The organism is Streptomyces sp. cf386, assembly GCF_900103585.1.
Lineage (GTDB): Bacteria > Actinomycetota > Actinomycetes > Streptomycetales > Streptomycetaceae > Streptomyces.
The window spans coordinates 1-115,343 of sequence record NZ_FNHV01000026.1 but is presented as its reverse complement, the minus strand read 5'-3'; the positions used below and the strand labels follow the sequence as shown (position 1 = coordinate 115,343).

89 protein-coding genes and 1 pseudogene (1 of these 90 running past the window's edge) are annotated in these 115,343 nt (G+C 71.0%); 54 read left to right on the top strand and 36 right to left on the bottom strand.

The window, feature by feature from the left end; translation table 11 throughout:
• Window positions 1-658, top strand: the 3' portion of a protein-coding gene (gene htpG / locus BLU79_RS41715; RefSeq protein WP_093911261.1) for a molecular chaperone HtpG. The gene continues 1,247 nt to the left of window position 1, outside the view; only the last 658 of its 1,905 coding nucleotides appear in the window; its start codon lies beyond the left edge, outside the window; it ends in the stop codon at window positions 656-658.
• A 97-nt stretch (window positions 659-755) separates the two neighbouring features.
• On the top strand, window positions 756-1,166 hold the full coding sequence (locus BLU79_RS41710; protein WP_093911260.1) for a VOC family protein: 411 nt from the start codon (window positions 756-758) through the stop codon (window positions 1,164-1,166).
• A gap of 15 nt (window positions 1,167-1,181) precedes the next feature.
• Here the strand turns inward: BLU79_RS41710 and BLU79_RS41705 are convergent, their stop codons facing one another.
• A complete protein-coding gene (locus BLU79_RS41705; protein ID WP_256333659.1) occupies window positions 1,182-1,727 on the bottom strand; it encodes a hypothetical protein in 546 nt (181 codons plus the stop codon).
• 242 nt (window positions 1,728-1,969) lie between these two features.
• Here BLU79_RS41705 and BLU79_RS41700 point away from each other — a divergent pair, with 242 nt between their 5' ends.
• The 15 genes from BLU79_RS41700 (at window position 1,970) to BLU79_RS41630 (ending at window position 18,986) form a co-directional block, all read left to right on the top strand.
• Entirely contained in the window at window positions 1,970-3,508 is a 1,539-nt protein-coding gene (locus BLU79_RS41700) for an alanine racemase (RefSeq protein WP_093911259.1), read from the top strand.
• Window positions 3,505-4,836 carry a pyridoxal-phosphate dependent enzyme gene (locus BLU79_RS41695; RefSeq protein ID WP_093911258.1) on the top strand — a complete coding sequence of 444 codons (1,332 nt, stop codon included), beginning with the start codon at window positions 3,505-3,507 and terminating at the stop codon, window positions 4,834-4,836. Before BLU79_RS41700 ends, BLU79_RS41695 begins: the two co-directional genes overlap by 4 nt.
• A gap of 5 nt (window positions 4,837-4,841) precedes the next feature.
• Window positions 4,842-6,059, top strand: a complete 1,218-nt coding sequence (locus tag BLU79_RS41690; protein ID WP_093911257.1) for an aminotransferase class V-fold PLP-dependent enzyme — start codon at window positions 4,842-4,844, stop codon at window positions 6,057-6,059.
• Between the two features lie 96 nt (window positions 6,060-6,155).
• Complete coding sequence (locus tag BLU79_RS41685; RefSeq protein WP_093911256.1) at window positions 6,156-6,920, top strand: class I SAM-dependent methyltransferase; 765 nt, start codon at window positions 6,156-6,158, stop codon at window positions 6,918-6,920.
• Window positions 6,921-7,345: 425 nt separating this feature from the next.
• The gene (locus tag BLU79_RS41680; RefSeq protein WP_093911255.1) at window positions 7,346-8,473 is read left to right on the top strand and encodes a GNAT family N-acetyltransferase; all 1,128 of its coding nucleotides are present in this window, start codon (window positions 7,346-7,348) and stop codon (window positions 8,471-8,473) included.
• A 153-nt stretch (window positions 8,474-8,626) separates the two neighbouring features.
• Window positions 8,627-9,868, top strand: coding sequence for a DegT/DnrJ/EryC1/StrS family aminotransferase (locus tag BLU79_RS41675; protein ID WP_371132041.1), 1,242 nt, complete (start codon window positions 8,627-8,629; stop codon window positions 9,866-9,868).
• Window positions 9,869-9,936: 68 nt separating this feature from the next.
• Window positions 9,937-11,676: a DNA polymerase/3'-5' exonuclease PolX gene (gene polX, locus BLU79_RS41670; RefSeq protein WP_093911253.1), complete on the top strand. Its 1,740-nt coding sequence runs from the start codon at window positions 9,937-9,939 to the stop codon at window positions 11,674-11,676.
• Window positions 11,677-11,827: 151 nt separating this feature from the next.
• Entirely contained in the window at window positions 11,828-12,943 is a 1,116-nt protein-coding gene (locus BLU79_RS41665; protein ID WP_093911252.1) for a Gfo/Idh/MocA family protein, read from the top strand.
• A complete protein-coding gene (locus BLU79_RS41660; RefSeq protein ID WP_093911251.1) occupies window positions 12,940-13,878 on the top strand; it encodes a DUF6807 domain-containing protein in 939 nt (312 codons plus the stop codon). The genes BLU79_RS41665 and BLU79_RS41660 overlap by 4 nt, the downstream gene beginning before the upstream one ends.
• On the top strand, window positions 13,872-14,633 hold the full coding sequence (locus BLU79_RS41655; protein WP_256333658.1) for a cupin domain-containing protein: 762 nt from the start codon (window positions 13,872-13,874) through the stop codon (window positions 14,631-14,633). Before BLU79_RS41660 ends, BLU79_RS41655 begins: the two co-directional genes overlap by 7 nt.
• A gap of 80 nt (window positions 14,634-14,713) precedes the next feature.
• Window positions 14,714-15,997, top strand: coding sequence for an ABC transporter substrate-binding protein (locus BLU79_RS41650; RefSeq protein WP_093911250.1), 1,284 nt, complete (start codon window positions 14,714-14,716; stop codon window positions 15,995-15,997).
• Window positions 15,994-16,938, top strand: coding sequence for a carbohydrate ABC transporter permease (locus BLU79_RS41645; RefSeq protein ID WP_093911249.1), 945 nt, complete (start codon window positions 15,994-15,996; stop codon window positions 16,936-16,938). Before BLU79_RS41650 ends, BLU79_RS41645 begins: the two co-directional genes overlap by 4 nt.
• Window positions 16,935-17,801 (top strand): carbohydrate ABC transporter permease, encoded by an 867-nt coding sequence (locus BLU79_RS41640; RefSeq protein WP_093911248.1) that lies wholly within the window; start codon window positions 16,935-16,937, stop codon window positions 17,799-17,801. The genes BLU79_RS41645 and BLU79_RS41640 overlap by 4 nt, the downstream gene beginning before the upstream one ends.
• Before the next feature lie 5 nt (window positions 17,802-17,806).
• A complete protein-coding gene (locus tag BLU79_RS41635; RefSeq protein ID WP_093911270.1) occupies window positions 17,807-18,385 on the top strand; it encodes a hypothetical protein in 579 nt (192 codons plus the stop codon).
• 148 nt (window positions 18,386-18,533) lie between these two features.
• The gene (locus tag BLU79_RS41630) at window positions 18,534-18,986 is read left to right on the top strand and encodes a phospholipase (protein ID WP_093911247.1); all 453 of its coding nucleotides are present in this window, start codon (window positions 18,534-18,536) and stop codon (window positions 18,984-18,986) included.
• A gap of 79 nt (window positions 18,987-19,065) precedes the next feature.
• Here the strand turns inward: BLU79_RS41630 and BLU79_RS41625 are convergent, their stop codons facing one another.
• Complete coding sequence (locus BLU79_RS41625) at window positions 19,066-21,321, bottom strand: heavy metal translocating P-type ATPase (RefSeq protein ID WP_093911246.1); 2,256 nt, start codon at window positions 21,319-21,321, stop codon at window positions 19,066-19,068.
• Between the two features lie 66 nt (window positions 21,322-21,387).
• A complete protein-coding gene (locus BLU79_RS41620; protein WP_093911245.1) occupies window positions 21,388-21,603 on the bottom strand; it encodes a heavy-metal-associated domain-containing protein in 216 nt (71 codons plus the stop codon).
• A 189-nt stretch (window positions 21,604-21,792) separates the two neighbouring features.
• On the opposite strand from BLU79_RS41620, the gene BLU79_RS41615 reads away from it, so the two are divergent.
• Window positions 21,793-22,758, top strand: a complete 966-nt coding sequence (locus BLU79_RS41615) for a hypothetical protein (RefSeq protein WP_093911244.1) — start codon at window positions 21,793-21,795, stop codon at window positions 22,756-22,758.
• A gap of 54 nt (window positions 22,759-22,812) precedes the next feature.
• Here BLU79_RS41615 and BLU79_RS41610 read toward each other — a convergent pair whose 3' ends face one another.
• From BLU79_RS41610 to BLU79_RS41600, 3 genes are read right to left on the bottom strand one after another with little or no spacing between them, the layout of a single operon-like run.
• Window positions 22,813-23,886, bottom strand: coding sequence for a FecCD family ABC transporter permease (locus tag BLU79_RS41610; protein ID WP_256333657.1), 1,074 nt, complete (start codon window positions 23,884-23,886; stop codon window positions 22,813-22,815).
• On the bottom strand, window positions 23,883-24,950 hold the full coding sequence (locus BLU79_RS41605) for a FecCD family ABC transporter permease (RefSeq protein ID WP_093911242.1): 1,068 nt from the start codon (window positions 24,948-24,950) through the stop codon (window positions 23,883-23,885). Before BLU79_RS41605 ends, BLU79_RS41610 begins: the two co-directional genes overlap by 4 nt.
• On the bottom strand, window positions 24,940-26,568 hold the full coding sequence (locus tag BLU79_RS41600; protein ID WP_093911241.1) for a (2,3-dihydroxybenzoyl)adenylate synthase: 1,629 nt from the start codon (window positions 26,566-26,568) through the stop codon (window positions 24,940-24,942). The genes BLU79_RS41605 and BLU79_RS41600 overlap by 11 nt, the downstream gene beginning before the upstream one ends.
• Window positions 26,569-26,716: 148 nt before the next feature.
• Here BLU79_RS41600 and BLU79_RS41595 point away from each other — a divergent pair, with 148 nt between their 5' ends.
• From BLU79_RS41595 to BLU79_RS41555, 9 genes are read left to right on the top strand one after another with little or no spacing between them, the layout of a single operon-like run.
• Entirely contained in the window at window positions 26,717-28,030 is a 1,314-nt protein-coding gene (locus tag BLU79_RS41595) for a salicylate synthase (RefSeq protein WP_093911240.1), read from the top strand.
• Window positions 28,031-28,038: 8 nt separating this feature from the next.
• Window positions 28,039-29,334 (top strand): enterobactin transporter EntS, encoded by a 1,296-nt coding sequence (gene entS, locus BLU79_RS41590; RefSeq protein ID WP_093911239.1) that lies wholly within the window; start codon window positions 28,039-28,041, stop codon window positions 29,332-29,334.
• 38 nt (window positions 29,335-29,372) lie between these two features.
• Window positions 29,373-30,233: an alpha/beta fold hydrolase gene (locus BLU79_RS41585; protein WP_093911238.1), complete on the top strand. Its 861-nt coding sequence runs from the start codon at window positions 29,373-29,375 to the stop codon at window positions 30,231-30,233.
• Window positions 30,234-30,262: 29 nt separating this feature from the next.
• On the top strand, window positions 30,263-30,718 hold the full coding sequence (gene panD / locus BLU79_RS41580) for an aspartate 1-decarboxylase (RefSeq protein WP_371132040.1): 456 nt from the start codon (window positions 30,263-30,265) through the stop codon (window positions 30,716-30,718).
• Between the two features lie 3 nt (window positions 30,719-30,721).
• Window positions 30,722-30,940 (top strand): MbtH family protein, encoded by a 219-nt coding sequence (locus BLU79_RS41575; protein ID WP_093911237.1) that lies wholly within the window; start codon window positions 30,722-30,724, stop codon window positions 30,938-30,940.
• Window positions 30,940-34,155: a non-ribosomal peptide synthetase gene (locus BLU79_RS41570; protein WP_093911236.1), complete on the top strand. Its 3,216-nt coding sequence runs from the start codon at window positions 30,940-30,942 to the stop codon at window positions 34,153-34,155. The genes BLU79_RS41575 and BLU79_RS41570 overlap by 1 nt, the downstream gene beginning before the upstream one ends.
• The gene (locus BLU79_RS41565; RefSeq protein ID WP_093911235.1) at window positions 34,152-38,768 is read left to right on the top strand and encodes a non-ribosomal peptide synthetase; all 4,617 of its coding nucleotides are present in this window, start codon (window positions 34,152-34,154) and stop codon (window positions 38,766-38,768) included. The genes BLU79_RS41570 and BLU79_RS41565 overlap by 4 nt, the downstream gene beginning before the upstream one ends.
• Window positions 38,765-46,648, top strand: coding sequence for a non-ribosomal peptide synthetase (locus BLU79_RS41560; protein ID WP_093911234.1), 7,884 nt, complete (start codon window positions 38,765-38,767; stop codon window positions 46,646-46,648). Before BLU79_RS41565 ends, BLU79_RS41560 begins: the two co-directional genes overlap by 4 nt.
• 28 nt (window positions 46,649-46,676) lie before the next feature.
• Window positions 46,677-50,147 carry a non-ribosomal peptide synthetase gene (locus BLU79_RS41555; RefSeq protein WP_093911233.1) on the top strand — a complete coding sequence of 1,157 codons (3,471 nt, stop codon included), beginning with the start codon at window positions 46,677-46,679 and terminating at the stop codon, window positions 50,145-50,147.
• A gap of 79 nt (window positions 50,148-50,226) precedes the next feature.
• Here the strand turns inward: BLU79_RS41555 and BLU79_RS41550 are convergent, their stop codons facing one another.
• Window positions 50,227-51,243, bottom strand: coding sequence for an iron-siderophore ABC transporter substrate-binding protein (locus tag BLU79_RS41550; RefSeq protein ID WP_093911232.1), 1,017 nt, complete (start codon window positions 51,241-51,243; stop codon window positions 50,227-50,229).
• A 198-nt stretch (window positions 51,244-51,441) separates the two neighbouring features.
• Window positions 51,442-52,395 carry a methionyl-tRNA formyltransferase gene (locus BLU79_RS41545; protein WP_093911231.1) on the bottom strand — a complete coding sequence of 318 codons (954 nt, stop codon included), beginning with the start codon at window positions 52,393-52,395 and terminating at the stop codon, window positions 51,442-51,444.
• An 84-nt stretch (window positions 52,396-52,479) separates the two neighbouring features.
• On the opposite strand from BLU79_RS41545, the gene BLU79_RS41540 reads away from it, so the two are divergent.
• Entirely contained in the window at window positions 52,480-53,805 is a 1,326-nt protein-coding gene (locus BLU79_RS41540; protein ID WP_093911268.1) for a lysine N(6)-hydroxylase/L-ornithine N(5)-oxygenase family protein, read from the top strand.
• A 5-nt stretch (window positions 53,806-53,810) separates the two neighbouring features.
• Here the strand turns inward: BLU79_RS41540 and BLU79_RS41535 are convergent, their stop codons facing one another.
• From BLU79_RS41535 to BLU79_RS41525, 3 genes are all read right to left on the bottom strand, one after another.
• Window positions 53,811-54,506, bottom strand: a complete 696-nt coding sequence (locus BLU79_RS41535; protein WP_256333656.1) for an isochorismatase family protein — start codon at window positions 54,504-54,506, stop codon at window positions 53,811-53,813.
• Between the two features lie 77 nt (window positions 54,507-54,583).
• Window positions 54,584-56,419 (bottom strand): glycoside hydrolase family 15 protein, encoded by a 1,836-nt coding sequence (locus BLU79_RS41530; RefSeq protein WP_093911230.1) that lies wholly within the window; start codon window positions 56,417-56,419, stop codon window positions 54,584-54,586.
• Between the two features lie 188 nt (window positions 56,420-56,607).
• Window positions 56,608-57,387, bottom strand: coding sequence for a DeoR/GlpR family DNA-binding transcription regulator (locus BLU79_RS41525; protein ID WP_093911229.1), 780 nt, complete (start codon window positions 57,385-57,387; stop codon window positions 56,608-56,610).
• A gap of 147 nt (window positions 57,388-57,534) precedes the next feature.
• Here BLU79_RS41525 and BLU79_RS41520 point away from each other — a divergent pair, with 147 nt between their 5' ends.
• The 3 genes from BLU79_RS41520 (at window position 57,535) to BLU79_RS41510 (ending at window position 60,237) form a co-directional block, all read left to right on the top strand.
• Window positions 57,535-58,416: an SIS domain-containing protein gene (locus BLU79_RS41520; protein WP_093911228.1), complete on the top strand. Its 882-nt coding sequence runs from the start codon at window positions 57,535-57,537 to the stop codon at window positions 58,414-58,416.
• Window positions 58,417-58,500: 84 nt separating this feature from the next.
• Window positions 58,501-59,355 (top strand): class II fructose-bisphosphate aldolase, encoded by an 855-nt coding sequence (locus BLU79_RS41515; RefSeq protein WP_093911227.1) that lies wholly within the window; start codon window positions 58,501-58,503, stop codon window positions 59,353-59,355.
• Between the two features lie 45 nt (window positions 59,356-59,400).
• Complete coding sequence (locus BLU79_RS41510) at window positions 59,401-60,237, top strand: class I SAM-dependent methyltransferase (protein ID WP_256333655.1); 837 nt, start codon at window positions 59,401-59,403, stop codon at window positions 60,235-60,237.
• Here BLU79_RS41510 and BLU79_RS41505 read toward each other — a convergent pair.
• Entirely contained in the window at window positions 60,227-61,360 is a 1,134-nt protein-coding gene (locus tag BLU79_RS41505; RefSeq protein WP_093911225.1) for a methyltransferase, read from the bottom strand. The genes BLU79_RS41510 and BLU79_RS41505 overlap by 11 nt on opposite strands.
• Window positions 61,361-61,444: 84 nt before the next feature.
• Between BLU79_RS41505 and BLU79_RS41500 the strand changes: the two genes are divergently transcribed.
• From BLU79_RS41500 to BLU79_RS48465, 4 genes and pseudogenes are all read left to right on the top strand, one after another.
• Window positions 61,445-62,089, top strand: coding sequence for an alpha-ketoglutarate-dependent dioxygenase AlkB family protein (locus tag BLU79_RS41500; protein WP_093911224.1), 645 nt, complete (start codon window positions 61,445-61,447; stop codon window positions 62,087-62,089).
• Between the two features lie 36 nt (window positions 62,090-62,125).
• Window positions 62,126-63,367, top strand: a complete 1,242-nt coding sequence (locus tag BLU79_RS41495) for an ROK family protein (protein ID WP_093911223.1) — start codon at window positions 62,126-62,128, stop codon at window positions 63,365-63,367.
• 123 nt (window positions 63,368-63,490) lie between these two features.
• A complete protein-coding gene (locus BLU79_RS48470; RefSeq protein WP_177001379.1) occupies window positions 63,491-63,940 on the top strand; it encodes an RpiB/LacA/LacB family sugar-phosphate isomerase in 450 nt (149 codons plus the stop codon).
• 24 nt (window positions 63,941-63,964) lie between these two features.
• A pseudogene (locus tag BLU79_RS48465) lies at window positions 63,965-64,600 on the top strand (ketol-acid reductoisomerase); the annotation flags it as partial.
• A 31-nt stretch (window positions 64,601-64,631) separates the two neighbouring features.
• Here the strand turns inward: BLU79_RS48465 and BLU79_RS41485 are convergent.
• The 4 genes from BLU79_RS41485 to BLU79_RS41470 are packed head-to-tail and all read right to left on the bottom strand — an operon-like array spanning window position 64,632 to window position 66,867.
• Window positions 64,632-64,745, bottom strand: coding sequence for a DUF1272 domain-containing protein (locus BLU79_RS41485; RefSeq protein WP_093911222.1), 114 nt, complete (start codon window positions 64,743-64,745; stop codon window positions 64,632-64,634).
• 45 nt (window positions 64,746-64,790) lie between these two features.
• Window positions 64,791-65,699, bottom strand: a complete 909-nt coding sequence (locus BLU79_RS41480; protein ID WP_093911266.1) for a phosphotriesterase family protein — start codon at window positions 65,697-65,699, stop codon at window positions 64,791-64,793.
• On the bottom strand, window positions 65,696-66,280 hold the full coding sequence (locus tag BLU79_RS41475) for a DUF4865 family protein (protein WP_093911221.1): 585 nt from the start codon (window positions 66,278-66,280) through the stop codon (window positions 65,696-65,698). Before BLU79_RS41475 ends, BLU79_RS41480 begins: the two co-directional genes overlap by 4 nt.
• An 11-nt stretch (window positions 66,281-66,291) precedes the next feature.
• Complete coding sequence (locus tag BLU79_RS41470; RefSeq protein WP_093911220.1) at window positions 66,292-66,867, bottom strand: TetR/AcrR family transcriptional regulator; 576 nt, start codon at window positions 66,865-66,867, stop codon at window positions 66,292-66,294.
• A 215-nt stretch (window positions 66,868-67,082) separates the two neighbouring features.
• Between BLU79_RS41470 and BLU79_RS41465 the strand changes: the two genes are divergently transcribed.
• From BLU79_RS41465 to BLU79_RS41455, 3 genes are read left to right on the top strand one after another with little or no spacing between them, the layout of a single operon-like run.
• Window positions 67,083-67,364 (top strand): SHOCT domain-containing protein, encoded by a 282-nt coding sequence (locus BLU79_RS41465; protein WP_093911219.1) that lies wholly within the window; start codon window positions 67,083-67,085, stop codon window positions 67,362-67,364.
• On the top strand, window positions 67,361-68,164 hold the full coding sequence (locus BLU79_RS41460; protein WP_093911218.1) for an ABC transporter ATP-binding protein: 804 nt from the start codon (window positions 67,361-67,363) through the stop codon (window positions 68,162-68,164). Before BLU79_RS41465 ends, BLU79_RS41460 begins: the two co-directional genes overlap by 4 nt.
• Complete coding sequence (locus BLU79_RS41455; RefSeq protein WP_093911217.1) at window positions 68,161-70,722, top strand: ABC transporter permease; 2,562 nt, start codon at window positions 68,161-68,163, stop codon at window positions 70,720-70,722. The genes BLU79_RS41460 and BLU79_RS41455 overlap by 4 nt, the downstream gene beginning before the upstream one ends.
• Before the next feature lie 34 nt (window positions 70,723-70,756).
• On the opposite strand, the gene BLU79_RS41450 is transcribed toward BLU79_RS41455, so the two are convergent.
• Both BLU79_RS41450 and BLU79_RS41445 read right to left on the bottom strand, forming a co-directional pair.
• Window positions 70,757-71,308 (bottom strand): ATP-binding protein, encoded by a 552-nt coding sequence (locus BLU79_RS41450; protein ID WP_093911216.1) that lies wholly within the window; start codon window positions 71,306-71,308, stop codon window positions 70,757-70,759.
• 184 nt (window positions 71,309-71,492) lie between these two features.
• Window positions 71,493-71,816 carry a hypothetical protein gene (locus tag BLU79_RS41445; protein ID WP_093911215.1) on the bottom strand — a complete coding sequence of 108 codons (324 nt, stop codon included), beginning with the start codon at window positions 71,814-71,816 and terminating at the stop codon, window positions 71,493-71,495.
• Window positions 71,817-72,155: 339 nt separating this feature from the next.
• Here BLU79_RS41445 and BLU79_RS41440 point away from each other — a divergent pair, with 339 nt between their 5' ends.
• A complete protein-coding gene (locus BLU79_RS41440) occupies window positions 72,156-73,280 on the top strand; it encodes an L-cysteine desulfhydrase Cds1 (RefSeq protein WP_093911214.1) in 1,125 nt (374 codons plus the stop codon).
• Window positions 73,281-73,298: 18 nt separating this feature from the next.
• On the opposite strand, the gene BLU79_RS41435 is transcribed toward BLU79_RS41440, so the two are convergent.
• Complete coding sequence (locus BLU79_RS41435) at window positions 73,299-73,778, bottom strand: SRPBCC family protein (protein ID WP_093911213.1); 480 nt, start codon at window positions 73,776-73,778, stop codon at window positions 73,299-73,301.
• Window positions 73,779-73,868: 90 nt separating this feature from the next.
• The gene (locus BLU79_RS41430; protein WP_093911212.1) at window positions 73,869-74,699 is read right to left on the bottom strand and encodes a DeoR/GlpR family DNA-binding transcription regulator; all 831 of its coding nucleotides are present in this window, start codon (window positions 74,697-74,699) and stop codon (window positions 73,869-73,871) included.
• Between the two features lie 292 nt (window positions 74,700-74,991).
• Between BLU79_RS41430 and BLU79_RS41425 the strand changes: the two genes are divergently transcribed.
• Complete coding sequence (locus tag BLU79_RS41425) at window positions 74,992-77,349, top strand: hypothetical protein (protein WP_093911211.1); 2,358 nt, start codon at window positions 74,992-74,994, stop codon at window positions 77,347-77,349.
• Window positions 77,350-77,367: 18 nt separating this feature from the next.
• Here BLU79_RS41425 and BLU79_RS41420 read toward each other — a convergent pair whose 3' ends face one another.
• The 4 genes from BLU79_RS41420 to BLU79_RS41405 all read right to left on the bottom strand — a co-directional run bounded on the left by BLU79_RS41420 (window position 77,368) and on the right by BLU79_RS41405 (window position 82,008).
• The gene (locus tag BLU79_RS41420; RefSeq protein WP_177001377.1) at window positions 77,368-79,809 is read right to left on the bottom strand and encodes a right-handed parallel beta-helix repeat-containing protein; all 2,442 of its coding nucleotides are present in this window, start codon (window positions 79,807-79,809) and stop codon (window positions 77,368-77,370) included.
• 109 nt (window positions 79,810-79,918) lie between these two features.
• Window positions 79,919-80,524: an Rv1733c family protein gene (locus BLU79_RS41415; RefSeq protein ID WP_093911209.1), complete on the bottom strand. Its 606-nt coding sequence runs from the start codon at window positions 80,522-80,524 to the stop codon at window positions 79,919-79,921.
• A 179-nt stretch (window positions 80,525-80,703) separates the two neighbouring features.
• Window positions 80,704-81,531 carry an MOSC domain-containing protein gene (locus BLU79_RS41410; RefSeq protein ID WP_093911208.1) on the bottom strand — a complete coding sequence of 276 codons (828 nt, stop codon included), beginning with the start codon at window positions 81,529-81,531 and terminating at the stop codon, window positions 80,704-80,706.
• A gap of 45 nt (window positions 81,532-81,576) precedes the next feature.
• Window positions 81,577-82,008, bottom strand: a complete 432-nt coding sequence (locus BLU79_RS41405; RefSeq protein WP_093911207.1) for a DUF6643 family protein — start codon at window positions 82,006-82,008, stop codon at window positions 81,577-81,579.
• Between the two features lie 299 nt (window positions 82,009-82,307).
• Between BLU79_RS41405 and BLU79_RS41400 the strand changes: the two genes are divergently transcribed.
• Window positions 82,308-83,570 carry a TerD family protein gene (locus BLU79_RS41400; RefSeq protein WP_093911206.1) on the top strand — a complete coding sequence of 421 codons (1,263 nt, stop codon included), beginning with the start codon at window positions 82,308-82,310 and terminating at the stop codon, window positions 83,568-83,570.
• A gap of 17 nt (window positions 83,571-83,587) precedes the next feature.
• Here the strand turns inward: BLU79_RS41400 and BLU79_RS41395 are convergent, their stop codons facing one another.
• On the bottom strand, window positions 83,588-84,763 hold the full coding sequence (locus tag BLU79_RS41395; protein ID WP_256333653.1) for a glycosyltransferase: 1,176 nt from the start codon (window positions 84,761-84,763) through the stop codon (window positions 83,588-83,590).
• Window positions 84,764-84,820: 57 nt separating this feature from the next.
• Here BLU79_RS41395 and BLU79_RS41390 point away from each other — a divergent pair, with 57 nt between their 5' ends.
• Entirely contained in the window at window positions 84,821-85,606 is a 786-nt protein-coding gene (locus BLU79_RS41390) for a glutamate racemase (protein ID WP_093911204.1), read from the top strand.
• Window positions 85,607-85,710: 104 nt separating this feature from the next.
• Entirely contained in the window at window positions 85,711-86,253 is a 543-nt protein-coding gene (locus tag BLU79_RS41385; RefSeq protein ID WP_093911203.1) for a hypothetical protein, read from the top strand.
• A 47-nt stretch (window positions 86,254-86,300) separates the two neighbouring features.
• On the opposite strand, the gene BLU79_RS41380 is transcribed toward BLU79_RS41385, so the two are convergent.
• Window positions 86,301-87,368, bottom strand: coding sequence for an O-antigen ligase family protein (locus BLU79_RS41380; RefSeq protein WP_093911202.1), 1,068 nt, complete (start codon window positions 87,366-87,368; stop codon window positions 86,301-86,303).
• A 276-nt stretch (window positions 87,369-87,644) separates the two neighbouring features.
• Between BLU79_RS41380 and lnt the strand changes: the two genes are divergently transcribed.
• The 4 genes from lnt to BLU79_RS41360 all read left to right on the top strand — a co-directional run bounded on the left by lnt (window position 87,645) and on the right by BLU79_RS41360 (window position 92,694).
• On the top strand, window positions 87,645-89,255 hold the full coding sequence (gene lnt / locus BLU79_RS41375) for an apolipoprotein N-acyltransferase (protein ID WP_093911201.1): 1,611 nt from the start codon (window positions 87,645-87,647) through the stop codon (window positions 89,253-89,255).
• Window positions 89,256-89,323: 68 nt separating this feature from the next.
• Window positions 89,324-89,803 carry an NUDIX hydrolase gene (locus BLU79_RS41370; protein WP_093911200.1) on the top strand — a complete coding sequence of 160 codons (480 nt, stop codon included), beginning with the start codon at window positions 89,324-89,326 and terminating at the stop codon, window positions 89,801-89,803.
• Window positions 89,804-89,857: 54 nt separating this feature from the next.
• Entirely contained in the window at window positions 89,858-90,667 is an 810-nt protein-coding gene (locus BLU79_RS41365) for a 3-hydroxybutyrate dehydrogenase (RefSeq protein WP_093911199.1), read from the top strand.
• 83 nt (window positions 90,668-90,750) lie between these two features.
• A complete protein-coding gene (locus BLU79_RS41360) occupies window positions 90,751-92,694 on the top strand; it encodes a helix-turn-helix domain-containing protein (RefSeq protein WP_093911265.1) in 1,944 nt (647 codons plus the stop codon).
• Window positions 92,695-92,752: 58 nt separating this feature from the next.
• On the opposite strand, the gene BLU79_RS41355 is transcribed toward BLU79_RS41360, so the two are convergent.
• The 5 genes from BLU79_RS41355 to BLU79_RS41335 form a co-directional block, all read right to left on the bottom strand.
• A complete protein-coding gene (locus tag BLU79_RS41355; RefSeq protein ID WP_093911198.1) occupies window positions 92,753-94,147 on the bottom strand; it encodes an MFS transporter in 1,395 nt (464 codons plus the stop codon).
• Between the two features lie 977 nt (window positions 94,148-95,124).
• Window positions 95,125-95,493, bottom strand: a complete 369-nt coding sequence (locus BLU79_RS41350; RefSeq protein WP_256333652.1) for a class I adenylate-forming enzyme family protein — start codon at window positions 95,491-95,493, stop codon at window positions 95,125-95,127.
• Window positions 95,494-95,913: 420 nt separating this feature from the next.
• Window positions 95,914-96,786, bottom strand: a complete 873-nt coding sequence (locus BLU79_RS41345) for a macro domain-containing protein (protein ID WP_093911197.1) — start codon at window positions 96,784-96,786, stop codon at window positions 95,914-95,916.
• 252 nt (window positions 96,787-97,038) lie between these two features.
• Window positions 97,039-98,661 carry a glycoside hydrolase family 43 protein gene (locus tag BLU79_RS41340; RefSeq protein ID WP_093911196.1) on the bottom strand — a complete coding sequence of 541 codons (1,623 nt, stop codon included), beginning with the start codon at window positions 98,659-98,661 and terminating at the stop codon, window positions 97,039-97,041.
• 69 nt (window positions 98,662-98,730) lie between these two features.
• On the bottom strand, window positions 98,731-99,477 hold the full coding sequence (locus tag BLU79_RS41335) for a non-reducing end alpha-L-arabinofuranosidase family hydrolase (protein WP_256333651.1): 747 nt from the start codon (window positions 99,475-99,477) through the stop codon (window positions 98,731-98,733).
• A gap of 1,504 nt (window positions 99,478-100,981) precedes the next feature.
• Between BLU79_RS41335 and BLU79_RS41330 the strand changes: the two genes are divergently transcribed.
• The 5 genes from BLU79_RS41330 to BLU79_RS41310 are packed head-to-tail and all read left to right on the top strand — an operon-like array spanning window position 100,982 to window position 105,286.
• Window positions 100,982-101,956, top strand: coding sequence for an ABC transporter substrate-binding protein (locus tag BLU79_RS41330; protein WP_093911195.1), 975 nt, complete (start codon window positions 100,982-100,984; stop codon window positions 101,954-101,956).
• Window positions 101,953-102,819 (top strand): ABC transporter permease, encoded by an 867-nt coding sequence (locus tag BLU79_RS41325; RefSeq protein WP_256333650.1) that lies wholly within the window; start codon window positions 101,953-101,955, stop codon window positions 102,817-102,819. The genes BLU79_RS41330 and BLU79_RS41325 overlap by 4 nt, the downstream gene beginning before the upstream one ends.
• The gene (locus BLU79_RS41320; RefSeq protein WP_093911194.1) at window positions 102,816-103,601 is read left to right on the top strand and encodes an ABC transporter permease; all 786 of its coding nucleotides are present in this window, start codon (window positions 102,816-102,818) and stop codon (window positions 103,599-103,601) included. The genes BLU79_RS41325 and BLU79_RS41320 overlap by 4 nt, the downstream gene beginning before the upstream one ends.
• Before the next feature lie 13 nt (window positions 103,602-103,614).
• A complete protein-coding gene (locus BLU79_RS41315) occupies window positions 103,615-104,448 on the top strand; it encodes an ABC transporter ATP-binding protein (protein ID WP_093911193.1) in 834 nt (277 codons plus the stop codon).
• 55 nt (window positions 104,449-104,503) lie between these two features.
• On the top strand, window positions 104,504-105,286 hold the full coding sequence (locus BLU79_RS41310) for an IclR family transcriptional regulator domain-containing protein (RefSeq protein WP_093911192.1): 783 nt from the start codon (window positions 104,504-104,506) through the stop codon (window positions 105,284-105,286).
• Between the two features lie 43 nt (window positions 105,287-105,329).
• Here BLU79_RS41310 and BLU79_RS41305 read toward each other — a convergent pair whose 3' ends face one another.
• The 3 genes from BLU79_RS41305 to BLU79_RS41295 all read right to left on the bottom strand — a co-directional run bounded on the left by BLU79_RS41305 (window position 105,330) and on the right by BLU79_RS41295 (window position 109,218).
• Complete coding sequence (locus tag BLU79_RS41305; RefSeq protein WP_093911191.1) at window positions 105,330-106,922, bottom strand: IclR family transcriptional regulator domain-containing protein; 1,593 nt, start codon at window positions 106,920-106,922, stop codon at window positions 105,330-105,332.
• 209 nt (window positions 106,923-107,131) lie between these two features.
• Window positions 107,132-107,785, bottom strand: a complete 654-nt coding sequence (locus tag BLU79_RS41300) for a TetR/AcrR family transcriptional regulator (RefSeq protein WP_093911190.1) — start codon at window positions 107,783-107,785, stop codon at window positions 107,132-107,134.
• 371 nt (window positions 107,786-108,156) lie between these two features.
• Window positions 108,157-109,218, bottom strand: a complete 1,062-nt coding sequence (locus tag BLU79_RS41295) for a zinc-binding dehydrogenase (RefSeq protein ID WP_093911189.1) — start codon at window positions 109,216-109,218, stop codon at window positions 108,157-108,159.
• Window positions 109,219-109,476: 258 nt separating this feature from the next.
• Between BLU79_RS41295 and BLU79_RS41290 the strand changes: the two genes are divergently transcribed.
• Both BLU79_RS41290 and BLU79_RS41285 read left to right on the top strand, forming a co-directional pair.
• Window positions 109,477-112,689, top strand: coding sequence for a bifunctional cytochrome P450/NADPH--P450 reductase (locus BLU79_RS41290; RefSeq protein WP_093911188.1), 3,213 nt, complete (start codon window positions 109,477-109,479; stop codon window positions 112,687-112,689).
• Window positions 112,690-112,867: 178 nt separating this feature from the next.
• Entirely contained in the window at window positions 112,868-114,064 is a 1,197-nt protein-coding gene (locus BLU79_RS41285; protein WP_093911187.1) for an MFS transporter, read from the top strand.
• A gap of 55 nt (window positions 114,065-114,119) precedes the next feature.
• On the opposite strand, the gene BLU79_RS41280 is transcribed toward BLU79_RS41285, so the two are convergent.
• Together BLU79_RS41280 and BLU79_RS48460 are read right to left on the bottom strand one after the other, a co-directional pair.
• Complete coding sequence (locus BLU79_RS41280) at window positions 114,120-114,539, bottom strand: IclR family transcriptional regulator domain-containing protein (protein ID WP_256333649.1); 420 nt, start codon at window positions 114,537-114,539, stop codon at window positions 114,120-114,122.
• A 239-nt stretch (window positions 114,540-114,778) separates the two neighbouring features.
• Entirely contained in the window at window positions 114,779-115,006 is a 228-nt protein-coding gene (locus BLU79_RS48460) for a VOC family protein (protein ID WP_177001376.1), read from the bottom strand.
• Between the last annotated feature and the right edge of the window lie 337 nt (window positions 115,007-115,343).

Here is a 115,343-nt window from a genome sequence, read left to right as displayed (position 1 = left end):
GACCACGCTCGCGCGCTATGTGGAGCGGATGAAGGACGGCCAGGACGACATCTACTACCTCACCGGCGAGTCCCGGCAGAGCATCGAGAACTCCCCGCACATGGAGGCGTTCCGGGACAAGGGCATCGAGGTGCTGCTGCTCACCGACGGTGTCGACGAGGTCTGGGTCGACACCGTGGGCGAGTACCAGGGCAAGAAGCTGCGGTCCGTCGCCAAGGGTGAGATCGACCTCGACACCGAGGGCGACGAGAAGGCCGACGGGGAGCGGGCGAAGCAGGCCGAGGAGTACGCCGGACTGCTCGGCTGGATGGGGGAGCAGCTGGACGAGGACATCAAGGAGGTGCGCCTGTCGACGCGGCTCACCGTCTCCCCGGCCTGTGTGGTCTCGGACGCGCACGATCTGACCCCGGCCCTGGAGCAGATGTACCGGGCGATGGGCCAGGAGGTGCCGCGCACCAAGCGAATCCTGGAACTCAACCCCGATCACCTGCTGGTGAAGGGCCTGAACCAGGCGTACAAGGAGCGCGAGGACCGCTCCGGGCTCGTCGAGTCGGCCGAGCTGCTCCACACGCTGGCGGTGCTCGCCGAGGGCGGCCAGCCCAAGGACCCCGCGCGGTTCGTGAAGCTGGTGGCGGACCGTCTGGAGCGCACCCTGTAGCGGCGCTGTGCGCCATGTGGCCGTGTGCGCGGGCCGTTGTCAGTGGCCCGCGCTACGTTCCTTCCAGTCGGCTTCCGGCCCTACTCCTGGAGGATTCATGGCCGCGCGTCTCAACCCCTACATCACCTTCGCCGGTGACGCCCGGCAGGCGTTGGAGTTCTACAAGGACGTCTTCGGCGGCACCCTGAACCTCAACACCTACGCCGAGTACGGCCAGAAGGACACACCCCTGGCCGACAAGATCATGCACGGCATGCTGGAGACGCCCGGCGACTTCACCCTCATGGCCGCCGACACCCCGACGGACGACCACCGGCCGGGCAACAACATCTCGGTGAGCCTGAGCGGCGACGACGAAGCCGAGCTGCGCGGCTACTGGGAGAAGCTGTCCGAAGGCGCCTCGGTGACCGTGCCGCTGGAGAAGCAGATGTGGGGCGACGTCTTCGGCATGTGTACGGACCGCTTCGGCATCACCTGGATGGTCAACATCGCCGGGCAGGCCGGCTGAGCGCGGGCAGCCGGATCATCTCTCCGGCAACCATTCGCTCAGGGCGTCGATGAGCCGGTCGAGGGCCGGTTCATCGACGGAGCGGTCGGTCATGACCGTACGGCCGTCGAAGCGGAGCGTGTACTGGAACAGGTCCGCAGCCTGCATGTTCTTGGTGAAATCGGAGACGTCGTCCAGCGCCGGGTCGCCGAGCAGGGTGCGCACCTCGGTGAACTCGGTCGCGTCGACGCGGTGGACGGAGCGTTCGCCCTTGCCGGTGGCGTGCGCGGTGCGGTCGCCCCGCAGCGTCACCTCCTTGTGCACACCGGCGAAACCGCCGGTGACCACCATGGACACCAGCACCTGATCCGGTCCGGTGACGGGGACCGGAGTCGGACCGGGGGACGACGAGGGCGACGCGGGCGAGGGGGACGACGACGGGGACGCCGAGGGAGATACGGCGGTCGAGGCGGTGACCACCGCGTCCGTCGGCCCCGCCACACCCGTGCCCTCCTCGGCAGTGCAGCCGGCCAGCCCCAGCATCCCGGCCACGACCACCAACGCCACCCGCTTGCGGAACACGGCGCACCCTCCCGTCGATCGCGTCAACTGGAGTGTCCTTACCACGGAATGGGCCGTTCCGGGCCCTGCGCGTGGTCTGGCTGTCGGCACCGGTGATTTTCGGCCCACCTGCTGACGTACCGCCCAGCAGTGCAGGTACGGGGCGTAAACCATCGGGAGCAGGGAAAGGAGCTATACGGCAAACCGCGGGGAGTGGTCGTCAGCCCGGAGTGTCGGGCCCGAAGCGCTGGGGAGGGCCGGGCATGGGCGGGCAGCCCCTGTATCTCGAACCGCGGCTGGAGTCGCGGCTGCGCTCCTTGCTGACCTCCCCGGAGCTGCTGCACACGCTCACCGACGCGCTCGGCTCGCCGCTGAACCTGGTCGTCCCCGACCAACTCGCCGACAATCTCCGGCAGTTCCGCGCGGTGTACGGCACCCACCACCTCTCCGGCCAGGTGTTCCTCGCCCACAAGGCCAACCGGTCCAGCGCCCTGCTGCGGAGGCTCGCCGCCACGGACGCGGGGGTGGACGTCGCATCGCTGGGGGAGTTGCAGCACGCCCTGGGCGCGGGCCTCACCCCCGACCGGATCACGGCGACCGGGCCGAAGAACCCGGAGTTCCTGTGGCTGGCGGCGCGCACGTCGGTCACCGTCAGCCTCGACACGCGCGGCGAACTGGAGCAACTCGCCAGGCTGGTACGCAGACACGCCCTGCCTCGGGCCCGAGTCCTGCTCCGCTTATCGGGGTTCGAGGCGTCCGGCGTACGGGTGCTGACCAGGCAGAGCCGATTCGGCACCGCCGTACGGGAGTCGGCCCCGCTGCTGGGGGCCGTCGAGCGACACGCCGACGTGCTCGACCTGGTCGGCGTGGCGTACCACCTCGACACGACGAGCCCGACCGAGAAGGCCGTGGCGCTGGAGGGCTGCCTGCGGGTGCTGGAGGAGTGCCGCAGCCGGGGGCTCCGGCCCCGGGCCGTGGACATCGGCGGCGGGTTCGGCGTCAACTACCTCGCCGACGGCGGCCAATGGGAGCGGTACACCACCGAACTCACCGAAGCCGTGCTGGGCATCCGCCCGCCCCTGACCTACGGCGGCCACGGCTACGGACTGCGCAACGAGGCCGGAACCCTGCGCGGCACGCTCGGTCTGTACCCCGCCCACCGCCCGGTCGCCGGCGCCCGCTACCTCGACGAACTGCTCTCCCACCCGGCCGCGTCCCTCGGCGGCCGCCCACTGGCCGCGCTGCTCCTGGAACACCTCTACGACCTGCACACCGAACCCGGCCGCGCGCTGCTCGACCAGTGCGGGGTGACCCTGACCAAGGTCCTGGAGGTGCGCGACCAGGAGGCGGATGGACCTCTTCACCTGCGGTTGGCGGCGAAGGCCGACGACGTGGCGCTGGAGGAGCACGGGGTGCTCATGGACCCCGTCGTCGTGCCACGGGACCCGGCGGGTCGCGGCGCCGCCCTGACGGACCCGGCGGGCGGTGACGCCGTCCCGCGGGTCCTGCCGGGCGCCGGTGGGGACGCCGGGACCGAACCCGTCGCCGTGCACCTCTTCGGCAGCCGTTGCCTGGAGTCCGATCTGATCACCCGCCGCACGGTCTTCCTGCCCCGCCGCCCTGCCCCCGGCGACCTGTTGGCCTTCGCCAACACGGCCGGCTACTGCATGGACTTCCACGCCACCCGTGCCCAGCACCAGCCTGCCGCGCGCAAGGTCGCCGTCTGGCAGGAGAGCGGCAGATGGCGCTGGTGCCTGGACGACCAGTACTGGCCGACCACACCCGTGGGGGGAGCGCAGTGAGGTACGACAGCATCACCGACGCCATCGGCAACACACCGCTGGTGCGCATCGACCCGGCCGTGCACGGCCTGAGCAACATCGACCTGTACGCCAAGCTGGAACTGCTCAACCCCTTCGGCTCGGTGAAGGACCGCGCCGCCTGGAACATGGCCCGACCGCATCTGACCGCCGCGGCCTCGGCCCCCGCCGGAGAAGGCGGGCAGGTCGTCGAGCTGTCGAGCGGCAACACCGCCAAGGCCCTGGCCGTCCTCGCGGGCATGCACGGCCTGACCTTCAAGAGCGTCACCAACCGGATGCGCATACCGGAGATCAAGGATTTGCTCCTGCTGCTCGGCGCGGAGATCGAGGAACTCCCCGGCCAGAGCGAGTGTCTGGACCCGACCGCCACCGATGACCCGCTCACCCTGTTCCACCGCACCCTCTCCGAGCCCGACAGCACCTATCTGCACACCGACCAGTACTTCAACCCGCGCAACACCGAGGCCCACTTCACCGGCACCGGACCGGAGATCGTCAAGGACCTGGACGGCCGGGCCCCGGACTGGTTCATCGCCTGCGTGGGCACCGCCGGTTCCTCCACCGGAGTCGCCCGCGCCCTGCGCGAACACGACCCCGCCGTACAGGTCGTCGGGCTGGTCGCGGCCAAGTCCGACTTCGTCCCCGGCATCCGCACCATCGACGAGGCGCACGAGGTGGGCCTGTTCGACCCCGGCACCTACGACACCATCGAGTCGGTGACCGCCGACGAGGCGATCGAGGGAATGCTGGCCCTCAACCGCCGCTGCGGAATCCTGGCCGGACCCACCGGAGGCGCCGCCTACTTCGGCGCCGTACGCGAACTTCAGCCCATCGACAAGGAACTGACGGAGCGCCAGTCCGCGGTCTTCATCGTCTGCGACCGAGTCGAGAGCTATCTGAGCTACGTCCGTCAGCGGCGCCCCGACCTCTTCGGCCGCCCGCGCCGCAGGAACTCCCCGGCCGACCTGACGGACGCCGAGATCCGCACGGCTCCGGCCATCGGCGTCGCCGACGCCCAGACGTGGATCGGCACCGGCGAACCGCTCGTCGTCGACCTGCGCGGCCCGTACGCCTACGCCGCCCTGCACATCGACGGCTCGGTCAACATCGTCGACGAGCTCTTCGAGGAACTCCTGCACGGCGGGCTGCCGTTCAGCCGTTCCCGCCCGGTCCTGCTGGCCTGCCCGGTCGGCGAGAAGTCCGCCCGCTACGCCGCCCTGCTGACCCGGCTGGGCCACCCGGACGTCCGCAGTCTGACCGGCGGCATCATCGCCTGGCGCGACGCGGGCGCACCCCTCGTACGGGACTGACGCCGATGACCGCGCCCAGGACCGATATCCAAGGCCCCGCCCTCATCGAGGAGTTGGGGGAGTGGCAGCGCACGCTGCGCGCCCAGTTCCCCATCGTCACCGCACACCCGGAACTGGCGTATCTCGACAGCGCGGCCACCGCCCAGAAACCGCAGGCCGTGCTCGACGCCGTCCACACCTACCTCACCACGACCAACGCCAACGCCGGACGCGGCACCTACCCCTGGGCCAACCGGACCACCACCCTGATCGAGCAGGCCCGCGACCGGGTGAAGGGGTTCCTCGACGACCCCGCCCCGGAGCGCTCGGCCGTGCACTTCACGAGCGGCACCACCGAGGGGCTGCGCACCATCGCCCGTGACTGGCTGCCCGATCTCCTCGCCGACGGAGACGAGATCGTCGTCCCGGTCGCCGACCACGAGGCCAACATCGCGCCCTGGCTGGAGGCCCAGCGGCAACTGGCCCGGCAGGGCGTGCACATCCGGGTCCGCCCGATGCCGTACCAGCGCTCTTCCGGCGACTACGACCACATCGCGCTCGCCGAACTCGCTGGTGGGCGAACCCGGTTCGTCGCCGCCACCCACGTCCACCATGTGTACGGCGGCGACATGAACATCCACCGCATCCGCCGGGTGGTCGGCCCGGACGCGGTCATCTGTCTGGACGCGGCCCAGAGCATCGGCCATCTGCCGGTGTCCGTGGCCGATCTGGACGTCGACTTCGTCGTCTTCTCCGGGCACAAGGCCATGGCCCTGCCCGGCACGGGCGCCGTCTGGGCCCGTCAGACACGCGGACCGGAGTTCACCCCGGGCGGCTGGTCCGGCACTCCCAACACGGTCGGCGTCGCCTCGCTCGCCACCGCCCTGGACTGGCTGGACACCGTCGGCGCCGACCGGATCGAGCGGTGGACTGTCGCCCTGGCTGCCCGGCTCACCGACGGCCTGCGCCACCTCGACGCCTACGAGATCCTCGGCTGTCGGGCCAGCCTGGCCGCCGACTCGTCCGTGCAGCGGCGCCAGGGCATCGTCACCTTCCGACACCACGCCATCGACTCCTCGGACCTGGGCTTCATCCTGTTCAGCCACGGCTTCATGATCCGCTCCGACCAGCACTGCCAGGGCCGCGCGGGGGAGCGGACCGGCTCGGTGCGGGTGAGCCTGCACGTCTACAACACCGTCGAGGAGATCGACCGCCTGTTGGGCGTCCTTGCCACCCTCGGGTGACGTACCGCCATTAGAGGGAATGGGAACCGTTTCCACCTAGTAGTGTCGGCGCCGACAGCGTGGAACAGGTGCGAGACGGCAAGGTGGCACGACCGGATGGGGCTGAGCCTGGCAACGGCGGAGCGATGGGTGGAGCGCTGGGAGCGCCAGCAGCAGCGGTACGCCGTGGACCGCGAGGAGCGGTTCACGGTGATCGCCGACGTCGTCGAGCGGGCCGTGGCCGGCCGGTCGGCGCGTCCGCTGGTCGTCGATCTCGGCTGCGGTCCCGGATCGCTCGCGGCACGACTGGTGCGCAGACTCCCGGACGCCGACATCGTCGCCGTCGACCGGGACCCCCTGCTGCTGGAGTTGGCCCGCACTCACCACGCGGACGCGGCCCGCTACGTCGACGCGGTGATCGGCGAGGACGGCTGGACCCACGCCCTGCACCTGGAACGCCCGCTGGACGCGGCCGTGTCGACGACGGCACTGCACTACCTCAGCCCGGACGCCCTGCACCGCACCTACCGGCAGCTCGCGGCACTGCTGCGGCCCGGCGGCGTCCTCGTCAACGGCGACCACTTCCCGCACGACGACACCGAGCTCGCCGCCCTCGCCGGGTGCGTCGGCAGCCGGCACGCCGAACGCGGGCACGCCCTGGCGCAGGAGGACTGGGACTCCTGGTGGACGGCCGTCGCGCAGGACCCCGAGCTGACCGACCTGCTCGCCGAACGGCGCCGCCGGGAGCCGGTCACCGGGACCGACAGCGCGGCGCGCCTGTCCGTGTCCGGGCACGAACGGCTGTTGCGGCAGGCGGGCTTCCGACATGTCGGCGCCGTCTGGCAGTACGGCGACAGTCATGTCGTCGTCGCGATCCGCTGACGTAGGGCGTCGCCCGCCGACACCGGAGGCGAAGGACCGCTCCACGGTGACGAAGTCGGTGTCGTTGATCGCGAGGATCTCGGAGATTGCCGGCGGCCGCTTCGAGCTCGGTACGGATCTTCTCGGGCACGCGTTCAGCGTCCCGGCGAAGGGCAAGGAGATCTCCAACGCGCTGTACGGCCAGGGTGCCGCCCTGGTGTCTCGTCTCCGACGACAACTTCCGCTTCAACGGAGGCCTCACCAAGTTCCATCTGTTGTCTGTTGGTCGGGGCCTGACCAAGCACAGCTAAAGGTTCGCACCTGCGCCTTGACAGCGTGCGTGCTGTTTCGCGACGTTTGAGCCTCGTCACATAGTTCGACATGGGCGTAAATGTGACGAGGCGCCAATAGGGCGTCCTGGGGGGACTCTGGGGGGAGCGGTCGCCATGCGATCCACGAGCGCCATCACGATTCACAGACCCGAGGAGCTGAACGAGTCGCTGCGCCGGGCGTGGCACCGCGCGATGGACGAGTCACCCGACTACGCGAACCCCTTTCTGGCACCGGAGTTCACGGTCGGCGTGGGCAGGTACCGCGGTGGGGCCCGGGTCGCGGTGCTGCACGAGAACGGGGAGGCCGTCGGTTTCTTCCCGTACGAGCGCAACGCGGCAGGCGTCGGCCGCGCCATCGGTTTAGGCCTCTCCGACTGCCAGGCCCTGGTGCACCGGCCGGGAGTCAGCTGGGACACCCGCCGACTGCTGCGGGCCTGCGGCATGTCGGTCTTCGAGTTCGATCACCTCGTGGAGGAGCAGCAGCCGTTCGGCCCGTACGTCACGGGGACGTTCGCCTCTCCCGTGCTCGACCTGAAGCCCGGCGAGGGCGACTATCCGGAATGGCTGCGCGTCACCTACCCGGGGCACGCCAAGACGACGCTGAAGAAGGAGCGCCGCCTGGGCCGGGACGCGGGGGAAGTGCGGTTCGTCTACGACGAGCGCGACCTGCGCGTGCTGCGCACGCTCATGCGGTGGAAGTCCGCCCAGTACCGCAGGACGGGGCGGATGGACCGGTTCGCCAAGCCGTGGATCGTCGATCTGGTGGACCACCTCTTCCAGGTCCGCGAGGAGCACTTCACCGGCATCCTGTCCGTGGTGTACGCCGGTGACCGGCCCGTCGCCGCGCACTTCGGGCCCAGGTCGCGCACCGTGTTCGCGGCCTGGTTCACCGCCTACGACCCGGAGTTCGGCTACTACTCGCCCGGACTGATGATGCACCTGAGGCTGGCCTACGCAGCGGGCCGGGACGGCGTGACGCTCATGGACATGGGGCGCGGCGCGAAGGAGTACAAGGACTGGCTCAAGACCCGTGAACTGCGGGTGGCCGAAGGGTTCGCGGCCCGCCCGCACCCGGTGGCGGCGGCCCACCGGATGTGGCGCAGACCGGTGCGCGGCCTGAGAAACACGGTCCTGGCCCACCCCGGACTGCGCGAGCCCGCCGACCGGCTGCTGAAGACGGTCGGCACACTGCGTACCTCGGGCCCGGCCCACTCACCGGGTATGGGAGCCCGCGCTCGCTGAGCGGGATCCACCCCTGTCACACGTCACGCGTCGGCGTCGTCCGCACGGCCCCTCGCGGTCTCCAACACCCCGCGCAGCGGCCTGGATCGACGCGCGCGAACGCACACCACCGCCCGCCCCGGGCGACCTTCTTCGTACCCTTCCACGGAAGAGGTGACCATGCCGTACGGATCGCGGCTCGCCGCGATGATGACACGGCGCATCGGACGCGAATGCGTCTACACGCCCTCGGCCCGACTGGCCCTCTACCTGGCGCTGCGGCGCTGGTGCCGGCCCGGCGGGCGGGTGCTGATGTCCCCGGTGAACGACGACGTGATCCTCTTCGTCGTCCTCGCCGCCGGACTGCGCCCCGTCCAGGCCCCCGTGTCTCAGTGGGACGGAAACATCGACCCGACCGCCGTACCGGAGTCCACCTGGCGGAACGTGGACGCCGTCCTGACCACGAACCTGTACGGCCTGCCCGACCGTGTCGTCGAACTGCGCAGCCGCTGCGACCAGTTGGGGATCCCCCTGATCGAGGACGCGGCCCACGCCATCGGCACGCATGTGGACGGGCAGCCCATCGGGACCTTCGGGACGGCGGCCGCGTTCAGCCTGTCCAAGCACGTGGCGGGCATGGCCGGCGGTTTCCTCGCCGTCGAGGACGCGCGCACCCGACGGGAACTGGAGCTGCTGCGCGACGACCTGCTGACCCCGCGCCGCCTGCGCGACGACCTGACCACCACGCTGCGCCCGCTGGCCCGGTCCGCCGTACGCACGCTCCACCTGGTCCGCCCGGTGTGGCGCACCATGCAGCGACTGAAGCTGCTGGAGCGCGACGAGTTCCGTATGGCCCTGCACGCGCCCCGCCTCGCCCGCAGCGCCCGCCAGGCACCGAGCCTGACCGCGTACGAACCCTGGGTGCGGGTCGACCTGCACGGCTTCCGCTCCCGCCACGGGGCCCTGGTCCGGGGCCAGTTGGAGCTGCGCATGACCCTGCTCGACGGCGACCTCGCCCGGCGCCGGACCGGTGTCTCGCTGCTGTCGGGCACCACCTGGGCCACCCCCGCCCTGCGCGAACGGGCGGGCGACGGCCCACCGTCCCTGTTCCGGGTGCCGCTCCTCGTCCACGACCGCGACACCCTCCTCGAACGCCTGGTGAACCACGGCGTGGTCGCGGGATACGTCTACGACCCGCCGCTCGACGACTACGCGGGCGCCGAGTTCGTCGAACCGTCCCCCGACCCCACGGCCGCCCGCTGGTTCGCCGCCCACACTCTGCCGGCCGACCCCCTCCTCGCCCGCAGGATCGCAGCCGCCCTGACGAAGGAACGGGCCACGCCCGCACACCCCCCGCTGCCGACCAAGCCCGTGCTGGACACCACGCCCACGCCACCCACGCCGCTGGGCCAGTAGAGGCCGCATCCGGGTGCCCGGCGGCGCCGGCCCGCGCCGCCCGGCCCCACCTTGCCTACCCTGGACCTGTGGCCCGCCCCAACGACGAGGTCGCCGCGCTGCTCCAGGAGTACGCGGACCTGATCTCGATCACCGGAGGAGACGCGTTCAAGGCACGCGTCTACGAGAAGGCCGCCCGGGCGATCGGCGGCCACCACGCCGATGTGTCCAAGCTCGACGTCAAGGGACTCAAGGAGATCCCGGGCGTCGGCAAGTCGATCGCCGAGAAGGTCGTCGAGTACTTCGCGGTCGGCAGCGTCTCCGCCGTCGAGGAACTGCGGGCGAAGATCCCCGCCGGTGTCCGCCGGCTGACGGCCATTCCCACCCTCGGCCCGAAGAAGGCCCTGGTCCTCTACGAGGAGCTGGGCATCTCCACGACCGAGGAACTCGCCGACGCCATCCACGAGGAGCGGCTGCGCGACCTCAAGGGCTTCGGGCCGAAGACCGAGGAGAACATCCTGCACGGCATCGGCCTGCTGCAGTCCTCCGGCGACCGCGTCCTGATCGACGTCGCCATGAGCCTCGCCGAGGACATCGTCGCCGAGATGTCGCAGGTCAACGGCTGTGAGCGCTGCTCCTACGCCGGATCGCTGCGCCGTGTCCGCGAGACGATCGGCGACATCGACATCCTCGTCGCGGCGAAGAAACCGCAGCCGATCATGCGGGCCTTCACCCAGCTGCCGTATGTCTCGGAGGTCATCGCGCACGGCGAGAAGAAGACGTCGATCCGCACCACCAAGGGCCTCCAGGTCGACCTGCGTGTCGTACCGCCGGACTCCTGGGGCGCGGCGATGCAGTACTTCACCGGCTCGAAGGCGCACAACATCCGCACCCGTGAGATGGCCGTGCACAAGAAGCTCAAGCTCTCCGAGTACGGGCTCTTCGACACCGAGACCGGCAAGAAGATCGTCTCCAAGACCGAGGAGGACGTGTACGCCCGTCTCGGCCTGCCCTGGATCCCGCCCACCCTGCGTGAGGACCGGGGCGAGATCGAGGCCGGGCTGCGCGGAGAGCTGCCCGAGCTGGTCCAGGAGAAGGACATCCGGGGCGACCTGCACACCCACACCGACCTCACCGACGGGCTCGCCCCGCTGGAGGAGATGGTCGCCGCTGCCGCCGAGCGCGGTTACGCCTACTACGCCGTCACCGACCACGGGCCCGACATGGCCATGCAACGGATGACCGACGAGCGGATCCTGGCCCAGCGCGCACGCGTCCGCGAGCTCGACGGGGAGTACGGCAAGCGCGGTAAGCGGGGCGGCATGCGGGTGCTGCACGGGGCCGAGCTGAACATCGGCCCCGACGGCGACGTGGACTGGCCGCCGGAGTTCCTCGCCGGGTTCGATCTGTGCGTGGCCTCGGTGCACTCGCACTTCAACCAGGGGCGCGAGGCGCTGACCCGGCGGATCGTCCGGGCCTGCGAGAACCCGCACGTCCACATCATCGGTCACCCCACCACTCGCCTCCTCGGCAAACGCCCCGCCATCGACGTCGACCTCGACGTGGTCTTCGCCGCCTGCGCGCGCACCGGTACGGCCCTGGAGATCAACTCCCATCCGGACCGGCTCGACCTGCGCGACGAGGACATCCTGCGGGCCAGGCGGCACGGCGTGAGGTTCGCCGTCGACAGTGACGCCCACGCCGTCATCCACCTGGCCAACCTGCGCTACGGCGTGGGCACGGCCCAGCGCGGCTGGCTCACCAAGGACGACGTGATCAACACCTGGCCGCTCACGCGACTGAGGCGGTTCCTGGAGAAGCGGCCCTGAAGGAGCCTCGTCCTCCCGAACCGGACAGGTCTCGCTTTGTTCATGTCACCGCAGAGGGGTTGTCCTTACATTCCGTCCCTGCCTAGGGTCGCCTTCATAGTGCAAGCGCTTTCTGAAGCGGGCTGTCCGCCGGCCGTCCGAGGAGAACTGCATGTCCCCAAGTACCGCCCGCCGCCGCGTCGCCGTGATCGGCACCGGTGCCATCGTCAGTGGCAGCCATCTCCCCGCACTGAGACACCACGCGGACCGGGTGGAGCTGGTGGCCGCCGTCGATGTGGACCAGGCCCGGCTGGACGCCTTCCGGCAGCTCGCCGGAGCGGACGTCGCCGGGTACACCTCGACGGACGACATGCTGGACGCCGTACGCCCCGACCTGGTCCTGATCGGCACGCCGCCGTCGCTGCACCGGGAGCAGACGGTCGCCGCGCTCAAGGCCGGCGCCTGGGTGCTGTGCGAGAAGCCGCTGTGCCTGTCGCTCGCCGAGTACGACGACATCGCGGCGGCCGAGGAGGCGTCGGGGGCGTATGCCTCGGTCGTCTTCCAGCACCGGTACGGCTCCGGAGCCGTGCACGCCCGTGAACTGATCGCGAGCGGGGAGCTGGGTGCCCCGCTGGTCGCGCACTGCCAGACGACCTGGCACCGGGACGCCGCGTACTACGCGGTTCCGTGGCGCGGACGGTGGGCCACCGAGGGCGGCGGGCCGACCATGGGGCACGGCATCCACCAGTTCGACCTGTTGCTGCATCTGCTCGGCCCGTGGGCGGAGATCCGGGCCATGGCCGCGCGCCTGGTCCACGACACCGAGAGCGAGGACGTCTCGACGGCCCTCGTGCGGTTCGAGAACGGCGCCCTCGCCACCGTCGTCAACAGCGTGCTGTCCCCGCACGAGGTGAGCCGCATCCGCATCGACTGCGCCGACGCGACGGTCGAGCTCACCCACCTGTACGGCCACCGCAACGACGACTGGGTCTACACCCCGGCCCCGCACGTCCCGTCCGAGCGCGCCACGGCCTGGCGCACCCCCGCGGCGGATCTGCCCAGCTCGCACACGGCGCAGCTCGGCGCCCTCCTCGACGCCTACGACAACGGTGTCCGACCGCCCGGCAGCGGCCCCGACGCCCGGGCCACCCTCGACTTCGCCGCCGCCCTCTACAAGGCCGCCTTCACGGGAAGCCCGGTGCACGCGGGCGAGATCCGGCCCGGCGACCCCTTCTATCCGGCCATGCACGGCGACCACCCCCACTGGGCCCCCAAGGAGCGCGCATGAGCATCCGCGTCACCCACGCGCACGGCGACCACATCGCGGTGACGGCGGCGAACGGCACCGAGATCCTTCGCTACGTCTACCGCCCCGACCCGGAGGCCTTCGAGTCCCGCAAGCCCTACGCCCACCCCGTGCGCACCCTCGCCGGGCACACCGTGACCGGCTACCGGCCCAGCGACCACCGCTGGCACAAGGGCCTGCAGATGACCGCGAGCCATCTCTCCGGCCAGAACTTCTGGGGCGGCAACTGCTATGTGCACGGCGAGGGTTACCTCCCGCTGCCCGAGCGCGTCGGCTCGATGCGGCACGACGGTTTCGGCGAGTTCACTGTCGAGGACGACCGGCTCGCCTTCACCGAGGAACTCACCTGGGTCGAGAACGGCGGCCAGGAGTGGGCGCGCGAGGTGCGCGGGCTGACCGTCCACTCGGTGGACGAGGAGGCCGGCGCCTGGGCCCTGGACTGGTCGATCCGGCTGACCAACGTCCGTGCCGAGCCGCTGACTTTCGGCTCGCCCACCACGGCCGGCCGCGAGATGGCCGGGTACACCGGACTCCAGTGGCGCGGCCCCCGGGACTTCACCGGAGGCACCGCCTTCGGGCCGGACATCGACGGGGGAGCGGGCGCGGACGCGGGCAAGCTGATGGGCACGCAGGGTCCGTGGCTCGCCTTCACCACCGTGCACGACGACGTCGACGGGCACTCCACGCTCGTCTTCGCGCACGCGCCCGAGAACCTCGACGAGCAGGCCGCGATCCACGAGTCGCACTGGTTCGTGCGTGCGGAGCCGATCCCGACGGTGGCGTTCTCCTGGGCGTTCTTCGAGGAGTTCGAGCTGCCGCCGGGCGAGTCCTTCGCGTACCGCTACCGGGTGGTCTTCGCCGACGGGGCCTGGGACCGTGAGCGGGTGGGCGCTCACCTGGAGGGGCTGCCGTGGTGAAGCCCGTGAAGCCCGGCCTTCCGCATCCACTGCCCGGCGCCGTCGGCCTGTCCCACCTCAGCGCCTACGACTGGGAGGCCGCCGACGGAGTGTGCGGCGGCAGCCCGCATCTGCACCTGGTGTGCACGGAGGCGTACGTCGTCACCGGCGGCCGGGGTGCCGTACAGACGCTGAGCCCCGACGGCTACCGGGACATCCCGTTGGAGCCGGGCTCCGTCGCCTGGTTCACGCCCGGGACCGTGCACCGTATGGTCCAGGGCGGTGATCTGCGCATCACCGTCCTGATGCAGAACAGCGGACTGCCGGAGGCCGGCGACGCCGTGTTCACCTTCCCGTCCGAGGTGCTGGCCGATCCGGACAGATACGCCGCCGCGGCCACGCTGCCGGCCGGCACCGGCCCGGAGACGGCGGCTGCCGCGCGCCGCCGCCGGGACCTCGCCGTCGAGGGCTACCTCGCCCTGCGCGAGGCGCTCGTCGCCGGGGACAACGGCCCGTACGCCGAGTTCCAGCGCGCCGCCGCCCGGCTCGTGCGCGCCAAGGTGCCGAACTGGCGGGAGTTGTGGCGGGCGGGCGCGCTGGCCACGGCCGAGCGCACGGGCGCCCAGCTCGACGCGCTGGAGGCGGACGAACCGGCGTATCTCGCCGACGCGACCGCACACGAGACCGCGCCCACCCGGCTCGGCGGGTTCGGGATGTGCGGCCGCCGGGACGAGTACAACCTGCCGGGGACGACGCTGCCTTACGGCGGCGAGTAGACGGCCAGGGGGGCCAAGAGGGCCGAGGGGAGCCGAGGGGGGCCAACAGAAAGTCCGAGGAGAAAAGAGGTGACCTCGGCATGCCCGGACACAGGACAAAGGGGTTCTGCGCATCGGCCGTCGCGCTCGTGCTCTGCGCGATGGCGGCCGGTTGCGGGGGATCCGGGGAGTCGGTCGGCGGCGGCAAGGTCGTGCTGCGCTACACGTGGTGGGGCAACCCCGATCGCGCGGAGCGCACCGAGCAGGCCGTCGCCCTGTTCGAGAAACAGCACCCGAACATCCGGGTGCAGACGTCGTTCTCGGCCTACGAGGCGTACAAGCAGAAGCTCGCCACCCAGGCCGCGGGCGGCGACGCCCCCGACGTGATGCAGCTCGACTACCGGCAGATCGACCAGTACGCCTCCGGCGGCGTCCTGCTCGACCTCGCGCGGCAGAAGGCCGTACTGGGCACCGGCGAGATCGATCCGGGGCTCCTCGCCACCGGCCGGCTCGACGGCACGCAGTACGCGATTCCCCAGGGCCGCGGCACCGAGACCGTCGCGTACGACGTCAAGGTGTGGAAGGAGTCCGGAGTTCCGCTCCCGGGCCGGAGCTGGACCTGGAGCGAGTGGGCCGACGCCATGCGCGCCCTGGCCGAGAAGACCGGCAAGCCCGGCGCCACCGACCCCGGCCAGAGCGAGGACTGCTTCGAGGTCTGGCTGCGCGGCCGGGGCAAGTCCCTCTACACGAAGGACGGCGGCCTCGGCTTCACGGCCGACGACCTGACCCGCTGGTGGACCTTCACCGACAAGCTCCGGCGCGAGGGCGTCGTCTCGCCCGCCGAGCAGACCACGCAGCTCGACGGCTCCGTCGAGAACACCCCGCTCGGGCGCGGCGAGGCCGTGGCCGACTCCAACTGGGACGCCCCGGCCAGCGGTTTCCTCGCCCTGATCCCCAGCGGCGTCGCGCTCGCGCCGATGCCGTCCGGCGAGGACGGCACCCCCGGCCAGTACTTCAAGCCGTCGATGTTCCTCGGCGTCGGCGCCAACACCGGTCACGCGAAGGAGGCGGCCCAGCTCGTCGACTTCCTCATCAACGACGAACAGGCCGCGAAGATCCTCGGCGCCACCCGCGGCATCCCCGTCAACGAGTCCGTACGCGAGGAGATCGAGCCGCAGCTCAAGGACTTCGACAGGACGATCGCCGCCTACCAGTCCTCCCTCGAAGGCTCCCTCAAGGACCCGCCGCAGGCCCCGCCCTCCGGCGACAACGCCCTGCAGACCACCTTCCAGCGCGACTACGACCAGGTGTCCTACGAGCGCATGTCGCCCCGCGAGGCGGCCGAGAACTACGTCACCGAGGCGAAGGCGGAGCTGAGGTCATGACCACCACCGACATACCCGCGGCCACCGCCCGCGCCACCGGGCCGGTCAGGCCCTCGAAGCGCCGCCCCAAGCGCGAACGCCAGGGCCCCGCCTGGGTGTTCCTGTCCCCATGGGTGCTCGGCGCGGTCGTCCTGACCCTGCTGCCGATGGCCGTGTCGCTCTACCTGTCCTTCACCGACTACGACCTGTTCAACCCGCCGCGCTGGGTGGGCCTGCGCAACTACGTCCAGATGTTCACCGAGGACCCGCGCTACTGGCGGTCGGTGGTGACCACACTGACGTACGTCGTCATCGCCGTGCCCCTGCAACTCGCCCTCGCCCTTGTCGTCGCGCTCGCCCTGAAGTCCATGAAACGCGGCAAGGGCTTCTACCGGTCGGCCTTCTACGCCCCTTCGCTGCTCGGTGCGTCGATGTCCATCGCCCTCGTCTGGCGCGCGGTCTTCAACGACGGCGGCACGGTGGACCACCTGTTCGGCACCGGCGGCTGGGTCAACAAACCCGGCTGGGCGCTGCTCGCCGTCGCCCTGCTGACGGTGTGGCAGTTCGGGGCGCCGATGGTCATCTTCCTCGCGGGACTCCAGCAGATCCCGAGCGAGCTGTACGAGGCGGCGGCCGTCGACGGGGCCGGGAAATGGCGGCAGTTCCTGTCCGTCACGGTGCCCATGCTGTCCCCGGTCCTGTTCTTCAACCTCGTTCTCCAGACCATCCAGGCCTTCCAGGTCTTCACGCCCGCCTTCGCGATCGGCGCAGGCAAGGGCGGCCCGGCCGACTCGACCCTCGTCTACACCCTCTACCTCTACGACCGCGGCTTCGTCGCCTCCCACATGGGCTACGCCTCCGCCATGGCCTGGGTGCTGCTGATCGTCATCGGCGCCGTCACCGCGGTGCTGTTCCGCACCTCGCGCTCCTGGGTCTTCTACGCCTCCGAGGGGGACCGATGACATCCATCCCGACCGAGGCCGCGCGCAGGCCCGTTGCCTGGGGCCGGATCGCCCTGCACGTCGGCTGCCTGGCCGCTCTGCTCGTCATGCTGTACCCGCTGGCCTGGCTGCTGGCCACCTCGTTGAAGCCCGCCGACGAGGTCATCGCGAGCCTCGACCTGCTGCCCAGCCACCTGGAGTGGTCCAACTACTCGACGGCTCTGGACGGCGTCAACGACGTGTCCATCTGGCGGCTGCTCACCAACTCGCTGCTGATCGCGGGCGGCGCGGTCCTCGGCAACGTCATCAGCTGCTCGCTGGCCGCCTACGCCTTCGCGCGCCTCCGATTCCGCTTCCGCGGACCGCTGTTCGCCTTCATGATCGCCACGATCATGCTGCCGCACCACGCGGTGCTGATCCCGCAGTACATCATCTTCAACCAGCTCGGCCTGGTGAACACCTACTGGCCGCTGATCCTGCCGAAGTTCCTCGCCACCGAGGCGTTCTTCGTCTTCCTCATCGTGCAGTTCATGCGCGGACTGCCGCGTGAGCTGGAGGAAGCGGCCCGCATCGACGGCTGCGGCCCCTTCCGCAGCTTCTTCCAGGTCGTACTGCCGCTCACCCGCCCCGCCCTGATCACCACGGCGATCTTCACCTTCATCTGGACCTGGAACGACTTCTTCACCCAGCTCATCTACCTCTTCGACCCGGACAAGTTCACGCTCACGCTCGCCCTGCGGTCGTTCGTGGACGCCTCCAGCACCTCGGCGTTCGGCCCCATGTTCGCGATGTCCGTGATCGCGCTGCTGCCGATCGTGCTGTTCTTCCTCGCCTTCCAGCGGCTGCTGGTGGAGGGCATGGCCAGCTCCGGAATCAAGGGGTGAGCGAGATGCCGGCACGTGAGGCGGGCGAGGTGTTCGGCCCGCGGATGACACTCTTCGCCGACGTCCTGAGCGTCGGCCTCGCCACGGCCGTGGCCAGTCTGCCGTTGCTGACCGCCCCGGCCGCGCTGTCGACGGCCTGCGCGGTGCTGCGGGGCGCTCGGGAGGACCAACCCGCAACCGCCGGACGGTACTTCGCGCTGCTACGGCGTCGGCTGCGCACCGGCGACCTGGCGGGGGGCGCCCTCGCGGTGGCGGGGGTGCTGCTGCTGGCCGCCGATCTGGCCCTCGCGCGGGCGGGGCTGCCGGGTGCGCCGGTGTTCGCGGTGGTGGCTGCCGCGATCGGCGCCTGTGCCACGGTGGTTGGTCTCAGGGCCTGCGCCCGCCGTGAGTCGCTCACCGACTGGCGTACGGCGGTGCGCGAGGCCGCCCGGGACTCCGTGCGGGACGTGGGCGGCAGTGGCCTGGTGCTGCTCGCGGTGGTCACCGCCGCCCTGTGCGCGTGGATGCTGGTGCCGCTCGCGTTCCTCGCCCCGGGGTCGTTGGCGTTGGCGGTCACCGCGGTGGACGTACGCAGGGGAGGATGACGTCGAGTTCATCCCCGGATCTCCTTGCATGTCCATGAGTTAACGGGCCATTAGGCGGCATGCGGTGTAAAAGGACCGTTGGAGTGTCAATCATCTTGTCATGAACCTGCGGCCCGACGGGCGGGCCGCAGCCTCATGGAGGTGTGGAATGCGCCGCACGCTCGCCACCGGTCTCACCGCCTCGGCCCTCTCCCTCGTGACCGTCTTCGCCGCCGCCTCGACCGCAGACGCCGCCCCCGCCGACAAGCCCCAGGTCCTGGCCAGTTGGACCCAGACCAGCGCGTCCAGCTACAACTCCTGGGTCGCCGCCCGCGGCAACCAGTCCGCCTGGGCCGCCTACGGGTTCGACTGGTCCACCGACTACTGCTCCTCCTCCCCGGACAACCCCTTCGGCTTCCCCTTCTCGACGTCCTGTGCCCGACACGACTTCGGCTACCGCAACTACAAGGCCCTGGGCGCGTTCGACGCCAACAAGGCGCGCATCGACAGCGCCTTCTACGAGGACCTCAAGCGTGTGTGCGCGGGCTACAGCGGTGCGACGAAGACCGCCTGCAACAGCACGGCCTGGACCTACTACCAGGCCGTGAAGGCCTTCGGCTGACACCTCGTCACAAGGCAGGAGGGCGCCGCATGGGCGGCGCCCTCCTGGCTTTCGTCGTCCTCTTGGCTTTCGCCGAGGATCAGTTCGCGGCCCGGAACGACCGCAGCCGCAGCGAGTTGGCCACCACGAACACCGAGGAGAAGGCCATGGCCGCCCCCGCGATCATCGGGTTGAGCAGCCCGGCCGCGGCGAGCGGCAACGCGGCGACGTTGTAGGCGAAGGCCCAGAACAGGTTGGACCGGATGGTGCCGAGCGTCCTGCGGGAGAGCCGGATCGCGTCGACGGCGGCGCGCAGATCGCCACGGACCAGGGTGAGGTCGCCGGCCTCGATGGCGGCGTCCGTGCCGGTGCCCATCGCCAGCCCCAGATCGGCCTGCGCCAGGGCCGCCGCGTCGTTGACGCCGTCGCCGACCATCGCGACCGAACGGCCCTCGCCCTGAAGCCGCTTGACGACGTCGGCCTTGTCCTGCGGCAGCACCTCGGCGATGACGTCCTCGGGCGCGATACCGACCTCGCGGGCGACGGCATGGGCGACCGCCTGGTTGTCGCCGGTCAGCAGGATCGGGGTGAGGCCGAGGGCGCGCAGCCTCCGAATCGCCTCGGGGCTGGTCTCCTTCACCGCGTCGGCGACCTCCAGCACCGCCCGCACCTCGCCGTCCCATGCGACCGCGATGGCCGTGCGGCCGGATGCCTCGGCCTCGGACTTGGCGCGCGCGAGATCTTCTGGCAGCTCCATGGCCCACTCTGCGAGAAGCCGCTCCCGGCCCACGAGCACCGCATGGCCCTCGACAACGCCCTGCACTCCGAGCCCGGGCACGTTCGCGAAGTCCTCCGGCGTAGGCAGCGATCCCAGCTTCGCCAGCGCGCCCTCGGCCACGGCCCGGGCTATCGGGTGCTCGGAGGCATGCTCCAACGCGCCCGCGAGCCGCAGGACTTCGGCCTCCTCGGTGTCGTCGGCGGTGTGCACGGCCAGCAGGGTCATCCGGCCGGTGGTGACGGTGCCCGTCTTGTCGAGGACGATCGTGTCGACCTTGCGCGTGGACTCCAGAACCTCCGGACCCTTGATCAGGATGCCGAGCTGGGCGCCCCGTCCGGTGCCCACCATCAGCGCGGTCGGCGTGGCCAGACCCAGGGCGCACGGGCAGGCGATGATCAGGACGGCGACCGCCGCGGTGAAGGCGGCGGCCGGTCCGGAGCCGTTGCCGAGCCAGAAGCCCAGGGTGCCGAGCGCGAGGGCGATGACGATCGGCACGAAGACGGCGGAGATCCGGTCCGCGAGCCGCTGCGCCGCGGCCTTGCCGTTCTGCGCGTCCTCCACCAGCTTCGCCATCCTGGCGAGTTGGGTGTCGGCGCCCACCCGGGTGGCCTCGACGACGAGACGGCCGCCCGCGTTGATCGTGGCACCGGTGACCGGGTCGCCCTCGGCGACCTCGACCGGCACGGACTCGCCGGTGAGCATCGAGGCGTCCACTGCCGACGAGCCCTCGACGACGATGCCGTCGGTGGCGATCTTCTCGCCGGGACGCACGAGGAATCGGTCGCCTACCTTCAACTCCGTTACGGGAAGGGTCTGTTCGGTGCCGTCGGCGCGCAGGACCGTGACGTCCTTGGCGCCCAGCTCCAGCAGCGCCTTCAGCGCCGCGCCCGCCTTGCGCTTGGAGCGGGCCTCGAAGTAGCGGCCGGCCAGGATGAAGGCGGTGACTCCGGCCGCCGCCTCCAGATATATGTTGCCGGCGCCGTCGCTGCGGGCGATGGTCAGCTCGAAGGGGTGCGTCATGCCCGGCTCGCCCGCGGTGCCGAGGAACAGCGCCCACAGGGACCACAGGAACGCGGCCGACGTACCGACCGAGATCAGGGTGTCCATGGTGGCCGCGCCGTGCCGCAGATTGGTGAACGCCGCCCTGTGGAAGGGCCAGGCGGCATACGTCACGACGGGCGCCGCCAGCGTCAGGGACAGCCACTGCCAGTACTCGAACTGCAGGGCCGGGATCATGGCCATCGCGATGACGGGCACGGCCAGGGTGACGGCGGTGACCAACCGCTCCCGCAGCGGCCGTAGTTCATCGGGCTCGTCGCCGCTCCCGGTCGCGTCGGGCACGGGCGGCGCGGGCTCCTGCGCGGTGTACCCCGTCGCCTCGACGGTGGCGATGAGGTCCCGGACGGAGACGTCGCCGCCGTAGCTGACCTTCGCCTTCTCGGTGGCGTAGTTGACCGTGGCGGTCACCCCGTCCAGGCGGTTGAGCTTCTTCTCGATGCGCGCCGCGCACGAGGCGCAGGTCATGCCGCCGATGACGAGCTCTGTCTCGGTGGTCGGGTGGGACGCGGTGGTGGTCATCGCTGCTCCTGCTGCGGGGTGCGGGCGGAGCCCGGCGCGGCCGGGCCCCGGCGGTCGGGGTGCGGGTCAGGCCGCGCGGCCGGTGAGCTCGTAGCCGGCCTCGTCGACGACCTCGGCGATCAGGGCGTCGTCGGGCTCGGCGGTGCTGCTGACGGTGACCTGACCGGTCGCGAGATCGACGCCGACCTCGGTGACGCCGTCCAACTCGCCGATGACCTGGGTGAGCGTGGCCTTGCAGTGAACGCAGCTCATACCGGAGACGGCGTAGGTGGTGGTGGCCATGGGTTCCTCCTGGAGTACGGGGTGGGAGGTGCAGGGGTACGGGGTGGGGGTATCCTTGCTCGGTGTCCATGTATACCCCCAGGGGGTAATCGAGGCAAGTGCTGGACCGGGTTGACTTGATACCCCCTAGGGGTATGGTGAAGTGCATCGAAGGATCACACCGAGGCATCCGACCCGCAGGAGACCGCCATGAATGCCGGACTGAGGATCACCGCGTTCGCCGCCGCCCTGGCCGCGACCTTCGGCACCGCCTACGGTGTGGGCCAGGGCCTCGACCCCGTCGTCGCGGAGCCCGCGCCCGCCGCCCACGACAGCCACAGCGAGGCGTCACCGGCGGCGGAGGAAGGCGCCGGCCACGGCGGGCACGAGACGGAGCCGGTCGGCGGGCTGCAGATGTCCGAGGGCGGATACACCCTCGACCTGCGGACCTCCAGCGTCACTGCCGGGACCCGCTCCGACCTGCGCTTCGTCATCCGCGACAGCACCGGTCGCGCCGTCACCGCCTACGAGCGCGAGCACGAGAAGGAACTGCACCTCATCGTGGCCTCACGCGATCTGGGCACCTACCGCCATCTGCATCCCACCCGCGCCGCCGACGGCACCTGGAGCATCCCCGTCGAACTGCCCCGCGCCGGCGGCTACCGCGTCTTCGCCGACTTCACCCCGGCGAAGAAGGGCGCCGAGAACCTCACCCTCGGCGCGGACCTGGCCGCCGCGGGCTCCTACCGGCCCCGGCAACTGCCCGCGCCGAACACCACGGCGAAGATCCACGGCTACGAGGTCCGGCTGGACGGCGCCCTGCGTCCGGGCAAGGCGAGCGAGCTGAAGCTGAAGGTCTCCCGCGACGGCCGCCCGGTGACCGACCTCCAGCCCTACCTCGCCGCCTACGGCCACCTGGTCGCCCTGCGCTCCGGCGACCTCGCGTACCTCCACGTCCATCCCAACGGGGAACCCGGCGACGGCACGACCGAGCCCGGCCCGGAGATCTCGTTCACGGCCACGGCACCGAGCAGCGGCGCGTACCGGCTGTTCCTCGACTTCAAGCACGAGGGCGAGGTGCACACCGCGGCGTTCACGGTCCGGGCCGGTGCGTCGGCGGCAGCCACCTCGGAGGCGCCCACGCACGAGGACGGGGCCGAGACGCACGGGCACTGACACGGGCACGGAGGGGCAGGGGCATCGAGGAGCACGGGCACTGAGGCACTCGGCTCAGATCCGCCCCGCCCGCCGCTGCCGACGCAGCAGCAGCCCCAGGTACACCCCGCCGACGACCGCGGTCACCACACCGACCGGCAGCTGGGCCGTCTCATGGATGCGTTGGGACGCGAAGTCCGCCGTCACCACGAGGAAGGCGCCGGTGCAGGTGGCCGCCAGGAGGCCCGGGCCAGGGGCCCGGGTGAGCCGGCGGGCCAGTTGCGGGGCGATGAGGGCCACGAAGGGGATGGGGCCGGCCGCCGCGGTGGCCACCGCGCAGGCCGCAGTGGCCAGGACCAGCAGCACCAGCCGGGAGCGCTGGACGGGCACCCCGAGGCCGCCCGCCACGTCGTCGCCCATCTCCATGATCTTCAGCCTGCTCGCGACGAGCGCCACCAGGGGCAGCACGACGAGCAGGCCGAGGGCGGCCGGGCGCACGTCGGCCCAACTCCTGCCGTTGAGGCTGCCGTTGAGCCACACCATCGCCTGTGCGGCCTGGGTGAACCGGGCCTTGGCCAGGAGATAGGCGTTCACCCCCTGGAGCAGCGCGCTCACCCCGATGCCGACCAGCACCAGCCGGTATCCGTGGACGCCCTGCCGCCACGCCAGCACATACACGAGGAAAGCGGTGGCGAGCCCTCCGCCCACCGCGCCCACGGCGATCTGCCCGCCGGTTCCGCCGACGAGCAGGACGACCAGCAGGCCTCCGGTGGCCGAGCCGTAGGTGAAGCCGACGATGTCGGGGCTGCCCAGCGGATTGCGCGTGAGGCTCTGGAAGAGGGCGCCGCTCAGGCCGAGTGCCGCGCCGACCAGGATGCCGGTCAGCAGACGGGGCAGCCGGAGGTCGTTGATCACGAAGTCGGTGCGCGGGCTGCCGTTGCCCAGCAGGGTGCGGACCACGTCCGCCGGGGAGATCGAGTACTCGCCGGTGCCGAGCGCGAGGACGCCGATCGCGGCGGTGGCGGCGAGCACCAGCACGCAGACCGTCACCGCGCGCCCGTCCACCCGCAGGGAGAAACGGTGCGAGCGGCTCCGTACGACATGTGAGCGGCCGCGCGCAGCGGTACGGGCCGGTGCCTGGGTGGTCATCCGGTCACCGCCCTGCGGTAGCGGACGAGGGCGATGAACACCGGGGCGCCGACCACCGCCGTCACCACGCCCGCGTCCAGTTCGTCGGGGCGTACGACGACCCGGCCGAGGACGTCCGCGAACAGCAGGAGGGCGGGCGCGAGGAGCAGGGAGAGCGGCAGCGTCCAGCGCTGGTCGGCGCCGACGATCATGCGGGCGATGTGCGGGACGGCGAGGCCGACGAAGACGAGCGGCCCGACGGCAGAAGTCGCCGCACCGCACAGCACCGTCATGGCCACCAGGCCGATAAAGCGCGTCCGGTCCACATGCGCGCCCAGCGCCCGGGCGCCGTCGTCGCCCAGCGCGAGCGCGTTCAGCGGCCGGACCAGCGCGAGGGCGAGGACCAGGCCCACCACGACGAACGGCGTGATCGTCGTCAGCGTCTCGTCGTCGGCCCGGGCGAGCGAACCGACGCTCCAGAACCGCAGTTGGTCCAGCGCCTGGGCGTCGAGCAGCATCAACGTCTGGCTGATGCCGGTGAACACGGCGGCGATCACCGCACCGCCGAGTGCGAGCCGCTCCGGGGTGGCGCCTCCGCGACCGCCCGAGGCCAGCGAGTACACCAGCAGACCGGCCACGACCGCGCCCACCATGGCGAACCACACCGACGCCCACAGGCTCGTGATGCCGAGAGCCGTGATGGACAGCACGACTCCGGTGGCGGCACCCGCGTTGATGCCGAGCAGCCCCGGATCGGCCAGCGGATTGCGGGTGAGTGCCTGGATGAGCGCGCCCGCGACGCCGAGCGCGGCACCGGCGGCGATGCCCGCCAGGGTGCGCGGCACACGCACGTCCCAGATCACCGAGGCCGCGGTCGAGCCGTCGTCATGGAGGAGCGCGTCCAGCACGACGCCCGGTGACAGGGCGCGCGAGCCGATCGCGAGGCTGAGCGTGGCGGCGACGACCAGCAGGAGCAGGGCGCCCACCAGGGCGAGCGTGCGGGTGGAGTTGCGGCGTCTGCGGGACTGTTTCTCCGACGGTTTCTCCGACTGCACAAGCGGGGCCGTTCCGGCCTCAGTTGCCACCAATGCCCTCCGCGCGGAGGCGATCGGCGATCAGCCGGCCGAGCGCCTTCTTGTCGATCTTGCCTACCGAGGTCCGGGGAAAGGCCTCGATGACCTCCACCCGGTCGGGGAGCTTATACGCGGCGACCCCTCGCTCGGTGAGAAAAGCGGCCAACTCCCGCTGGCCCGGGGCCTGTCCGCGCGGGACGAGGTAGGCGCAGGTGCGCTCGCCCATCGTTTCGTCGGGCATGCCGACCACCGCCGCGTCGTGCACGGCCGGGTGGGCGAGGATGTGGTTCTCCAGCTCCTCGGCGGAGATCTTGTCGCCGCCCCGGTTGATCTGGTCCTTGGCCCGGCCCTCGACGACCAGATGCCCGGAGGGCAGGATCCGGACCAGGTCGCCGGTGCGGTAGTAGCCGTCGGTGGTGAAGGCGCGGGAGTTGTGCTCGGCGGCGCGGTAGTAGCCGCGCAGGGTGTAGGGGCCGCGGGTGAGCAACTCGCCGCTCTCGCCGGGCGGTACGTCGCGGTCGTCCTCGTCGACCACGCGCACTTCGTCGGCGGGGGACATCGGGCGGCCCTGGGTGCCGATCACCAGCTCGGGCGGATCGTCGAGCCGGGTGTAGTTGAGCAGGCCCTCGGCCATGCCGAACACCTGCTGGAGCGTGCAGCCGAGAGCCGGTTCGACCCGGGCGGCGGGCTCCGCGCCCAGCTTCGAGCCGCCGACCTGGAGCAGGCTCAGCGAGGAGAGGTCCGCGTCCTCCCACTCCACCGCGTCCAGCCACAGCAGCGCGATCGGCGGGACCACGGCGGTCGCGGTGACCCTCTCCCGCTCGACCAGAGCGAACGCGTCCTCGGGGCTCGGCGTGGGGGAGAGCACGACGGTGCCGCCCACCATCAGCGTGCCGAGCAGACCCGGGCAGGCCAGCGCGAAGTTGTGCGCGGTCGGCAGCACCACCAGATAGACGGTGTCGCCGTCGAAGCCGCACACCTCGGCGCTCGCGCGGACGTTGTAGGTGTAGTCGTCGTGGGTGCGCGGGATGAGCTTCGGCTTGCCGGTCGTGCCGCCGGACAGCAGCAGTACCGCCACGTCGCCGGGGTCGGGCACGGGCAGCGGGACGGGGTCGGCGTCGAGGTCGGCGAGCGCGGTGAACTCGGCGGCGTCGCCCGCCACCAGGATGTGCTCAAGGCCGGGCACCGCCTTGCGCGCGGCCCGGGCGAGCGTGCGGTGATCGAAGCCGTCGTGCAGGTCCGGGATCGCGTACGCCGTAGCCCCGGACACCTCGGCGACATGCACGATCTCGCTCTCGCGGTGCGCCGGCAGCGTGAGCACGGGTATCGCACCCGCCCTCTGCAGCGCGAAGAAGAGCACCACGAAGGCGTCGGTGTTGGGCAGTTGGACCACCACGCGGTCGCCCCCGCCGATGCCGAGCCGACGCAGCCCCGCCGCCATGCGGTCGGCGCGCAGATCGAGTTCGGCGTACGTCCAGCGGTTTCCGTCGGCGTCGACCAGCGCGGTCCGGCTCGGGGTCCGCTCGGCGCTCTCTCTCAGCAGCCGGTCGAGCGGCCGCCCCTCCCAGTAGCCCTCTGCGCGGTACTTCTCGGCCAACGGGTTCGGCCAGGGCACCCAACCGTCGAGCATCCTCAACTCCCGCCTGCTGTTTAGGAAAGGCTTGCCTAATGAATCGACGCGGTCAAGCCTGGCGGTGTGATCTGGACGTCACCGCGCTGCGGAGGCTAGGGTCTTAGTGAATTAGGTTAGGTTAACCTAAGTCCAGGGAGGTAGGTCCTTGCTGCGTTATCGGAGCGCGGAGACGGAACTGCCGGGAGACCCCGTCCAGTTGGCGGCAGGACTGGCGGAGTCGGGCTTGTTCGACCAGTACGTGATCTACGAACAGAACGGCGACGTCTGGTTCGCCGGAGGAGCGCTCGGCGAGATCCTGGTCGGCCGCTCCGAGATCCGCCGCCGCTGGCTCAGCGAGGAGACCACTACCGCGCTCGGGCCGCATCCACTGCGCCAAGTCCACGAAGAACTCGACCGGATGGCCATAGCGGGCTGGAACGCCTACGGCTGGATGGCCTTCGAGTTCTCCCATCTGCACGTCGGCCGCCCCGACCGGGCGGGCGACGACGACCTGCTCCATCTGGTCGTCCCGCACAGCGAAGTGAGGCTCGGTCAGAGAGGCACCCTGATCCGCAGTGCCGACCAGGAGACACTGGACGCGCTGACCGCGTTACTCGACCGCGCCGACGCGCATCCCGTCGCCGTACCCCGCCCCATCGACGTATCGGACACCGAGGGCCGTTACCCGGACTTGGTGGCCCAGGCCATCGAGGAGATACAGGCCTCCGACCTGCAGAAGGTCATCCTGTCCCGCTCAGTCGACGTGCCCTTCCCGGTCGACTTCGTCGCCACCTATGTCCACGGCCGCTCTCGCAACACCCCCGCCCGCTCCTTCCTGTTGGACCTCGGCGGGCGACGGGTCGCCGGATTCAGTCCCGAGACCGTCGCCGAGGTCAGCGCCGACGGCGAGGTCGTCACCCAGCCGCTCGCCGGCACCCGCGCCCGCGGTTTCGGCGACCAGGAGGACGAGCGGCTGCGCGCCGAACTCCTCGCCGACCCCAAGGAGATCTCCGAGCACGTGCTGTCGGTCAAACTCGCCGAGGAGGAGATGGCCACCGTCTGCCGTCCGGGCACGGTCTCGGTGCGCGACCTGCTCAGCATCCGCCGGCGCGGCAGCGTGCAGCACCTCGGCTCCAGCGTGCACGGCCTGCTGGCCGACTCCGCCACCGCCTGGGACGTCCTGCGCGCGGTGTTCCCCGCGGTGACCGCCTCCGGCATCCCCAAGGCCCTGGCGTACGACTGCATCGCCCGGCATGAGAAAGAGCCGCGCGGCATCTACAGCGGAGCGGTGCTGCGCGCCGGCGCCGACGGATCGCTCGACGCGGCCCTCGTGCTGCGCAGCCTCTTCGAGGAGGGCGGCCGCACCTGGCTGCGGGCCGGCGCAGGCATCCTCGCCGGGTCGACCCCTGCCCGGGAATTGGAGGAGACCTGCGAGAAGCTGCGCAGCGTCGCCCCCTACGTCGTCCCGGCACAGGGTTAGGGGCGCGCGTGCGACTGGGAGAAGTGGTCGTCGACGTAGCGCCGTTGCGCTCCAGCAGAAACTTCCGGCTGATGTTCGCCACCCAGGCGATCTCCATGGTGGGCACCCACCTCACCTCGGTGGCGGCCAGCCTGCAGATCTACCATCTCACCGGTTCCTCGGTCCAAGTCGGCCTGATGAGCCTGGTGTTGGGCCTGTCGCTGCTGGTCGGTCTGGTCACGGGGGGTCTGCTCGCCGACCGGGTCGACCGGCGCAAGGTCATGCTCGTCACCCGGGCCGTGACCGCGGTGGTGATCGCGGGGCTCGCGGTGAACGCGGCGCTGCCCGACCCGCAGGTGTGGTTCGTCTTCGTGGCGGCCGTGCTGGCGGGCTTCACCGCCGGGTTGGGTGGTCCGGCCCTGATGGCCGCGACTCCGGCCCTGGTGGCGCCCGGGCAACTGGCCGCGGCGGGCGCGCTGACCACCCTGACCGCCCAACTGGGCGGCATGGTCGGGCCGTCGCTCGCGGGCGTGATCGCGGCCGGGCCGGGTGTCGCGATGTGCTTCGCGATCGACGCGGCCATATACGTCGTCGGACTCGCCCTGCTCGCCCCGCTGCCGAAGCTCCCTCCCGAGGGGAACGCCGAGGCGCAGCATCCGCTGAAGGCGATGGGGGAGGGGCTGCGCTTCCTGCGCGGCAACCAGGTCGTGGCCGGACTGCTGCTGATCGACGTGTGCGCCGTGGTCTTCGCGATGCCGTACGCCCTGTTCCCCGAACTCGGCACCGAGCACTTCGGCGGCGGCCCGTCCACCGTCGGACTGCTCTACACCGCGCCGGCGGTCGGCTCGTTCTTCGGTGCGCTGACCAGTGGCTGGACGGGCCGGGTGCATCACACCGGCCGGGCACTGATCGGCGCGGTAGCGGTGTGGGGCGTGGCGATCACCTGCTTCGGACTGAGCCCCAACCTGTGGCTGGCGCTGGTGTTCCTGGCCCTGGCCGGCCTCGGCGACACCGCCTCGGAGATCCTGCGCCGGGCCCTGCTTCAGCACTACACACCGGACCGGCTCCAGGGCCGGGTCGGCAGCCTGTGGCTGGCCCAGGCCACCGCCGGGCCCTCCGTCGGCAACGTCGAGGCGGGCCTGGTGGCCAGGGCGATCGGGTCGTCCAGCGGTGCCGTGGTGGTCGGCGGACTGGTCTGTCTGGCGGGCGTGGGGGCCCTCGCCCTGGCCATGCCGGGGCTACGCAAGGCCACCCTCAGCCGGCCTGCGGACGCCGACGGGGGCGACCGGGCGGCGCCCGCCGAAACCTCTCCCGCAGCCGACTGACACAGCCTCGGACGACTCGGACGACAGGGCGGAGCACCATGCCGAGCGCGCGGATCAACGGAATCCGGCTCCACTACGAGGACACCGGCGAGGGCGAGCCGGTGATCCTGGTGATGGGCCAGGGTGCCGGAGGCCGGGCCTGGCACCTCCACCAGGTGCCGGCGCTGGTCGACGCCGGATACCGCGCCGTCACCTTCCACAATCGGGGCATTCCCCCGACGGACGAGTGCCCGGACGGCTTCACCGTCGACGACCTGGTGGCCGACACGGCGGGCCTGGCCGAGCACCTCGGTCTCACGCCGTGCCGGTTCGTCGGCGTCTCCCTGGGGGCGTACGTCGTCCAGGAACTGATGCTGGCCCGGCCCGGGCTCGTCCAACAGGGCGTCCTGATGGCCACCCGTGGCCGTACCGACGTCCTGCGCGCCGCGATGACAAGGGCTGAACGCGCCCTGTACGACAGCGGATTGGAGCTGCCGACCCCCTACATTGCCTGGATCCGTGCCCTGCAGAACCTGTCCCCTGCCACCCTCGACGACGACCCGGAGATCCAGGACTGGCTGGAGCTCTTCGAGTTCTCGCCACAGCCCCAAGGGCCCGGCGCGCGGGCCCAGTTGGACCTGGAGGTCCCGGCCGGCCGGCTGGACGCCTACCGGGCCGTCGACGCGCCCTGCCTGGTCATCGGCTTCGCGGACGACGTCATCCTCCCGCCGCGCCTGGGGCGCGAGGTCGCCGACGCCATCCCCGGTGCCGTCTACCAGGAGATCAAGGGCTGTGGCCACTACGGCTACCTGGAGCGGCCGGACGAAGTGAACCGGGTGCTCCTGGAGTTCTTCGGCGACCGTCCTTCTCTACCTCCTTCCATCGGTCTTTCCGCACTCGGCGATTGTGATTTAGGTTAGCCTCACCTAAGTAATCTCCTCAGGGGGTCATGGTGCACCGCACCTTGCTGAACGGCAAGATCCACCGAGCCACCGTCACCCAGGCAGATCTGCACTACGTGGGATCGCTGACGATCGATCAGGACCTCATGGAGGCCGCCGACATCGTCGAGGGCGAAGCGGTCCAGATCGTCGACATCGACAACGGCGCCCGACTCACCACCTACGCCATCACCGGCGAACGCGGCAGCGGGGTCATCGGGATCAACGGCGCCGCCGCCCATCTCGTCCACCCCGGTCACCTGGTGATCATCATGTCCTTCGCCGCGCTCGACGAGTCCGAGCGCGCCGCCCACCGGCCGCGGGTCGTCCACGTCGACAAGGCCAACCGGATCGTCGCGCTCGGTGCCGACCCCGCCGAGCCCGTACCCGACGCGGCCGACCAGGTGTCCGGCACCTTCACCTACCACGCGCCACCGCAGGACGGCGAGCAGGAGAGGAACTGAGCCATGGCCAACCCCTTCGACGACAACAGCGGCGTCTTCCGCGTCCTGGTCAACGACGAAGGCCAGCACTCCCTGTGGCCGGACTTCGCGCCCGTACCCGACGGCTGGTCCTCGGTGCACGGCCCCGACGACCGGGCCGCCTGTCTGGAGTACATCGAGCGGAACTGGACGGACATGCGCCCGCGCAGCCTGGCCGAGGCCATGCGCAAGGCCGAGGGCTGATGGCCGGCCGCCCGGCCGTGGCGGACGTCCTCCCCCTGTCGCCCACGCAGGAGGGGATGGTCTTCCACGCGCTGTACGACGAACAGGGCCACGACGTCTACACCGGCCAGATGACCCTCCGCCTCGAAGGGCCGCTGGATGCGGAGCGGATGAGCGGGGCGGTCGGGAAGCTGCTCGCCCGGCACGCCAACCTGCGGGCCGCGTTCCGTACCCAGCGCTCCGGGCGCCCGGTCCAGGTGATCAGGAGCGAGGTCAGGACCCCGTGGCAGGTCACCGACCTGTCCACCCTGCCCGCCCCCGAACGCGAACCGGCCTTCGAACGGCTGCTGGGCGAGGACCGCGCCGAGCGGTTCGACCTGGCCCGGCCACCGCTGCTGCGCTGCCGGCTGGTCACCTTCGACGCGCTGAGCCACCGCCTGGTGATCTCCTCGCACCACCTGCTCTGGGACGGCTGGTCCGCCCCCGTCCTGGTCCGCGAACTCTTCCAGCTGTACGCCTCGGGCGGCGACCTCGACGCCCTGCCCCGCGTGCGGCCCTACCGCGACTACCTGGCCTGGCTGTCCCGGCAGGACCGCGCTGCCGCCGAACGGTCATGGCAGTCCGGACTGGCGGGACTTGACGAGCCGTCACTGATAGCACCGGATGCCCGGGACGTGCCCGCCGAGGAGCCCGAGCGCCTGGTTCGGGAACTCTCCGAGCAGGACACCGATGCCCTCACCGGCACCGCCAGGGCCCACGGTCTCACCGTCAGCACCGTGCTCCAGGGGCTGTGGGCCGTTCTGCTCGGTCGACTGACCGGCCGTACCGACGTCGTCCTCGGCGCCACCGTCTCCGGCCGCGACGCCGACGTCCCCGGCATCGAGTCGATGGTCGGCCTCTTCATCAACACCCTGCCGGTGCGGGCGCGGTTACGTCCTGAGGAGCCGCTCGCGGACCTGCTGGTCCGGCTCCAGTCCGAGCAGTCCGCACTGCTCGACCACCGGCACCTCGGCCTCGCCGACATCCAGCGCGCCACCGGACACACGGTCCTGTTCGACACCCTGCTGGTCTTCGAGAGCTATCCCATCGACGACGACGGCATCGCCCGTGCCCTCGGCCCCGAGGGCCTCCGTATGACGGGGGTCTCGGTCCACGACGCCACCCACTACCCGCTGAACCTCACCGCCCTGCCCGGCCCGCGGCTGACACTGACCTTCGGCTACCGGCCGACGGTGCTGGACCGTGCGGCGGTGAACCGCGTCGCGGCCCAACTCGACCTGCTGGTCAGGGACTTCATCGAGCGCCCGGCAACCCCTGTCGCTCGGCTGGGCGTGCCCCCGACGGAGGGCGAGCCGAGCACCTGGAGCGAACGCCCCCTCCCGGACCCCACAGTTCGCGCCCTCTTCGAGGCCCAGGCGTCCCGCACCCCCGAGACCCCCGCCGTCCTCCACGGCGACACCACCTTGACCTTTGCCGAACTCGACGCCCGAGCCGACCGGTTGGCGTCAGCCCTGACCGAGCGCGGCGCCGGGCCGGAGTCCGTTGTCGCCGTGGCCCTGCCCCGTAGCCCCGACCTGGTCACCGCGCTCCTCGCGGTACTGAAGGCCGGAGCGGCCTGTATGCCGATCGATCCCGGCTACCCGCCCGACCGCATCGCCCTCATGCTCGACGACGCCGAGCCCAGGATCGTGATCTGCGACGCGTCGACGGCCCAACAACTCAACATCAAGCGCGAGTTGATATGCCCGCCGGACGCGGAGGCCGCCGTACGGCAGCTACCGCCGCTGTCGCCCGAGCACCCCGCATACGTCATCTTCACCTCGGGCTCCACCGGCCGCCCCAAGGGCGTGATCGGAACTCAGCAGGCTCTGGCCAACCGCCTGGCCTGGGGCCGGGAGCTGGGAGCCGGTCCGGGCGGCGTCCGTGTCTCCAAGAGCCCGCTGAGCTTCATCGACGGCCTCACCGAACTGCTCGGCGCCCTGGCCGCGGGCGAGGCGGTGGCGCTCGCCGACGACGAGGCGACGGGCGACCCGACGGCGTTGGCCGCTCTGGCCGACCGCCACCGGGCCACGCTCCTCACAGCCGTCCCGAGCCTCTACACCACCCTCGTCGAATCCGCCCCGCCTGGCGCTTTCTCCTCCGTCCGCACCTGGATCTCCAGCGGCGAACCCCTCTCCGGCGAGCTGGCCTCGGCGATCACCCGGCGCTGGCCACAGGCGCGACTGGTCAATCTCTACGGCTGCTCCGAGGCGGCCGGCGACAGCCTTGTCCACGTCCCCGACGGCGGTGACGGCCCGGTCCCGCTCGGACGGCCGATCGCGAACACGCGCGTCCATGTCCTCGACCCGTTCCTGCGTCCGTCCCCTGTCGGCGCCGTCGGCGAGCTGTACGTGGCCGGGGCAGGCCTGGCCCGCGGCTACCTCAACCAACCCGGCCGCACCGCCGAACGCTTCGTCGCCGACCCCTTCGGCCCACCGGGCAGCCGCCTCTACCGCACCGGCGACCTCGCCCGGCTCCGGGCCGACGGCACGGTGGAGTTCCTCGGCCGGGCCGACGACCAGGTCAAGATCAGGGGCTTCCGCGTCGAGCCGGGGGAGATCGAGGCGGCGGCACGTGCGTTGCCGGGGGTGGTGCGGACGGCGGTCGTGGTGCGGGAGGACGGGGCGGCGCCGAGGCGGTTGGTGGCGTATGTCGTAGGGGGAGCGGCGGAGGCGGCGCAGGAGGCTCAGTCGGCGTCGCCCTCGCCCACCCTCGACCCCGTCACCCTGCGCCGAGCCCTCGCCGAACGCCTCCCCGCCCACCTCGTACCGTCCGCGGTCGTCGTCCTCGACGCGCTGCCCCTCACCCCCAGCGGCAAGCTCGACCGACGCGCCCTGCCCGCCCCCGACTTCACCGGCACGAGCACGTTCGAAGCTCCCCGCACCGAACCGGAGAAGGTGCTGTGCGGCCTCTTCGCGGAGGTGCTCGGCCTCGAACGGGTCGGCGTCCATGACGACTTCTTCGAACACGGCGGCGACAGCATCGTCTCGGTCCGGCTGGCCGACCGGGCCCGCAGAGCCGGACTCACCCTGTCGCCGCGCGATGTGTTCACCCACCGCACCCCGGCAGGGCTCGCCCGGGCCCTGCCCGACGAAACCGGTCCCGCGCCCGAGGAGTTCACCCCGACCGGCGCCCCGCTGGTGTCACTCAGCCAGTCGCAGCTCGACAACGTCAAGGCGAGGTGGAGGACTCGATGAGCAAGGCACCCGGGGACGACGGTTCCCTGGTCGAGGACGTGCTGCCGCTCTCCCCGCTGCAGCAGGGCCTGCTGTTCCACGCCCTGTTCGACGAGGGGGCCCAGGACGTCTACACCATGCAGTCCCTGGTGGAGATCGAGGGCCCGCTGCGTCCCGCCCTGCTGCGCACCGCCGCCGAGGAACTCTTCGCCCGGCACGCCAACCTGCGCAGCGCCTTCCTCCACGAGGACCTGGACGAACCGGTGCAGGTGGTCCTCAAGCAGGTGCCCGTGAACTGGGCCGAGGCGGATGCCGCCGGGGAGGGCGAGGTGGCCCGGCTGATCGTCGAGGACGCGACCGCCCGCTTCGGCCTGACCGACCCGCCCCTGCTGCGCCTGACGCTCGTCCGCCGAGCGGCCGACCGCTGGCTGCTGATACTCACCAACCACCACCTCCTGCTGGACGGTTGGTCCATCCCCCTCCTGGTCCGCGAACTGCTCCAGCTGTACGCCGCCCAGCTCGCCCCCGGTTCCACGGCCCCGCTGCCCGCAGTACGGCCGTACCGCGACTTCCTCGCCTGGCTCGCCTCCCGCGACCGCGAGGCCTCCGCCCGCGCCTGGCGCGAGGCACTGTCCGGGGCGACGCCGACCGTGCTGGCCCCCTCGTCCGCAGGGCTGGTCCCGGTGCCGCCGGAGCTGCACACCGTGCGGCTGACCGAGGAACTGACCGGCCGGGTACAGGAGTTCGCGCGCAGTCGGGGCATCACCGTCAACACGGTCGTGCAGGGGCTGTGGGCGCTCCTGCTGGCGCGCCTGACGGGCCGGGGCGACGTCGTGTTCGGGGCAACGGTGGCCGGCCGGCCCGCCGAACTGGCCGGTGTGGAGTCCATGATCGGCCTGTTCATCAACACGGTGCCGGTCCGGGTGACCGTACCGCCCGGCGAGGGCGCGGGCGCCTTCCTCCGCCGAGTGCAGGACGAACAGTCCCGGTTGATGGACCATCAGTACCTAGGCCTCACCGAGATCCAGCGCACTGCCGGTGCGGGTGTCCTCTTCGACACCCTGCTCGTCTTCGAGAACTACCCGATCGACGAGTCGGCGGTCGCCGAGGCCGAGAGGAACGCCGGACTGCGGATTGTCGAGGTCAAGGGCTCGGGTGCCACCCACTATCCGTTGACCCTTGCGGTGCTGGCCGAGCAACGGCTCGGGGTCGTCTTCGAGTTCCGCCCGGACTGCTACGACCGTACGACGGTGGAGGAGTTGGCCGGACGCTTCGAGCGCCTCATCCATGCCGTTCTTGCCGCCCCCGACGCCCCCCTGGCCGCGCTGGACGTCCTCGCTCCCGAGGAGCGCGCAGCGCTGCTGACGGGCGGGGTGGGGGAGCGGCTGCCGGTGTCGTACCGCACGATGCCCGAGGTGTTCGAGGCGCAGGCGGCTCGTACGCCGGACGCGGTGGCGGTGGTCGGGGACGGGCAGACTCTGACGTTCGCGGAGCTGAACACGGCTGCGAACCAACTCGCCCGGAATCTGGTCGAGTTGGGCGCCGGACCGGAACAGATCGTCGCGTTCGCGCTCCCGCCGACCCCGGACGTCATGACCGCTCTGCTGGCGATCCAGAAGGTGGGCGCGGCCTATTTGCCGTTGGATCCTGCATGGCCGGGGGATCGCATCGCAGGCATGCTGGAGGACGCATGTCCGGTGGCTCTCATCTCAACGACGACTGCAACGCCCTTCAAGGGGCGCGGGGCTGTGACATATGCGGCTCTGCCGCGTGGGCGCGACCAGCCACAGTCAACCCGCGGCCGCCATCCGGCGTTTGCACCCGATCGCTGCGTGATCCTTGATGCACCCGACACTCGTCAGCGCCTCGCGCACACACCCGCCTCCAACCTCACCGACACGGACCGCCCAACCCCCCTACTCCCCGAACACCCCGCCTACGTCATCTACACCTCCGGCTCCACCGGCCGCCCCAAAGCCGTAGTCATCCCGCACCGAGCCATCGTCAACCTCTTCACCGCCCACCACAGAGCCCTACACGCACCGGCCTCCACAGCAGCAGGCCGCAGCCAACTCCGCATAGGCCACGCCTGGCCCATCGCCTTCGATGCCTCCTGGCAACCCATGCTGTGGATGTTCGCCGGACACGAGCTGCACATGGTCCCGGAGGACGTCCGCCGCGACCCCGCCGCCCTGCGTGACTTCCTCGCCCGGAACGGCATCGAGTTCATCGAACTCTCCCCGTCCCTGCTCGGCGAACTGGTCGCCCAGGGCGGCGACTGGCAGGCCGAGTTGAAGGTGCTGGGCGTCGGCGGCGAGGCCGTGCCGCCGGACCTGTGGCGCACCCTGCGCGAGACGGACGGGCTGGCCGCGCACAACCTCTACGGCCCCACCGAATGCACCGTCGACTCCGCGGACTGCGACTTCGCGCTGAGTGAGCGTCCCGCGATCGGCCGCCCCGTGGCGGGCGGCACGCTGTACATCCTGGACGGCCACCTCAACCCCGTCCCCGTAGGCGTCGAGGGCGAGCTGTACGTGGCCGGCGCCGGCCTGGCCCGCGGCTACCTCGGCCAACCCGCGGCTACAGCGGCCCGCTTCGTCGCCGACCCGTTCTCCGGCGATCCCGGCGCACGCATGTACCGCACCGGCGACATCGCCCGCTGGACCGAGGACGGCCTGGTGGAGTGCCTGGGCCGGGTCGACGACCAGGTCAAGATCAGGGGATACCGGATCGAACCCGGTGAGATCGAGGCGGTGCTGCTGGAGCAGGAGCCGGTGGAGCGGGCGGCGGTCGTCGTCCGCGAGGACACGCCAGGCGTACGGCGCCTCGTCGCGTACGTCATCCTGTCCGCGCCGGAGACCGAGGAGACGGCGGAGCTGCTGCGCCGGGCCGTGGCCGCCGTCCTGCCCGAGTACATGGTGCCGTCGGCGTTCGTCCCGGTGGACGGCTTCCCGCTCACCCTGAACGGCAAGCTGGACACCGCCGCCCTTCCGGCGCCGGCCCGGTCCGCCGGGCCGGCCGTGCAGCCGCCCCGGAACCCGGTCGAGGAGCGGCTCGCCACGCTGTTCGCCGAGGTGCTCGGGCTGGACACGATCGGGGTGCACGACAGCTTCTTCGCGCTCGGCGGCGACAGCATCGTGTCGATGCGGCTGGTCAGCCAGGCGCGGGCGGCCGGGCTCGCGATCTCGCCGCGCGACGTGTTCGAGCGGCCCACGATCGCGGAACTCGCCGAACGGGTGGACGCGGCAGACCTCGCGGGCGGCGCCGCACGCCGAGTGACCGACCCCGACGCGGGAACCGGCGACATCGCGCTCACGCCGATACTGACCTGGCTCACCCAGCAGGACGGCCCCTTCCGAGCCCTCAGCCAGGCACGCTTCCTGCGGACCCCGGCCGCCATGGACCTCGACGGGCTGCACCGCACCGTCCAGGCCGTACTGGACCGCCACGACCTACTGCGCTCCACCTTCGCCCGGTCCGTGGACGGGTCCTGGCGCTTCGCGGCCGGACCCGTGGGCTCGGCCCGCGCCGCCGACTGCGTACGGCGCGTCGACGCCGAGCGGCTGGACCACACGGCCATCGGCACCCTGGTGCCGGAGGCGTTCGACGAGCTGGTCGCCGAGCTCGACCCGGCGACCGGGGCGATGGCGCGGTTCCTGTGGTTCGACGGCGGCAGCGGTCGCGAGGGACGGCTCCTGGTCGTGCTGCACCACCTGGTGACCGACGCGGCATCCTGGGGCGTGCTGGTCGCCGACCTCGCCGCCGCCTGGGAGGGCGGGGAGCTGTCGCCGCGAGGCACGTCCTTCCGCGAGTGGGCGCGGGCGCTGCGTGGCCTGGCCCAGGAACGATCGGCCGAACTCGCGCTCTGGAAGGGGATGTTGGACCAACCGGAACCACCCCTGGGTGCCGGACCACTGGACCCCGCCCTGGACACCAGGGCGACGATCCGCAGGCACTGGACCACGCTGGGACCGGACATCACCGCTCCTCTCACCACCGCTTCCGCCCAGGAAGTGCTGCTGACGGCGCTGGCACTCGCCGTGCCGTCCTGGCGCGGCGCCCCAAGCACCGGTACCGGCCCCCGCCCCTCGGTCCTGATCGCCCTGGAGGGCCACGGCCGCGAGGAGCACCTCCTCCCCGGCGCCGACCTCTCCAGCACCCTCGGCTGGTTCACCAGCGTCTTCCCGGTCCGGCTGGATCCCGGCGCCCAGCCCGGTGCGGAGCAGGTACGGCGGATCCGCGACCAGCTGGCCGCCCTGCCCGACAAGGGGATCGGCTACGGACTGCTCCGCCACCTCAACCCGGAGACCGCCGAGCAACTCTCCCCACTCCCCGAACCGCAGATCCAGTTCAACTACCTGGGCCGGATGGGCATGGGAGAGCGGCGCGAGTCCACCGTGTTCACGAGCGCACCGGAGACCGGGGCCATGGGCAGTGGCGCCGACCCCGACATGCCCGCCCCGTACGCCCTCGTCATCGACGCGGTGATCACCGGAACGGAACTGTCGGTGTGCTGGCAGTGGCCGGAACGGCTCTTCACGGAGACCGAGATCCAACGGCTGGCCGCGCTCTGGACCACCTCCCTCCACCTGCTGCTGAAGGGCGAACCGCTCCCGAAAGGCGGAGACCAGTGACGGAGACCCCCACCGCCGACCTCGCCGCACGCAAGCGCGAACTGCTCCGCCGCAGGCTGGAGAGCGCCGGTCTGGCCGACGCCGCCGCCCGCTCCGAACGGATCCCGCGCCGGCCCGCCGACACGCCCCGGCTGCCGCTGTCGTACGCCCAGTCCCGCATGTGGCTGCTCCAGCAGCTCGACCCGGCCAGCCCCGCCTACAACGTCTGCCTCGCCATCAGACTGCGGGGCCCGCTCGACCCGGCGGCCCTGCGCACGGCCTTGCAGGGGCTGGTCGACCGGCACGAGATACTGCGCACTCGCTACCCGGCCGCCGAGGACGGCACCCCGGAGCAGGTCGTCGATGTCGAGGCGGAGGCCGAGTTCGCCACCGCCGACCTGCGCGGCCTGTCGGAAGATCGGCGGGACCGTCGTACGAAGGAACTGGCCCGGATCGCCTCGGCGACCCCCTTCGACCTCGCCTGCGACCACCCCATGCGCACCCTGCTGATCCAGCGCACGGAGCAGGACCACACTCTTGTTCTGACGGTTCATCACATCGCTTGGGACGGCGGTACGTTCAACGCGCTCTCCCGTGATCTGAGTGCCCTCTACCGTGCGGCAACCGACGGGCCGCCTTCCTCCGGTCTCGAACAACTTCCCCTCCAGTACGGCGATTTCGCTCTCTGGCAGCGCACCACCTGGACCGACGAGCGACTGGCCGAGCACCTCGACCACTGGCGCTCCACCCTGGTCCCCGCACCCCGTCCCCTCGCCCTGCCCACCGACGCCCCGCGCACCGCCCGCCCCACCGCGCACGGGGACCGCCGCTTCCGCACCTTCGCCACCGACGTCACCGACCGGCTCACCGCCCATGCGCGCAACGTGGGTGCGACACCCTTCATGGTGCTGCTTGCGGGCCTGGCCGCCCTCCTGCACCGCACCACCGGCGCCACGGACATCCCGATCGGCTCGGCCGTGATGAACCGCGACCTCCCCGGCCTCGAAAGGCTGATCGGCAACTTCGGCAACACCCTCGCCCTGCGCGCCGACCTCGACGGCGACCCCGGCTTCGCCGAACTCGTCGAGCGCGTCAAGCAGGTGTGCACGGACGGCTACGCCCACCAGGACATGCCCTTCGACAAACTGGTGGAGCGACTGAAGCCGGAACGGCAGCCGGGCCGCTCCGTCTACTTCGACGTCATGCTGCTCTTCCTCACCCAGGGACTCGAAGGACCGCAGCTCCCGGGCGTGACCGCCGCCTGGGAGACCGTCCACAACGACACCACGCAGTTCGACCTCTCCCTGGAGGCCTTCCTCACCGATGGCCGCCTGCGGATCGAGGCCACCTACCGAGGCGGCCTCTTCACCCCGGACACCGTCGACCGGCTCCTGCGGCACCTGGAGACACTCCTCGCCGCATCCCTCACCGAACCCGAACTCGCCGTCTCCCGGCTGCCGTTGATGACCGAGGCCGAGGAACGCCGGGTCCTGGAGGACTGGAACACCACCGAGCACCCGGTCCCCACCACCCACCTCACCGACCTCCTCGCCCAGCAGGCCGCACGCACCCCCGACGCGCCCGCCCTCATCGCCGAAGACGGCTCGGACGCCCTGGACCACGCCGACCTGCACGCCCGCGCCAACCGCCTCGCCCGGCTGCTGATCTCGCACGGGGTGGGTCCCGAGCAACTGGTGGGCGTGGCCCTGGACCGCGGGACCGACCTGGTGGTGGCCCTGCTGGCGGTGCTCAAGGCGGGCGCCGCCTACGTCCCGCTGGACACCGGCTACCCGGCCGAGCGGCTGGCGTTCATGGTGGAGGACTCCGCGCCGGCGCTGGTGCTGACCGCCGCGGAAACCGCCCGGGTACTGCCGCCCGGGGTGCCGCTGCTCCTGCTCGACACGGAGACCACGGCCGCGGAGGCCACCGCCTTCGACTCCGCCGAACTCACCGACACCGACCGGCTCCAGCCCCTCCGCCCCGAGCACCCCGCGTACGTCATCTACACCTCCGGCTCCACGGGCCGTCCCAAGGGGACCGTGATTCCGCACGCCGCGATCGTCAACCGGCTGCTGTGGATGCAGGACACGTACGAACTCGGCTCCGAGGACCGCGTGTTGCAGAAGACACCGGCCGGCTTCGACGTCTCCGTCTGGGAGTTCTTCTGGCCGCTGATCACCGGGGCCGTACTGGTCCTCGCCCGACCCGGCGGCCACCGTGACCCCGGCTACCTCGCCGAGCTGATCCGCGACCGGCGGGTCACGACCGCGCATTTCGTGCCCTCGATGCTGCGCGTCTTCCTCGACGACCCGGCGGCCGAGCAGGCGCGCGGCGTCCTGCGCAGGATCGTGTGCAGCGGCGAGGCCCTGCCCACCGAACTCGCCGAGCGCTGCGCCGAGTCGCTGTCCGGAACCGAGCTGCACAACCTGTACGGCCCCACCGAGGCCGCCGTGGACGTCACCGCCTGGCCGTGCGCCGAGGGGACCAGGTCCGCCGCCGGTTCCGTGCCGATCGGCCGCCCGGTGTGGAACACCCGCACCCTCGTGCTGGACGCCTCCTTGCGCCCGGTGCCGCCGGGCGTCCCGGGCGAGCTCTACCTGGGCGGCTCGCAGCTGGCCCGCGGCTACCTCCGCCGCCCCGGCCTGACCGCCGACCGCTTCGTCGCCGACCCGTACGGCCCGCCCGGCGCCCGCCTCTACCGCACCGGCGACCTGGTGCGCTGGACCACGCACGGGGCGCTGGAGTTCCTCGGCCGGTCCGACGACCAGGTCAAGATCCGCGGCTTCCGCGTCGAGCCGGGCGAGACCGAGGCCGCCGTGGCCGCCCTGCCCGGAGTGTCCCAGGCGGCGGTGACGGTACGTCAGGACCAGCCAAGCGACCCGAGGTTGGTGGCGTACGCCGTGCCCCACCCCGGTGCCGGGCTGGAACCGTTGCAGATCAGGCAGGACCTGAAGGCGACGCTCCCGGAGCATCTCCTGCCCGCTGCCGTCGTGATCCTCGACGAGCTGCCGCTGACCCCCAACGGCAAACTCGACCGCACGGCCCTGCCCGCCCCCGACCTCTCCGGCCTCACCACCTCCACCGCCCCCCGCACCGAGGCGGAGGCGGCCCTGTGCGCCCTGTTCGCCGACCTGCTCGGGCTGCCCGCCATCGGCATCCACGACGAGTTCTTCACCCTGGGCGGCCACTCCGTCCTGGCCACTCGCCTGGTCGCCCGCATCCGGGCCGAACTCGGGGCCGTCGTCCCCCTGCGGGCGGTCTTCGACACACCTAGCGTGGCCGCTCTCGCCCCGCTCCTGGAGGCGCCGGCCGCCGAGCGACGCCCCGCGCTGCTGCCGACCCGGCGTCCGGACGCGGTGCCGCTGTCCTCCGCGCAGGCCAGGCTGTGGTTCCTGTACCGGCTGGAGGGGCCGAGCCCGACGTACAACATCCACACCGCCGTACGTCTCACCGGGCAGCTCGACCCGGACGCGCTGCGAGCCGCCCTCCATGACCTCGTGGCCCGTCACGAGGCGCTGCGCACGGTCTACCCCGACGACGACGGCACGCCCTTCCAGCGGGTCCTGCGGGATGTGGCTGTGCCCTTCGAGGTGGTGTCGGCCGGTGCCGGGGAACTCGACGGACTGCTGTGCGAGGCCGCCGCGTACTCGTTCGCGCTGGATGCCGAGATCCCCGTACGCGCCACGTTGTACCGTGTCGCCCCCGACGAGCACGTCCTGCTCCTCCTCATCCACCACATCGCCACCGACGGCTGGTCCGCCGAGCCACTGCTGCGGGACCTGGAGACGGCCTACGCGGCCAGGGCGCGAGGCGACCGCCCGGCATGGCCCCCGCTGGCCGTGCAGTACGCCGACTACACGCTGTGGCAGCGGCAGTTGCTCGAAGAGAGCGGGGTGGCCGACGCCGAACTGGATTACTGGGCACGGCAGTTGGAGGGTGTGCCGGAGGAGCTGCAGCTGCCCGTCGACCGACCCCGCCCGGCCGTCGCCGGATACCGGGCCGGTGCCGTGGACTTCTCCCTCGACGCGGAGATCCACGGGAGGCTCCGGGGTCTGGCCGCGGAAGCCGGCGGCACCGTCTTCATGGCGCTCCAGGCCGCCCTCGCGGTCCTGCTCGGACGCCTCGGCGCGGGGGACGACATCCCCCTCGGCACCCCGGTCGCCGGACGGGGCGACGAGGCCCTCGACGACCTCGTGGGCCTCTTCGTCAACACCCTGGTGCTGCGCACCGACGTCTCCGGCGACCCCACGTTCCGTACCCTGCTCGCCCGGGTGCGCGAGACCGACGTGGACGCGTACGCCCACCAGGACGTTCCGTTCGAGCGGCTCGTGGACGCGCTTGCACCCACCCGCTCGATGGGCCGGCACCCGCTGTTCCAGGTGATGCTCGCCCACCAGCAAGCCCCTGACGAGACACGGAACTTCGTGGGTCTGACGCTCAACGAGCTGCGCGTCGACTTCTACACGGCCAAGACCGACCTGGCCTTCCACGTCTTCGAACGGCCGGAGGGCGGAGGCATCACCGGCGCGCTCGTCCACAGCCTCGACCTGTACGACCCTGAGTCCGCCCGGGACATGGTCGAGCGGTTCGTGCGGCTGGTCGGTGAGCTGGCCCGGCGGCCCGATCTGCCGGTCGGCCTGGCCGACGTCCTCACCCCGCGTGAGCGTGCCCGGCTGCTGGGGGAGTGGAACGACACCGCCCACCCCATGCCCTCCACCACCCTGACCGCACTGGTCGAGGAACAGGTGGCGAAGACCCCTGAACTGACCGCCGTCGAGTACGGCATCGAGGGCGGTACCCGACTGACCTACGCCGAGCTCAACGCCCGCTCCAACGCCCTGGCCAGGCAGCTGACTTCACTCGGCGTCGGCCCGGAGCGCCGCGTCGGCATCCATCTGGAGCGCTCGGTGGAGATGGTCGTAGGACTGCTCGCCGTGCTGAAGGCGGGCGGGGCCTTCGTCCCGCTGGAGCCGTCCTGGCCGGCGCTCCGGGTCGCCGAGGTGTGCCGGAGCGCGGCGTTGACGGTGGTGCTGGGCAGGCCGGGTGACGAATCGGTCCTCGGGGACGACGCGCCGCCGTTCGTGGAGGTGCGCCTGGACGGTCCGGAGGAGCCGGAGAACCCGACCGTCCCCGTCGACCCCGAGGGCCTCGCGTACGTCATCTACACCTCCGGATCCACCGGCGTCCCCAAGGGCGCCATGATCCGTCACCGGGCCATCGCCCACCGACTGCTGTGGCAGCGCGAGTTGCTCGGCTTCGGCACCGAGGACGCGGCCCTGTTCAAGGCGCCCCTCGGCTTCGACATCTCCATCAACGAGATCTTCCTGCCGCTGGTGCACGGCGGCAGGGTGGTGATCGCCGAGCCGGGCGGCGAACGCGACGTCGACTATCTCCTCGACGCGGTCGAACGGCACCGGGTCACCTTCACCTACCTCGTATCGTCCATGCTCGACCTGCTGCTGGAGCTGGACGGCTTCGCCCGGCGGGCCCGCTCCCTCAAACACGTGTGGTGCGGTGGCGAGGTGCTCACCCCCGAGCTGTTCGCCCGCTTCCGCGCCGCGAGCCGGGCCGTGATGTACCACGGGTACGGGCCCGCCGAGGCCACCATCGGGGTCAGCCACGTCGTCTACCGCACCGGTGCGATCCGCAGCGCCGTGTCCATCGGGCGGCCCAACGGCAACACCCGGCTCTACGTCCTCGACGACCGGCTGCAACCGGTGCCGGTCGGCGTGCCGGGGGAGCTCTACGCCGGCGGCATCTACCTCGGCCGCGGCTATGTGAACGACCCCGGCCGCACCGCCGACCACTGGGTGGCCGACCCGTTCGGCCCGCCCGGCGAGCGGCTCTACCGCACCGGCGACCTGGTGCGGTGGCAGCGCGACGGCACCCTGGAGTTCCTCGGCCGGGCCGACAACCAGGTGAAGATCCGCGGCATGCGGGTCGAGCTGGAGGAGATCGAGGCGATCCTCGAACAGCATCCGGGTGTGCGGCGCGGGGTCGTGGTGATCCGGGAGGACGCCCCGGGCGTCAAGCAGCTCGCCGGGTACTACCTCGCCGCCGATGCCCCCGGCGACCTGCACGACTGGCTCCGGGAACGGCTGCCCGAACACATGGTCCCGCGCACCCTCACCGCCCTGGACGCCTTCCCGCTGCTGCCCTCCGCCAAGGTCGACCGCGGGTCCCTCCCGGCACCCGTGACCACGACGTCCGGCACCCCGACGCGAGCGCCCTCAAGCGAACGCGAGCGACTGCTCTGCGAGTTGTTCGCCTCCGTCCTGGGGCTCGGGCACGTCGACATCGACGACAACTTCTTCGAGCTCGGCGGCGACAGCATCGTCTCCATCCGCCTGGTGACCCTGGCCCGCAAGGCCGGTATCGCCCTAAGCCCCCGGAACGTCTTCCAGACGCCGACCCCGGCAGGTCTGGCCGCCTCCGCCGGGCCGTCCGACACCGGTCTCGTCGACGAGCCGGTCGGAGCGGCGGAGCTGACCCCGATCATGCGCTGGACGGCCGGCCCCGACGGTTCCTACCACGGCCTCGCCCAGGCGGTCCTGCTGGTGACCCCGCCGGATCTCACGTACGACACCGCCGTCGCCGCGATCCAAGCGGTGGTGGACCGCCACGACATGCTCCGTGCTCGACTGACGGACCGGTTGGAGGTGCCCGCGGAGGGAGCGGTGCGTGCGGGCGAACTGCTGGGTCAGGTACGGGACGCCGGGCTGGACGATCAGCTGGCCGCAGCCGTGGCCCGGCTCGATCCGGCGGCCGGGCGCATGCTGCAGGCCGTCTGGTTCACCGACTCCGGCCGGCTGCTCCTCGTCGCGCACCACCTGGTCGTCGACGGAGTGTCGTGGCGGATCATCACCTCCGACCTGGCTCAGGCGTGGCAGTCCGGCCGAAGCCTCGCCCGCAGCGGCACCTCCTTCCGAACCTGGAGCCGACTCCTCGGCGAGGAAGCCGCCAAGCCACACCGTGTGCGCGAACTGGCCTGGTGGACCGGCGAGTTGGAAGGGGCGCGGGCCTTCCTGGAGCGTGACCTCGGCAGTGCGGCGAGCGTGCGCGAGTACACCCTCGTGCTTCCGCACGAGGTCACCGCGGCCCTGCTGACAGCCGTCCCCGCCGCCTATCACGCCGCCACCCCCGACGTCCTGCTCACCGCCCTCGCGCTCGCCGCGGCGGCCTGGCGGGAGCGGCGCGGCGACCTGACCGGGCGGTCGCTTCTGGTCGGCCTGGAGGGGCATGGACGTGCGGAGGACATCGCCGAGGGGGTCGATCTGTCGGCCACGGTCGGCTGGTTCACCACCTTCCATCCGGCCGCTGTCGACCCCGGCCCGCTGGACCTCGACGAGGCGCTGGCCGGCGGGCCCGCCGCGGGCACGGCGCTCAAGCGCGTCAAGGAGCAGCTGCGCGCCGTTCCGGACCACGGCCTCGGATACGGCCTCCTGCGTCACCTCAACCCCGACACCGCACCCGCCCTGGAGAAACTTCCGCAGCCGCAGATCCTCTTCAACTACCTGGGCCGCTTCACCGCGTCCGGCTCGGCGGACCAGCCCTGGGAACTGGCCCCCGAGGCCCCCATGCTGCGGGTGCCACCGCCGACCGCATCCAACAGCGGTTCCGCCGCGGGCCGGCAGCCCGCTGCCTTCGGGCTGGAGATCAACGCCGTGGCCGTCGAGGAGACGGGCGGTGTCCGGCTGAACGTCTCCGTCTCCTGGCCGGACGCGTTCCTGACCGACTCCGAGGCGCACGACCTGCTGGGCCTCTGGGAGTGCGCCCTGCGCGGGCTCGCCCGGCACGCCGAGGACGCCCCGGCCGGCGGCCTCACCCCGTCGGACCTCCCCCTGGTCGAACTGACCCAGGAGGACATCGACGACTTCGAGAACGACCTCGACGACTTCTGAGCCACCACGGACGACTTCGGAGGAACCGGTGACGCAGCACCACCCGACCGCGGACGAGCTGCTCCGTTCGGTCACCGACACATTCGGCTCGGAGGAACCCCCGAGCGAGGACGACAGCCTCATCGCCTGGGGCCTGGACTCGATCACCCTGATGAAGATCGCGGGCGGCTGGCGCAAACAGGGCGTCCGGGTCAGCTTCGCGGAGCTGGCCAAGGAGCCCACCCTGCGCGCCTGGCGGGAGCTGCTGGCAGCCCACATACCGGCCGCCGCGCGGCCCGCCGAGCGGACGCCCGCCCTGCCGCCCCCCGCGCCCGAGCCACGCGAGCCCTTCCCGCTGGCCGTGATGCAGCACGCCTACTGGATCGGCCGCGGCGACGAGACCACACTCGGCTCCGTTGCCGCCCACCTCTACGTCGAGTTCGACGGCACCGGCGTAGACCCCGACCGGCTGGACACGGCCGTACGAGCCCTCGCGGCCCGCCACGGCATGCTGCGCGCCCGCTTCACCGACGACGGCCGCCAGCAGATCCTGCCCGACCTCACCCACCCCGCGACGATCGTCAACGACCTGCGGACGCTGGACGCGCGGGCGGCGGCGGCCGGGCTGGAGGACATCCGGCACTCCGCCTCGCACGCGCGCCTGGACGTCGCGGCCGGAGAGGTCTTCTCCGTCCAGCTCTCGCTGCTGCCGGACGGTTCGAGCCGACTGCACGTCGACGTCGACATGCTCGCCGCCGACGCGCTCAGCTATCGGGTGCTCCTCTCCGACCTCGCCAGGCTCTACCAGGACCCCGGCACCACGCTCCCCCCGATCCGCACCAGCTACCCGGAGTACCTCGCGGAGCGCGCCGACGTACGGCGGCTCAGCCGGGAGCAGGCCCAGGAGTGGTGGCAGCGGCGGATCCCCGAGCTGCCCAGCGCCCCCGAACTCCCGCTCGTGCCCGAGGCGGAGCGCACCGACCCGACCCGGGTGACTCGCCGCCACCACTGGCTGCCGCCCGCGGAGAAGCGGCGGCTGACCGCCCGTGCCCACCAGCACGGACTGACCCCGGCCATGGCCGTGGCGACCACCTTCTCGGAGGTCCTGGCCGCCTGGAGCGGACAGCCCCGCTTCCTGCTGAACGTGCCGATGTTCGACCGCAGGGGCTCCCACCCCGACGTCGACCTGCTCGTCGGTGACTTCACCAGCTCGGTGCTGCTCGACATCGACCTCGCCGAACCGGGCTCGTTCACCGAGCACGCGCGGCGCCTGCAGGACCGTATGCACACCGACGCGGCGCATGCCGACCACTCCGGCGTGGAGGTGCTGCGGGACCTGTCCCGGCAGAACGGCGAACAGGTGCTGGCGCCCGTGGTGTTCACCAGCGCCCTCAACCTCGGCGAACTCTTCGACCAAGGCGTACGGCACTCCTTCGGCAAGCCCGTCTGGATCATCTCCCAGGGCCCGCAGGTGCTCCTCGACGCCCAGGTCACCGAGGTCGACGGCGGACTGCTGGTCAACTGGGACGTCCGCGAGGACGCCTTCCCGCCCGGCATGATCGACGCGATGTTCGCCGCCTTCCACGGCCTCGTCACCCGGCTCGGCACCGACGACACGGTCTGGGAGCGGCCCGTGCCGGCCCTGCTGCCCGACGGGCAGTCGGCGGTCCGCGCCACGGTCAACACCACCGAGGGCCCGCGCAGCCACCGGCTCCTGCACCAGGGCTTCTTCGACCGCGCCGCCGAGCGGCCGGACGCCCCGGCCCTGCTGTGGGCGACCGAAGGCGCTCTGTCCTATGGCGAGTTGGCCGACCGCGCGCTGCGCACCGCCGCCGCCCTGGTGGAGCGAGGCGTACGCCCCGGCGACACGGTCGCGGTCAGCCTCCCCAAGGGGTCCGACCAGATCACCGCCGTGCTGGGCGTGCTCGCCGCGGGTGCCGCCTATGTGCCGATCGGAGTCGAGCAGCCGCCCGCCCGGCGCGAGCGTATCCGCGCCACCGCGGGATTCCGGGTCGCGCTCACCGACGGACGCCCGGTCGAGGGCCTCGACGCCCTGCCGGTCGCCGAGGCGATGACCGGAACACCCCTGCCACAGCCGGTGACCGTGGACGAGGAGCAGCCCGCCTATGTGCTGTTCACCTCCGGATCCACCGGCGAGCCCAAGGGCGTCGAAGTGCCGCACCGGGCGGCCATGAACACCATCGACGACCTCAACGACCGTTTTGGCGTGGGCACTTCGGACCGCTGCCTCGCCCTGTCCGCACTGGACTTCGACCTCTCCGTCTACGACATCTTCGGGCTGCTGAGCGCGGGCGGCGCCCTCGTGCTCGTGGACGAGGACGACCGGCGCGAGGCGAGCCAGTGGGTCGACCTCGTACGCACGCACAAGGTGACGCTCCTCAACTGCGTGCCCCCGCTGCTCGACATGCTTCTCCTCGCCACCGCACCCGGCGAACTCACCGGAATGCGAGCGGTGTTGCTCGGCGGCGACTGGGTGGGCACCGACCTGCCGGGGCGGCTCGCCGAGCGTGCGCCCGGCTGCCGGTTCACGGGGCTGGGCGGGACTACGGAGACCGCGATCCACTCCACCGTGTGCGAGGTGACGGAGGCTCAGGTGCCGGTGCACTGGCGGGCGGTGCCGTACGGCACTCCGCTGCGAAATGTCCGGTGCCGGGTCGTCGACGCTCATCGGCGGGACTGTCCGGACTGGGTGCCGGGTGAGCTGTGGATTGGCGGCGACGGGGTGGCGCTCGGTTATCGGGCCGATCCCTCGCGTACAGCCGAGAAGTTCACTGAGGCGGACGGGGTGCGCTGGTACCGCACCGGCGACCTCGCTCGGTACTGGCCCGACGGCACCCTGGAGTTCCTCGGCCGCCGCGACCACCAGGTCAAGGTGCGCGGCTTCCGGATCGAGCTCGGCGAGGTGGAGGCGGCGCTCGCCGGTCACCCCGCGGTACGGCGTGCCGTCGCCGGGCTGCCCCGGGGCCAGGGCGTCCAGCTGGCCGCCGCGGTGGCCGCCGACAAGGGCACGGCCGAGGAGGACCTGCGCGAGTGGGCGCGGTCCGTGCTGCCGCCGCACATGGTCCCGGCCCGGATCGCCGTGGCCGAGGAACTCCCGCTCACCTCCAACGGCAAGCTCGACCGCCGTGCCGTACAGGACCTGTGGCAGGTGCCGGAGGCGGAACAGGACCGGGCCCCCGGAACCGCCCTGGAGACGGTCGTGGCGCGGGTCTGGCAGGACGTCCTCGGCGTCGAACGCGTCGGCCTCGACGACGGCTTCTTCGCGCTCGGCGGCGACTCGGTGCTCGCCACCGTGATCGTCGGCCGACTGCGCGAGGCCCTGGACAGCTCGGAGGTCTCCGTTCGGTCCCTCTTCGCGACCCTGACGGCCGGCGGCATGGCCAAGCGGCTCTCCGCCGAGGAGGAGACGCCCGGGCGGCTGGAACAGGTCGCCGCGATCAATCTGGAGATCGAGGAGATGTCGGCGGACGAGGTCGACTCCGCGCTCAAGGACTCCTGAGAGGGCTCAAGGGCACATGAGAAGGAGGGGCGGGGTACCCGAAGGCACCCCGCCCCTCCTTCGCGCCCCCCTCGGGCGGTCAGTCGAGCTTCTTGAACCCGGGCTCCAGGTTGTCCAGCGCCCACGGGATGCCCAGCACGGACGGGCTGCGGAGCTGGCTGATGGTCGCGACATCGGTCACGACGTACCGGTCGTCCTTCACCGCGGACATGTTCTTGACCAGGTCACTGGACTCGAAGGCCTTCTTCAGGTCCGGAGTGGTGAACGCGATGACGGCCAGATCGGCGTCCAGCTTGTCGAGTTGCTCGAAGGACAGCTCGCCGGTCGGGCTGCCGTTGACCGTCTTGATGTTCTTCACGGTCGGCGTCAGGCTCATCCCGACCTGACTCATCAGCTTCGCGGCGAAGTCCTCCTCGGACGCGATCGTGAAGATCTTCGCCGGGGTGTTGCCGATGGACAGGCTGTAGGTCTTGCCCTGAAGCTTCGGATGCTTCGCCTTCACCGCGGCGATGCTGTCCTCGGTCTCCTTGATGACCTGCTCGCCCTGCTCCTCCTTGCCGACGGCCTTGGCGACCACCTGCACATGCTCCTGCCAGGTCTGCTGGCCCCAGGCCGTCTCGTAGCCGATGGTCGGTGCCACCGCGGCGAGCTTCTTGTAGTCCTTGTCCAGGGTGAAGTCGGAGGTGGCCAGGATCAGATCGGGCTGGAGGGACGCCACCTTCTCGTAGTCGACGGCGGTCAGCGTGTCGAGCAGCTCGGTCTTCTTGGTGTCGATCTTGTCCTTCAGCCAGGGATAGACGCCGTCCGAGCTCAGGGCGTCCTTGGACACGGCGACCGGTGTGACACCCAGGGCGTACAGCGCGTCGACGTCGTCCGTACCGCCGTTGCCGATCACCACGATCCGCTCCGGCGCCTTGGTGATCTTGGTGGTGCCGAACTTGTGCTTGACGGACACCGGGAAGGCGGACGAGGCGTCCGCCTTCGCGTCGCCGGAGGCGTCGGAGGAGGTGTTCGAGTCGTCCTCGACGGAGCCGCAGGCTGCCAAGGCGGCGGCCAGGGTGACGGTGAGAAGGGTGGTGAGGAGCTTTCTCGTCATGTGCGTCCCTTGCGCCGGTGAAGCAGGCAGGATCTGTACGGCCGTCAGTAAAGCAAGGTAAGCCTTGCCTTAACAACGGGTTCCGGACAACTTCTTTGTATCGGACGTGAGTTGACGTTTCGTCACCGAAGTCCGTGATCTTCTTCGGCCTTCTTCAGCCTTCTTCCGCCCTTTTCGATCTCCTCCGGCCTTCTTCGGTCACGGGCGGGCGGTGAGGTAGCCCCCCATCGTGCGGAAGTAGTCGGTCGCCGCGTACTCGGCGCCGTCGTCGGTGCGCAGTCGCTTGATGACCAGCCCCGGGTGCCGGCCCGAGTGGGCGTCGCTGCCCGCCACGATGACCACGCCGTCGCCCTCGCGGATGAAGATCCGGCCCGGAGTGCCGCCGTAGTGCGCCTCGGAGACGGCGGCCGAGACGATCCTGATCCGCTGCCCGCGATGGAACGCGTACGCGTTGGGGTACGGGTCCGACTGCGCCCGTACGAGCCGCTCCAGACGCTCCGCCGGCCAGTTCCAGTCGATGCGGCTGTCCTCCAGCGAGCGCTTGTGGAAGAAGCTCGCCCGGCTGCGGTCCTGCGGCTGCCAGTGGGTGGTGTCCTTGCCGGAGGCGATGAGGTCGAGCGACTCGCGCACGATCGGCGCGATCAGGTCGACGGTGCGGTGGAACAGGTCCGTGGCGGTGTCGGTCGGCCCGACCGCCACCGAGCGCTGCATCAGGATGTCCCCGGCGTCCAGCTCGGCGTTCATGCGATGCGCGGTGACGCCGACGCGCGCCTCCCCGTTGATGAGTGCCCAGATGATGGGCGAGAAGCCGGCGTACGACGGCAGTAGCGAGTCGTGCACGTTGAGCGTGCCGTGCGGGGGCAGGTCGAACAGCTCCGGCGGCAGCCAGGTGCGCCAGTTGTTGGCGACCAGGATGTCGGGCCGCGCGTCGCGCAGGGCGGCCAGGAGTTCGGGGTCGTCGGGGCGGTTGCGCAGGAGTACGGGGACGTCGTTCTTCTCGGCGAGTTCGGCGACGTTGTCGTCCCAGATCTTCTCGTAGGCGTGGTCGCTCTTCGGGTGCGTGACCACGAGGACGACCTCGTGGTCGGAGTCCAGCAGGGCCTGGAGTGTGCGGTGACCCCAGGTCTGGTAGCCGAACATGGCGACGCGCATGCGGTTCTCCCCTTCGGCAGGCTCCATTGCAAGGTAAGGCTAACCTTATCTAACATGTGGCTGCCTGAGGGAGGCGATGCCACGGTGAAGTCACCGCTCACGGGATCGGACACCACCTACGACGTCCTCGGAATCGGCTTCGGGCCGTCAAATCTCGCCCTGGCCATAGCGATTGACGAACACAACGCGGATCTGCCGGCCGAACGTCGGACCAACGCCCTTTTCCTGGAGCGCCAGCCGGGTTTCGGCTGGCACCGGGGCATGCTCATCGACGACGCCACGATGCAGGTGTCGTTTCTCAAGGACCTTGTGACGCTGCGCGATCCGGCCAGCGACTTCAGCTTCCTGTGCTTCCTGCGCGAGCGCGGCCGGCTGATCGACTTCCTGAACCAGAAGACGCTGTTCCCGCTACGGGTCGAGTTCCACGAGTACTTCGAGTGGGCCGCCGAGCGGGTGCGGCACCTCGTGGTGTACGACCACTGCGTGACCGCCGTCGACCCCGTGCGCGACGACAACGGCACCGTCACGCACTTCGAGGTGGTCTGCCGTGACCCGGAGCGCCCGGGCCGGCACATCACCTACCGCGCCCGCGACATCAGCGTGGCGGTCGGCCTGGAACCGCATGTGCCGCCCGGCGTCGAACTCTCCCAACGCGTCTGGCACAACAGCCAGTTACTGCCACGGGTGACCGAACTCGCCCACACCGGTGCCCCGGTGCGCCGCGCGGTCGTGCTCGGTGCGGGGCAGAGCGCCGCCGAGACCGTCGACTATCTGCACCGCTCGTTCCCGCAGGCCGAGGTCTGCGCGGTGTTCGCCAAGTACGGCTACACCCCGGCCGACGACAGTCCGTTCGCCAACCGCATCTTCGACCCGGAGGCGGTGGACGTGTACTTCGGCGCACCCTCCGAGGTGAAACAGTCCCTGTTCGACTACCACCGCTCCACCAACTACTCCGTCGTCGACATGGAGTTGATCGAGTCCCTGTACGCCACCGCGTACCAGGAGAAGGTCATCGGCCGCGAGCGGCTGCGTTTCCTCAACGTCTCCCGTATCCGCGAGGTCGGGCGGCGCGGGGACGGCGGGCTCGACATCGCGGTGGAGTTCCTGCCGACCGGCGAGCAGCAGACCCTTGAGGCCGACGTGCTCGTGCACGCCACCGGATACCGGCCCCGCGACCTCACCGCCCTGCTCGGCGAGGCGGCGAAGGTCTGCCTCCGGGACGACGGGGACGCGATCCGGGTCTCGCGCGACCATCGAGTGGAGACCGCGTCCGACGTCACCGCGGGGATCTATCTGCAGGGCGGCACCGAGCACACCCACGGACTGACCTCGACCCTGCTGTCGACCACCGCGATCCGCGCCGGGGAGATCCACCGCTCCCTGCTGGCCCGCCGCACGGCGCCCGTCTGAGCCGGTCAGACCGCCTTCGCCGCCGGTACGGCGGGGTCGAAGGCCGCCGCTACCCCATCCGTGGACGTCACCGCCCCGCATGTGTCCGCCACCCACTCGAGCGCGAACTCATGGCTCCCGGCCGACACATCGGCGATGGCGTCCGCGACCACGAAAGGTTCCAGATCCTCCACCCAGGCGTCGGCGGCCGTCATCAGGACGCCGACCCGGGCGAACAACCCGACGACCACCACCTGATCGCGCCTGAGGTCGCGTAACCGGCTGTCCAGCCGGGTCCGGGCGAACGCGCTGTACTTCCGGGAGGTGAGCACGGTGTCACCGGTGCGCGGCATCACCCGCTCGTCGAACGCCTCGCCGTCCGTGCCGTTCCTGTCGGTCGGCGGCCCGGAGGGGCGTCCGGTGGGTGCCGGACCCCGCTCACCGGCCGGAACCGAGTGGACGACAGGGACGCCCGCCGAATGCGCGGCGTCCACCAACCGGCCGACATTCGCGAGGAGTTCGTCGACAGGGGCGCCCTCCTGGTCCAGTTCCCGCAGGAAACGCCGCTGCAGATTGAGCACCAGGAGCGCCGCCCGGCCCGGGTCGAGGGTCCACCCGGTCCGGTCGTCGGGCAGCATGGCGGGGGTCGGCATGACGTACGGGAAGATCGAGCCAGGCGTCATCTCGGGTTGCCCTTCGGTGAGTTGGGGCTGCATCGACATGCGGCTCCGCCGCGCCCCTGTTTAGGTTAGCCTCACCTAAGTTCGATTGTCTCGCCCGTGAATCCTGTGAACTCGCCTCACCCCAGGGCGCGGTCCAGATTGAAGGCCGCACTGATCAGCGCGAGATGCGTGAACGCCTGCGGGAAGTTGCCCTGTTGCTCGCCGGTATGGCTGATCTCCTCGGCGTACAGGCCCAGATGATTGGCGTACGTCAGCATCTTCTCGAAGGCGAGCCGCGCCTCGTCGATCCGGCCGGCCCGGACCATGGCCTCGACGTACCAGAACGAGCAGATCGAGAACGTGCCCTCGTCGCCGCGCAGTCCGTCGGGGCTCGCCATCGGGTCGTAGCGGTAGACCAGTGAGTCGGACACCAGCTCCTGGGTGAGCGCGTCCAGGGTGGACAGCCACTTGGGGTCGGTCGGCGCGATGAACTTCGCCAACGGCATCATCAGTACGGCCGCGTCGAGCACGTCGCCGTCCTCGTGCTGGACGAAGGCCTGCCGCGTCTCGGACCAGCCGCGCTTCATGATCCGCCGGTAGATGGTGTCCCTGCACTGTTGCCAGCGCGGCAGATCGGCGGGCAGGCCGCGCCGGTTGGCCAGGCGGATGGCCCGCTCGATCGCGACCCAGCACATCAGCCGGGAGTACAGGAAGTTCTTGCGGCCACCGCGGGTCTCCCAGATGCCCTCGTCGGGCTGGTCCCAGTGCTCGCACACCCAGTCCACGAGCGCGCACACGTCGTCCCACTGGTCGCTGGAGATCGGCTGCGCCCACTTGTCGTAGAGGTAGATCGAGTCGATCAGCGCGCCGTAGATGTCCAGCTGGAGCTGGTCGGCGGCGGCGTTGCCGACTCGCACCGGGGCGGAACCGAGGTGTCCCTCCAGGTGGTCGAGTTCGCGTTCGGTCAGGTCGGCGCGGCCGTCGATGCCGTACATGATCTGCAGCGGTCCGGAGTGGCAGCCGTCGCCCCGGCTGACGTGCCGGGTCAGGAACTGCATGAACGCCTCGGCCTCGCTGGTGAAGCCCAGCCGCAGCAGTGCGTACACGCAGAAGGCGGCGTCCCGGATCCACACGTACCGGTAGTCCCAGTTGCGCTCGCCGCCGATCTCCTCGGGCAGGCTCGTCGTCGGCGCGGCCACGATGGCGCCGGTGGGCGCGTAGGTGAGCAGCTTCAGGGTGAGGGCCGAGCGATGCACCATCTCCCGCCAACGGCCACGGTACTTGGAGGCGGACAGCCACTGCCGCCAGTACTCGACGGTGCTGTGCAACTGCGCCTCGGCCTCGGAGCGCGCGCACCGGCGCGGGGTCACATCGCCGCCGACCTGGTCCAGCGCGAACACCGCCGACTCGCCCTGGGAGAGCTTGAACTCGGCGTACGCGTCCAGGTCGTCGACCTCCAGCGGCACGGTGGAGGTCAGTCCGAGCGAGAGCTTCTCGGACTCGAAGACGGCGACCTCCCCGACCATGCGCACGGTGTGCGGCTGAGCACCGTACTCGAAGCGCGGTGCCACCCGCGTCCGGAACGGGATGGACCCGCGCACACACACCACGCGCCGGATCAGCCGGTGGCGTTCCGCCTCGACCGAGTCGCCGTCGACCGGCATGAAGTCCTGCACCTCGCCGACGCCGTCCTCGGTGAAGAACCGGGTGATCAGGACGTTCGTGTCGGGGAAGTAGAACTGCTTGGTCTTCGCCGGTACCGCGGCCGCCAGCTCGAAGCAGCCGCCCCGCTCCGCGTCCAGGATGGCCGCGAAGACGCTCGGCGCGTCGAAGGCCGAGCAGCAGTACCAGTCGATCGTGCCGTCCGTCCCGACCAGGGCCACACTGCGCAGGTCGCCGATCAGCCCGTGCTCGGCGATCGGCACATACCGCGACGCCGCCGTACCGTCGTGGTCGATCGGTGTCGTGCTCATCGCAGCCTCCCTGGCCCGCCATGCGCCTCGCTCCCAGCGTAGGTGGAATCGGGCGGACGGGGGCCGGGATCGGGATCCGGGGCCGGGCCGGTGACGGGAACAGTGCGCCGGCCGGGGGACGGGCGCGAGGGCAAGCCGCTGACGGGAGGCGGCGCGGGAATGGGGCCGTGATCGGAGCCCGGGGTCGGTCAGACCGTGATGACCTGCAGCCCCGCCTCCTCGAAGCGCCGCACCGTCTCCGCCGGGGCCGCCGTGTCCGTGACCAGGGTGTCCACCGCGTCGGTCGCGCAGATCCGGGCGAACGCCCGCTGGCCCAGCTTGCTGGAGTCCGCCGCCACGATCACCCGCTCGGCGCGCTCGCACAGCAGCCGGTTGATCGCCGCCTCCGCCTCGTCGTGCGCGGCGGCGCCGTGCGTGGCGTCGAGGGCGACGACGCCGAGCACCGCCACATCGATCGTGATCTGGGCCAGCACCCCGTCCGCGAGCGGCCCGATGAGCTCGTACGACTGCGGGCGCGCGACGCCGCCGGTGACCACGATCTTGAACTGGGGGCGCACGGCCAGCTCATTGGCGATGTTCAGCGCGTTCGTGACGACGGTCAGGGCGGGCGAGCCGGACACCAGGTCGCTGCGCACCGCCAGGGCGCGTGCCACCTCGGTGGTCGTCGTGCCGCCGGTCAGGCCCACCGCCTCGCCGGGCGCGATGAGGTCGGCCACCGCCTTGGCGATGCGCTGCTTCTCGGAGGCGTGCCGGGCGGTCTTGTAGCGCAGCGGCAGTTCGTACGACACCCCGTGCACGACGGCGCCGCCCCGGGTGCGGACCAGCATCTGCTGCTCGGCGAGCTGGTCGAAGTCGCGGCGGATCGTGGCGGCGGAGACCTCCAGCTCGGCGGCTGCCTCCTCGACGTCCAGCCGGCCCCGCTCGACGAGCAGCTCCAGCAGCGCCTTCCAGCGGGCATCGCGCGACATCCGCCCTCCATTCCTCTGTCTCCGGCGACCTTAGCGCACGCTCTTCCGCCCGATTGCTTGATTCTGCTCGAAAGATGGCTATATCTTGCAAGAACAAGCATGCCTTGAATGAGTATGAGGCTCAGTGGAAGCCGGGACGGTGGCGGCATGACGCATGTCGAGGACGAGCTCAACAGTCAGCCCGAGTGCTGGACGCGCGCCGCGGCGGAGGCGGTCGGCCTCGGCGGGGTGCTGCCGGCGCCGCGGGAGCGGGTCGCGGTCGTCGGTTGCGGGACGTCGTACTTCATGGCGCAGGCGATCGCCGCACTGCGCGAGGGGGCGGGCCAGGGGGAGACGGACGCCTTCGCCGCATCGGAGTTCCCGCACGGGCGGACGTACGACCGTGTCCTCGCCCTCACCCGCTCCGGCACCACCACCGAAGTCCTCGACCTGCTGGGCCGGTTGAAGGGACGCACCCGCACCGCGGCGATCACCGCCGACCCGAACACGCCCGTCATGGCGGCAGCGCACGACATCGTCGTCCTCGACTACGCGGACGAACGGTCCGTCGTCCAGACCCGGTTCGCGACCACCGCCCTCACCCTGCTCCGCGCCCACCTCGGCCTGCACACCGACGCGGCCGTGGCCGACGCCCGCGTCGCGCTCGCCGCCGAACTGCCCGAAGGGCTCGTGGAATGCGGGCAGTTCACCTTCCTGGGCCGCGGCTGGACCGTGGGACTGGCCAACGAAGCCGGGCTGAAGATGCGCGAGGCGTCCCTGTCCTGGACCGAGGCCTACCCGGCGATGGAGTACCGGCACGGCCCGATCAGCATCACCACGAACGGCACCGCGACCTGGATGTTCGGCGAGGCGCCCGAAGGGCTGGCGGAACAGGTGCGTTCCACGGGCGGGTTGTGGGTCGAGGGCCGCCTCGACCCCCTCGCCGAACTGGTCCGCGCCCAGCGGCTCGCCGTCGCCGTCGCCGCCGCCCGAGGGCTCGATCCGGACCGGCCGCGTCACCTCACCCGCTCGGTGATCCTCGCCCCCTGACGGAGCCCCTGCCCATGGCGAGCCTTCGCCATGACGTCCCCTCGCCCGCCGGTGCGCCCCTGACGTGCCGAGAAAGGACAGGCCGTGCCTCTCGTGACCACCGGCGAGCTCATCGCCGACGCCGCCGCAGTCCGCTCCGCCGTCGCCGCCTTCAACGTCATCACCCTGGAGCACATCGAGGCGGTCATCGCCGGTGCCGAGTCGGTGAGTTCACCGGTCGTCCTCCAAGTCAGCGAGAACGCCGTCAAGTTCCGCTACGGACGGCTCCTGCCGCTGGCCCGCGCTGCCGTCGCAGCCGCCGAACGCGCCGCCGTCCCCGTCGCACTGCACCTCGACCACATCCAGAGCGACGACCTGTTGCGCCAGGCGCCGGACGCCGGTTTCAGCTCGGTGATGTACGACGCGGCCAGACTGCCGTACGCGGACAACCTCGCCGCGACGAAGGCGGCCGTCGACTGGGCGCATGCCCAAGGTCTTTGGATCGAGGCCGAGTTGGGGCGCCTGGGCGGCAAGAACGGCGAGCCACCCCTCGACGCCCACGCCCCCGGAGCCCGCACCGACCCCGCCGAGGCCCACGCCTTCGTCAGCGACTCCGGCGTCGACGCCCTTGCGGTGGCCATCGGCAGCTCGCACGCCATGACCACCCGCACCGCCACCCTCGACCACGACCTCCTCAAGCGCCTCGCCGCCACCCTGGAGGTGCCCCTGGTCCTGCACGGTTCCTCGGGCGTCCCCGACGACGAACTGACGGCGGCGGTCGCGGGCGGCATCGCCAAGGTCAACGTCGGCACGGCCCTCAACATCGCCATGACGGCGGCGATCCGCGACTTCCTCGCCGCCCACCCCGAGGCCGTCGACTCACGCAAGTACCTGAGCGTGGGACGGGAGGCGATGGTGCGGGCGGTGGCCGACATCATCGGGGTCCTGAGGGCTCCCTGACCGAACGCACCGTGTGCATACTTAGGTATGCCTAAGTCGAAGCGCGTGCCTGAACTGGGCGAGATCCAGGAGACGTTGCTCATCCCGCTCTACGGGCGGGCGGTGCAGACACGCAAGCGCAACGGACTGATCCACGACCCGAAGGCCGTGGAGATGGTCGACTCCCTCGACTACGACTTCTCGCGCTTCGACGGGGCGAAGAGCCTGATCGGCGCCACCCTGCGCACCCTCCAGTTCGACGCCTGGGTGGCCGACTTCCTGCGCCGCCATCCGGCCGGCACGGTCGTGGAGATCGGCACCGGCCTCAACACCCGGTTCGAACGCCTGGACAACGGCACGGTCCACTGGTTCGATCTCGACCTGCCCGACGTCATCACCCTGCGCCGCACCTTCTTCCAGGACACCGACCGCAGGCGCACCCTCGCCGCCTCCGTCACCGACCCAGCCTGGGCCGAGGCGGTACGCGCGAGCCCGGGGCCGTACTTCCTCGCCGCCGAGGCCGTCCTGATCTACCTCGACGAGGACCGGGTCCGCTCGGTGTTCGACCTCGTCGCCGACCGGCTGCCCGGAGCCGAGCTGGCCCTGGAGACCGCGAGCGGCCACATGGTCGACCGGCAGGACAGCCATGACGTCCTCGCCAAGATGGCCGCGCGCATGCGCTGGAGCTGCGACGACCCCGGGGAGGTCGAGTCCTGGCGCCCGGACGTCCAGCTCGCCGAGTCACGCACCTTCGCCGACTTCGCCGGCCCCGTCCGCAGCGCCGTACCCCTCTCCGTACGGCTGCTGCTGCGGGCCATGGCGGTGATCCGGCGTCGCGAGATCGAGTCGTACCGTCTGAACCGCTACCGCGTCGGGGACCCGGCCCCCACCGCTACTTCTTGACGGCTCTCAGCACCACGAACTTCCGGTCACTGGCGACGAGTTGACTGTTGCCGAACAGCCGCCGCAGCTTCACGTGATAGCCGAGATGCCGATTGCCGATCACCCACAGCTCACCGCCCGGCCGGAGCGCGCGCCGCGCCCCGGTGAACATCCGCCAGGCCGTCGCGTCGGTGGTCGCCTGGTGGGAGTGGAACGGCGGATTGTTGAGCACGAGGTCGACACTCCCGGCCGGTACGCCCGCCATCCCGTCCCCGACCCGGAACTCGGCGTGTCCCGGCACCCCGTTCGCCCGGTACGTCGCCTCCGCCGACGCCACGGCCTGGAACGACTCGTCCACGAACAGTACCTCGGCCTCCGGGTTCGCCAGCGCCACCGCCGTACCGACGACGCCGTTGCCGCACCCGAGGTCCACCACCCGCTGGGGCCCCTTGACGTCCGGCAGATGCCCGAGGAGGAACCGCGTCCCGATGTCGAGCCGGTCGGCGCAGAAGACACCGGCGTGATTGACGACCGTGCGCCCCGAGACGGCGCCGATGCCGTCGGGGAGCCGGTAGGTGTACGGCCACGGGTTCGCGGGCCGTGTCCGCGACGGCTCGGGCGTGCAGAAGATCAGCCGGGCCTTCTTCTCCGCGAGCGAGGTGCGGGTCGGGCCGAGGATCCGCTCGAACAGCTGGAGCGTCGAGGTGTGGATCTCCTTCACCATGCCCGTGCCGACGACCACCGTGCCCTCGTGTACGGAGGGCGCCAGCCGCAGCAGCTGGTCCTCAAGCAGCGCCAGGCTCTTCGGCACCCGCACGAGCAGCACGTCGATACGGTCCGGTGGTGTGTCCTGCGTGGTCAGCAGCCGGGCGGCGCCGGGCTCGACGCCGAGCCGGGCGAGGTTGGCCCGGGTCGCCTCCTGGGCGATGCAGGAGTCCGTGATCTGCGTCGGCCGGTGCTCCGCGAGGGCCGTGACCAGGGCGCCCCAGCGGTCACCGAGGACCACGACCGTCCCGGACAGCGGGATCTCCTGCTCCGCCAGGTGCCTGAGGAGGTACTCGTCGGAGGCGTCCCAGGCGCGCAGCCTGTCACGCGGGTCCTCGGGGAAACGGGTCAGCGCGAGCTCGCCCCAGGGCGTCGTCATACGGTCGTTCATCGTGCGTCAAGGCTAAGCGACCCCGGCGGCCGGCCGAGCCGCAGCTCACGACCGGTGCGGGAGGATGGGGGCATGGACGCCGAGCTGTTCCCCCGGGAGCGTACGGAGGTCGCGCCGGGCGCGGTGCATGTGCCCGACTGGCTGGACGCGGAGCGCCAGCGCGAGCTGCTGGCGGCCTGCCGGGCGTGGGCGCTCCCACCGGCCGGCCTGCGCACCGTCCGCACCCCGGGCGGCGGCACGATGACCGCCCGGCAGGTCTGCCTCGGCTGGCACTGGTACCCGTACGCATACGCCCGCACGGTCGTCGACGGCGACGGCGCCCCGGTGAAACCCTTCCCCGAGTGGCTCGACGAGCTGGGCCGCCGCGCGGTGCGGGACGCACTGGACGCACCGGGGGCGGCGGCGTACGACATCGCACTGATCAACTTCTACGACGCCGACGCCCGCATGGGCATGCACCGCGACAGCGACGAGAAGTCGGAAGCGCCGGTGGTGTCCCTGAGCCTCGGCGACACCTGCGTCTTCCGCTTCGGTAACACCGAGACCCGGGCGCGGCCGTACACGGACGTCGAGCTGCGCAGCGGCGACCTGTTCGTGTTCGGCGGCCCCTCGCGGCTCGCCTACCACGGGGTGCCGAAGGTGCAGCCGGGCAGCGCACCCCCTGAGTTGGGGCTGACCGGGCGGTTGAACATCACGCTCAGAGTGAGCGGCCTGTAGGCCGCCACAGCTGCGGATCATGGGAGACTCGCCCTCATGAGCGGCAAGGCGGACCCCCGGCCGGCGGGGGAAGGGACCACCTCGAGGACGCGGTTGGACCGGGGGCGCGGCGCGCTCGGGCCCGCGTTGGAGCTCGTGCACACCGGGCGCGCGCCCACGCGTGCCGTCCTGACCGCCGAACTCGGCGTGACCCGGGCCACGGCCGGCGCGGTCGCCGCCGAGCTGGAGGCGCTCGGGCTGATCAAGGTCGACGCCCGGCCCGGCGCCGCCGCCGGTTCGCAGGGGCGGCCCTCGCACCGGCTGTCGGTCGCCGAGGACGGGCCGGTCGTCCTCGCCGCGCAGGTCCACGCCGACGGTTTCCGGGCGGCGCTGGTCGGCCTCGGCGGCCGTATCGTCGCCACCGCGCCCGGCTGCGAGACGGTCGACGCCGACCCGGCGAAAGTGCTCGGCTCGGTGGTCGAGGCGGGCGCCGAGCTGCTGCACACGACGGGCCGACGCTGCGTCGGCGCGGGCCTGGCCGTCCCCTCGGCGGTCGCGGAACCCGACGGCCTGGCGCTCAACCCCTTGCACCTCGCCTGGCCCGTGGGCGCGCCCGTCCGCCGTATCTTCACGGAGTGCGTGCGCGCGGCCGGGATCACCGGACCGGCGTTCACCGGCAACGACGTCAACCTCGCCGCGCTCGCCGAGCACCGGCACGGCGCGGGGCGCGGCTCGCGCGACCTGCTGTGCGTGGCCACCGGGCACCGGGGTGTCGGCGGCGCGCTCGTGCTGGACGGCCGCCTGCACACCGGCAGTTCGGGCCTGGCCCTGGAGGTCGGCCACCTCACCGTGAACCCCGAGGGCAGACCCTGCCACTGCGGCAGCCGGGGCTGCCTGGACGTCGAGGCCGACCCGCTGGCGTTCCTCACGGCGGCCGGCCGCGAGCCCGGCCCGGAGGTGTCCCTGCTCCAGCAGGCCATCGACCTGATCCGCACCCAGTACGACGACCCGGCGATCCGCATCGCCACCGAGGCCCTCATCGACCGCCTCGGCCTCGGCCTCGCCGGCCTGGTCAACATCCTCAACCCGGACCGCATCATCCTCGGCGGCCTCCACCGCACCCTCCTCGACGCCGACCCCGAACGCCTGCGCGCCGTCGTCGCCGACCGCAGCCTGTGGGGCCAGAGCGGCGGCGTACCGATCCTCGCGTGCACGCTCGACCACAACAGCCTGGTCGGCGCGGCCGAGTTGGCCTGGCAGCCGGTGCTGGACGATCCGCTGGGTGCGCTGACGTCGTAGCTGCTGGACGCGGTAGTGGCGTACGGCCGCGTCTGTCGAAGTCCGTGATCGGATGCTCGATGTGCAGGGTCGGCGTGGCTAGTCGCCCGCAGCCCCGGCGAGGACCTGGGTACGCTTCGTGACATGCGGATCTCCGTCTCCTCGGACATGGACGAACCGGTGGCGCGCTCGCTCGTCACCGAGCTGCGCGACCGCGGCCACGAGGTGGTGACATACGGCGCGCTCAGCCCCGGCGCCGACCCCCAGTGGGCCGCCTGCTCGGAGGCCGCCGCCCGCGAGGTCGCCGAGGGGACCGTCGACCAGGCCGTCGTGTGCTGCTGGACCGGCACGGGCGCCTCCATCGCCGCGAACAAGGTGCCGGGCGTACGGGCCGCCCTGTGCACGGACGCGTACACCGCCGACGGCGCCCGCCGCTGGAACGACGCCAACGTGCTCGCCCTCAGCCTGCGCCTCACGTCCGAGCCGCTGCTCAAGGAGATCCTCGACGCCTGGTTCGCCGGCGAGCCGAGCGGGGACGCGGAGGACCGGGAGAACGTGGCGCGCATCGCACGCCTGGACGCCGGCAGGGGCTAGGTGTATTGACCCGCAGGGTTGTTCACGATCTCGAGCGCGGGACTGCGTGCCGTGCGCTATGGCCTCGACACCGAGGGCCGGGACATCTTCGACCGCGCCTACACGGCGACGTACGGGCCCGCCCGCGAGGTCGTCGCCGAGATCTACGACGAGGTCGCCGACGGCACCGAGCTGCGCAGCGTCATCCTGGCCGAACGGAGGCTCGGCGCACGCCCGATGAGCAGGATCGGCGGCTCACCGATGTGGACGGTCGGCGAGCGGGCGCATGCCCGGCGGGCCGAACGGGAGCTGCCCGTCGACCCGTTCACCGCCGGGGTGTTCGTCGCCCCGATGACGGCCCAGGTAGACGAGTTCGCCGAGCGGGGCCACCCCTGGTCGGAGATCGTCAACGAGTCGGTCATCGAGGCCGTCGACTCTCTGCTGCCCTACATGCACGCCCGGGACGTCGCGTACATGGTCGACAACTGCTCCCGCACATCCCGTCTCGGCGCCCGCCGCTGGGGCCCGCGCTTCCAGGCGGCGTACGAGCAGATCGCGTACCCGGCCGCCGAACACCCTGCGGACACCGCCTTGTTGACGGCCTTCGACTCCCACCCCGTGCATGAGGCCCTGGCCGTGGCCGCGAAACTCCGGCCGTCCGTGGACATCGCCGTGGCTTAGTACGTCACGAACATCATGAACGTCGCGAACGTCACGAACGCCGAGGTCTGGGCAACAGCTCGCCACCGAAGTGGGGACAGACGTCCCGCAGGGTATGGCCGCACGGCACACAGAAGGTGCACTCGTACGAGCAGATGCGGGTCAAAGATCAACACGATCCGGCCACCTCGGCCACCCCGGCCGCCGCGGATCAGCGCCAGTCGACGGCGAAGGCCCGGCTGGGGTTGTCGATGAGGATGCGGTCGACCAGCTCCTCACCGAGGGCGAGCGCGAGCCTCGGTCTCACCCGGCGCAGCAGATACGGCATCCCGGGACCCCCGTCGACCGACCGTGCCCCGGCGACGACGGTGTCCCCGCCGAGCAGCAGCCGGTGTCCGAACCCGGCCTCGGCCAGCGCCCGCATCGCGTCCGGCATGCGCCAGTCGGTGGCGTGATGAGCGCGCGAGGGCCCGTCGAAGGCCAGCCAGCAGCCCGCTTCGGCGGCCTGGCGGTGGACCAGGAGGTCGGGGGAGCGGTTGACGTGGCCGAGGATCACCCGGGACGGCGGGACGCCCAACTCGCCGCACAGCAGGTCCAGCACGTCGAGCGCGCCCGTCCCCAGCTCCAGGTGCACGGCGATGGACACGCCCGTGGCGTGGTGCGCCTCGGCCGCTGCGGTCATCGTCCAGCGGGCGTGTGTGTCAAGGGCATGGAAACCGCCGGCGACCTTGATGAACCCGGCGCGGACCCCCGACGTGCCGATGCCCTCGGTCAGTTCGGACACGAAGACGTCGGCCGGCCCTCCGCGCAGTTCGTCGAGCAACTCCGGGGCGTAGTGCACCGCTTGGTGCAGTCCCGTCGCGCAGACCAGGTGCACCCCGGTGGCCCGGGACAGCAGAGGCAGGTCGGCGGCCCGGCGTCCCATGCCGTACGGCGTCCACTGCACGACGGCCGAGCCACCGGCACCGCGGAACGCGGCCAACTCGGCGCGCGCGGAGGCGGCGTCGTTGAGCTCCTGGCCGGGCAGCTGCGGGGTGCTCAGGAAGAGGTGGTCGTGTGCGTCGCACACGCCGAGTTCCTCGGGCCGGATGTCGCCGAGGACCGTACGGACCGTGCTCACCACTGCCGGCCTCGCGGCAACGCGCCGCGCCCCGGCGCCGACAGGTGCAGCACCCGGTACACCTCGCCCTCCGCCTTGGGCGTGTCGTGCGCCCAGAGCGAGAAGTGGACCAGCTCCCACGCGCGCGTGTCGACGACGGCCGCGGCCAGCAGGGCGCCGTCCTGCGCCGCCAGCCGCTCGGTCTCGTCCACCGAGTCCGCCATGAACGCGCCCAACTCCACACCTTCCGGCACCGGTTGGCACCGACGCACCGCAAACGCGGCAGGGGAGTCCGCAGCACCTCCCTCCTCGTACGCGACCCCCGTCCACTGACGCACCCGTGGCCGCCCGAAGTCGTTCACGGGCCCTTGGAAGGCGCCTCCCCACAGGAAGTCGTTCATTCCCTCCACGGTGTTCCAGAGGTAGAAGGGCCCGTACTGGTTGACCGGCGAGCCGTGCACGCTGCGCTCGCGCAGCAGATACGCCTTGACGCCGAGGCCGTGCCAGTCGTCCAGCAGATGCCCGACGCGGGCGACGCGGGAGCGGATGACGTCCATGTCGTAGTCGGCGGGCAGGGTGAACTCGTACTGCATGGCATGCATGCCAAGTCCCTTCAAGAAGTACGGGTGCCGTCGCGCGGGGCCAGCAGCGAGAGGAGCCCCCGGACACCCACGTCGAAGGCAGCGGGTGAACCGGACGCGCGGGCGAGGACATAGCCGCCCTGCACGGTCGCGACGATCGTCGCCGCGATCGACTCACCGTCGAGTCCGTCCGCGAACTGGCCCTGTTCCTTGCCCTCCTCGACGATCCCGGCGAGCCGCTCGCGCAGCCAGTCGAGCGTCTCGTCGACGGGCTCCCGCAGTTCGTCGCTGGCGATCACGTCCGGGTCCATCGTCAGCCGCCCGATCGGACATCCGCGCAGCACATCGCGCTCGCGCCGCAGATACGCCTCGATGCGCTCGTAGGGCGTTCCCGGGCCGTCGAGTACTCCCGCGGCGGTATCCCGCATCTCCTCGGCGGTCCGCCGGATCGCGGCGAGTGCGAGATCGGGCTTCCCCTTGAAGTGGTGGTACATGCTGCCCTGCCCGGCGCCCGCGCGCTCCAGGATCGCCTTGGGGCTGGTGCCCACATATCCGCGCTCCCACAGCAGCTCGCGGGTGGACTCGATCAGTCGGTCCGAGGTGCTCATATCCACACTGTACATACTAGTAGTTACAGAAGTAGAGGGCCGTCCGGAGCAGCGGAACCACCCCCGGGTACTCCCCGCGAGGTACGTGCACTGCCGCTGGCCGTACGACGACCCGGACCCCCTCCCGGCGCGAGTCTCGAGACATCACCGAACGACCAGAACATCGCCGAACGACTTGAACGAACCGACCGACCCGACTCGGGAGATGACTCGACATGCAGACCCTGGCTCACTTCGCAGACGGCGGCCCCGGCCCGTGGATCCTCCTCTTCCCGCTGATCTGGGCGGCCGTCGTGATCGGTGGCTTCATGCTGCTGCGCCGCACGGTGTGGCGCGGACGCCGTGGCCCCTTGCGGCCCACCGCCGACGACAACTCGCCCATCACCGTGCTCGGCCACCGCTTCGCCTCCGGCGAGATCGACGAGGACGAGTACTGGCGTCGGCTGTCCGTCCTGGACGAGCAGTTCGGCCGTACGCGCAAGGGCGGTGCGTCATGACGGCCACGTCCGCCACGTCTGCCGCCTCCGCCACGACGATCACGCCGACGGCCGCCCGTGTCGTCGACGCTGTGAAGGTGTACGGCACCGGTGACACCGGCGTGCGGGCCCTGGACGGGGTGAGCGTCGACTTCCCCGTCGGCCGCTTCACCGCGATCATGGGGCCCTCGGGCTCCGGCAAGTCCACCCTGATGCACTGCGCGGCCGGTCTCGACACGCTCACCTCGGGCACCGCCCACATCGGCGACACCGAGCTGAGCAGCCTCGACGACCGCCGCCTGACCCTGCTGCGGCGTGACCGCGTCGGCTTCGTCTTCCAGGCCTTCAACCTGGTACCGACGCTGACCGTCGCGGAGAACATCACACTGCCGCTGGACCTCGCGGGCAGCAAGGGCGGTAAGGGCGGCAAGGGCGACAGCGGCGACAAGGAATGGATCGACGCGCTCATCGACGTCGTCGGCCTGCGCGACCGGCTCCACCACCGCCCCTCGGAACTCTCCGGCGGCCAGCAGCAGCGAGTCGCCGTGGCGAGGGCGTTCGCGGGGCGGCCGGACGTCGTCTTCGCCGACGAGCCGACGGGCAACCTCGACTCCCGTTCCGGCGAGGAGGTCCTCGGCCTGCTCGGCCGCGCGGTGCGTCAGACGGCCCGCACGGTCGTCATGGTCACCCACGACCCCGTGGCCGCCGCCCACGCCGACGAGGTCGTGTTCCTCGCCGACGGGCGCCTGGTCGACCGTATGGAATCCCCGACAGCCGACAAGGTCCTGGACCGCATGAAAGCCTTCGAGGTGCCGTCATGAACGCGTCCGTCCGCCTGAGCGTGTCCTCCCTGCGCGCTCACAAGCGCCGCTTCGCCGGTACGTTCCTCGCGGTCTTCCTCGGCGTCGCCTTCCTCGCCGGGACGCTCGTCATGGGCGACACACTGCGCGCCGGCTTCGACACCATGTTCGGCAAGGCGACCAGCGGTACCGACGCCGTCGTCCGCAGCGCCGACGCCATCACCACACCCGGCGAGAGCGAGGGCGTGCGCGAGCCGGTCGGCACCGACCTGGTGACCACGGTCGAGAAGGTCCCCGGCGTCGCAGCCGTCGCGCCCAACATCCAGGGCGCCGGTCAGCTCGTAGGCAGGAACGGCGAGCCGATCGGCGGCCAGGGCCCGCCCACCCTTGCCGGCAACTGGATCGCCGACCCCGAACTCAACGCCTACCAACTCGCCGACGGCCGCATCCCGCAGAAGTCCGGCGAGGTCGTCGTCGACCGCGGCACCGCCGAGCGCGGCGGCCTCAAGATCGGCGACACGACGACCCTGCGTACGCCGGACCCGGTCAAGGTGACGATCGTCGGCCTCGCGACCTTCGGCGGCGAGGACGGCATGGCCCAGGTGACCTTCACCGGAATGACCCAGGCGGACGCCGAGAAGTACCTCACCGCGCGGCCCGGCGAGGCGGCGAGCATCCAGGTGCGGGCCGGGCCCGGCGTCAGCCAGCAGGAGCTGGTGGACGCTCTGACTCCCGTACTGCCCAAGGGAATTGAGGCCATCACCGGTCAGGAGTCGGCCCAGGAGAACACCGACATGATCTCCAGCCAGTTCCTGACCGTCTTCACCACCTTCCTCCTGGTCTTCTCCGGCGTCGCCCTGCTGGTCGCGACCTTCTCCATCCACAACACCTTCGCGATCGTCGTGGCCCAACGCACCCGCGAGAACGCCCTGTTGCGCGCTCTCGGAGCCTCACGCCGCCAGGTCACCGCGTCGACCCTCGTAGAAGCGACCGCCGTGGCCGTGACCGCGTCTGCGGCAGGCCTGGCAGGCGGTATCGGTATCGCGGCAGGCCTCCAGGCGCTGTTCCCGGCGATCGGATTCCCCTTCCCCGAAGGCGACTTGGTGATCAGCGGGCTCTCCATGGCCCTGCCGCTCGCGGTCGGCATCGTGGTCTGCCTCGGCTCCGCGCTTGTGCCCGCCGTGCGCGCCGGCCGCACCGCACCGCTGGCGGCCCTGCGGGAGACGGCCGTCGACACGTCGGGCGCCTCCCGTCTGCGTGCCGTCACCGGCCTGGGCCTGATCGCCCTGGCGATCGGAGTGACGCTCAGCGGCGTCCTCGTGTCCCCGTCGCTCTGGCTGGCCGGAACCGGCGCCGTCCTCGCCCTGGTCGCCTTCGTGGTCCTCGGCCCGGTCGCCTCCACGACCGCCGTACGGATCCTCGGCCGCCCCCTCGACCGACTGCGCGGCGTCACCGGCGGACTCGCCCGGCGCAACGCCCTGCGCAGCCCGAAGCGGACGGCCGCCACCGCGAGCGCGCTGATGATCGGCGTGGCCGTGGTGTCCCTGTTCACGGTGTTCGGCGCCTCCCTGAAAGCGACGATGGACCAGACCGTGTCCCGTTCCTTCGCGGGCGACGTGGCCGTGAGCACCCCGTCGTTCGGCGCGGGCGGCAGCGGTCTGAGCCCGCGGCTGGCCGACGCGGTCCAGCGACTGCCCGAGGTGGACACGGCCGTCGGACTCGGCCGCGGAGTCGCCGAGGTCGACGGCGAGGGCCGGGCCCTGACGGTCACCGACCCGTCGGCCCTGGAGCGCACCTTCGACCTCGGCGCCGTCCACGGCTCCCTGGGCGACCTCGGCACCGACGGCATCGCCGTCACCGAGAAGGAGGCCGACAAGCAGAACCTGACGACCGGCGACAAGACCCGCCTCACCTTCACCGACGGCCGTACGGAGACCTTCACGGTCCGCGCGGTCTACGGCCGGTCCGAACTCGCCGGCGACTACGTTCTGACCCGCGACGCGTGGGCCCCGCACCGCACCCAGGACGCCGACACCCTCGTCGCAGTCTCCTTCAAGGACGGTGTCGGCACGGACACGGGTAAGGCGGCGGTCGAGAAGGTCGCGGACCGGTACGGCAACCCGGAGGTGCAGACCCGGGACGAGTACGCGCAGTCCGCGGCGGGAGGCATCGACATGATGCTCACCCTCGTCTACGCCCTGCTCGCCCTCGCGGTACTCATCGCACTCCTCGGCATCGCCAACACCCTCACCCTGGCGATCCACGAGCGCACCCGCGAACTGGGTCTGCTGCGGGCCGTGGGCCAGACCCGCGCCCAGCTGCGCGCCATGGTCCGCTGGGAGTCGGTCCTGGTGGCAGCCTTCGGCACGGTCGGCGGCCTGGCCCTCGGCGCCTTCCTCGGCTGGGTCCTGGTCGAGGCCTCGGACGGCGCGAGCGACAGCACGTTCGCCTTCGCGATGCCGCCCCTGCAACTCGCGGTGGTGGCCCTGGTGGGCCTCACGGCCGGAGCCCTCGCGGGCCTACGCCCGGCGCGCCGTGCGGCACGCCTGGACGTACTGAGGGCCATCGCCACGGAGTGACTCGGGCAGCGCCCGGAGCCCCCTCACCGCCCGGTCAGCCCACAACGGCCGACCGGGCGGGAGCATGTTCCGGCCGACGCAGGTCCACCCGCTGCCCGACCTCCGCGAACTGCCGCGCGGCCTGCTCCACGGACACCGTCGTCCGCTGCGGGGGCCGCGCGGCCCCGCCTCGTGCCGACGCCGCAGACGTCGGCAGCGTGAACCACACAACCTTGCCGGACTCGCCGTCCGGCAAGGCGCCCCAGCTCTCGCTGACGGCGGCCACCATCGCCAGCCCGCGCCCGCAGGTGGCGAACGCGTCGGCATCGCCGACGTCCGACACGACGGGCAGTCGCGGGTCGTGATCGCGCACCGAGACCTTGAGCCGGTCGAGCACCAGCTCGATCTCGACGGTGCACATCTTGTCTGGCTGGGCGTGCAGGTGAACGTTGGTCAACAGCTCGGTCACGCCGAGCGCGGCGCGGTCTATCAAGGAATCCAGATGCCAGTAGCGCAACTGCGCCGATACGATTCTGCGGACCTGGCCGATCCGCGACGGCAGGGCTTGGAGCTCCACCGTGCAGTGCCTGCTTGGGTAACTGATCACGGCTGCGACTCCCCGACTGAAGAGGTCCGGAAGAACACGAAGTACGGATCCAGCAGGGTGCTTGAAGACAACGGCCGCCTGCTGACGTGGCCGGCGGGCTGGTTCGCAGCGTTATCGCCGGTAAACCCAGAGTGACGTGTGACCAGCGTGACGCAGGGGGTGCGGTACCGCAACTCGCGGTGACTCAGCCCTTACGCCCCGCGGCCTTCCGTACGGCCTCGATGAACCGGCGCGCCGCGGGAGGACCCGGTTCTCCCGGCGCGGGGTCGTGATCACCCAGAGTCAGTGAGTAGCGCGTGCCGTTGACGTCCGCCAGCGCCTTGTCGTCCTGGGCGAACCAGGGCTTGGACGCCCGCACCGCCTGCACCGGAGCGCTGTCTATCTCGCTGCCGTAGCTGGTGAGCAGCTGCAGCCTGCCGTCGCTGATCCGTACCTGCCCGGCCCGGGTCAGCGAGCGCAGCCGCTTGCCGATCCGCACGCCCGTGGCCGTGAACTCCGGCTCCGCCATGCCCCGCCCCCTTGTGCGCGTCGGTCGCCGGCTCGATCCGCGTCGGTATGGCCGGCCCTGGTCGTGATCCAGTGTGCCCCCGCTCGGGATCGCCGTCCCGTCCGGTGCAGTCTGCCCGCGTCCCGCGTCGAGCACCAGTACACACGTCACGCCTGACCGGGGGCGCTCGGAGCACTCGCGTGAATGCGCCCCCGCAGGCCCGGTGAAGCAACCGGCCCAGGGATGCCTTTGAGGCTCTCAAAGGTGTGTTTATGCAGGTGAGAAGCGTGCGGAAGATGTTTATGCTCGAAGTGACGGCCGCGCGAGTCGCCGTTGCCGCCAAGCATGAGGAGCAGCGCCGTGAGCACCGTCCAGCAGACCCCGTCCGGCGTGACCCTCGACGTCGACCACAGCGACGTCGCCTACCGCGCCTGGCTGAAAGAAGCCGTCCGCAAGGTCCAGGCGGACGCCAACCGCTCGGCCGACACGCACCTGCTGCGCTTCCCGTTGCCCGAGCACTGGGGCATCGACCTGTACCTCAAGGACGAGTCGACCCACCCGACCGGCAGCCTCAAGCACCGGCTCGCCCGCTCGCTCTTCCTCTACGGCCTGTGCAATGGCTGGATCCGGCCGGGCCGCCCGGTGATCGAGGCGTCCAGCGGCTCGACGGCCGTCTCCGAGGCGTACTTCGCGAAGCTGATCGGTGTGCCCTTCATCGCGGTGATGCCGCGCACGACGAGCGCCGAGAAGTGCCGCCTGATCGAGTTCCACGGCGGGCAGTGCCACTTCGTCGACGACTCGCGCAAGATGTACGAGGAGTCCGCCCGCCTCGCGGTCGAGACCGGCGGCCACTACATGGACCAGTTCACCTACGCCGAACGGGCCACGGACTGGCGCGGCAACAACAACATCGCCGAATCCATCTTCCGGCAGTTGAAGCTGGAGCGGTTCCCGGAGCCCGCGTGGATCGTCGCCACGGCCGGCACCGGCGGCACCTCCGCGACCCTCGCCCGTTACGTCCACTACTTGCAGCACGACACCCGCATCTGTGTCGCCGATCCGGAGAACTCCTGTTTCTTCGAGGGCTGGACCACCGGCGATCCGGACGTCACCTGCGACTGCGGCTCCCGCATCGAGGGCATCGGCCGGCCGCGCATGGAGCCGAGCTTCGTGCCCGGCGCCATCGACCGGATGATGAAGGTCCCGGACGCGGCGAGCGTCGCCGCCGTACGGGCTCTGGAGCAGGCCATCGGGCGCAAGGCGGGCGGCTCGACGGGCACCGGCCTGTGGAGCGCCCTGAAGATCGTCGCCGAGATGGTGGCCGAGGGACGGCGGGGCAGCGTCGTGACGCTGCTGTGCGACCCGGGGGACCGGTACCTCGACAAGTACTACTCGGATGCGTGGCTGGCCGAGCAGGGCCTGGACATCGCGCCGTTCTCGGCGGCCATCGAGCAGTTGCTGGAGACAGGCGTGTGGCCCGAGTGAGCAGCGAGTCGGCGAGCCTCAGGGGCGCGCGGTCGCCAGCCGCCGATCCAGAGCGGTCACCGCGCCCCGGAACGTCCGGCCGAGGCCGGGCCGAGCGAGGCCGAACATGAACCGGAACGGCGCCGTGCCGTCCACCGCGAACGTCCACTGCACGCGCGTGCCCGTCCCCGCCGGGGCGAGCCGCCACTCCTCGACCATGGCCCGCGCGCCCGGTGCGTTGGTGACGTCGACGCGGTAGGCGTACACCTCAGGGCTCTTCGCCGCGAGGATCGTCTCCTCGAAGCGCGTGCCGCCCCGGAGCCGGACCTCGCGCCGGGCCCCGTCGTCGAGGGGCCGGGCCAGCGCCACCGCCGAGAACCACTCCGCCCAGCCCGGCACGTCCTCGGCGAGCGCACGGAACACCGGCTCCGGGGGAGCGGAGATGTCCCGCGCGAAGACGAGCCGTACGGGCGCGCGCTCGACGAAGTCGAGCCCCACCTCACGCAGCAGGTGAGCCATGAACGAAACCCCCTATGCCGACACCGCTCCGGGCAGCGTCACGATAGCTGGCGCCCCGTCAGATGTCTGCACCGCCGGATTCCGCCGATCTCAGAGGTCGGCATCCTCGTCGGGCTCGCCCGCCACCACCAGCCGCCGCAGGTGTTCCGAGATCTCCGAGCGCGCTTCGGCCGGGAGCCCGGCGTCCGTCACCAGCGTGTCGACCTGCTCCAGCGTCGCGAACGAACTCAGCCCCACCACACCCCACTTGGTGTGGTCGGCGACCACCACGACCCGGCGCGCCGACTGCACCAGACGCCGGTTGGTCTCGGCCTCCGCGAGGTTCGGCGTGGACAGGCCGGCCTCGACCGATATCCCGTGCACACCGAGGAACAGCACGTCGAAGTGGAGCGTCGCGATCGCCTGGTCGGCCACCGGGCCCACCAGCGAGTCGGACGGCGTGCGCACCCCACCGGTCAGCACGACCGTGGCCGCGCCCTGCCGGGGGCCCGTCGTGCGCTGCGCGGCGTGAAAGACGTCGGCGACCCGCACCGAATTGGTGACGACGGTCAGGTCCGGCACGTCGACCAGCTGATGAGCCAGCGCGTACGTCGTCGTACCGCCCGACAGCGCGAGCGCGGAACCCGGCGCGACCAGCTCGGCCGCGGCCCGCGCGATGTCCTCCTTGGCCGTCAGCTCCAGACCCGACTTGGCCTCGAAGCCCGGCTCGTGCGTGCTCGCCTCCATCACCGGGACCGCGCCGCCGTGCACCTTCTCCAGTACGCCCTGCCGGGCGAGCGCGTCGAGATCGCGGCGCACCGTCATGTCCGACACGCCGAGCTTGCGGGTCAGCTCGTTGACGCGCACCCCGCCTCGGCGCCGTACCTCGTCCAGGATCAGGGCGCGCCGCTGCTCCGCGAGGAGGTTCTGATTCTCACTCACGTACGCTCCGGTCCTTTCGCCTCAAGCCGTCCGACACGCCCTGCGCACCCCCTCCGACAAGGACATTCTCGCCCCTCCAGGTGCGCGGGAGGTCCCATCCTCGCACGGGTCGGTACCCGCCGCGCCACTGGCTGTCCCGACGCGCGCATGTCACTTCCGCACCTGCCGTTCCCCTGCTCTTCACACGGATCGGGGAGATTCCGTGACGAGAGGTGTAAGGGACCCCTTCAGGGGAGATCCTTGTGCCCGCACGGACAGAAGCCAACGGCTCGTCACGGGGGAAGTGCGAAAAGTGGAACGCGCGCAGGAACGCGCCGTCTCGAACGGGGCGGACGCGACGACGAAAGGGTCCGACGGCCCCGAGAGGGCCGGGACCGCGCTGGAACTCCTGGTCCACGGTGTCGGCGGCACCACACCGCAGGACATGCTCGACGATCCGCGGACCGTGCGGATCACCGGCGACGACACGGCCGCAGTGTTCCGGCGAACCGAGGACGTCGACGCGGAGGAGAGGCCGGACGACTACCGGGGCAAACCGGTCCCGGAGGCGTACGTCTGGTGCAACCTCACCTCCGGAAACAGCGCCCGCGCCCTGTGGCTGCTGTTGCTGCCGTTCATGGTGGTCAACCTCGCCCACTGGATGCGCCCCACCGCACGGGACCGCGAGCGGACCGTGCGTCTCTACGGTCTGCTCGTGCGGCTGGCCGGACTGACGCTGACGGTGCTGCTCGTCGCGGCGGCCTGCGAGGTCGCCCTGGACCTCACCGCGTGGCAGTGCGCGGGCAAGCGCGCGTGCGCCGAGCGGCACAGCTGGCTCGGCTTCCTGTCGCCGACGGTCTCCGAGGGCGGCTGGTGGAGCCACCCGGGCCGCAGGCTCGCCCTCGCCTCCGTGGTGCCCGCCGCACTGACCGGGCTGCTCTGGTACCTCTCCCGCCGCACCTGGAGCGCGTACGAGTCCCAGCAGCCGATGTCCCGCGAGCCCGAGCCCGACGAGGACTCCGGCCGCACCTCCCTCGGCCGCCCCGGCTTCTGGTACGGCCGTCGCCTGGTCGCCCGGCTGCGCGCCGCGCACACCGCGGCCGGCCTGCTGACGGTCGCCGCGGCGGTCGGCTCGGCCGCCGCACGCTTCGACCGCGGACCCGGCGGACCCGCCCTGCTGGACACCCTGGGATGGCTCCTGCACGCGGCGCTGATCGCCGGGGCGGCCGTCGTGGTGTGGGTGGTCTGCCGCCGGGGCCGCAGTGAGAACCGCCTCGACCAGGAACCCGACGAGCGTCTCGTACGACGGCTCCCCCTGGCCTCCCTCGTCCTGCTGGCGCTCACCCTGGTGTACGCCGGATGGGACCGCCCGGGCTGGCAGTCGACGGGCCGCCTCCCGGGCGACCCCACCTTCGGCGCCATCGCCTTCCTCCAGGGCCTGATCGTCATCGTCCTCGCCGTCGTCGCCCACCTCCTGCACCGCACCGATCCCGACCCGCGCGCCGCTATGCGGGGCCTTGGCGGACCGGCTGTGGCGATGCTTGCCTGCGCCCTCGGCGGTGTGATGTCCGGCGGGGTGTCCCAACGGGTGGCCGACTGGCTGGACGGCACGGGCACCTCCATCAAGGGCCCGCCGGTCCTGCTGACCTGGCAGGCGTCCGTCATCCCACCGCTGCTGGTGCTCCTGCTGCTGCTCTGCGGCTGGCTGGCATGGCGGGCCTGGCGGCTGCGCCGCACCGAGCTGGGCACGGTGGAGCTGGACTACGCCGGGGAGCCCCAGGACACGGCACGTACCCGCCGTATCGCGAGCACGCGCGCGATGGCCACGCTCACCGACCGCGCCCCCCTCGTCGTCGCCGTCACCTCCACCGCGACCCTGCTCCTGGGCGCCGGAGCCCTGGTCGGCTCCCTGACGAGCGACAAGACACCGAGCCGGGCCGCCGAGGGGACGTACGCCTTCGTCCACGGCGCCGCCCAGACCGCGCAGGCGCTGGGCTCCTGGCTGATCGGCGTCGGCTTCATACTCTTCGTCACCTGGGGCAGGCGCGCCTACAAGGACGCCTCCGCGCGGCGCACCATCGGCATCCTGTGGGACGTCGGCACCTTCTGGCCGCGCGCCGCGCACCCCTTCGCGCCGCCCTGCTACGCCGAACGCGCGGTCCCCGACCTGACCTGGCGGATGGCGACCTGGACCCGTGCGGAGGAGGGCCGCCGCCTCGTCATCTCCGGGCACTCCCAGGGCAGCGTGCTCGCGGCCGCCGCGGCCTGGCAGCTCACTCCCGCCGACCGCAAGCGGGTCGCGCTGCTCACCTACGGCTCCCCGCTGGAACGCCTCTACGGCCGCTGGTTCCCGGCCCACTTCGGCCCGGCCGCGCTCACCTCCCTGCACGCCGAGGTCGACTGCTGGCGCAACCTCCACCGGCTCACCGACCCCATCGGCGGCCCGGTCCTGCTGCCCGGCGACTGCGGCCCCGAGGTGGACCGGGAGCCCCTCAAGGACCCCCTCGCCTACGGCCGTACCCTCGAACACCCCCTGCCCGCCCCGATCCTCGGCCACGGGGACTACCAGGCGGACCCGGCGTTCGCGAAGGAACGGGAGAAGCTACTGGCACGGCTGAGGCCGGACGTGCCGGGGCAGCGGTCGCAGGCCGCACCGCAGGGAGCCGCCTGAGGGAGTCGAGCGACTCCCTCAGGGAAGCTCCGGCAGATCCTCCGCGTACAGCAGCGTCAGGTCGTCCGTGCTCGGCTCCTCGAGCTGGGCGACCCGGCCCGCGTGCCGTTCGACCATCGCCTCGAAGGTCTGGCGTGCCGTGCGGCCGTTGCCGAACGCCGGGCCCTTGGGGATCGCCGTGAAGTATTTCAGCAGGGCCTCGGCGAGACCCGGGCCGAGCCGGTACTCGTGCTCCTCGGTCTGCTGCTCGACGATCCGCAGCAGCTCCTCGGGGCCGTAGTCGCTGAAGGTGATGGTCCGTGAGAAGCGGGACGCCACACCGGGGTTGACCGACAGGAAGCGCTCCATCTCGGCCGTGTAGCCCGCGACGATCACCACGACCGCGTCGCGGTGGTCCTCCATCAGCTTCACCAGCGTGTCGATGGCCTCTTTGCCGAAGTCCCGGCCCGAGTCCTCCGGGGACAGCGCGTACGCCTCGTCGATGAACAGCACACCGCCGCGCGCCTTGTCGAAGGCCTCCTGGGTGCGGATCGCCGTGGAGCCGATGTGTTCGCCGACCAGGTCGACGCGGGACACCTCGACCAGGTGGCCCTTGTCCAGAACGCCCAGGGAGGCGAGGATCTCGCCGTAGAGGCGGGCGACCGTCGTCTTGCCGGTGCCGGGGGAGCCGGTGAAGACCAGGTGGCGCTTGACCGACGCCGCCTTCAGGCCCGCCTGCTGACGGCGCCGGCCCACCTCGATCATGTCGGTGAGGGCGCGCACCTCCCGCTTGACGCTCTCCAGGCCCACCAGCGCGTCCAGTTCACCGAGCACGGCCTTGGACGTCCGCGTCGGCTCCTCGGGCTGCGAGGCGGCGATGAGCGGCTCCTGCTCGGTGGAGCGCTGGCCGGGGATCGCGCCGAGGAGGCTGGGGGACTGGTGCGCTGTCTGCACGGCGGGTTCCGGCGTCGGGGACGGCTGCCGCAGGCCCGCGCTCTCGTCGCTGGTGCAGTCCTCCACGTCGGGGCCCGTCCCGGAGGCCGCGTCCGGGCCGCCCTCCGCGAACTCGTAGCCGCCGCGCGCGCACCGCTCCGTACGGCACTTCTTGAGCGTCGTACGGCAGCCGTCGATCACATGGAAGCCGTAGCCGGCGCTGCCCCGCACCCGGCAGTTCAGGAAGGTGCCACGGCCGCCCGCCGAGACGTAGAACCCGGCCTCCGTCGGGGAGTCGACCGTGCAGCGCTCGATGGTGGGGTCGGCGCCCTTGGTGACGATCACGCCGGTCTGGTTGCCGTCCAGGGTGCAGTTGTTGAGGGTGCCGCCGCTGCCGTGGTCCCGGAACCAGGCGCCCGTCGCCGCGTCCCGGATACGGCAGTCGTCGAGCTGGGCGGTGGCGCCGTCGCTCACCGACACGGCCGTGTTGCGCACCTGGGACAGGTCGCTGTCGACGACGTCCGCGCGGGAGCCGCGGTCGAGGACGAACAGGGCGTCCGGCACGTCATGGACCCGGCAGGAGTCCAGCACCGCGGTCGCGCCGTCGCTGACCCACACCGCCGGGTAGTCGCCCGTGCTGTCGAAGATCTCGCACTGGTTGGCGTCCACGCGGGTGCCCGGATCCCACACCGACAGGCCGTTGCGCCCGAACTGACGCACCGTCGTGCGGGTCAGGGTGAGCACCGATCGGGAGCGCAGGTCGACCGCGTTCTCCGGGATGTCGTGGATACGGCAGTCCGCCAGCGTCAGCACGGCATCCGTGTCGAGCGTGACCCCGTCGGCGGTGGTCCGGTGCACATCGCAGTCGGTGAGATGGGCGGTGGCCCGGCCGGTGATCTGGACGCCGGAGCCGCGGACCTCGTAGATCTCGCAACCCACCGCTTCCAGCGCGGAGTTCTCACCGGTCGCCGTCAGCCCCGACCCCGAGGCGTGGTGGACCCGGCAGCGCTCCAGGCGGGGGTGGGCGCCGCCGCGCACGGCGATGCCCGCCTGGCCGGCCGCGACGACCTCGCACTCCTCGAACACCCCGCCCCCGCCGTCCAGTACGGCGATGCCGATGCCCGCGGGATTGTCGACGGTGCAGCGCCGCACCGTCGGCCGCGCGCCGCCGCGCACCTCAATGCCGGCCGCGGACCGGGTGACGATGCGGACGTCCGACAGCTCAGGAGCGCCCTCCTCGACCAGCAGCGCGGGCGCCGCCGCGTCCTGGCCCTCCACATGCAGGTCCTGCACCACGGCCGAGGCGCGCACCGTCAGCGGCACCCCGTCCACGGGCGCGATGCGCACCGAGCCCGGGGAACCCTCGGGGCCGCGCAGGGTCACCGCCCGCTGGACGACGAGGTTCTCCCGGTAGGTGCCTGGTGCGACGGTGAGGACGTCACCGTCGGCCGCGGCCTCCAGGGCAGCGGCGAGCGATGCGTACTCACCCGTGCGGCGCCGCCACCGCGAGGTGCCGGTGTGCGTCACCTGGACCGTGCCCTGTGTCATGGCGTTGATGTGCCCCCACCTCGTAGTACGCGGGTTTAGCTGCCGAAGAGTTCGGCCGGTCCACCGTAGCGTGCGCGCGGACGGTGGGTTGACCAGAGCCGGAAGGCCGTCAGCAGCCGGTGCCGGTCCTGCCCCAGTCCGGACCCGCCTTGTCCCATGCCTGGTCCCAACGCGCGTACCGGCGACGGACCATGCGCCAGACGATCAGGCGTCTGCCGCCCTCGACAAGTCCGGCGGTCAGGAGGGCCGCGCCGAATCCGGCGAGCACCGCGTGCGTCGCCGCCGTCGCGGTGTCCAGCGGGCGGGCCACGGTGCGGCCCTGGCGGTCCGTCCATATCGTGAAGCGGTCGCCGGGTTGGGGGGTGTCCATGCCCGCCATCACTGCTGCCCGGTGAGCGCTGCCGTCCGGTCCGGTCCAGTCGGCCACGACCCGGGTGCGCATGTCCCGACCGGTGGAGGCCTCGGGGTCGACGTCGAGCCGGGAGCCCTCCACCTTGCGGACCACCGTCGCCGTCACGAGGTGCCGGGACGTGCGCTGTTCGCGGACGGACTCCTGCAGGGTGTCCTGGGCGAGGCCGCCGATCAGGGAACCGGCCAAGGGCGCGACGGCCAGGATCAGCAGCAGGGCCGCGAGGGCGACCCAGGCTTCGGCCAGATCGGTCGCACGGCGCAGCGGATTGTGCCGCCAGCGCCAGAGTCCGCTGATCGCCCGCATCGTCCGGCCACCCCCTTCCCGCTCCGTGATAACCCCTGGCAGAGCCGTTCACCCGCGGGCCCGGCGAAGAGAGAGCGAAATCACCTGCCTCCGGGACCTCTCATGAACTTCTCACGCAAAGCCCAACGAGCGGGCCCCCGGGCCCGGTTCCCGCAGGGCGTCGCCCGGCGGGATCTCCGTCAGCCGAGGATCGTGAACGGGTCACCGACGCGGATCGTGCCGCGCGACAGGGGCACGAGGTTCTGGCCGAACACCAGCTTGCCGTCGAGGCGCCGATGTCTGCCCAGGGTGTGCAGGGGCTCCCTGCCGCGCTCGGCGTTGCCCTGGTCGGTCGTGGTCACCACGCACCGCCCGCACTTCTTCGGGACCCGGAAGGTGACCTCGCCGATGGCGACGCGCGACCAGTCGTCCTCGGCCCAGGCCTCGGTGCCCGACACGACCACATTGGGTCGGAAACGGTTCATCGGCAGCGGGCCCTCGCCGGCGTGCTCGCCCTGCGCGATCAGGGAGTTGAGGGCGTCGAGCGAGGCCGCCGTGGTGAGCAGCAGCGGATAGCCGTCGGCGAAGGAGACTGTCTCGCCCGGCAGTGCGTACTCCGGGTCGACGGGACGGCGGGTGCCGGGGTCGTCCATGTGCACGAGGCGCACATCCGCGCCGAGGAAGGCGCTGCACCAGGCATGCGCGGCGTCGCCCTCGGCGAGAACCGCCTCGACCTTGTCCCGGAAGATCTCCATCGGCACGGTGCCGACCGGACGGGGTACGGGCACCGTCAGCGGATCCATGCCGGGTGCGGACAGCCGAACGCCGCCGCCGGGCAACAACTCGGCGGCGGCCAGCGCGAGGCGCGGTCGCTGGCGCTGCGTCACGACCTTTCCCCCGTCGTCGATCAGCGCCCAGCGTCGGTCTCCGGTCAGCCCCCAGGGCTCCACAACGGCCTCCCGGGGCGTGATGCCCCGGCATGCCTTGACCGGATGAAGGTGAATCGACTGCAGCTTCGCGTACCCCATGGGGTCAATCGTGCCAGGTGGCACCGACAGCCCGGGGCGAGCGGGTCAGTAGCCGCGGTACTGCTGGTTGTTGTACGGGTCCTGGTAGGGAGCCGGGGCGGGGCGGGGAGCCGCGGGGCGCATCGCCTCGTAGCCCGTGCCGCCGGGCGCCGCCGGCCGAGGCTGCTGCGCCTGCGGACCCGGATAGCCGCGAGGCGCCGCCTGCTGCGGGATGTAAGCCGCGGGAGCCTGCTGTAGCGGAGCGGGCTGCTGCGCCTGCGGATAACCGTAGGAGGGCTGGGACGGGGCCGCCGGGAGAGCCGGCAGGGCCGAAGGCAGCGCGGGCAGGTTGCTGCCCGGCATGTCGTACGCGGCGGGGACCCGGATCGGAGCGATCTGCGGGGTGCCCCGCTCGGCCACGAGCGAGTCGTAGATCGGGGTGTCCGGGAAGGAGGCGGAGTAGTAGCCGCCGCCATAAGTGGAGCGGGGGGAGGTCATGGCGCATACGTTAAGCCCACGATGTGCTGGTTGGGGAGACCGATAAGAGGGTTGTTTTATGTGCCCGCAGTGACGGCGGATCCCCAATGCGAGCGAACTTGTCAAAAAGGGACGCCAATCAGCGTTCGGATCGTGTAAATGCCGAGTTCCGAGTGGGTTACCAGCGGTTGGCCACCGGTGTTCCTGTGCTCCACGTGGGAGTTCCCTGTCGCGGGGAATAGGTTGGATCTGTAGAAGAACCCAATGAGCGACCGGGGCATGCCTGGCGCGGTGACCCTTGAGTGGGGGCGGACATGTCAATGTCGAAGGGATCGAATGCTCCGGTGCCGACGACGGCACTGCGGGTCGAATTGAGCTGGCGCTCCGGACCGGGCGTGCCCGACGCGGACGCCTCGGCGCTGTTGCTGGTCGGCGGAAAGGTTCGCTCGGACGGGGACTTCGTCTTCTACAACCAGCCCGCACACTCCTCCGGCGCCGTCCGGCACGAGGGCAAACGGGATGCCGGCGGCCGGGTGACCGACACCCTGCTCGTCGACCTCGCGCGCGTGGAGCCCACGATCGAGACCGTCATCCTCGCCGCCTCCGCGGACGGCGGTGCGTTCGGCCAGGTGCCGGATCTCGGTATCGAGGTCAAGGACGCCGCCCAGGGCACCGTCGTCGCCCGCTTCGACAGCATGGGCGCCACCGTCGAAACCGCTTTCGTCCTCGGTGAGTTCTACCGCCGCCAGGACGCCTGGAAATTCCGCGCCGTCGGCCAGGGCTACAGCAGCGGCCTCGAAGGCCTTGCCACCGACTACGGCATCACCGTCGACGAACCCCAGCGCACCGCCCCCGCCGCGGCCCCGCCACCGGCCACCACCCGCCCAGCCGTGGCGCCGCCGGCCATGCCGCCGGTTCCCCCGCCCGTGCCCCAGGCGCCGCCCCTCAGTCTGAGCAAGGTGACGCTCACCAAGGCGGCCCCCTCCGTCTCGCTGACCAAGCAGGGCGGCACCTCGGGCGCCATGCGCGTCAACCTCAACTGGCAGGTGCGCAAGCAGTTCTCGGGCTGGGCCGGCAAACTGGGCCGCCCGGTCGCCATGCACAACGACCTCGACCTCGACCTGTGCGCCCTGTACGAGCTCTCCGACGGCAGCAAGGGGGTCATCCAGTCCCTCGGCAACGCCTACGGCGCCCTGCACCAGCCGCCGTACATGCACCTCGACGGCGACGACCGCACCGGCGCCGTGGCCGGCGGTGAGAACCTCACCGTCAACCTGGACCACCAGCGGTCCTTCCGGCGCGTCCTGATCTTCGTGACCATCTACGAAGGGGCGCGTTCCTTCGCCGACCTGCACGCCACGGTCACCCTCACACCGCAGCACGGTGCCCCGATCGACTTCTCGCTCGACGAGTGCACGGTCCCCTCGACGGTGTGCGCTCTCGTTCTGATCACCAACACCGGCAACGACCTGGTCGTCCAGCGCGAGGCCCGCTACCTGGTGCCCGAGCGCGGCGTGAGCCCGCAGCGCACGGTCGACCACGCCTACGGGTGGGGCATGAACTGGACGCCCGGCCGCAAATAGTCCGAGGGGGCGGTTGGTCAGCCCTCGTCGGGCACGGCGTCCGGCCGCGTGTAGGTGCGCCCCTTCCAGGCCGCGCCTCGCCCCCGGTAGTGCTGCACCGCGGAATCGACCGTCATGAGGAGATAGAGGAACGCGGTGAACGGCAGCAGCGGAGCGAGCCACAGCGGCCGGCGGTAGTACCGGAGCATCGGCACATACGTCCCCGTCATCACCAGCCACGCGAGACCACCGCCGACCGCAGCCGGCGTATCCCCGCCGACCGCCCCCGCGACCAAGGCCACGGGCGGCACCAGGTACACCAGCGCCAGCCCGGCGACCGTCCCGGCCAGCAGCAGCGGGTTGTGCCGCAACTGCGCGTACGCGCTACGCGAGACCATCCGCCACAGGTCGCCCAGCCGCGGATAAGGGCGCACGCTGTCCACCCGCTCGGCCAGCCCCAGCCAGATGTGACCGCCGGTTCCCTTGACCGCCCGCGCGAGCGCCACGTCGTCGATGACGGCGTGCCGGATGGCGTCCGGGATCCGCGCCCGCTCGGCGGCATCCGCACGCAGCAGGACGCAACCGCCCGCCGCGGCCGCCGTACGGGCTCCCTTCCTGCCGATCCGGCGGAACGGATACAGCTGGGAGAAGAAGTACACGAAAGCCGGCACGACCAGCCGCTCCCACAGGCTCTCCACCCGCAGCCGGGCCATCTGCGAGACGAGGTCGAAACCCCCGGTGTGCGCCGCCGCGACCAGCGTGCGCAGACTGTTGGGCGCGTGCGCGATGTCGGCGTCCGTCAGCAGGAGGAACTCAGGGCCACGCGCGCGTGCCAGAGTGATGCCGTGCCGCACCGCCCAGAGCTTGCCGGTCCAGCCCGCGGGCGGTTCGCCGGGGGAGTCGACCGTCAGCGGCAGTCCGCCGTGCCGCCGCGCGAGCTCGCGGGCCAGCTCTGCGGTGCCGTCCGAACTGCCGTCGTCGACCAGGAAGATCTCCGCTCGCCCCGGATAGTCCTGGGCGAGCAGCGACGGCAGGCTCGCGGGCAGCACCGCGGCCTCGTCGCGTGCCGGTACGACGACGCAGACCGACGGCCAGTCGTCCGGTTCCGACCGAGGCGGAAGCCTGATGTCCGTACGCCAGAAGAAGCCCTGACAGAGCAGCAGCCACAGCCAGGCGGCTAGTGATCCGGCGGCGGTCCACGCGATGGCGCTCACGCGCGCAGTCTGCCCCACCGGGGCGGCCCGCAAAGGGCCATCGACTATCGTGGCCGGGTGAAGATCGCGCTGATGGACTCCGGAATCGGCTTGCTGGCGGCCACCGCCGCGGTACGACGGCTGCGGCCCGACGCAGATCTTGTGCTCTCCCTCGACCCCGACGGCATGCCCTGGGGCCCCAGGACCCCCGAGGACCTCACGCAGCGCGCCGTGGCCGTCGCCGACGCCGCCGCCGCGCACCGGCCCGACGCCCTGATCATTGGCTGCAACACCGCGACCGTGCACGCCCTGCCCACCCTGCGCGCCCGCCTCGAACCCGGCATTCCGGTCGTCGGCACCGTCCCGGCGATCAAGCCGGCTGCGGCAGGCGGCGGTCCTGTCGCGATCTGGGCCACGCCCGCCACCACCGGCAGTCCGTACCAGAAGGGCCTGATAAAGGACTTCGCCGATGGCGTGACCGTGACCGAAGTGCCGTGCTTCGGGCTCGCGGAGGCGGTCGAGCACGCCGACGAGACGGCGATCGAGGCCGCCGTCGCAGCCGCTGCCGCGCTGACCCCCTTGGATGTGACGACCGTCGTCCTGGGCTGCACGCACTACGAGCTCGTCGCCGACCGCATCCGCGCCGCCGTCCAGCGCCCCGGCTTCCCGCCCCTCGTCCTGCACGGCTCCGCCGGAGCCGTCGCCGCGCAGGCGCTGCGCCGCCTCGGTGAGCAGCCCGCCCCCGGGGCCACGGCGAACGGCACCCTGACGGTGCTGCTGAGCGGCCGTGAGGGGTGCCTGCCCGAGCCCGCCCTGGCATACGAGGAAGGCCGTCTCCTGCAGGCGATCAGCTCCGCAAGGTGACCGACGGGCATAGACGGACGCTTTCGGTCCGGCCTGGCCCGGTCGGCGCAGTCACCCTGTGCGACGCGGTACCGGCGCAGCGAAACCTGAGTAACCTCATAGCCATGAGGGACCACCCCCACGGCGGTAAACCGCACCCCGATGTCTGGACCGGGCGGGCGACCAACCGGGTCCAATGGCTGCTGGCGCTCGTCGGCGCCGCCTGCATGGCGCTCGGGATCGAGCTGGCCGTCGACTCACCGTGGAACGGTGGCGTGGCCCCGCTCGTCATGGCCGTCGTCGGCTGCATCGCGGCCGGGCTGCTGGTTCTCTTCGGCACCTTGGCATTCGTGCACGTCGCCCTGAAGGTCGACCAGGAGTGCCTGGAGGTGCGCTGCGGCCATATCGGTGTGCCGCGCCGCCGCATCCCCCTGTCTGAGGTCCAAGGCGCCGACTTCGTCGAGCATGTCACTCCCCGCCACTGGGGCGGCTGGGGCTACCGATGGCGGCCCGAGAAGGGCACCGCGGTCGTGGTACGGCGTGGCGAGGGCCTGGTACTGAGGCTGTGGGACGGCCATACGTTCACGATCACCGTGGACGACGCGGAGGCCGCGGTACGGGTCATCAGGGACCGGTTGCGGACCGGGGCGCCCGGCGCGGCGCACTGAGCTTTCAGGGGTATGCCGGTCGGCGGACCCCTGCACCGCACATCGGGTCACGGGGCCAGTCGGTCACCACGCGCGCGTGCGTCGATCTCGCCGCCGGACGATCCGTCGGCGAGCGGTCGCGCCGTGGCCAGTCCCGCCAGCAGGCCCGCGCCCACCGACACCGAGGTGAAGCTGAGCGCGTTGCCGACGGCGGCGATCGCCGCCACCGCCGTGAGGGCGGCGCCCGCGGTCAGGACGACCGGAGTGGGGCGCGCGGTACGCCACAGCGCGAACAGCATCCAGCAGAAGGCCGCGGCCAGCAGGATCACGCCGGCGACTCCCTGTTCCGCCGCCTGTTGCAGGGGCGCCGAGTGCGGCTTGCCGTCGGACAGCAGCGTGCCGGTCGCCGTCGTACTGAGCTCTCCGAAGCGTCCCGGGCCCACGCCCAGGGCGAGGTCCTCTCGCGCCAGGTGCAGAGCGTCCCGCCACAGCTGGATCCGGTGTGAGGTCAGCTGACCCTCCAGCCAGGACGCGAATCCGGCGGGCACCGCGCGCTCGGCGACCGCCCAGGTCAGGCCGGTGACCGCAGTCGCGGTCAGCGCCAGTCCGGCGATGCCCACGCCGCGATGGCTCATGTGCCCGGCGGCGAGCGAGCACAGCACGACGGCGGCGCAGGTGAAGAAGCCCGTGGTCGAGCCGAGGAGGGCCGCCGTCAGCGCGATTCCGGCGGCCAGAGTCCGCAGGGCCAGGCGCAGCACAGGTGCCGAGGCGGCCCAGGCGGCGCAGCACGCGGCACCGACGGCGAGGGTCATCACGGCGGCGGTGGCCCCGGCGTGTCCGTGCGGGGCGAGGATCTGCGGCCCCGGGGTCAGATGCGGGACGGTCAGCGTCAGGCCCAGTCCGGCCAGCGCTGCGGCGCAGGGCGCGGCGACCGGCAGGAGCGCCCCGCTGATCCGCCCCGCGGCGTAGCCGGCGGCCACGGCGAGGATCGCGAGCAGCACACCCTCGGGACGGCCACCGGTCACGGCAGCCGAGATCAGCGACCACGTGGCGCAGGCCCCCAGCACGATCACGCCCGCAGCATCAGAAACGTTTCGTCTGTCGCCGTCCTCACCCGGACCCACCGCAGACGCCATCCCCGTGACACCCACCCCGCCCCCCGAACCCGGTCCCCCGACCTGTGACGAACCGCGGCCACCCGGACCTGACCGGCCGGTACGACTGAGGCTCCGGCATACCGTAACGGCTTATGGCCGGTTTGTGGACGTGTCGTGCAGAAACGATGCGTCACGTGAGTGCGCAGGGGCCGGGGCACCCGGGTCCACGGGTGGCGCCTCCTGGGAGAGTGCGTCAAGGTCACTGCCGCCGGACCGCGCTGTCGGTGCCGAGGTCAGCCGCCGTACACTCCCGGAGTGACCGTCACCGCAACTTCCGTGGGCGAGTCGGACCAGCTGCAGCCGCAGACAGCGCCCGCCTCGCGCGCGGCACGGCTCATGCGCCTGGTTCCGGCCCTCGCCGCCGCGCTCTCCGGAGTGCTGCTCTACGTCAGCTTCCCGCCGCGCACCCTGTGGTGGCTGGCCCTGCCGGCCTTCGCCGTCTTCGGCTGGGCGCTGCACGGCCGTAGCTGGAAGGCGGGCCTCGGCCTCGGTTATCTCTTCGGCCTCGGCTTCCTGCTGCCGCTGCTGGTGTGGACCGGAGTCGAGGTCGGGCCCGGCCCCTGGATCGCGCTGGTCGTGATCGAGGCGATCTTCGTCGCGCTGGTGGGCGCCGGCGTCGCCGCGGTGTCGAAACTCCCGGGCTGGCCGGTGTGGGCGGCGGCACTGTGGATCGCCGGAGAAGCGGCACGCGCGCGTGCGCCCTTCAACGGCTTTCCCTGGGGGAAGATCGCGTTCGGACAGGCCGACGGCGTCTTCCTGCCGCTCGCCGCGGTGGGCGGCACTCCCGTGCTCGGCTTCGCGGTCGCGCTCTGCGGTTTCGGTCTCTACGAAGCCGTACGCCTCCTCTTGGACAGGCGGCGCACCCGGGCCGTACAACGGTCCGCCGCAGCCGTGGCCCTGCTGAGCGTGGCTGTACCGGTCGTGGGCGCCGTCGCCGCACGGCCGCTGGTCAGCGACAAGGCCGAGGACGGCACCGCGACCGTCGCGGTCATCCAGGGCAACGTCCCGCGCGCGGGGCTGGACTTCAACGCCCAGCGGCGCGCCGTACTGGACTACCATGCGCGTGAGACCGAGCGGCTGGCCGCCGAGGTCAAGGCGGGCAAGGTCGCCCGGCCCGACTTCGTGCTCTGGCCCGAGAACTCCTCCGACATCGACCCCTTCGCCAACCCCGACGCCCGCGCCGTCATCGACGCTGCGACCAAGGCGATCGGTGCGCCCATCTCCGTCGGCGGCGTCGTGGAGCGGGACGGCAAACTGCTCAACGAACAGATCCTGTGGGACCCGGTCAAGGGCCCGATCGACACGTACGACAAGCGCCAGATCCAGCCTTTCGGCGAGTACCTCCCGCTGCGCTCGCTCGTCGGCGCCATCAACGAGAACTGGACCTCGATGGTCCGCAAGGACTTCAGCCGGGGCAGCGAGCCGGGTGTGTTCACCATGGACGGCGCCAAGGTCGGCCTCGTCACCTGCTACGAGGCCGCCTTCGACTGGGCCGTGCGCTCCGAGGTCACCGACGGCGCGCAGATGATCTCGGTGCCCAGCAACAACGCAACCTTCGACCGCAGCGAGATGACCTACCAGCAGCTCGCCATGTCCCGCGTCCGCGCCGTCGAGCACAGCAGGACCGTCACCGTTCCGGTGACCAGCGGCGTCAGCGCGATCATCATGCCGGACGGCAGGATCACCCAGAAGACGGGCATGTTCGTCGCCGACTCGCTGGTCCAGAAGGTGCCGCTGCGCTCCACCGAGACACCCGCTACACGGCTCGGCATCCTGCCGGAGATCGCCCTGCTGCTGGTCGCCGCCGGCGGACTCGGCTGGGCGATCGGTGCGGGCGTGCGCGGGCGACGCGCCGACGAGGTGTAGCCGAACGCCGGTCGCACGCCCCCGGAACTCGCCGGGGGCACCGCCACCAGCCCGTTAGGGTCGGAGCCATGGCTACTCCCGACTTCATCCATACGATCCGAGCCTCCGCCGGTCACCAGCTGCTGTGGCTGCCAGGAGTTAGCGCCGTCGTCTTCGACGACGAGGGACGGGTCCTGCTGGGGCAGCGCGCGGACAACCGCAAGTGGACGGTGGTCAACGGTATCCCGGACCCCGGCGAGCAGCCCGCCGCCTGCGCCGTGCGGGAGGTGTACGAGGAGACGGGCGTCCGGTGCGTCGTCGAGCGGGTCGCCCTCGTCAGGTCAGGGAACGAGGTCACCTATCCCAACGGCGACATGTGCCAGTTCATGGACATCACCTTCCGCTGCCGGGCCGTCGGCGGCGAGGCACGTGTGAACGACGACGAATCCCTGCAAGTCGGGTGGTACGACGTGGACGCGCTGCCCGTCATGGACGAACGTCAGCTGTTCCGGATCAAGCAGGCACTGTCCGATGAACCGACGTGGTTCGAGCCCATGACTTCGGACTGAAGTGTGGGGCGTGACCATATGTGGGCCGACGAGGGTGCTGCCTAGGGTCGAGCCATGACCCCGCCCAGCGCTCTCCCGGCCCCAGGCTCCGCCAGGCCCTCCTCGCTCGACCTCGGCGGCCGCACCGCCCTCGTCACCGGCGCCGCCGGTGGCATCGGCCGTGCCTGTGCCCTGCGGCTAGCTGCCGCCGGGGCCAAGGTGAGAGCGGTCGACCGGGACGGCGCGGGCCTGGAATCGCTGGCCGAGGGGGCGCGGACCCTCGCGGGGGCGGTCGAGCCGCACGTCCTGGACCTCACCGACCTGGACGCCGCCGAACTCGCGGCTGCCGGTACCGACATCCTCGTCAACAACGCCGGGTTGCAACTGGTGCGCCCCATCGAGGAGTTCCCGCCCGATGTCTTCCACACGGTGCTCACCGTGATGCTGGAAGCGCCGTTCCGGCTCATCCGTGGCGCCCTGCCCCATATGTACGGGCAGGGCTGGGGCCGGATCGTCAATGTGTCCTCGGTCCATGGGCTGCGCGCCTCGGCCTTCAAGTCGGCCTATGTGGCGGCCAAACATGGCCTGGAGGGACTCTCCAAGACCGCCGCCCTGGAGGGCGCACCCCATGGCGTCACCTCGAACTGTGTGAACCCCGCCTATGTGCGCACCCCACTGGTCGAGAAGCAGCTCGCAGATCAGGCCCGCGCGCACGGCATCCCCGAGGAGCAGGTGCTGTCCGAGGTGCTGCTGCAGGACAGTGCGGTCAAGCGGCTCATCGAACCCGGGGAGGTCGCCGAGGCGGTGGCGTACCTGTGCAGTCCGCAGGCGTCCTTCGTGACCGGCACGTCGCTGGTTCTCGACGGTGGCTGGACCGCTCACTGAGTGCCGGCTCACGAATGTCCGGCCGACTTTCGGGTTATCCACAGGGCTGACGGGGTGACGGTGGGATGAGCAATCCTGTGGGCATGTCCCGCGATCACGTGCAGTCCGCCGAGCGTTCCGTTCCCGCCGGAGCGTCCTCCGGCAGCGCCGAGGCACCGTTCCTCGAGCTGCTTGCCCGGGGCGCGTCCCCCGACGCCTACGAGCAGCCGGTGCTGCTCGCCCGCGCCGAGGGCAGACCGGCCGAGCGGATCGTCGTCCTCGAACAGGCCAAGCTGCTCGCGCTGCGGGTGCGCTCCGAGTTGGAAGGGCGGCGCAGGCGGGAGGCCGAGTTGTCGGCCCTCTTCGAGACGGCACACGACCTGGCGGGCCTGCGGGACCTGGACGCCGTACTGCAGGCGATCGTGCAGCGCGCCCGATCGCTGCTCGGCACGGATGTCGCCTATCTCAGCCTGAACGACCCGGCCAGGGGTGACACCTATATGCGGGTGACCGAGGGCTCGGTCGCCGCCCGGTTCCAGCAGCTGCGGCTCGGCATGGGCGAGGGCCTGGGCGGGCTCGTCGCGCAGACCGCCCGTCCCTATGTCACCGACGACTACTTCAAGGACGACCGGTTCCAGCACACCCTCACCATCGACGCCGGCGTGCGCGACGAGGGGCTGGTCGCCATCCTCGGGGTGCCCCTGATGCTGGGACACCATGTGATCGGAGTCCTCTTCGCGGCGGACCGGCGCGCCCGCGTTTTCGAGCGGGAGCAGATCGCGCTGCTGGGTTCCTTCGCCGCGCTCGCCGCGGCCGCCATCGACACGGCGAACCTGCTCACCGAGACCCGCTCGGCCCTCGCCGACCTGGAGCGGGCCAACGAGATCATCCGGGACCGCAGCGGGGTCATCGAGCGAGCCTCGGACGTGCACGACCGGCTCGCCGAGCTCGTGCTGCGCGGCGGCGGGGTGCACGATGTGGCCGCCGCGGTCTCCGAAGTCCTCGACGGCACGGTCGAGTTCGCGGACGCGACCACCGCACCGCCCCGGGCTCTGGAGGTCTCACGTGTGGAAGGCCACGCCGTACGGCACGCCGACGACTGGATCGCCGCGGTGGCCGCAGGCGGCGAACTGCTCGGCGCGCTGGTGTTGCGCGGCCACCCCGGCCTCGACCCCGTCGACCAGCGCACACTGGAGCGGGCCGCGATGGTCACGTCGCTTCTGCTCCTCGCCCGCCGGTCCGCCGCCGAGGCCGAACAACGCGTGCGGGGTGAGCTGTTGGACGACCTGCTCGACGCCCGCGACCGCGATCCACGTCTGCTGCGTGAGCGCGCGTCACGGCTGGACGCCGATCTCGACGCCACCCATGTCGTCCTCGCCGCCCGCCTCGACGCCGCCCCGGCAGACGCCGACCAGGAGGCTGCCGCCCGCAGACGCCTGTGGTCCGCCGCATCCCACCTCGCGGCAACCCGGCACGGCCTGGCCGCCGCCCGCGACGGCGGCACGGTGCTGCTCCTGCCTCTCGAAGCCGGCGACACGGCGACACGCCTGGCCCGCCGCACCGCCCGGCACCTCGGCACCGCCGTCCACGAGGCGGTGACCGTCGGTGCCTCCGCCCCGGTCGAGGACCTGGCCGCCCATCCCGACGCCGTGGCCGCCGCCTACGACGAAGGCCGGCGCTGCCTCGACGCCCTACGTCTGCTCGGCCGCTCCGGAGACGGATCCGCCGCCGAGGACTTCGGGTTCCTGGGACTGCTGCTGGCGGGTGACCGGGACATCGCGGGCTTTGTCGGCCGTACGATCGGACAGGTCGTCACCTACGACGAACGGCGCGGCACCGATCTGCTGCGCACCCTCGACGCGTACTTCGCCTGCGGGATGAGCCCGGCTCGCACCAAGGACGAACTGCATGTCCATGTGAACACCGTCGCCCAGCGCCTGGAGCGCGTCGGTCGCCTCCTCGGCGACGACTGGCAGAGCCCCGCCCGCGCCCTGGAGATCCAACTGGCCCTGAGACTTCACCGGTTGTCGACACAGGCACAGCGCTGACCCCCGCACGCACGGGCGTACGGGGGCCGGTTCGAGGGCTCGACCGTGACAGCCGGGGTCAGACGGTGTGGGCGTCCGTCGCGTCCGTCGCTCGAGCCGTCACGGGCTGCGCGTCGGTGGAGGGCTCGATGTCGGCCAGATCCCGGTAGCGGGTCTCCTTGGCGACGCCCACCGCGATCACCGTCAGGACTGCCGCGGCGATGACGTACAGCGCGATCGGGGTGGAGCTGCCGTAGTCGGACAGCAGCGCGGTGGCGACGAGCGGTGCGGGGGCGCCGGCCGCGACGGAGGCGAACTGGGCGCCGATCGAGGCACCGGAGTAGCGCATCCGGGTCGCGAACATCTCGGAGAAGAAGGCAGCCTGGGGTGCGTACATGGCACCGTGCAGCACGAGGCCCACGGTCACGGCGAGGATCAGGTTGCCGAAGCCGCCGGTGTCGATGAGCCAGAAGAACGGGAACATCCACAGCCCGATGCCGACTGCGCCCAGCAGATAGACGGGACGGCGGCCGACGCGGTCCGACAGCGCGCCCCACGCCGGAATGACGGCGAAGTGCACGGCGGAGGCGATCAGTACGGAGTTGAGGGCGGTCTGCTTGGAGACGCCGGCCGATGTGGTGGCGTAGACGAGGATGAACGCGGTGATGACGTAGTAGCTGATGTTCTCCGCCATGCGGGCGCCCATCGCCACCAGGACATCACGCCAGTGGTGCCGGAGCACGGAGACCAGCGGCAGCCGCTCGGCGTCTGCCGTGTGCGCCGCCTTGCGGGACGCGGCCTGCGCCAACGCCTGGCGGAAGACGGGCGATTCATCGACAGAGAGACGAATCCACAAGCCGACGATCACAAGTACACCGGAGAGCAGGAACGGGATCCGCCAGCCCCATGTGCCGAAGGCGCTGTCCGACAGCACGGCCGTCAGCAGGGACAGCACACCAGTCGCCAGTAGCTGCCCCGCGGGCGCGCCGGTCTGCGGCCACGACGCCCAGAAGCCGCGTCGTCGGGCGTCCCCGTGCTCGGACACGAGCAACACGGCACCGCCCCATTCACCGCCGAGCGCGAAGCCCTGCACCAGCCGCAGCACGGTCAGCAGCACGGGCGCGGCGGTCCCGATGGTCGCGTGCGTCGGCAGCAGCCCGATCGCGAAGGTCGCCCCACCCATCAGCAACAGGCTCAGCACCAGCAGCTTCTTACGGCCGAGCCGGTCACCGTAGTGCCCGAAGACGAGCGCGCCCAGCGGCCGGGCCGCGAATCCGACGGCGTAGGTGAGGAAGGAGAGGAGGGTGCCGACGAGCGGGTCGGAGTCCGGGAAGAACAGCTTGTTGAAGACGAGGGCGGCGGCGGAGCCGTAGAGGAAGAAGTCGTACCACTCGATGGTGGTGCCTATGAGGCTGGCGGCGACGATGCGCTTGAGATTCCCGGGTGGTGGGGGAGCGGTTGTTGCGGAGGCCATGTTCGCCACTTCCTCGTGTGCGGTGGGGACGGGTACGTGTTCGCACACGGTAGGAATTTGCAGGTCACGGGCACATGTGGTGGCACTACATAGTTCGCGGGCGGGGTGTGCGTGTTGCCCCTATGCCGGTGCTTCGACGGCCGTCCCGAGGGCTTGATCGATGGCAGAACGGGCAGTGTCCTTGTTGCGTCATTTGGGATGATTTGACGCTGGCGTGCTGACTCCCGTGCTGGTTCGGTGCTGACTAAAAGCGCACGTCATCACCCGTCTCAACCTCTCCCGTGCTGACTTGGTGCTGACTATGCTGCGTTGAACTTCGCCATCTGGGGCCGATCGGACAGCCGCTGTCACCTGGTACAACATGGAGCTGAAGCCTGGGCGGCGGCCTGTGCATGCTCCGGCACTTGATCTTGACCTGAGGTGTCGGTGATGGCCGGGTGGTCAGCGGCAGGGCGTCGAGTTCGATGGCGGAACCTCCTGGCAGCTCTTGTTCTTGAGCGGTTCCCTTCGCCGCGTGCGACTGGGATGTGACGACGATCTGGCCAGTAGGCGATCACCCGGATCGCGGAGCAGGTCCATGAACTGCGAGGATCGGTGATCCTGACCGACTGTCGGCACCCGCTGCGGCAAGAGCTGCCTGAGGCGGTCAACGGGGAGCTCCTCGGCTTCCTCCTGGCCTCCGACTCGGTTTCCACCGGTCGTTGCTGAGGTTCCTCGACGGTCTCCGACCTGGGAGCGAGCGCACCGATCTGGTTGGGCGGCGACGGCCCTCACCGTCGCCGCCCAACCCGCCAAGGGTCTGAGCCACCCTTGCGAGCGACTCCGCGGATGTCCCCGGCAGGCCGGGCGCGTGGCGAAGCTCGCGAAGTTCCGGGGAGCCCCGGAACTGGACTCGGCCCCTGGCAGGAGCTGGGCCGCCACCGGAGACAGCCCACAGCGCCATCCATGGAGGTCAGGACCGCGCAGTGAGACCTTGTCTATCTTGCCGACCGCGTTCTTCGCGATGGCATCCACCACGAAGGACGCGGTCGCGCGCAGAGCTCCTGCAGTGCCGTCGGATCGACGGTCTGGCGAGGTCGGGGCTGGACGTAGGCGACGACGACTTCTCCCCATTTCTCGTCGGGGACGCCGATCACGGCGGCCTCGAGCACCGATGGGTCACCGACGAGGACGTCCTCGATCTCCTTGGGGTAGATGTTCTCCCCGCCATGGATGATCATGTCTTTCGAGCGTCCGACCAGGGTCAGGTATCCGTCGGTGTCGAGCCGGCCCACGTCGCCGGTGTGCAGCCAGCCGTCGACGAGGACTTTGGCTGTTTGTTCCGGGCGACCGAGATAGCCCCGCATGCCGTTGGGGCCCCACACGACGACCTTCAGGTAGCCGGCCAGCTTCTCCCGACACTGCGGCGACAGCTTGTGGCAATGCCCGTCCGTGCCTCGGGAGCCAACGCCTCGGCCCCGCCTTCCGCCAAGCCTGCTGCCACTGGTAGGCAGACTTCGCGCTGACCCGCACCTGGCGGGGTGACCCCCCTTCGGCGAGCAACCCGGCGGCCTCCAGCCGCACCTCCTCGCGACCCGACGGCCCTCGCCAGCCCGCCCTCATCCGCGTAGCGCATACCAACGACGTACTGCGCAATTGACCGTCAGGCAGCCGTACAAACCAACCAACCACCTCGAAGCGCCGAAGTCAGTAGACCGGCAGCTTGTAGCTCCGGGTCTCTCTTTGACCATGCTCTCGGCCACACAACCCGTCTTGCGCCCTGCACGTCACAGCGACCGCAGGAAGACGCCGAGTTCTATCATGTCGATAGAGAAGTAGTCCTGCGGGCGGACCACGATGGTCAGTGATCCACACACTCGCTGCGCCCGTGATTGCGCCACGAACGACAGTAAGATCATTTTCAGCAGGCTCGCGCGGTCCATGTTGTTGATACGAGCAAGGTCCGATCCGACGATGGGCATGGCGACCGCCTCCAGATGGCCGTGGCGCCGGATCGCCGACCAGAGTTGGTCTAGGCTCCTCCATAGCTGTTCGGTGCCGCAACTCACGACCAAGTCGTTGTTCATACGTCCGTACGCGGTGCAGAAGAAGCTGCGTCCGTTGCTGGGTACCACGGCGACCGTTCCCACGGGGTACCTATGCAGCTTCCCGATCCGCTTCGTGGCACGTGTCTCCGTAACCACTGGCGTCTGGTCGCCGAGGGAATCGGCAAGGAGGACGTCAAGTGCGGTGACATCGCCGTCGTATATCCGGTGCAAGAACTGCCCCTGAACGCTGCGGCGCGCGACGAGTGACTCGTCACGGGTGTCTGTGTCGAACGTATCGCTGAAGCCGATCACGAGGTGGCATCTGTAGTCGAAGAGATCACCCACTTCCACCGTGACCGTGACATCGGGGTGTGTGAAGTCCCGGCTGATGCGTTCCTGTGGCAGTGATGCCAGCACTGCAATGGAAGTGGCGAGAGCGACGAAGCCGAGGAATGTCTGCCAACGGGGCAAGGAGATGTCCGGCCGCAGGGCGAGAACCAGCTGCGCCGCACCTGCCAACAGGCCGAAGGCCGCCGCACAGTTGCGCCCCAGCAGGCCAAGACCGTGCCTAGTGCCGAGCAGCATCCTTAGGCGGCGGACAAGGCTGTTCACCGACTAATGGCTCTCATCAGAGACTCCGCCGGGGTGATCTGTCCGTCCACGCCGAGTGCGGCGAGGCCCGACAGCGTCGTCCGGAAGCCGGTCGGCGGTTCGGGCGCCGTCGGCACGTTGACGGTGAGCAGGCCCGGCGTCGAGGCTCAGCGTCGGCCGAGTCGGTTCAGGAGGTCCATGCTTCTCCTTGAAAAGCTGGATGGTTGGCACGGTCGGGTGCGGTGCGGGGATGGTGCCGTGCAGAGGGGCGGCTCAGGGCGTCGACAGCTCGAACCGTGCGACACGGACCGAGCCACCGAGTGCTTGTGTGGCGTAGTTGAAGATCGCGAACCGGTAGCCCATGAAGAACTGCCAGTTGTTGCCCATCGTGAAAGCGGGCCCCAGGCGGACGAAGTTCGTGCCGTCGGTGCTGTAGAAGAAGGTCCCCGGGCGGGGTGCGCCGGGGCGGATGTCGGCATTGGCGCGCAGCCAGATGCGGCCGCCGGAGACGTTGGCACCGGCAACCTCCGCACCGGTGCCGGTGGTGTTCCAGTTGCTGTCCATGGTCAGCCCGTTGACCATGACGACCCTCGTCGCGCCGCCGTCCCGCTTGATGCCGATCCATGCGGACGAGTCCCGCAGCAGCGCGAGCCCCGCTCGGTCGCCGTCGCGCATCGCCGCGTAGTCGAGCTGGATCGTCGCGGTGGACGTGGGTCCCTGGATGCGGTGGGTGAGCGTGTTGCGGGCCCAGTACAGGTCGTTGGTGACGGTCGCGGTACGCAGGGTCAGGCCGTTGTCGACGGTCCACTTGCTGTTGTCGGGATTGTGGTTCCACTCCCACTTCGGCTTGAGGGTCGTCCCGTCGAACGTGTCGATGCCGGTCATCGGGGTGACCTGGCGGGGCGGTGTCGGGACCACCGGACCGGGATACGACGTGCCCCAGGCGCCGTTGACGAGCTGCACGACGGGCCAGCCGTCCGAGGTCCATGTGATCGGCGCCAGCACGGGAATCCGGCCGCCGGGGTAGGCGTCGACGAACGCCAGGTAGTACCAGGCCCCGTTCTGGGTCTGCACGAGCCCGCCCTGGTGCGGGACCCCGCCGCCGGAGACCGGTCCGCGCAGATCGAGCAGGACCTGACGGAGGGTGTACGGGCCGAAGGGGCCGCTCGTCGACTTCAGGATGTACTGGCCGTTGGCCGGGCGGGTCAGGAGGATGTAGTAGTTCCCGTTGATCTTGTAGAAGCGCGAGCCTTCCAGCGTGCCGATGCTCGACGGCGTGCTGAACACCTGCAGCGTGCGGACCTGGGTGCGGCCGTCGGCGGAGAGCTGGGCCACGTGGATGGTGGTGTTGCCGTACGCCACGTACAGGGTGTCGTCGGTGTCGACGAGCAGGCCCGCGTCGTAATAGGCGGTGTTGAGCGTCGCGTGTCTGGTCCAGGGGCCCTCGACGGCGGTGGCCGTGTGGATGTACGTCCTGGCGAAGTCGATCTGGCCGAGCCAGTAGAACGTCCTGTTGCTCGGGCGGTACGCGAGTGACGACGCCCAGACCCCTCTGACGTAGCCGCGGGCGCCGTTCAGGTCGTACTTGGACCCGAAGTCCAGGACCGGCACCGAGTGGCCGGCGAACTCCCAGTTGACCAGGTCGTACGAGCGGAGGATGGGCGCCCCTGGGGAGTAGTGCATCGTCGAGGCCGAGTAGTAATAGACGTTGCCGACGCGGATCACATCGATGTCCGCGAAGTCCTGCCAGAGCACCGGGTTCGTGTAGGAGGCCCTTGGTTCTGCCGCGTATGCGGGCAGGGCGGCCGCGGTGCCGGGCAGGAGGGCTCCCGCGGCCAGACCGGAGGCCGTCGTCAGCGCCTGACGGCGCGTGCGTTCTTGATCGAGCCATGACATATCAGTGATCGCTCTCCTGGTGTACGGGATGTGGGAGGTGCACGGCTCAGCAGGTGCTGTTCATCTGGGTCAACAGCCCGAGGCGCCAGGGGAGTTGGGAGTAGTCACCGCTGGCCGGGGGGTCATGCCCTGGTAGAGGAACTGCAGACGGCACGGATCGATCGTCATGGTCTGGTCGTTGCCGGTGCGGATGAGTTCGCCATGGCTGATGTCCCGCGTCCAGGCGCCGGCCGGGAAGGTCACGTTGTTCGCACGGGCGAACGGGTTCGCCTCGGTCGCCGCCAGCGGCTGCCACTGCCCGGTGAGGCCCCGGGCGGTGAAGGAGCGGTAGTACCGCCTGCCGTCGCTGCCGATGGCCTCCCAGAGCAGGAGATACGTGTCGGTGCCCTGGACGCGGTAGACGGCGCCGCCCTCGAACAGGGCGAACTTGGAGTCCTGGAGCACGAGTTGCGTGTTGCGGAAGCCGCCGGGGAACTCGCCGGCGCTGGTCTCCGACCGGTACACATGGCCGTTGTCGTCCGCGGAGAACAGGTAGCACAGGGTGCTGTCGCAGATGGTCCAGTAGTCGAGCGTGCCCGACGGGGCGGCGTACTGGAAGGACCTGGGTGCCGACCAGCTCCGAGGGTTGCCGGGGTCGGTGCTCGTGGAGTACGAGGGCGGGCCGGTCTGGTACACGAGGTACCACACGCCCTTCGGAGCGAAGTAGAAGACCTGGGGAGCGGCGGCGTACCGGGTGCCGATGGCGGGATTGGTGTCCAAGTAGGTGAGCGGCGCGGAGGATGCCTGCGACCAGTCGGTGAAACTGGTGTAGGCCATGCTCCAGGCGCCCGCCGTGTTCGCGGGTCGTCATGAAGACGTGCCACTTGCCGTTCGCCTGGATGACGGTCGGATCCTTGACGGCGACGACGGGGTGGCCCGCGTCGGGCTTGGGCGAGATCAGCGGGCCGCTCGAAGACCAGCGGAAGCTGCTCGGCAGCTGTGCCGCGGCCGGATGTTCGTGCGGGGACGGGGCGGAGAACGACGGGGTGGGAAAACGGGGTGGGAAAGGCGAGCAGCGACATGGCCAGACCGAGCAGGGAGACCATGCCCGTGCGGCAGGGGCGCCGGCGTAAGCCGTGCACGAGTGCGGGCATGGGGGCTCCAACGGGCGGGCGGGGCTTGCCGCACGAACACCACGTGCCCTCTTCGACGTCCGGAACCGTGGCGTGTGGGGAGAGCCTTGCCGGTACGGATGATGCGGGTGTCGTCATGCCTGGTCTGCGGGGTGTGCGTACGCCGCATAAGTCGCGGTTGTTCGGCATCACGAACGTCTGTCGACTTATCGGATATCTTGGATGATAGGGACCCCATAGGAAGCGTCAATACCTCCAGCACCGCCCGATTTTCGTGTGGCTGAAAGGTCCCCGCCCCCGGGGTCGGAGGGTTCGGGTTGAGAGGGCGGGCACCTGTGCCCGGCGGACGTCACGCCAATGGGCTGCTCCGCGTGCACGGGCATGGAACTGCGGTGGCTGCGCAAGCCGTTGACCAGGGGGTGAAGCCCGTGGTGCAGTCGGCGGCGATCGGCTCCGGTGTGACGTCGGCCGACGCCCGGAGCCCGTCGGGCGCTGGGGCGGCCGTGGCCGCGCGCGGGGCGCCGTCATGCCTGCGAAGCCGAACGTGACCTCGGTGCCCGCTCTCCGGCCTCTGCCTCTGTCGCCGCGAAGACGTCGGAGGTCGGGTCGAGCGCGCCGTCGGCGTCGAAGAGGAGAGCGTATGCGCGGATGCGCACCTGGATCGACGGGGATGATCGGCGTCGCGCCCACCGTGGGGGCGAGTCGGCGGATGGCGCCGTATTTGCCGTTTGCCGTTATCGATGGCGAAACCGGCCCTCCGGCCGCCGCGCGGCCTCAATCTCCCCGCCCTTGAAACGCCATGGAGCGTGTGCCATGGGCCTCTCCAGCCTTTCTCTCGGCGAAGGATGATTCCTGACGGCCGCTGCCCTGACGGGCGGGGCGGTGGTGCTGCCGGGAATGGGGTCGGTGAGGCGTCCGCCGCGATGCCGTCACAGGTCATGCCCGGCCGGTCTGGTCCGTCGCGGTGTCGGCGGAGCCGTCGACGCCCCGGTCGTCCTCAGCGGCTCATCCTGGTCGCAGTCCTGCCCGGTGCCCCGACCGAGGGCGTGCCAGGTGGTGGCGGAGAGGTGGCAGGGTCTGGCGGCGAAAGTGCCCCGGTGCCACCTATTGACGCGCACCAGGCAGGGAAATAGCCTCCGCTTGCCTTGTTCGGCACACGGAATTAAGTGCGCATTGCGAACACTCACTGCCCCTGTAGGAGGGCCCCTATGCGAAGGCGCGTTCTAGGGCTTGCCGTAGCGGTGCTGACGGTCGCGGGAGCGGCCGGATGCGGATCTTCTTCGTCCGCGACCGGTGCCTCGTCGTCCGACGGTGGCAAGACCACCGAGGTCAAGGTCGGGATCATCCCGATCGTCGATGTGGCACCGCTGTATCTGGGGAAGGAGAAGGGGTTCTTCAGCAGTCGGGGGATCGACCTGAAGATGGAGGCCGCCCAGGGCGGGGCCGCCATCATCCCCGGGGTGGTCAGCGGTCAGTTCCAGTTCGGGTTCAGCAACGTCACCTCGCTGATGATCGCCCAGACCAAGGGCGTGCCGATCAAGTCCGTGGTGAACGGGACCGCCTCCACCGGTGACACCGCCAAGGACATCAGCGGAGTGGCCGTCAAGAAGGACAGCGCCGTCAAGTCGGCCAAGGACCTCGTCGGCAAGACGGTGGCGGTCAACACCTTGCAGAACATCGGGGACACCACGGTCCGTGAGGTGGTGCGCAAGGACGGCGGCGACCCGTCGAAGGTCAAGTTCGTCGAGATGCCGTTCGACCAGATGCCAGCCGCGCTGGACGGAGGTCAGGTCGACGCCGCATGGGTGGGCGAGCCCGCGCTGACCATCGCCAAGGGCCAGGGCGCCCGCGTGGTGGCGTCGCCGTTCGCCGAGACCGACCCGAACCTCACCATCGCGACGTACTTCGCCTCCGCCAAACTGGCCCAGGAGAACCCCGAGCTGGTGAAGAAGTTCACCGAGGCGGTGACCGAGTCGCTGAAGTACGCCTCCGAACACCCCGGCGAGGCACGCCAGGTCATCACTACCTACACCAAGATCGACGGTGAGGTGCTGAAGAGCCTGACGCTGCCGACCTGGCCGGCCGAGTACGACATGGCCTCCTTGGAGAAGCTGGCCGAACTCGGCGCGCAGGACGGCATCTTCGGCGGCAAGAAGCCCGACCTGGACGCCCTGTTCTCATGAGCGCGACCGGGACTACCCCTGTACTGACGAAGCCCGCCGGGACCGCTGCCGGTCCCGGCGGGCCGGGCGGCGGCCCCATCCGGCGTGCTCTGGACGCAGCGCGCACCCCGCTGCGGGGACTGGCGGGCCTGGCCGGACTGGTGGTGCTGCTCGAAGTACTGCCGCACACCGGTGTCGTCTCCGCCGACTACCTGCCGCCCGCCTCCGAGATGGGCCGGGCCCTGTGGCAGATGCTCGGCGAAGGCGCGTTCTGGACCGCGCTCGGCGACACCCTCACCGGCTGGGGCCTGGGCCTGGTCATCGCCGTGGTGGCCGGAGTGGTGGCCGGCGTGGTGATCGGATCGGTGCCGGTGCTGCGGGCGGTGACCGCCTCCACCATCGAGTTCCTGCGGCCGATCCCGTCGGTAGCCCTCATCCCGGTCGCGGTGCTGCTGTACGGCACCGACCTGGAGTCGAAGCTGCTGCTGGTCGTGTACGCCTCCTTCTGGCAGGTCCTCGTGCAGGTACTGGCCGGCACCCAGGACGTCGACCCGGTCGCCGAGGACACCGCCCGCAGTTACCGGATGGGCAGGTGGGGGCGGGTGCGGTACGTCCTGTGGCCCACCGCCCTGCCGTACGTGATGACCGGTGTGCGGCTGGCCGCGACCGTGGCACTGGTCCTTGCGATCACCGCCGAACTCGTCATCGGCGCACCCGGCCTCGGCAACCAGCTCGCCGTCGCCCAGACCTCCGGCGCCGTGCCCCGGGTCTACGCCCTGGTCCTGGTCACCGGACTCCTCGGAGTCGCCGTCAACCTGGTGGCGCGGGCGGTCGAGCGGCGGGCACTGCACTGGCACCAATCGATGCGCAGGGAGGCACAGTGACCACCGTCCTCACACTGGCCCGGCGGACCGGGCTGGTCCTGGGCCTGCCCGCGGTCCTGTTCGCCGTGTGGTGGTTCGCCACCGCGGGCAGCACCGACTTCTACGTCCCCCCGCTGTCCACCATCCTCGGCAGGTTCGGGGACGTATGGACCGGCGAACGGCTGGCCTCGGACGTCGTCCCCAGCCTCGTCCGCCTGCTCGTCGGCTATGTCCTCGCCGTCGCCGTCGGTGTCGGGCTCGGCCTGGTGGTCGGCATGCACCGCGGCGTGCGCGACGTCCTGGAGCCGGTCCTGGAACTCTTCCGGGCCATCCCGCCTCCGGTGCTCGTGCCCGTGATCATGCTGTTCGCGGGCATCGGCGACACCATGAAGGTGATCGTCATCGTCAGCGGCTGCATGTGGCCGATCCTGCTCAACACCGTCGAAGGCGTCCGCGCCGTCGACGAGGTGCTCAGCGACACCTGCCGCTCCTACGGCATCACCGGCCCCTCCCGCCTGTGGCATCTGGTGCTGCGCTCGGCCAGCCCGCAGATCGTCACCGGCATGCGCCAGGCCCTGTCCATCGCGATCATCCTCATGGTCATCAGCGAAATGTTCGCCGCCAGCAACGGGCTCGGCTTCACCATCGTGCAGTTCCAGCGGTCCTTCGCCATCCCCGAGATGTGGAGCGGCGTCCTGCTGCTCGGCCTGCTCGGGTTCGCCCTCTCCCTGCTCTTCCGCCTCGCCGAGATGCGAGTCCTGGCCTGGTACCACGGCCTGCGCCGGGCCCAGCGCAACCCCTGACAAGGAGACGTCGATGCTCGACGTACGCAACCTGCAGAAGATCTACACCGGCCGGAACCGCAACGTCGAAGCACTGCGGAACCTGACCTTTCACATCGGCGCCGGCGAACTCGTGTGCCTGGTCGGCCCGTCCGGATGCGGCAAGACCACCCTGCTGAAGTGCATGGCGGGACTGCTCACCCCGACCAGCGGCGAAGTACGCCTGGACGGCCGCCCGGTGGACGGGCCCCCGGCCGACATGGCGGTCGTCTTCCAGGAGTACGGCCGGTCCCTGTTCGCCTGGATGAACGTCCGCGACAACGTCGCCCTGCCGCTGCGCCGCAAGAAGCTCGGCAAGACGCGGGAGAAGGAACTCGTCGACCACGCGCTGGAGGTGGTCGGGCTCGCCGACGCCCACCAGGCCTACCCGTGGCAGCTGTCCGGCGGCATGCAGCAGCGCGTCGCCATCGCACGCGCCGTCGCCTTCGAACCGAAGGTACTCCTCATGGACGAGCCCTTCGCCGCCGTCGACGCGCAGACCCGCGCCGAACTGGAGGACCTCATCCGCCGGCTGTGGCACGAGCTGGGCGTCACCGTCCTGTTCGTCACCCACGACATCGACGAAGCCGTCTACCTCGGCCAGCGCACCATCATCCTGTCCACCTCACCGACCGTGGTGCAGGAGGACCTGACCATCGACCTCCCCGACGAACGCGACCAGTTGCACACCCGCTCCAGCACCCGTTTCGCCGAACTACGCGCCCACGTCTACGAACAGATCCAGCGGGCCAAACACCACAACGGCGATACGGAAACGCCGGTCTCCGACCGCGGCGGTGACCTCGCCCTGCAGAAGACCGAGTCGTAGGACACCCCGACGCAGGAGTCGCCACGCATGAATGACAGCGCATGAGTGACAGCGCATGAATGACAACGAACTCGGCCGGTACTTCGTGCAATCGCTTGAACGAGGTATTGCCGTCATCCGTGCGTTCAGTGCCGACACACCCGAGATGACCCTCGCGGAGATCGCCAAGGCCACCACCATGAGCCGCGCCACCGCCCGGCGCTTCGTGCTGACGCTGGCCGACCTCGGGTACATGGCCGTGGCCGCGGACGGCCGGCACTTCCGCCTGACCCCCCGCGTCCTGGAGCTGGGCTACGCCTACCTGTCCAGTCTGTCCCTCGCGGAGATCGCCCTGCCCCACCTGGAACAGCTGGTCGCCGAGGTCCACGAGTCCTCGTCGGTGGCGGTGCTCGACGGCGACGACGTGGTGTACGTCAGCCGGGTGCCCACCCGGAGGATCATGTCGGTGTCCATCAGCATCGGCACCCGGCTGCCCGCCCACGCCACCTCCCTGGGCCGGGTACTCCTCGCACACCTCGACGACGCACGGCTGCGGACCTACGTGGACAAGGTATTTCTGCGCCCGCTCACCGGCCGCACCATCACCTCACGGGAAGCGCTCCTCGCCGAACTGCACAAGGTGCGGGCACAGGGGTGGTGCCTGGTGGACCAGGAACTCGAGGAGGGGCTCATCTCCATCGGCGCGCCCATCCGCAGCGAGGCCGGGCAGGTGGTCGCCGGCGTCAACCTGTCCACGCATGTGCGACGGGGAGACGCCGTCTCGGTCCGCCGCACGCTGCTGCCCCCGCTCCTGGCCACCGCCGCCCGCATAGAGGCCGAGCTGCACGTCGTCGGCTAGGTGCCGGCGGACGTCCTCGTGAGCCCGGGAACGAGTGCGCCCCTCACACCGGCGAAATCCGGGCGAAGCGTCCCGCGATGTGCAGCTCCGCCTCGATCCGTGCGGCTGTGTCGCGCAGGTGGGGGAGGACGTCCGCCACGCACTGCCCGGGGGTCCGTCGGGTGGTGTGCATCGCCACGCTCACGGCCGCGACGACCCGGCCCGTGCGGTCGCGCACGGGGACAGCGATCGACCGCAGACCTTCCTCCAGTTCCTCGTCGACCAACGAGTAGCCCGCCTGACGGACCTGCTCCAGGATCGCCGCCAGATCAGCGGGGTCCGTGGTCGTGCGCGCGGTCAGCTTGCGCAGGTTCAGCGGGCGTTCGGCCGGCTGGAGGTCCGCCAGGATGACGCGGCCCAAAGAGGTCGCCGGCGCCGGCAGGCGGGTGCCCACCGTGACGTTCGCGCTCATGATCCGGCTGATGGGGACGTGGGCCGTGAACTGGATGTCCTCCCCCGCGAGCACTCCCAAGGACGTCGAGTCGCGGACCTGTCCGGCGAGTTCGGTGAGGTGCGGTTGGGCGATGCGGGAGAGCGTCGTACGGGACAGGGGAGGGAACCCGAGCGCGAGGACGCGTGGGGTGGGGCTGAATGTGCGGTCGCGCGCGGTGACGTAGCCGAGGTGTTCGAGGGTGATGAGCGCCCGTCGGGCGGTGGCCCGCGCCAGTCCTGTGACCTGTGCCACCTCACTGAGGGTCAGTTCGGCCCGGTCTTCCCCGAAGGCCGTGAGAACGGTCAGCCCCCGTGCGAGAGACTCGATGAAATCCCGGCCCAGTTCCTGCTTGGAGGCTCCGGTCCACACGGCGAGATCCGACGGGGCGTGCCGGCCTTCGGGCTCGGGGGCTTCGAGCAGCTCCCGTTCCATCGCGTCCACGGTCGCCCGCAGCCGGGGCATCAGCGTGTCGCGGAGCGAGGCCGCGGTGTGTCGGCTGGTGTGGCTCACGACGCTGGCGACACAGGCGATACCGGTAGTGCGTACCTCGCGGACCGGTATGGAGACTGCGACCAAGCCGGGCTCGATGAGCTGGTCGTCCAGGGCCCAGCCCGTCAGGCGTGCCTCACGGGTGCGGGTCTCGAAGTCCTCGTCGGGCGGTCCGTCCGTGCGCGGCGGTACGGCCGGAAACCGGTGGTCGTGAGGATCTGCCGCCCTGCGCTCCCGCCACCGCGCCCACTCCCGCTCCCCCCACTCCGCCGCGAACAGCGGACCGGGCGCGGTCCGCTCGGCGGGCAGCAGGTCGCCGATGCGGAAACTCAGCGACATCGCCCGGCGACGGGTCGCCTGGTGAATGAAGCGGATGCCGTCGCCGTCGCCCACCGCGAGCGACACCGACTCGTCCAGTTCGTCCGCGAGGGCGTCGGCGTGGGCGTTGAGCAGACGGGGCAGCCGCAGCGCCGAGAGATACGCGTTGCCCAGTTCCATCAGCCGGGGGGCCAGGATGGCGTCCCTGCCGTCCAGGCGTACGTAGCCCATCTGCGCGAGGGTCGCGGTGATCCGGTCCACCGTGGAGCGGACCAGGCCGGTGGCCCGCTCCAGCCCGCTCAGACTCAGCGTTCCGTCAGCCTCGGTGAGCCGCAGCAGCACGCCGATCCCACGCATGAGCGGAGCCACGGCCTCGGCCGGAACGACGGCTTCGTGCGTGGACCCGGCTTCGCCCGCCGTCCGGGAACCATGGCGGTCCGGTCCTGTCACGGAGCTCGCCGGAACGACGTCAGCTGACATGGGTACTCCGATGAGGCGCTTCGGACCAAGTGCTCGGAAGAGTAACCGTAGTGTGTCGACAGGTTTCCCGGACCATCGGTGTCGCGTCAGTCGTTCGGTTCTCCATCTGCCGGAGCGGCGACCGTCGGCACCGGCACAAGCTCCAGCCGGCCGCCCGCCAAGGCCACGACCGCGGAGACCAGGGCCTGCAGGCAGGGGAGCTCGGCCTCTTCGTCCGGCAGGGACAGGTGCTGCGTCGTGAGCCCGTCGAAGGCGGCGAGGAAGAAGCGGGCGATGGTCTCCGCCGGCTGGGCGAGCCGGTGGCAGGTGGCCTCGGCAGCCTCGGTCACCAGCTGTGTCGTCACGGCCGTGACCTCGCGGTAGTGGCCCTCCAGGGCCTCCTGCAGTTTCGGTGTCCGCAGCGCGAGCATGCTCAGCTCGGTCAGCAGCTGGTGGCTGGTCGGCTGCTCCCGCACGGTGCGCCACAGGGCGGCGGCCAGCGCGGCGATCGTCTCCTCGAAGTCGGCGTCCGTGGGCGCCCACGCCTTGACCTGCGTGACCAGGTCGTGGGTGAGCTGTTCCATGACGGCCCGGTACAGGTCCTCCTTCGTGCCGAAGGTGTAGTGAACCGTCGCCTGGGCGACGCCGAGCTCGGCGGCGATGGCACGGGTGCTTCCGGCGGCGACGCCCTCCCTGGTCATGAGGTCGATGGCCGCTTTGATCAGCTGGGGGCGGCGCTCGGCCGCGGAAACATGAGCCATGGGTACATCATAGCGACTCAGTCTGCCGAGGCAGTCGATCGATCAAGTCGGATGCGCGGGGGCGGCCTCGTTCAGCCACCGGTGACGAAGCCCCCGGTCGAACACGGACATCGCGACCAGGGCCTGCGCGAAGGACCACTCCGGCATCGTGGGCCGGCCGTACTCGGGTTCGGACTCGTCGGTGTGCGGCTCCGGTAGAGGTGCGGGCGAGGCCGTCGTCGTACGAATGCCGGCGCACGAAGCTCCACGTAGGCGGTCGGGGGCCCGCCACGAGACCCGTACCTCAGGCGGTTCTGGTCGTCGCGCAGGCCGAGCAAAGCCCCTCCGGCGGCGACGCGGCCACCGGAGGGGTACGTCCCGGGCCGGAGCGCTCAGGGCGTGAGCACGAAACGGATCGGGTCGCCGATCTTCTTCTCCAGGCGGGCGACGGCGTCGGCCGCATCGGCCAGCGGAATGTGGTCCGTGATGGACGGAGCGAGGTCGATCCGTCCGGTGGAGGCCAGGCCGATGAGCTGTTCCACGTGCTCGGGTCCGGAGCCGTAGTGGCCGCGGATCTGGTTGCCCTGGAAACAGAAGCCCATGCTGTCGCCGATGGTGATCGGCTCCGGCGTGAGACCCGCCAGGACCAGCACCCCGTCCGGACCCAGCGCGGCGGTGGCCTGCGCTCGGGCCGCGGGAACGCCGGCGAAGTCGAACGCGGCCTGGATGCCCCGTCCGCCCGTGGCCTCGTCCACCGCTTCGGCGAAGTCGTCGGCGCTCGGGTCCAGCGCGACGTCCGCCCCGAAGGCGAGGGCGCGTTCGCGCGCGGTGGCCAGCGGGTCGACGACGATGATCGGAGCGGCGCCGACCATGCGGGCGAGCCGGATACCGTGCGCGCCCAGACCGCCCGCGCCCCAGATGCCGACCGCCTGCGCGGGGCGGACCGCGCCTGTCTCGACGATCGCGGCGTAAGGGGTGGAGACGGCATCGGGGATGATCGCGGCCTGGTCGAAGGGGAGGCCGTCCGGGATCGGGACCAGGGTGTCCTCACGGGCTACGGCGTACTGGGCCCAGCCGCCGTCGTAGTCCACGCCGCGCGTCAGCGGCTGTCGGCAGGACATGCGGCGCAGACAGCCTCCGCACTCCCCGCACGCCTGCCCCGCCTGGAGCACGACCCGCTGACCGGGTGCCCAGATTCCCTGCACCTGCGGACCGAGGCTGTGGACGACGCCCGCGACCTCGTGGCCGAGGGTGACCGCCCGCGCGTTCGCGACCGCGTCGACGGGGAAGAAGGGGCTGATGCTGCCGTCGATCAGATGGACGTCCGACAGGCAGACCCCGGCGGCCCGGACTTCGACCAGGACCTCTCCCGGGCCGGGGACCGGTACGGGGATCTCTTCGACTGCGAACGTGCGGGTGTCCAGGTGGAGCCGTCCGGCGAGCATGGTGCTCATGGCGGGAACCTCGATTCGTTCGGGGGCGAATGCGCGGATGTGACGGCGCACAAGTGATTTTGTCGTTCGACAATGTCGTCTAACCATGTCGATGGACGTGGTCGTATGTCAACCGCCATCGCCTCGACGTTCTGCACGCTGACCTGGTTCTGTCGGTCGACCGTGTCATGCAACACAATCGCTCGACATTGTCACTCGACAATGTCGTGTGTATGTTGATCCGCAAGCGACTGCTGGTGCGGAACGAAAGGCACGCTCATGACTCACGCGTCCACCGACACGGCCCAGGCGATCCCCGAGCGCCCGGCGCTCCCCCTGATCGGCCACGCCCTCGACATTCCGAGGGGCACCGACGGCCTCGTCCACTTGATGAAGGAGGTCAAGGAACTCGGGCCCGTGTTCCGGGTCCGCGTCTTCGGGACCGAGACCGTCCTCGTCGGCGGGCTGGACCTGGTGACCGAACTGTCGGACGAGACCCGGTTTCGCAAGAACGTGCACCCGGACCTGGTCGAGATCCGCCAGATCGCCGGGGACGGGCTGTTCACCTCCTTCAATCACGAGGCGAACTGGCGCAAGGCGCACGACATCCTGATGCCGGCGTTCTCACTCGGTGCCATGCGCGGCTACCACGCGACGATGCTCCGGGTCGCCCGCTCCCTGATCGCCAAGTGGGACCGGGCCGCGGGGGAGCAGCCGGTGGACGTGCCCGAGGACATGACGCGGCTGACCTTCGACACGATCGGGCTGTGCGGTTTCGACTACGACTTCGAGTCGTTCCGCCGCGACGAGCCGCACCCCTTTGTCGACGCCATGTCCCGCGCGCTGGCCTTCACCCAGGCCAAGGGCGAGTCCATCCCCGGCACGGAACTGTTCAAGTGGAAGCAGGCCGACCAGTTCCGTCAGGACGCCGAGCTGATGACGAATCTGGTCGATGAGGTGATACGGCAGCGCCGGGCGTCCGGCGACATGAGCACGGACGATCTGCTCGGGCGGATGCTGCACACCCGCGACGAGGCGACCGGCGAGCCGCTGGACGACGTGAACATCCGCCACCAGGTGATCACGTTCCTCATCGCCGGGCACGAGACCACCAGCGGGGCTCTCTCCTTCGCCCTGTACTACCTGACCAAGCACCCCGAGGTCCTGGCTCGAGCCCAGGCCGAGGTGGACTCCCTGTGGGGCGATACCGGCACACCCGACCCCGACTACGGGGACATCGGCAAGCTCACGTACATCCGCCAGGTACTCAATGAGAGCCTGCGGCTGTGGCCGACCGCGCCCGCCTTCGCCGTGGAGCCGATCGAGGACACCGTCATCGGCGGCAAGTACACCGTGCGCAAGGGCGAGACGCTGATGGTGCTCACCCCGGCCCTGCACCGCGACCCGGCCTGGGGCGAGAACGTCGAATTGTTCGACCCCGACCGCTTCACGCCCGAGAACGAGGCGGCCCGCCCGGTCCATCTGTTCAAGCCGTTCGGCAGCGGTGAACGCGCCTGCATCGGCCGTCAGTTCGCGCTGCACGAGGCCACCCTGCTGCTCGGCCTGCTGGTGCACCGCTACCGGTTCATCGACCACACCAACTACGAGCTGAAGATCAAGCAGTCGCTCACCATCAAGCCCGACGAGCTCACCCTCAGGCTCGCCCGGCGCACCAGCAACGAGCGCCGGCTGCCCGCTGTCGCCGGGAGCAGCGCCACCGCCGGTCAGGACGGGCCCGCCGCCCGCCGCGCCACCGGCACCGCGCTGACCCTCCTGCACGGCTCCAACCTGGGCACGTGCGCGGGTATCGCCCGCGATCTGGCAGCGGACGGCGACGAGAACGGCTTCGCCCCGTCCGTCGCCCCTCTCAACGACGCCGTGGGCAGGCTCAGCGCCGGTGACGGGCCAGTCGTGATCGTGGCCGCCTCCTACAACGGCAGGCCCACCGACGACGCCGCGGAGTTCGTGACGTGGTTGGAAGGGCTTGAGCCCGGCTCGCTCGACGGTGTCCAGTACGCCGTACTCGGTGTCGGTGACCGCAACTGGGCCGCCACCTACCAGCGCGTCCCCACTCTCATCGACGAGCGGCTGGCCGCGGCCGGCGGCACCTCGCTGCTGGAGCGCGGCGCGGCCGACGCCTCCGGGGACTTCGCGGGCGCGGTGGACCGCTGGACGGCCGACCTGTGGACCGCCCTGCTGGACCGGTACGGCGACTCGGCCGCCGGAGCCGCGGCCGCCACCGAGCCGGAGGAGGACCAGGGGCTGTACGAACTCCAGGACACCACCGACTCCGTCATCGGCGGGCTCGCGGCACGACACGGCGTACAGCCGATGGAGGTGCTCGACGCCTACGAACTGGTCGACATGGGGCACGGGTTGGGCCGCTCCAAGCGTTTCCTCAAGCTGCGGCTCCCCGAAGGCGTCACCTACCGTACCGGCGACCACCTGGCGGTCCTCCCGAGCAATCCGGACGCCCTCGTTCAGCGGGTCGCCGAACGCTTCGGCCTGGACCTGGACCGCACCGTCCGCCTGCAGGCGCGCCGCCGCACCCGGGGAGCCCTGCCCGTCGACCGCCCGCTGACCCTGCGCCGACTGCTGACCGACTTCGTGGAACTGCAGGACCCCGCCACTCAGGAGCAGGTCGCCGTGCTCGCCGAGCACACCGCCTGCCCGCCCGAGAAGCGGCCCCTGGCCGAACTCGCCGCGGCGGACCCCGAGGCGTTCCGTGAGCAGGTGACGCTCGCCGGTCGCAGCGTCCTGGATCTGCTGGAGCGCTACCGCGCCTGCGAGCTGCCCTTCGAGCGCTTCCTGGAGCTGCTGCCGGTCCTGCGCCCGCGTCACTACTCGATCTCCTCGTCCGCGACGGCGCAGCCCGGCGAGGTGGACCTGATGGTGTCGCTGCTCGCCGCGCCCCACCGCGGCGGCGAGGGCATGTTCCAGGGCATCGCCTCGCACTACATCCAGACCGTGACGGCCGGCGACACCGTCCAGGCGAGGGTGCTCCCGTGCAGCGAGTCCTTCCGCCTCCCCGAGGACCCCTCCGTGCCGGTCATCCTGGTCAGCGCGGGCACCGGACTGGCCCCGTTCCGCGGTGCGGTCCTCGACCGCCATCACACCGGGTCCACCGGAACCCTGCTGTGCTACTTCGGCTGCGACCACCCCGATGTCGACTACCTGCACCGCGAGGAGTTCGAAGCGGCCGAAGCCGCCGGAGCCGTCAGCATGCGCCCCACCTTCAGCTGCGCGCCCGAGGACGGCGCCCGCTTCGTACAGGACCGCATCGCGCGCGACAGCGACGACGTGTGGGCCGCGCTGGAGGCCGGCGGCCGGGTCTACATCTGCGGGGACGGCCGCCGCATGGCCCCGGCGGTGCGCGAGGCGTTCATGGCGATCTACCGCAAGTACACCGGTGCCGCTGACGAAGAGGCATCCGCCCGGCTGGCCGCCCTCATCGAGTCCGGTCACTACGTCGAGGACGTCTGGGCCGGCTGACCCCAGCCGCCTGAAGCCGCTCAACCCCTGGGTCACGGGCGCCCGACGCGCCCGTGACCCTCATTTCGCGAAACCCCTCTGTATGCCCTCCTACCGGTGAGGTTCTGATGGTTGATGCACGCTCGGCGGTCCGCCGGGGCCCCGAGGCCGCCCCGCACTTCTCGCAGCGGGGGTCCCGATGAAGGCGCAGAAGGCAACCGCCCTGACCTTCGGCGTGGCGGTCGCGCTCGTCGCCGGAGTGACCCTGGGCAACGGCGGAGCCAACGTGATGCCCGTGTTCGTCGACGACTTCGCCTCCCGCTTCAGGATGTCGGACTCCGGCGCCGGACTCGTCGCCGCGACCCAGCTGATGGCGACCGCGGTCGTCACCCTGCTGCTGGCGAAACGGGCCGCCCGGCCCGGGCGCGTGAGGATGACCCGCCTCGGTCTGGCCGTCGCGGCGGTCGGCTTCCTGGGAGCGACGGTGGCGCCCGAACCGATGACCCTGATCCTGGCCAACCTGATCCTCGGAGCCGGGTTGGGCGCGGTCTACGCGGCGGCCACGGCGGCGCTCGCCGCCACCGACGACGCCGACAAGGCGTCCGCCGTCACCATCTCCGGCACGGTCGGCGTCACGGCCCTGCTGATCATGGCGGTGCCCGAGGCCAACCACGGCCTGGGGGAGGGCACCGGCTTCCTGCTGATGGCACTGTGCTGCCTGCTCGCCTGGCCACTGGTGCGCCGACTCCCCGACGGACCCGCCACGCCGGGTACGGCGTCGACCCGGGCCGACGACACGCCGGCCGCGACCTCGGCGAAGCCCTCAGTGGTCCTGCTCGCCGGGACCGCGCTGCTGTGGGCCGTCACCCAGGGCGCGTGGTCCTACGCCTCGGTCCTCGGCCGCCAGCACACCGGCATGTTGCACTCCGCCGTCTCGGCCGTCCTCGCGATCTCCAGCGTCGTGGCACTCGCCGGCGCCGTGGTCGGCCCCGCCGCCGCACACCGCTTCGGGCGTATGCGGTCGATGGCCGCGTTCGTCATCGCTCAGGCACTCGCCATGGCCGTCCTGATCTTCACCCACGACCCCGTGCTCTTCATCGTGGCGGCCGTCCTCTGGCAGACCTGCCAGCTGGCCGTCCTGGTGCAGACCCTCGCCGCCGCGGCGCTCATCGACCCGACCGGACGTCTGGTGGCGTCCCTCAGTGGGGCCGGTGCGCTGGGCACCGGCGTCGGACCGCTGGCCGTCGGCGCCATCCTCGACGGTGCCGGGGCCGGGATCCTCAGCCTCGTCCTTGCGGTCGGCACCTTCGCGGCCTCGCTGCCGCTGCTGAAGATGACGGTGGCCGGCGCGAAGGCCTCCGCCCAGCGGAAGCCCGCCCCCGTGACGGTGCCCTGACGCGTGCCCCTGTGAGCGGCCGCCGCCCCTGTCGAACCGCAGGGGCGGCGGCCGCTCAGCGATCGCCGCTGAGCGGGTGGCGGAACCCCTGGTCGGAGATGAGGCGGGCGGCCGCGGTGAGTTCCGAGGCGAAGCGCTCGACGGCCTCGTACGGGAAGCGGTGGCTGGGGCCACTGAGAGACAGGGAGGCGATGACCTTGCCGGTGCGGCCGGTGACAGGTACCGCCACGGCGGTCAGCCCCTCGTCCCACTTACTGCTGCTGACGGCGTAGCCGCGCTCGGCGGCCTCCGCCGCCCAGGCCCGCAACCGCTCGGCATGGTCCTCGCCGTGGGGCGAGGCGAGGGCCACGCGGCGGAGGGTCGCGTCGGAGGCGTCACGCAGCAGGATCTTGGAGGAGGCGCCCGCCCACAGAGGTTGTTCATCGCCGACGTCCACGACGTGCCGCAGCGGATGAGGGCTCTCCTCGTGGGCCATGCAGATCCGGTGGACCCTCGGGCACTGTCTTGTTCGCGTTGTCGCGCCAGAAGCGTGGTTCGCGTGGCGTCCCACCGCAGTTCGACAAGATCGACCACAGTGAGCGCCACGCGGTGGAGCGCGGGATCAGCCGCTTGAAAAGACACCGGGTTGTGGCCACGAGATGGGACGGGTCGGCCGTCCGCCATGAGGCGACGGTGCTGGTCGCAGTCGTCAATGAGTGGCTGTCAGCGGCAGCGTCATGCCGTCGTCCCGCGCACCTGCGCCACAACAATCACGTTCCCGTACAGGTCTGCCAAGTGCAGCGACCGGCTGTCGGCGTCTTGCCGCTCGTTCCATACCCGCACGCCGTGCCCCCGCAGGTGCTCGCGGACCGCGTCCAGATCGGCGGTGTACAGCACGAGCAGAGGCTGACCACCGCACTGCCGACCGATCAGTTCGCGTTCCCGTTCGCTGGTGGCGGTCATGAGCCAGAGCCCGACCACATCCTGGTCGTGCACACCGATGTGCAAGTAGCGGTAACCGTCCGTCGTCTGGTCGTACAGGACACAGAAACCATGGCGGGGCGAGGCGGTGGAGCAGGCACAGTCGGCGCTCCTCCGGCTCCTCGGAGGCCCCCGGCGGACCGGGGCCCAGCGGGTCGTCGATCGGCAGGAAGATGGCCGCCCCCTCGTCGGGGAACGCGGCCGCTCGGTCCTTGAGGTACCGCCGGACCTGTCGCTTCGCCCGCGGCGCACGTCCGTGGTGCGATGGAACTGGGGCGGAAAGGAGAGCGATCATGCCTGCAGCGAAGCGAACGAGTGT

Excerpts from the sequence above, each read along its gene's own strand:
- BLU79_RS41710 (WP_093911260.1), top strand. The coding sequence starts at position 756 with ATGGCCGCGCGTCTCAACCCCTACATCACCTTCGCCGGTGACGCCCGG.
- BLU79_RS41700 (WP_093911259.1), top strand. The coding sequence starts at position 1,970 with ATGGGCGGGCAGCCCCTGTATCTCGAACCGCGGCTGGAGTCGCGGCTG.
- BLU79_RS41690 (WP_093911257.1), top strand. The coding sequence starts at position 4,842 with ATGACCGCGCCCAGGACCGATATCCAAGGCCCCGCCCTCATCGAGGAG.
- BLU79_RS41685 (WP_093911256.1), top strand. The coding sequence starts at position 6,156 with ATGGGGCTGAGCCTGGCAACGGCGGAGCGATGGGTGGAGCGCTGGGAG.
- BLU79_RS41680 (WP_093911255.1), top strand. The coding sequence starts at position 7,346 with ATGCGATCCACGAGCGCCATCACGATTCACAGACCCGAGGAGCTGAAC.
- BLU79_RS41665 (WP_093911252.1), top strand. The coding sequence starts at position 11,828 with ATGTCCCCAAGTACCGCCCGCCGCCGCGTCGCCGTGATCGGCACCGGT.
- BLU79_RS41660 (WP_093911251.1), top strand. The coding sequence starts at position 12,940 with ATGAGCATCCGCGTCACCCACGCGCACGGCGACCACATCGCGGTGACG.
- BLU79_RS41650 (WP_093911250.1), top strand. The coding sequence starts at position 14,714 with ATGCCCGGACACAGGACAAAGGGGTTCTGCGCATCGGCCGTCGCGCTC.
- BLU79_RS41645 (WP_093911249.1), top strand. The coding sequence starts at position 15,994 with ATGACCACCACCGACATACCCGCGGCCACCGCCCGCGCCACCGGGCCG.
- BLU79_RS41640 (WP_093911248.1), top strand. The coding sequence starts at position 16,935 with ATGACATCCATCCCGACCGAGGCCGCGCGCAGGCCCGTTGCCTGGGGC.
- BLU79_RS41635 (WP_093911270.1), top strand. The coding sequence starts at position 17,807 with ATGCCGGCACGTGAGGCGGGCGAGGTGTTCGGCCCGCGGATGACACTC.
- BLU79_RS41630 (WP_093911247.1), top strand. The coding sequence starts at position 18,534 with ATGCGCCGCACGCTCGCCACCGGTCTCACCGCCTCGGCCCTCTCCCTC.
- BLU79_RS41625 (WP_093911246.1), bottom strand. The coding sequence starts at position 21,321 with ATGACCACCACCGCGTCCCACCCGACCACCGAGACAGAGCTCGTCATC.
- BLU79_RS41620 (WP_093911245.1), bottom strand. The coding sequence starts at position 21,603 with ATGGCCACCACCACCTACGCCGTCTCCGGTATGAGCTGCGTTCACTGC.
- BLU79_RS41615 (WP_093911244.1), top strand. The coding sequence starts at position 21,793 with ATGAATGCCGGACTGAGGATCACCGCGTTCGCCGCCGCCCTGGCCGCG.
- BLU79_RS41610 (WP_256333657.1), bottom strand. The coding sequence starts at position 23,886 with ATGACCACCCAGGCACCGGCCCGTACCGCTGCGCGCGGCCGCTCACAT.
- BLU79_RS41600 (WP_093911241.1), bottom strand. The coding sequence starts at position 26,568 with ATGCTCGACGGTTGGGTGCCCTGGCCGAACCCGTTGGCCGAGAAGTAC.
- BLU79_RS41585 (WP_093911238.1), top strand. The coding sequence starts at position 29,373 with ATGCCGAGCGCGCGGATCAACGGAATCCGGCTCCACTACGAGGACACC.
- panD (WP_371132040.1), top strand. The coding sequence starts at position 30,263 with ATGGTGCACCGCACCTTGCTGAACGGCAAGATCCACCGAGCCACCGTC.
- BLU79_RS41575 (WP_093911237.1), top strand. The coding sequence starts at position 30,722 with ATGGCCAACCCCTTCGACGACAACAGCGGCGTCTTCCGCGTCCTGGTC.
- BLU79_RS41570 (WP_093911236.1), top strand. The coding sequence starts at position 30,940 with ATGGCCGGCCGCCCGGCCGTGGCGGACGTCCTCCCCCTGTCGCCCACG.
- BLU79_RS41565 (WP_093911235.1), top strand. The coding sequence starts at position 34,152 with ATGAGCAAGGCACCCGGGGACGACGGTTCCCTGGTCGAGGACGTGCTG.
- BLU79_RS41550 (WP_093911232.1), bottom strand. The coding sequence starts at position 51,243 with ATGACGAGAAAGCTCCTCACCACCCTTCTCACCGTCACCCTGGCCGCC.
- BLU79_RS41545 (WP_093911231.1), bottom strand. The coding sequence starts at position 52,395 with ATGCGCGTCGCCATGTTCGGCTACCAGACCTGGGGTCACCGCACACTC.
- BLU79_RS41535 (WP_256333656.1), bottom strand. The coding sequence starts at position 54,506 with ATGTCGATGCAGCCCCAACTCACCGAAGGGCAACCCGAGATGACGCCT.
- BLU79_RS41530 (WP_093911230.1), bottom strand. The coding sequence starts at position 56,419 with ATGAGCACGACACCGATCGACCACGACGGTACGGCGGCGTCGCGGTAT.
- BLU79_RS41525 (WP_093911229.1), bottom strand. The coding sequence starts at position 57,387 with ATGTCGCGCGATGCCCGCTGGAAGGCGCTGCTGGAGCTGCTCGTCGAG.
- BLU79_RS41520 (WP_093911228.1), top strand. The coding sequence starts at position 57,535 with ATGACGCATGTCGAGGACGAGCTCAACAGTCAGCCCGAGTGCTGGACG.
- BLU79_RS41505 (WP_093911225.1), bottom strand. The coding sequence starts at position 61,360 with ATGACGACGCCCTGGGGCGAGCTCGCGCTGACCCGTTTCCCCGAGGAC.
- BLU79_RS41500 (WP_093911224.1), top strand. The coding sequence starts at position 61,445 with ATGGACGCCGAGCTGTTCCCCCGGGAGCGTACGGAGGTCGCGCCGGGC.
- BLU79_RS41495 (WP_093911223.1), top strand. The coding sequence starts at position 62,126 with ATGAGCGGCAAGGCGGACCCCCGGCCGGCGGGGGAAGGGACCACCTCG.
- BLU79_RS48470 (WP_177001379.1), top strand. The coding sequence starts at position 63,491 with ATGCGGATCTCCGTCTCCTCGGACATGGACGAACCGGTGGCGCGCTCG.
- BLU79_RS41475 (WP_093911221.1), bottom strand. The coding sequence starts at position 66,280 with ATGCATGCCATGCAGTACGAGTTCACCCTGCCCGCCGACTACGACATG.
- BLU79_RS41470 (WP_093911220.1), bottom strand. The coding sequence starts at position 66,867 with ATGAGCACCTCGGACCGACTGATCGAGTCCACCCGCGAGCTGCTGTGG.
- BLU79_RS41465 (WP_093911219.1), top strand. The coding sequence starts at position 67,083 with ATGCAGACCCTGGCTCACTTCGCAGACGGCGGCCCCGGCCCGTGGATC.
- BLU79_RS41460 (WP_093911218.1), top strand. The coding sequence starts at position 67,361 with ATGACGGCCACGTCCGCCACGTCTGCCGCCTCCGCCACGACGATCACG.
- BLU79_RS41455 (WP_093911217.1), top strand. The coding sequence starts at position 68,161 with ATGAACGCGTCCGTCCGCCTGAGCGTGTCCTCCCTGCGCGCTCACAAG.
- BLU79_RS41445 (WP_093911215.1), bottom strand. The coding sequence starts at position 71,816 with ATGGCGGAGCCGGAGTTCACGGCCACGGGCGTGCGGATCGGCAAGCGG.
- BLU79_RS41435 (WP_093911213.1), bottom strand. The coding sequence starts at position 73,778 with ATGGCTCACCTGCTGCGTGAGGTGGGGCTCGACTTCGTCGAGCGCGCG.
- BLU79_RS41420 (WP_177001377.1), bottom strand. The coding sequence starts at position 79,809 with ATGACACAGGGCACGGTCCAGGTGACGCACACCGGCACCTCGCGGTGG.
- BLU79_RS41415 (WP_093911209.1), bottom strand. The coding sequence starts at position 80,524 with ATGCGGGCGATCAGCGGACTCTGGCGCTGGCGGCACAATCCGCTGCGC.
- BLU79_RS41410 (WP_093911208.1), bottom strand. The coding sequence starts at position 81,531 with ATGGGGTACGCGAAGCTGCAGTCGATTCACCTTCATCCGGTCAAGGCA.
- BLU79_RS41405 (WP_093911207.1), bottom strand. The coding sequence starts at position 82,008 with ATGACCTCCCCCCGCTCCACTTATGGCGGCGGCTACTACTCCGCCTCC.
- BLU79_RS41400 (WP_093911206.1), top strand. The coding sequence starts at position 82,308 with ATGTCGAAGGGATCGAATGCTCCGGTGCCGACGACGGCACTGCGGGTC.
- BLU79_RS41385 (WP_093911203.1), top strand. The coding sequence starts at position 85,711 with ATGAGGGACCACCCCCACGGCGGTAAACCGCACCCCGATGTCTGGACC.
- BLU79_RS41380 (WP_093911202.1), bottom strand. The coding sequence starts at position 87,368 with ATGGCGTCTGCGGTGGGTCCGGGTGAGGACGGCGACAGACGAAACGTT.
- BLU79_RS41370 (WP_093911200.1), top strand. The coding sequence starts at position 89,324 with ATGGCTACTCCCGACTTCATCCATACGATCCGAGCCTCCGCCGGTCAC.
- BLU79_RS41365 (WP_093911199.1), top strand. The coding sequence starts at position 89,858 with ATGACCCCGCCCAGCGCTCTCCCGGCCCCAGGCTCCGCCAGGCCCTCC.
- BLU79_RS41360 (WP_093911265.1), top strand. The coding sequence starts at position 90,751 with ATGTCCCGCGATCACGTGCAGTCCGCCGAGCGTTCCGTTCCCGCCGGA.
- BLU79_RS41355 (WP_093911198.1), bottom strand. The coding sequence starts at position 94,147 with ATGGCCTCCGCAACAACCGCTCCCCCACCACCCGGGAATCTCAAGCGC.
- BLU79_RS41350 (WP_256333652.1), bottom strand. The coding sequence starts at position 95,493 with ATGCGGGGCTATCTCGGTCGCCCGGAACAAACAGCCAAAGTCCTCGTC.
- BLU79_RS41340 (WP_093911196.1), bottom strand. The coding sequence starts at position 98,661 with ATGTCATGGCTCGATCAAGAACGCACGCGCCGTCAGGCGCTGACGACG.
- BLU79_RS41335 (WP_256333651.1), bottom strand. The coding sequence starts at position 99,477 with ATGGCCTACACCAGTTTCACCGACTGGTCGCAGGCATCCTCCGCGCCG.
- BLU79_RS41330 (WP_093911195.1), top strand. The coding sequence starts at position 100,982 with ATGCGAAGGCGCGTTCTAGGGCTTGCCGTAGCGGTGCTGACGGTCGCG.
- BLU79_RS41325 (WP_256333650.1), top strand. The coding sequence starts at position 101,953 with ATGAGCGCGACCGGGACTACCCCTGTACTGACGAAGCCCGCCGGGACC.
- BLU79_RS41315 (WP_093911193.1), top strand. The coding sequence starts at position 103,615 with ATGCTCGACGTACGCAACCTGCAGAAGATCTACACCGGCCGGAACCGC.
- BLU79_RS41310 (WP_093911192.1), top strand. The coding sequence starts at position 104,504 with ATGAATGACAACGAACTCGGCCGGTACTTCGTGCAATCGCTTGAACGA.
- BLU79_RS41305 (WP_093911191.1), bottom strand. The coding sequence starts at position 106,922 with ATGCGTGGGATCGGCGTGCTGCTGCGGCTCACCGAGGCTGACGGAACG.
- BLU79_RS41300 (WP_093911190.1), bottom strand. The coding sequence starts at position 107,785 with ATGGCTCATGTTTCCGCGGCCGAGCGCCGCCCCCAGCTGATCAAAGCG.
- BLU79_RS41295 (WP_093911189.1), bottom strand. The coding sequence starts at position 109,218 with ATGAGCACCATGCTCGCCGGACGGCTCCACCTGGACACCCGCACGTTC.
- BLU79_RS41290 (WP_093911188.1), top strand. The coding sequence starts at position 109,477 with ATGACTCACGCGTCCACCGACACGGCCCAGGCGATCCCCGAGCGCCCG.
- BLU79_RS41285 (WP_093911187.1), top strand. The coding sequence starts at position 112,868 with ATGAAGGCGCAGAAGGCAACCGCCCTGACCTTCGGCGTGGCGGTCGCG.
- BLU79_RS41280 (WP_256333649.1), bottom strand. The coding sequence starts at position 114,539 with ATGGCCCACGAGGAGAGCCCTCATCCGCTGCGGCACGTCGTGGACGTC.
- BLU79_RS48460 (WP_177001376.1), bottom strand. The coding sequence starts at position 115,006 with ATGACCGCCACCAGCGAACGGGAACGCGAACTGATCGGTCGGCAGTGC.